At 49.8% G+C, this 114,657-nt stretch carries 116 protein-coding genes, 2 tRNA genes and 1 CRISPR repeat array (1 of these 119 running past the window's edge); of the genes, 34 read left to right on the forward strand and 84 right to left on the reverse strand.

Annotated elements, in window-relative coordinates; all coding sequences use genetic code 11:
- Positions 1 to 50: 50 nt before the first annotated feature.
- Positions 51 to 938: a LysR family transcriptional regulator gene (locus OIM03_09395; GenBank protein HJI74463.1), complete on the forward strand. Its 888-nt coding sequence runs from the start codon at positions 51 to 53 to the stop codon at positions 936 to 938.
- Positions 939 to 1,002: 64 nt separating this feature from the next.
- Here the strand turns inward: OIM03_09395 and OIM03_09400 are convergent, their stop codons facing one another.
- From OIM03_09400 to OIM03_09410, 3 genes are all read right to left on the reverse strand, one after another.
- Complete coding sequence (locus tag OIM03_09400) at positions 1,003 to 1,284, reverse strand: glutaredoxin (GenBank protein ID HJI74464.1); 282 nt, start codon at positions 1,282 to 1,284, stop codon at positions 1,003 to 1,005.
- A 463-nt stretch (positions 1,285 to 1,747) separates the two neighbouring features.
- Positions 1,748 to 3,301 carry a DEAD/DEAH box helicase gene (locus OIM03_09405; GenBank protein ID HJI74465.1) on the reverse strand — a complete coding sequence of 518 codons (1,554 nt, stop codon included), beginning with the start codon at positions 3,299 to 3,301 and terminating at the stop codon, positions 1,748 to 1,750.
- Between the two features lie 517 nt (positions 3,302 to 3,818).
- A complete protein-coding gene (locus OIM03_09410; protein HJI74466.1) occupies positions 3,819 to 5,852 on the reverse strand; it encodes a TonB-dependent receptor in 2,034 nt (677 codons plus the stop codon).
- A gap of 283 nt (positions 5,853 to 6,135) precedes the next feature.
- On the opposite strand from OIM03_09410, the gene OIM03_09415 reads away from it, so the two are divergent.
- The 5 genes from OIM03_09415 (at position 6,136) to OIM03_09435 (ending at position 11,474) form a co-directional block, all read left to right on the forward strand.
- On the forward strand, positions 6,136 to 7,314 hold the full coding sequence (locus OIM03_09415) for an amidohydrolase (GenBank protein HJI74467.1): 1,179 nt from the start codon (positions 6,136 to 6,138) through the stop codon (positions 7,312 to 7,314).
- 35 nt (positions 7,315 to 7,349) lie between these two features.
- The gene (argF, locus tag OIM03_09420) at positions 7,350 to 8,366 is read left to right on the forward strand and encodes an ornithine carbamoyltransferase (protein ID HJI74468.1); all 1,017 of its coding nucleotides are present in this window, start codon (positions 7,350 to 7,352) and stop codon (positions 8,364 to 8,366) included.
- A gap of 18 nt (positions 8,367 to 8,384) precedes the next feature.
- Positions 8,385 to 9,359 (forward strand): N-acetyl-gamma-glutamyl-phosphate reductase, encoded by a 975-nt coding sequence (gene argC, locus OIM03_09425; GenBank protein HJI74469.1) that lies wholly within the window; start codon positions 8,385 to 8,387, stop codon positions 9,357 to 9,359.
- Positions 9,360 to 9,420: 61 nt separating this feature from the next.
- Positions 9,421 to 10,278: an acetylglutamate kinase gene (argB, locus tag OIM03_09430; protein ID HJI74470.1), complete on the forward strand. Its 858-nt coding sequence runs from the start codon at positions 9,421 to 9,423 to the stop codon at positions 10,276 to 10,278.
- A 26-nt stretch (positions 10,279 to 10,304) separates the two neighbouring features.
- Positions 10,305 to 11,474, forward strand: a complete 1,170-nt coding sequence (locus tag OIM03_09435) for an aspartate aminotransferase family protein (protein ID HJI74471.1) — start codon at positions 10,305 to 10,307, stop codon at positions 11,472 to 11,474.
- Between the two features lie 73 nt (positions 11,475 to 11,547).
- On the opposite strand, the gene OIM03_09440 is transcribed toward OIM03_09435, so the two are convergent.
- Together OIM03_09440 and OIM03_09445 are read right to left on the reverse strand one after the other, a co-directional pair.
- Positions 11,548 to 12,660 (reverse strand): hypothetical protein, encoded by a 1,113-nt coding sequence (locus OIM03_09440; protein ID HJI74472.1) that lies wholly within the window; start codon positions 12,658 to 12,660, stop codon positions 11,548 to 11,550.
- A gap of 723 nt (positions 12,661 to 13,383) precedes the next feature.
- Positions 13,384 to 13,554 (reverse strand): hypothetical protein, encoded by a 171-nt coding sequence (locus tag OIM03_09445; protein ID HJI74473.1) that lies wholly within the window; start codon positions 13,552 to 13,554, stop codon positions 13,384 to 13,386.
- Positions 13,555 to 13,823: 269 nt separating this feature from the next.
- Between OIM03_09445 and OIM03_09450 the strand changes: the two genes are divergently transcribed.
- Positions 13,824 to 14,069, forward strand: a complete 246-nt coding sequence (locus OIM03_09450) for a hypothetical protein (protein ID HJI74474.1) — start codon at positions 13,824 to 13,826, stop codon at positions 14,067 to 14,069.
- Between the two features lie 84 nt (positions 14,070 to 14,153).
- Positions 14,154 to 15,565: direct repeats of the CRISPR family, unit length 28 nt; unit sequence TTTCTAAACTGCCTATACGGCAGTGATC.
- A 131-nt stretch (positions 15,566 to 15,696) separates the two neighbouring features.
- On the opposite strand, the gene cas6f is transcribed toward OIM03_09450, so the two are convergent.
- The 6 genes from cas6f to cas1f are packed head-to-tail and all read right to left on the reverse strand — an operon-like array spanning position 15,697 to position 23,836.
- Positions 15,697 to 16,275: a type I-F CRISPR-associated endoribonuclease Cas6/Csy4 gene (gene cas6f, locus OIM03_09455; protein HJI74475.1), complete on the reverse strand. Its 579-nt coding sequence runs from the start codon at positions 16,273 to 16,275 to the stop codon at positions 15,697 to 15,699.
- A gap of 6 nt (positions 16,276 to 16,281) precedes the next feature.
- A complete protein-coding gene (gene csy3 / locus OIM03_09460; protein HJI74476.1) occupies positions 16,282 to 17,319 on the reverse strand; it encodes a type I-F CRISPR-associated protein Csy3 in 1,038 nt (345 codons plus the stop codon).
- 17 nt (positions 17,320 to 17,336) lie between these two features.
- Positions 17,337 to 18,236 carry a type I-F CRISPR-associated protein Csy2 gene (gene csy2 / locus OIM03_09465; GenBank protein ID HJI74477.1) on the reverse strand — a complete coding sequence of 300 codons (900 nt, stop codon included), beginning with the start codon at positions 18,234 to 18,236 and terminating at the stop codon, positions 17,337 to 17,339.
- Positions 18,233 to 19,477 (reverse strand): type I-F CRISPR-associated protein Csy1, encoded by a 1,245-nt coding sequence (locus tag OIM03_09470; GenBank protein ID HJI74478.1) that lies wholly within the window; start codon positions 19,475 to 19,477, stop codon positions 18,233 to 18,235. Before OIM03_09470 ends, csy2 begins: the two co-directional genes overlap by 4 nt.
- Before the next feature lie 22 nt (positions 19,478 to 19,499).
- A complete protein-coding gene (gene cas3f, locus OIM03_09475) occupies positions 19,500 to 22,874 on the reverse strand; it encodes a type I-F CRISPR-associated helicase Cas3f (protein HJI74479.1) in 3,375 nt (1,124 codons plus the stop codon).
- Positions 22,871 to 23,836, reverse strand: coding sequence for a type I-F CRISPR-associated endonuclease Cas1f (gene cas1f / locus OIM03_09480; GenBank protein ID HJI74480.1), 966 nt, complete (start codon positions 23,834 to 23,836; stop codon positions 22,871 to 22,873). The genes cas3f and cas1f overlap by 4 nt, the downstream gene beginning before the upstream one ends.
- Before the next feature lie 249 nt (positions 23,837 to 24,085).
- Here cas1f and OIM03_09485 point away from each other — a divergent pair, with 249 nt between their 5' ends.
- Entirely contained in the window at positions 24,086 to 24,727 is a 642-nt protein-coding gene (locus OIM03_09485; protein HJI74481.1) for a DUF4405 domain-containing protein, read from the forward strand.
- Between the two features lie 144 nt (positions 24,728 to 24,871).
- Positions 24,872 to 25,543: a DUF4405 domain-containing protein gene (locus OIM03_09490; protein HJI74482.1), complete on the forward strand. Its 672-nt coding sequence runs from the start codon at positions 24,872 to 24,874 to the stop codon at positions 25,541 to 25,543.
- A 58-nt stretch (positions 25,544 to 25,601) separates the two neighbouring features.
- Here OIM03_09490 and OIM03_09495 read toward each other — a convergent pair whose 3' ends face one another.
- From OIM03_09495 to OIM03_09510, 4 genes are all read right to left on the reverse strand, one after another.
- A complete protein-coding gene (locus tag OIM03_09495; GenBank protein HJI74483.1) occupies positions 25,602 to 26,183 on the reverse strand; it encodes a DJ-1/PfpI family protein in 582 nt (193 codons plus the stop codon).
- A 466-nt stretch (positions 26,184 to 26,649) separates the two neighbouring features.
- Positions 26,650 to 26,799: a hypothetical protein gene (locus OIM03_09500; GenBank protein ID HJI74484.1), complete on the reverse strand. Its 150-nt coding sequence runs from the start codon at positions 26,797 to 26,799 to the stop codon at positions 26,650 to 26,652.
- The gene (locus tag OIM03_09505; protein ID HJI74485.1) at positions 26,751 to 28,190 is read right to left on the reverse strand and encodes an alanine:cation symporter family protein; all 1,440 of its coding nucleotides are present in this window, start codon (positions 28,188 to 28,190) and stop codon (positions 26,751 to 26,753) included. The genes OIM03_09500 and OIM03_09505 overlap by 49 nt, the downstream gene beginning before the upstream one ends.
- 49 nt (positions 28,191 to 28,239) lie before the next feature.
- Complete coding sequence (locus tag OIM03_09510) at positions 28,240 to 29,490, reverse strand: aminotransferase class I/II-fold pyridoxal phosphate-dependent enzyme (protein HJI74486.1); 1,251 nt, start codon at positions 29,488 to 29,490, stop codon at positions 28,240 to 28,242.
- A gap of 357 nt (positions 29,491 to 29,847) precedes the next feature.
- Here OIM03_09510 and OIM03_09515 point away from each other — a divergent pair, with 357 nt between their 5' ends.
- From OIM03_09515 to OIM03_09525, 3 genes are all read left to right on the forward strand, one after another.
- A complete protein-coding gene (locus tag OIM03_09515) occupies positions 29,848 to 30,618 on the forward strand; it encodes a hypothetical protein (GenBank protein HJI74487.1) in 771 nt (256 codons plus the stop codon).
- A gap of 996 nt (positions 30,619 to 31,614) precedes the next feature.
- Positions 31,615 to 33,411, forward strand: coding sequence for a diguanylate cyclase (locus tag OIM03_09520; protein ID HJI74488.1), 1,797 nt, complete (start codon positions 31,615 to 31,617; stop codon positions 33,409 to 33,411).
- A 140-nt stretch (positions 33,412 to 33,551) separates the two neighbouring features.
- On the forward strand, positions 33,552 to 33,953 hold the full coding sequence (locus OIM03_09525; GenBank protein ID HJI74489.1) for an endonuclease domain-containing protein: 402 nt from the start codon (positions 33,552 to 33,554) through the stop codon (positions 33,951 to 33,953).
- 90 nt (positions 33,954 to 34,043) lie between these two features.
- Here OIM03_09525 and mdcA read toward each other — a convergent pair whose 3' ends face one another.
- The 3 genes from mdcA to madL all read right to left on the reverse strand — a co-directional run bounded on the left by mdcA (position 34,044) and on the right by madL (position 37,100).
- Complete coding sequence (mdcA, locus tag OIM03_09530; GenBank protein HJI74490.1) at positions 34,044 to 35,717, reverse strand: malonate decarboxylase subunit alpha; 1,674 nt, start codon at positions 35,715 to 35,717, stop codon at positions 34,044 to 34,046.
- Positions 35,718 to 35,912: 195 nt separating this feature from the next.
- A complete protein-coding gene (madM, locus tag OIM03_09535) occupies positions 35,913 to 36,680 on the reverse strand; it encodes a malonate transporter subunit MadM (GenBank protein HJI74491.1) in 768 nt (255 codons plus the stop codon).
- Between the two features lie 27 nt (positions 36,681 to 36,707).
- Positions 36,708 to 37,100: a malonate transporter subunit MadL gene (gene madL, locus OIM03_09540; protein HJI74492.1), complete on the reverse strand. Its 393-nt coding sequence runs from the start codon at positions 37,098 to 37,100 to the stop codon at positions 36,708 to 36,710.
- A gap of 550 nt (positions 37,101 to 37,650) precedes the next feature.
- Between madL and OIM03_09545 the strand changes: the two genes are divergently transcribed.
- Genes OIM03_09545 through OIM03_09555 form a run of 3 tightly spaced genes read left to right on the forward strand, consistent with a single transcriptional unit; the run spans position 37,651 to position 40,338 of the window.
- Complete coding sequence (locus tag OIM03_09545) at positions 37,651 to 39,354, forward strand: histidine kinase (protein HJI74493.1); 1,704 nt, start codon at positions 37,651 to 37,653, stop codon at positions 39,352 to 39,354.
- On the forward strand, positions 39,330 to 40,085 hold the full coding sequence (locus tag OIM03_09550; GenBank protein HJI74494.1) for a LytTR family DNA-binding domain-containing protein: 756 nt from the start codon (positions 39,330 to 39,332) through the stop codon (positions 40,083 to 40,085). Before OIM03_09545 ends, OIM03_09550 begins: the two co-directional genes overlap by 25 nt.
- Before the next feature lie 43 nt (positions 40,086 to 40,128).
- A complete protein-coding gene (locus tag OIM03_09555; GenBank protein HJI74495.1) occupies positions 40,129 to 40,338 on the forward strand; it encodes a hypothetical protein in 210 nt (69 codons plus the stop codon).
- Between the two features lie 86 nt (positions 40,339 to 40,424).
- Here the strand turns inward: OIM03_09555 and OIM03_09560 are convergent, their stop codons facing one another.
- From OIM03_09560 to OIM03_09610, 11 genes are all read right to left on the reverse strand, one after another.
- Positions 40,425 to 41,267 (reverse strand): IS3 family transposase, encoded by an 843-nt coding sequence (locus tag OIM03_09560; protein ID HJI74496.1) that lies wholly within the window; start codon positions 41,265 to 41,267, stop codon positions 40,425 to 40,427.
- 29 nt (positions 41,268 to 41,296) lie between these two features.
- Entirely contained in the window at positions 41,297 to 41,995 is a 699-nt protein-coding gene (locus OIM03_09565) for a helix-turn-helix domain-containing protein (GenBank protein ID HJI74497.1), read from the reverse strand.
- Between the two features lie 258 nt (positions 41,996 to 42,253).
- Positions 42,254 to 43,609 (reverse strand): adenosylmethionine--8-amino-7-oxononanoate transaminase, encoded by a 1,356-nt coding sequence (gene bioA / locus OIM03_09570; GenBank protein ID HJI74498.1) that lies wholly within the window; start codon positions 43,607 to 43,609, stop codon positions 42,254 to 42,256.
- A 47-nt stretch (positions 43,610 to 43,656) separates the two neighbouring features.
- Positions 43,657 to 44,331, reverse strand: a complete 675-nt coding sequence (bioD, locus tag OIM03_09575) for a dethiobiotin synthase (protein ID HJI74499.1) — start codon at positions 44,329 to 44,331, stop codon at positions 43,657 to 43,659.
- Positions 44,332 to 44,355: 24 nt separating this feature from the next.
- A complete protein-coding gene (locus OIM03_09580; GenBank protein HJI74500.1) occupies positions 44,356 to 44,928 on the reverse strand; it encodes a biotin transporter BioY in 573 nt (190 codons plus the stop codon).
- Between the two features lie 521 nt (positions 44,929 to 45,449).
- Positions 45,450 to 46,016 (reverse strand): GNAT family N-acetyltransferase, encoded by a 567-nt coding sequence (locus tag OIM03_09585; GenBank protein ID HJI74501.1) that lies wholly within the window; start codon positions 46,014 to 46,016, stop codon positions 45,450 to 45,452.
- A gap of 64 nt (positions 46,017 to 46,080) precedes the next feature.
- Complete coding sequence (gene yfbR, locus OIM03_09590) at positions 46,081 to 46,671, reverse strand: 5'-deoxynucleotidase (protein ID HJI74502.1); 591 nt, start codon at positions 46,669 to 46,671, stop codon at positions 46,081 to 46,083.
- A complete protein-coding gene (gene thiD, locus OIM03_09595) occupies positions 46,668 to 47,477 on the reverse strand; it encodes a bifunctional hydroxymethylpyrimidine kinase/phosphomethylpyrimidine kinase (GenBank protein ID HJI74503.1) in 810 nt (269 codons plus the stop codon). The genes yfbR and thiD overlap by 4 nt, the downstream gene beginning before the upstream one ends.
- A 4-nt stretch (positions 47,478 to 47,481) precedes the next feature.
- On the reverse strand, positions 47,482 to 47,955 hold the full coding sequence (locus OIM03_09600; protein HJI74504.1) for a histidine phosphatase family protein: 474 nt from the start codon (positions 47,953 to 47,955) through the stop codon (positions 47,482 to 47,484).
- Between the two features lie 44 nt (positions 47,956 to 47,999).
- Positions 48,000 to 48,692, reverse strand: coding sequence for a hypothetical protein (locus tag OIM03_09605; GenBank protein ID HJI74505.1), 693 nt, complete (start codon positions 48,690 to 48,692; stop codon positions 48,000 to 48,002).
- A complete protein-coding gene (locus OIM03_09610) occupies positions 48,682 to 50,193 on the reverse strand; it encodes a DUF2157 domain-containing protein (protein HJI74506.1) in 1,512 nt (503 codons plus the stop codon). The genes OIM03_09605 and OIM03_09610 overlap by 11 nt, the downstream gene beginning before the upstream one ends.
- Positions 50,194 to 50,519: 326 nt before the next feature.
- Between OIM03_09610 and OIM03_09615 the strand changes: the two genes are divergently transcribed.
- The 5 genes from OIM03_09615 (at position 50,520) to OIM03_09635 (ending at position 54,758) form a co-directional block, all read left to right on the forward strand.
- Entirely contained in the window at positions 50,520 to 51,218 is a 699-nt protein-coding gene (locus tag OIM03_09615; GenBank protein ID HJI74507.1) for a helix-turn-helix domain-containing protein, read from the forward strand.
- 29 nt (positions 51,219 to 51,247) lie between these two features.
- Complete coding sequence (locus OIM03_09620) at positions 51,248 to 52,090, forward strand: IS3 family transposase (protein HJI74508.1); 843 nt, start codon at positions 51,248 to 51,250, stop codon at positions 52,088 to 52,090.
- Between the two features lie 381 nt (positions 52,091 to 52,471).
- Entirely contained in the window at positions 52,472 to 52,864 is a 393-nt protein-coding gene (locus OIM03_09625; protein HJI74509.1) for an endonuclease domain-containing protein, read from the forward strand.
- Between the two features lie 324 nt (positions 52,865 to 53,188).
- Positions 53,189 to 53,821, forward strand: a complete 633-nt coding sequence (locus OIM03_09630) for a helix-turn-helix domain-containing protein (protein HJI74510.1) — start codon at positions 53,189 to 53,191, stop codon at positions 53,819 to 53,821.
- 61 nt (positions 53,822 to 53,882) lie between these two features.
- Entirely contained in the window at positions 53,883 to 54,758 is an 876-nt protein-coding gene (locus OIM03_09635; protein ID HJI74511.1) for an IS3 family transposase, read from the forward strand.
- 308 nt (positions 54,759 to 55,066) lie between these two features.
- Here the strand turns inward: OIM03_09635 and OIM03_09640 are convergent, their stop codons facing one another.
- The 4 genes from OIM03_09640 to OIM03_09655 all read right to left on the reverse strand — a co-directional run bounded on the left by OIM03_09640 (position 55,067) and on the right by OIM03_09655 (position 58,634).
- Positions 55,067 to 55,516 (reverse strand): universal stress protein, encoded by a 450-nt coding sequence (locus OIM03_09640; protein HJI74512.1) that lies wholly within the window; start codon positions 55,514 to 55,516, stop codon positions 55,067 to 55,069.
- Positions 55,517 to 55,642: 126 nt separating this feature from the next.
- Complete coding sequence (locus OIM03_09645) at positions 55,643 to 56,716, reverse strand: MBL fold metallo-hydrolase (GenBank protein HJI74513.1); 1,074 nt, start codon at positions 56,714 to 56,716, stop codon at positions 55,643 to 55,645.
- A 183-nt stretch (positions 56,717 to 56,899) separates the two neighbouring features.
- Complete coding sequence (locus OIM03_09650; protein ID HJI74514.1) at positions 56,900 to 57,355, reverse strand: hypothetical protein; 456 nt, start codon at positions 57,353 to 57,355, stop codon at positions 56,900 to 56,902.
- 358 nt (positions 57,356 to 57,713) lie between these two features.
- Positions 57,714 to 58,634, reverse strand: a complete 921-nt coding sequence (locus OIM03_09655; GenBank protein HJI74515.1) for an IS3 family transposase — start codon at positions 58,632 to 58,634, stop codon at positions 57,714 to 57,716.
- A gap of 79 nt (positions 58,635 to 58,713) precedes the next feature.
- On the opposite strand from OIM03_09655, the gene OIM03_09660 reads away from it, so the two are divergent.
- Entirely contained in the window at positions 58,714 to 59,412 is a 699-nt protein-coding gene (locus OIM03_09660; GenBank protein ID HJI74516.1) for a helix-turn-helix domain-containing protein, read from the forward strand.
- A 29-nt stretch (positions 59,413 to 59,441) separates the two neighbouring features.
- Positions 59,442 to 60,284 (forward strand): IS3 family transposase, encoded by an 843-nt coding sequence (locus tag OIM03_09665; protein HJI74517.1) that lies wholly within the window; start codon positions 59,442 to 59,444, stop codon positions 60,282 to 60,284.
- Between the two features lie 48 nt (positions 60,285 to 60,332).
- Here OIM03_09665 and OIM03_09670 read toward each other — a convergent pair whose 3' ends face one another.
- A complete protein-coding gene (locus OIM03_09670; protein HJI74518.1) occupies positions 60,333 to 61,049 on the reverse strand; it encodes an MFS transporter in 717 nt (238 codons plus the stop codon).
- Positions 61,050 to 61,336: 287 nt separating this feature from the next.
- Here OIM03_09670 and OIM03_09675 point away from each other — a divergent pair, with 287 nt between their 5' ends.
- Positions 61,337 to 64,771, forward strand: a complete 3,435-nt coding sequence (locus OIM03_09675; GenBank protein HJI74519.1) for a PD-(D/E)XK nuclease family protein — start codon at positions 61,337 to 61,339, stop codon at positions 64,769 to 64,771.
- Positions 64,764 to 68,672 (forward strand): helicase-exonuclease AddAB subunit AddA, encoded by a 3,909-nt coding sequence (gene addA, locus OIM03_09680; GenBank protein ID HJI74520.1) that lies wholly within the window; start codon positions 64,764 to 64,766, stop codon positions 68,670 to 68,672. The genes OIM03_09675 and addA overlap by 8 nt, the downstream gene beginning before the upstream one ends.
- A gap of 66 nt (positions 68,673 to 68,738) precedes the next feature.
- Here the strand turns inward: addA and OIM03_09685 are convergent, their stop codons facing one another.
- The 4 genes from OIM03_09685 to OIM03_09700 all read right to left on the reverse strand — a co-directional run bounded on the left by OIM03_09685 (position 68,739) and on the right by OIM03_09700 (position 72,192).
- Positions 68,739 to 69,563, reverse strand: coding sequence for a basic amino acid ABC transporter substrate-binding protein (locus OIM03_09685; GenBank protein HJI74521.1), 825 nt, complete (start codon positions 69,561 to 69,563; stop codon positions 68,739 to 68,741).
- Between the two features lie 167 nt (positions 69,564 to 69,730).
- The gene (locus OIM03_09690) at positions 69,731 to 71,038 is read right to left on the reverse strand and encodes an MFS transporter (protein HJI74522.1); all 1,308 of its coding nucleotides are present in this window, start codon (positions 71,036 to 71,038) and stop codon (positions 69,731 to 69,733) included.
- A 145-nt stretch (positions 71,039 to 71,183) separates the two neighbouring features.
- On the reverse strand, positions 71,184 to 72,050 hold the full coding sequence (locus tag OIM03_09695) for a YitT family protein (GenBank protein HJI74523.1): 867 nt from the start codon (positions 72,048 to 72,050) through the stop codon (positions 71,184 to 71,186).
- A gap of 52 nt (positions 72,051 to 72,102) precedes the next feature.
- A tRNA-Ser gene (locus OIM03_09700) sits at positions 72,103 to 72,192 on the reverse strand.
- A 146-nt stretch (positions 72,193 to 72,338) separates the two neighbouring features.
- Between OIM03_09700 and OIM03_09705 the strand changes: the two genes are divergently transcribed.
- From OIM03_09705 to OIM03_09715, 3 genes are read left to right on the forward strand one after another with little or no spacing between them, the layout of a single operon-like run.
- Positions 72,339 to 73,280, forward strand: coding sequence for a MoxR family ATPase (locus OIM03_09705; GenBank protein HJI74524.1), 942 nt, complete (start codon positions 72,339 to 72,341; stop codon positions 73,278 to 73,280).
- Positions 73,281 to 74,294 (forward strand): DUF58 domain-containing protein, encoded by a 1,014-nt coding sequence (locus tag OIM03_09710; GenBank protein HJI74525.1) that lies wholly within the window; start codon positions 73,281 to 73,283, stop codon positions 74,292 to 74,294.
- A complete protein-coding gene (locus tag OIM03_09715; protein HJI74526.1) occupies positions 74,291 to 76,636 on the forward strand; it encodes a hypothetical protein in 2,346 nt (781 codons plus the stop codon). The genes OIM03_09710 and OIM03_09715 overlap by 4 nt, the downstream gene beginning before the upstream one ends.
- A gap of 79 nt (positions 76,637 to 76,715) precedes the next feature.
- On the opposite strand, the gene OIM03_09720 is transcribed toward OIM03_09715, so the two are convergent.
- The 5 genes from OIM03_09720 to OIM03_09740 form a co-directional block, all read right to left on the reverse strand.
- Positions 76,716 to 77,690, reverse strand: a complete 975-nt coding sequence (locus OIM03_09720; protein ID HJI74527.1) for a permease — start codon at positions 77,688 to 77,690, stop codon at positions 76,716 to 76,718.
- Positions 77,691 to 77,702: 12 nt separating this feature from the next.
- On the reverse strand, positions 77,703 to 78,677 hold the full coding sequence (locus OIM03_09725; protein ID HJI74528.1) for an AEC family transporter: 975 nt from the start codon (positions 78,675 to 78,677) through the stop codon (positions 77,703 to 77,705).
- 272 nt (positions 78,678 to 78,949) lie between these two features.
- A complete protein-coding gene (locus tag OIM03_09730) occupies positions 78,950 to 79,639 on the reverse strand; it encodes a response regulator transcription factor (GenBank protein ID HJI74529.1) in 690 nt (229 codons plus the stop codon).
- Positions 79,614 to 80,549 carry a HAMP domain-containing histidine kinase gene (locus OIM03_09735; protein ID HJI74530.1) on the reverse strand — a complete coding sequence of 312 codons (936 nt, stop codon included), beginning with the start codon at positions 80,547 to 80,549 and terminating at the stop codon, positions 79,614 to 79,616. The genes OIM03_09730 and OIM03_09735 overlap by 26 nt, the downstream gene beginning before the upstream one ends.
- Positions 80,550 to 80,552: 3 nt before the next feature.
- Complete coding sequence (locus OIM03_09740; protein ID HJI74531.1) at positions 80,553 to 81,098, reverse strand: hypothetical protein; 546 nt, start codon at positions 81,096 to 81,098, stop codon at positions 80,553 to 80,555.
- A gap of 278 nt (positions 81,099 to 81,376) precedes the next feature.
- Here OIM03_09740 and OIM03_09745 point away from each other — a divergent pair, with 278 nt between their 5' ends.
- The gene (locus OIM03_09745) at positions 81,377 to 82,858 is read left to right on the forward strand and encodes a glycosyltransferase family 39 protein (protein ID HJI74532.1); all 1,482 of its coding nucleotides are present in this window, start codon (positions 81,377 to 81,379) and stop codon (positions 82,856 to 82,858) included.
- A gap of 85 nt (positions 82,859 to 82,943) precedes the next feature.
- Positions 82,944 to 83,019, forward strand: a tRNA-Ala gene (locus tag OIM03_09750).
- A 477-nt stretch (positions 83,020 to 83,496) separates the two neighbouring features.
- Here OIM03_09750 and OIM03_09755 read toward each other — a convergent pair.
- The 31 genes from OIM03_09755 to rpsJ form a co-directional block, all read right to left on the reverse strand.
- A complete protein-coding gene (locus tag OIM03_09755; protein HJI74533.1) occupies positions 83,497 to 84,444 on the reverse strand; it encodes a DUF805 domain-containing protein in 948 nt (315 codons plus the stop codon).
- 139 nt (positions 84,445 to 84,583) lie between these two features.
- Positions 84,584 to 84,925 (reverse strand): 50S ribosomal protein L17, encoded by a 342-nt coding sequence (gene rplQ / locus OIM03_09760; protein HJI74534.1) that lies wholly within the window; start codon positions 84,923 to 84,925, stop codon positions 84,584 to 84,586.
- A 21-nt stretch (positions 84,926 to 84,946) separates the two neighbouring features.
- Positions 84,947 to 85,939 (reverse strand): DNA-directed RNA polymerase subunit alpha, encoded by a 993-nt coding sequence (locus OIM03_09765; protein ID HJI74535.1) that lies wholly within the window; start codon positions 85,937 to 85,939, stop codon positions 84,947 to 84,949.
- 57 nt (positions 85,940 to 85,996) lie between these two features.
- Positions 85,997 to 86,386 (reverse strand): 30S ribosomal protein S11, encoded by a 390-nt coding sequence (rpsK, locus tag OIM03_09770; GenBank protein HJI74536.1) that lies wholly within the window; start codon positions 86,384 to 86,386, stop codon positions 85,997 to 85,999.
- 18 nt (positions 86,387 to 86,404) lie between these two features.
- Complete coding sequence (gene rpsM, locus OIM03_09775) at positions 86,405 to 86,782, reverse strand: 30S ribosomal protein S13 (GenBank protein HJI74537.1); 378 nt, start codon at positions 86,780 to 86,782, stop codon at positions 86,405 to 86,407.
- A gap of 22 nt (positions 86,783 to 86,804) precedes the next feature.
- Positions 86,805 to 86,918, reverse strand: a complete 114-nt coding sequence (gene rpmJ, locus OIM03_09780; protein HJI74538.1) for a 50S ribosomal protein L36 — start codon at positions 86,916 to 86,918, stop codon at positions 86,805 to 86,807.
- A 16-nt stretch (positions 86,919 to 86,934) separates the two neighbouring features.
- Positions 86,935 to 87,156 carry a translation initiation factor IF-1 gene (gene infA, locus OIM03_09785; GenBank protein ID HJI74539.1) on the reverse strand — a complete coding sequence of 74 codons (222 nt, stop codon included), beginning with the start codon at positions 87,154 to 87,156 and terminating at the stop codon, positions 86,935 to 86,937.
- 51 nt (positions 87,157 to 87,207) lie between these two features.
- Positions 87,208 to 87,960, reverse strand: a complete 753-nt coding sequence (gene map / locus OIM03_09790; GenBank protein ID HJI74540.1) for a type I methionyl aminopeptidase — start codon at positions 87,958 to 87,960, stop codon at positions 87,208 to 87,210.
- Complete coding sequence (locus OIM03_09795; protein HJI74541.1) at positions 87,957 to 88,610, reverse strand: adenylate kinase; 654 nt, start codon at positions 88,608 to 88,610, stop codon at positions 87,957 to 87,959. Before OIM03_09795 ends, map begins: the two co-directional genes overlap by 4 nt.
- 11 nt (positions 88,611 to 88,621) lie before the next feature.
- Positions 88,622 to 89,884, reverse strand: coding sequence for a preprotein translocase subunit SecY (gene secY, locus OIM03_09800; GenBank protein ID HJI74542.1), 1,263 nt, complete (start codon positions 89,882 to 89,884; stop codon positions 88,622 to 88,624).
- Between the two features lies 1 nt (position 89,885).
- Positions 89,886 to 90,326, reverse strand: a complete 441-nt coding sequence (rplO, locus tag OIM03_09805) for a 50S ribosomal protein L15 (GenBank protein ID HJI74543.1) — start codon at positions 90,324 to 90,326, stop codon at positions 89,886 to 89,888.
- Positions 90,327 to 90,345: 19 nt separating this feature from the next.
- Entirely contained in the window at positions 90,346 to 90,528 is a 183-nt protein-coding gene (gene rpmD, locus OIM03_09810; protein ID HJI74544.1) for a 50S ribosomal protein L30, read from the reverse strand.
- Between the two features lie 11 nt (positions 90,529 to 90,539).
- A complete protein-coding gene (rpsE, locus tag OIM03_09815; GenBank protein HJI74545.1) occupies positions 90,540 to 91,040 on the reverse strand; it encodes a 30S ribosomal protein S5 in 501 nt (166 codons plus the stop codon).
- An 18-nt stretch (positions 91,041 to 91,058) separates the two neighbouring features.
- Positions 91,059 to 91,424: a 50S ribosomal protein L18 gene (gene rplR / locus OIM03_09820; GenBank protein ID HJI74546.1), complete on the reverse strand. Its 366-nt coding sequence runs from the start codon at positions 91,422 to 91,424 to the stop codon at positions 91,059 to 91,061.
- An 18-nt stretch (positions 91,425 to 91,442) separates the two neighbouring features.
- Positions 91,443 to 91,985, reverse strand: a complete 543-nt coding sequence (rplF, locus tag OIM03_09825) for a 50S ribosomal protein L6 (protein ID HJI74547.1) — start codon at positions 91,983 to 91,985, stop codon at positions 91,443 to 91,445.
- Between the two features lie 17 nt (positions 91,986 to 92,002).
- Positions 92,003 to 92,401, reverse strand: a complete 399-nt coding sequence (gene rpsH, locus OIM03_09830) for a 30S ribosomal protein S8 (GenBank protein ID HJI74548.1) — start codon at positions 92,399 to 92,401, stop codon at positions 92,003 to 92,005.
- Between the two features lie 22 nt (positions 92,402 to 92,423).
- A complete protein-coding gene (rpsN, locus tag OIM03_09835) occupies positions 92,424 to 92,693 on the reverse strand; it encodes a 30S ribosomal protein S14 (GenBank protein ID HJI74549.1) in 270 nt (89 codons plus the stop codon).
- 13 nt (positions 92,694 to 92,706) lie between these two features.
- Positions 92,707 to 93,246 (reverse strand): 50S ribosomal protein L5, encoded by a 540-nt coding sequence (rplE, locus tag OIM03_09840; GenBank protein HJI74550.1) that lies wholly within the window; start codon positions 93,244 to 93,246, stop codon positions 92,707 to 92,709.
- A 19-nt stretch (positions 93,247 to 93,265) separates the two neighbouring features.
- Positions 93,266 to 93,595 carry a 50S ribosomal protein L24 gene (rplX, locus tag OIM03_09845; GenBank protein ID HJI74551.1) on the reverse strand — a complete coding sequence of 110 codons (330 nt, stop codon included), beginning with the start codon at positions 93,593 to 93,595 and terminating at the stop codon, positions 93,266 to 93,268.
- A gap of 15 nt (positions 93,596 to 93,610) precedes the next feature.
- Positions 93,611 to 93,979 (reverse strand): 50S ribosomal protein L14, encoded by a 369-nt coding sequence (gene rplN / locus OIM03_09850; protein ID HJI74552.1) that lies wholly within the window; start codon positions 93,977 to 93,979, stop codon positions 93,611 to 93,613.
- 32 nt (positions 93,980 to 94,011) lie between these two features.
- A complete protein-coding gene (gene rpsQ, locus OIM03_09855; protein HJI74553.1) occupies positions 94,012 to 94,215 on the reverse strand; it encodes a 30S ribosomal protein S17 in 204 nt (67 codons plus the stop codon).
- An 84-nt stretch (positions 94,216 to 94,299) separates the two neighbouring features.
- Entirely contained in the window at positions 94,300 to 94,506 is a 207-nt protein-coding gene (gene rpmC / locus OIM03_09860; protein ID HJI74554.1) for a 50S ribosomal protein L29, read from the reverse strand.
- A 1-nt stretch (position 94,507) separates the two neighbouring features.
- Positions 94,508 to 94,933: a 50S ribosomal protein L16 gene (rplP, locus tag OIM03_09865; protein HJI74555.1), complete on the reverse strand. Its 426-nt coding sequence runs from the start codon at positions 94,931 to 94,933 to the stop codon at positions 94,508 to 94,510.
- Entirely contained in the window at positions 94,933 to 95,697 is a 765-nt protein-coding gene (rpsC, locus tag OIM03_09870; protein ID HJI74556.1) for a 30S ribosomal protein S3, read from the reverse strand. The genes rplP and rpsC overlap by 1 nt, the downstream gene beginning before the upstream one ends.
- An 18-nt stretch (positions 95,698 to 95,715) precedes the next feature.
- Positions 95,716 to 96,051 carry a 50S ribosomal protein L22 gene (gene rplV, locus OIM03_09875; GenBank protein HJI74557.1) on the reverse strand — a complete coding sequence of 112 codons (336 nt, stop codon included), beginning with the start codon at positions 96,049 to 96,051 and terminating at the stop codon, positions 95,716 to 95,718.
- A gap of 12 nt (positions 96,052 to 96,063) precedes the next feature.
- Positions 96,064 to 96,336 carry a 30S ribosomal protein S19 gene (gene rpsS / locus OIM03_09880; GenBank protein ID HJI74558.1) on the reverse strand — a complete coding sequence of 91 codons (273 nt, stop codon included), beginning with the start codon at positions 96,334 to 96,336 and terminating at the stop codon, positions 96,064 to 96,066.
- Positions 96,337 to 96,353: 17 nt separating this feature from the next.
- Complete coding sequence (gene rplB / locus OIM03_09885) at positions 96,354 to 97,181, reverse strand: 50S ribosomal protein L2 (GenBank protein ID HJI74559.1); 828 nt, start codon at positions 97,179 to 97,181, stop codon at positions 96,354 to 96,356.
- A 17-nt stretch (positions 97,182 to 97,198) separates the two neighbouring features.
- Positions 97,199 to 97,480: a 50S ribosomal protein L23 gene (rplW, locus tag OIM03_09890; protein HJI74560.1), complete on the reverse strand. Its 282-nt coding sequence runs from the start codon at positions 97,478 to 97,480 to the stop codon at positions 97,199 to 97,201.
- Positions 97,480 to 98,097, reverse strand: coding sequence for a 50S ribosomal protein L4 (rplD, locus tag OIM03_09895; GenBank protein HJI74561.1), 618 nt, complete (start codon positions 98,095 to 98,097; stop codon positions 97,480 to 97,482). Before rplD ends, rplW begins: the two co-directional genes overlap by 1 nt.
- Positions 98,098 to 98,147: 50 nt before the next feature.
- A complete protein-coding gene (gene rplC / locus OIM03_09900; GenBank protein HJI74562.1) occupies positions 98,148 to 98,789 on the reverse strand; it encodes a 50S ribosomal protein L3 in 642 nt (213 codons plus the stop codon).
- A gap of 12 nt (positions 98,790 to 98,801) precedes the next feature.
- Positions 98,802 to 99,113 carry a 30S ribosomal protein S10 gene (rpsJ, locus tag OIM03_09905; GenBank protein HJI74563.1) on the reverse strand — a complete coding sequence of 104 codons (312 nt, stop codon included), beginning with the start codon at positions 99,111 to 99,113 and terminating at the stop codon, positions 98,802 to 98,804.
- A gap of 691 nt (positions 99,114 to 99,804) precedes the next feature.
- Here rpsJ and OIM03_09910 point away from each other — a divergent pair.
- The 3 genes from OIM03_09910 (at position 99,805) to OIM03_09920 (ending at position 103,116) form a co-directional block, all read left to right on the forward strand.
- Positions 99,805 to 101,175, forward strand: coding sequence for a DUF389 domain-containing protein (locus OIM03_09910; protein ID HJI74564.1), 1,371 nt, complete (start codon positions 99,805 to 99,807; stop codon positions 101,173 to 101,175).
- Positions 101,176 to 101,545: 370 nt separating this feature from the next.
- Positions 101,546 to 102,244, forward strand: coding sequence for a helix-turn-helix domain-containing protein (locus OIM03_09915; GenBank protein ID HJI74565.1), 699 nt, complete (start codon positions 101,546 to 101,548; stop codon positions 102,242 to 102,244).
- Positions 102,245 to 102,273: 29 nt separating this feature from the next.
- Positions 102,274 to 103,116 carry an IS3 family transposase gene (locus OIM03_09920; GenBank protein ID HJI74566.1) on the forward strand — a complete coding sequence of 281 codons (843 nt, stop codon included), beginning with the start codon at positions 102,274 to 102,276 and terminating at the stop codon, positions 103,114 to 103,116.
- A gap of 316 nt (positions 103,117 to 103,432) precedes the next feature.
- Here the strand turns inward: OIM03_09920 and OIM03_09925 are convergent, their stop codons facing one another.
- From OIM03_09925 to OIM03_09965, 9 genes are all read right to left on the reverse strand, one after another.
- Positions 103,433 to 103,930, reverse strand: coding sequence for a hypothetical protein (locus tag OIM03_09925; protein HJI74567.1), 498 nt, complete (start codon positions 103,928 to 103,930; stop codon positions 103,433 to 103,435).
- Entirely contained in the window at positions 103,923 to 104,564 is a 642-nt protein-coding gene (yihA, locus tag OIM03_09930; protein HJI74568.1) for a ribosome biogenesis GTP-binding protein YihA/YsxC, read from the reverse strand. Before yihA ends, OIM03_09925 begins: the two co-directional genes overlap by 8 nt.
- Positions 104,565 to 104,576: 12 nt before the next feature.
- Positions 104,577 to 106,910 carry an endopeptidase La gene (gene lon, locus OIM03_09935; GenBank protein ID HJI74569.1) on the reverse strand — a complete coding sequence of 778 codons (2,334 nt, stop codon included), beginning with the start codon at positions 106,908 to 106,910 and terminating at the stop codon, positions 104,577 to 104,579.
- 194 nt (positions 106,911 to 107,104) lie between these two features.
- Positions 107,105 to 108,349: an ATP-dependent Clp protease ATP-binding subunit ClpX gene (gene clpX / locus OIM03_09940; GenBank protein HJI74570.1), complete on the reverse strand. Its 1,245-nt coding sequence runs from the start codon at positions 108,347 to 108,349 to the stop codon at positions 107,105 to 107,107.
- Positions 108,350 to 108,361: 12 nt separating this feature from the next.
- Positions 108,362 to 108,967: an ATP-dependent Clp endopeptidase proteolytic subunit ClpP gene (clpP, locus tag OIM03_09945; GenBank protein ID HJI74571.1), complete on the reverse strand. Its 606-nt coding sequence runs from the start codon at positions 108,965 to 108,967 to the stop codon at positions 108,362 to 108,364.
- Between the two features lie 285 nt (positions 108,968 to 109,252).
- Positions 109,253 to 110,767 (reverse strand): trigger factor, encoded by a 1,515-nt coding sequence (gene tig / locus OIM03_09950; GenBank protein ID HJI74572.1) that lies wholly within the window; start codon positions 110,765 to 110,767, stop codon positions 109,253 to 109,255.
- 220 nt (positions 110,768 to 110,987) lie between these two features.
- Positions 110,988 to 111,440: an NAD(P)H-dependent oxidoreductase gene (locus OIM03_09955; protein ID HJI74573.1), complete on the reverse strand. Its 453-nt coding sequence runs from the start codon at positions 111,438 to 111,440 to the stop codon at positions 110,988 to 110,990.
- 59 nt (positions 111,441 to 111,499) lie between these two features.
- Positions 111,500 to 112,105 (reverse strand): TetR family transcriptional regulator, encoded by a 606-nt coding sequence (locus OIM03_09960; protein ID HJI74574.1) that lies wholly within the window; start codon positions 112,103 to 112,105, stop codon positions 111,500 to 111,502.
- Positions 112,106 to 112,219: 114 nt separating this feature from the next.
- Positions 112,220 to 113,131, reverse strand: coding sequence for a LysR family transcriptional regulator (locus tag OIM03_09965; protein ID HJI74575.1), 912 nt, complete (start codon positions 113,129 to 113,131; stop codon positions 112,220 to 112,222).
- A gap of 123 nt (positions 113,132 to 113,254) precedes the next feature.
- Here OIM03_09965 and OIM03_09970 point away from each other — a divergent pair, with 123 nt between their 5' ends.
- Entirely contained in the window at positions 113,255 to 113,809 is a 555-nt protein-coding gene (locus OIM03_09970) for a chromate transporter (protein HJI74576.1), read from the forward strand.
- Positions 113,806 to 114,378, forward strand: coding sequence for a chromate transporter (locus OIM03_09975; protein ID HJI74577.1), 573 nt, complete (start codon positions 113,806 to 113,808; stop codon positions 114,376 to 114,378). The genes OIM03_09970 and OIM03_09975 overlap by 4 nt, the downstream gene beginning before the upstream one ends.
- Before the next feature lie 95 nt (positions 114,379 to 114,473).
- Here the strand turns inward: OIM03_09975 and OIM03_09980 are convergent, their stop codons facing one another.
- Positions 114,474 to 114,657: the final stretch of a DUF5706 domain-containing protein gene (locus tag OIM03_09980; protein HJI74578.1), read on the reverse strand. 377 nt of this gene lie beyond the right edge of the window; the window shows 184 of its 561 coding nt (coding positions 378–561); its start codon lies beyond the right edge, outside the window — the gene reads right to left on this strand; its stop codon occupies positions 114,474 to 114,476.

Here is a 114,657-nt window from a genome sequence, read left to right on the forward strand (position 1 = left end):
TTAGATTTCTTAATAGATTAAGTTATAATGAAGGAAAGGAGTGAATGACTATGGATATTGAACTGCTCAGGAATTTTCTGGAAATCGCGCGGGTCGGCAGCATGACAAAAGCGGCCTCATCGCTTCATATTTCACAGCCAACGCTCTCTGTCCAGATGAAATCCCTGGAAGAAGTGCTGGGAAGAAAACTTTTCCGCAAGGAAGGACGGAATCTTGTCATGACGGAAGAAGGCGAACTCCTTGAAAGAAGGGCCGCTGACATCATAGGCCTCACGGATAAGACGCTGTCCGAATTCCGCGCTCTCTCTGACAGCCTGGGAGGAGATGTCCGCATCGGATGCGCTGAATCGGTCCTGATCGACCATCTGGCCCTTGCCATCAAAAAGATCAAAAAGAAACGCCCTTTCCTCCGCTGCCATATCACAAGCGGAGACACGGCCATCGTCACAAGCATTCTGGAACAGGGCCTCATCGACTTTGCCATCATCGTCGAGCCGCCGGACCTTGACCGCTACGACTCCATCCGGATCCCGGGTGTCGATACATGGTGCGCCGTCATCCCCGAGGACTCGCCGCTTGCCGCCAAGAAGAGCCTTACCTTTGACGATATAAAAAATGAACCCATTATTATGTCTAAGCAGTCCTTCCTCGCCGATCTGCCGCGCTGGTGCGGAAGCCGCCGCGATGAACTGACCATCTTCGGATACCTGAACCTTTTCTACAATGGCACCCGCTTCGTCAAAAATCACATGGCCATCCTTCTCACCTTCGCGGGACTTGCCGAATCAGGAAACGGCCTTGCCGTCCGGCCCCTTTCTCCCGTCCTTTCCAACCGCATGTACATCGTCTGGAAAAAGCGCCAGATCTTCTCCCCTGCCGCCAGAGACCTCCTGGAAATCCTTCGGGAAGATGCAGAAAAAGAACCTGTCAATGAATAACGAATAATAAAAAGAGCTGTAAAGAAATGATTGCACATTTCCACAGCTCTTTTTTTGCCTTCGTTTATTCCGCAGCAGCTTTTAAGGTTTTTTCTACGGCTGCCTTGATCGTCTCGTAATCCTGTCCGGGCTGGGCTTCGAAAAGCTTTTCCCCGTCGATGAAGAGGCTCGGTACATAGTAGTACTTGCCGTTGTATGGAGTGACGAGCTCCGGCTGCAGCTGTTCATCGATCACTTCGACTTCTGCATTGGCATATTCCGGTTTCTGGCAAAGTTCCTCGAATGCCTTCTTCGCTTTCGCGCAGTACGGGCATCCCGGGATCTTGATCATGGTAATTTTTTTCATGGAACACTCCTCCTTCTTGGAAATTTGGATTCCTGTATTTAAGATACTCTGTTTCCCCTGAAATTGCTAGTATCGAAAAAATTCTTTTTAGTCATATCAGGGCAATAAAAAGACCGTGGCAAAATCCGGAAAATGCGGACTTGCCTTCCCAGACGGGGAGAAGGGCCGTAGGCCGGTCTTGACCTTGCCCTGGAAGGGAAGGTGTCTCATATACCAGTTGTCAATAATGGTAATGCCATAAATGGCTCATAAGTTAGTGTATGAGACGGATGAGTTGCATTTCCTCAGCCGAAGGCTGGTTTTATGGTTTTCAAAGGGTTCATTTCCTCGATTGCAACAAGTTTTTCGGTATTCCTGCTAAGCCAATCGACCCGTGTCATGCAATCCTCTAATCGAATATACCAACACAAAAGGCTGCAGCAAAATGATTGTGCACTTTGCTGCAGCCTTTCTTTCTCTTCAATCAGTCAGAGTTCTTGAAGTATGGTTTGAAATTGGAGTCCTGCGCTCTCGGGCTCTTCGGTCCTTTCGGACGATTGCCGCGACCGCCTTCAAAATGACGGCCTCCGCGCTTTCCTTCGAAACGGCGTCCTTCTCTGTCGCCGCGGCCTTCACGGTCGCCGCGTCCTTCGAAGTGTCTTCTCGGGCGGTTTCCGCCTTCGAAACGACGGTGTCCGCCGCCGTTTCTTCTTCTGAAGTTCGGAGCTTCTTCCGTGATCTTGACCGGAGTAACGTCCGGCTGTTTGGTCAGCAGTTTGATAGCTGCTGCAACGAGGGATACGGAGTCTTGGTCATTCAGGAGTTCTTCAGCGCTTTCGCGGAACTGTTCGAGTCCGCCAGCCTGAGCTGTTTCGGAAAGGCTTTCAATAGCAGCCTTCTGATTTTCTTCGATGACTTCGGTCAGTGTCGGTACAGAGCGGCGGGTAATACGGCGGCGGATGACTCTTTCGATGTCACGCAGCTGGCCCATTTCTCTGGAAATGACGAATGTCGTAGCAAGACCGGTCTGTCCTGCGCGGCCTGTACGGCCTACGCGGTGTACATAGATTTCCGGATCCTGCGGCATATCGAAGTTGTATACGTGGGTAACGCCGGAAATATCAAGGCCTCTGGCAGCCACGTCGGTAGCAACGAGGATATCGATGGTGCCTTCCTTGAACTGGCGTACGACGGTATCTCTCTTCTGCTGGGACAGGTCGCCATGAAGACCTTCGGCCATGTAGCCTCTCTTCTTCAGAGCTTCGGTGACTTCATCGCAGCGGCGCTTGGTGCGTACGAATACGATGGCCAGTTCCGGATCCTGCATATCGAGCAGACGGCAGAGTGCGTCGAATTTCTGACGGTCCGGCAGTTCGATGTATTCCTGTTCGATCAGGTCGATGGTTACGGTAGCCGCCTTGATCTTGACGACTTCCGGATCCTTCAGGAATGTTTCAGCGAGTTCGCGGATCGGTCCAGGCATGGTAGCGGAGAAGAACATGGTCTGTCTTTCTTCCGGAATAGCAGCAAGGATCGTGCGGATGTCGTCGATGAATCCCATATCGACCATTTCATCGCCTTCATCAAGGACGAGAATCTGTACATTGGAGAGGTCGATCGTGCCGCGCTTCATATGATCCATCAGACGGCCCGGGGTAGCTACGATGATGTTTGGTTTCTTGCGGAGTGCCTTGAACTGGCGTTCAATATCCTGGCCGCCGTAGATTGGCAGTGCGTGGATTGGCAGGTACTGTGCAAGATGGTTGATTTCTTCAGCGGACTGGATAGCCAGTTCTCTGGTTGGCGAAAGGATGACTGCCTGCGGACCTGGTTTTGTTGTGTCAATGCGTTCCAGTACAGGGATACCGAATGCTGCGGTTTTACCTGTGCCTGTCTGTGCCTGACCAATCAGATCCTTTCCGGAAAGTGCTACTGGAATGGAGACCTTCTGGATCGGGGTCGGTTCCTCGAACCCCATATCCTTTACGGCCTGCAGAATTTCCGGCTGGATTCCTAATTCGTCAAAAGTTTCGTACATGTGTTTCCTCCTGTGTGCGCCATGGGTACGCATTCGCTCATCGCTAATAAAAAAGGCAGGCGTCTCAATCTATGCATCTTTGCATCTTCCGGGTCTTCGTATCTGCGGATCCATCCGCTCCCGGGCACTAAAAAAAGAGAACACTACAAGCGTCTCTCCCATGATTTACGTTTCTCGGTTGTCCGTTCTCGTTAGTACATGCCTGCTCATTGGTATCATTATATCACACCTTTTCAATTAAAAGTAAAATATTTCAGAAAATATCAAAAATAGTCAATATTTTTTAGAAAAAGGGTACACTTTTATCTATAATCCCTCAAAATCAGAAATATTTCCTGAAAACGGCTGGAAATACCACATAACCACCGAAATACTATTCCATTTCATACAGATTGTCATAGAAGCAAAACGGGAGCATCCGCCGCTTCCTCATCCAGGAAATGCATCCACGCAAAGAAAAAGCCGCAGGAAATGCATTGCACTCCCGCAGCTCTCTACATAGTCTCTCTATATTCTCTTACAGTCTGACCTGCATGCCTGTGAACCATTCTCTTCCATGGACGTAAAGGTCGTCCACTTTCTTATCGAACCAGTTATAGACGCCGGCCGTCATGGACCAGTCGCCCCAGCGTTTCCGGATGGATGTATTCAGCGTCTGGAACGTATACGATTCATCATCGAAGCGGTAGTGGTCCTGGAACGTATCCCAGACAGCGCCCGACCAGCCGTAATCATCATGATCATCATAGAAAAGAGCGGCCGTCACCGTATGGCGCGCGCGGTTGTCGAGCATCGTGCCGTCCGTCTTGTTCACGGCATCGAGGTACACATGCGAAAGTCGCCAGTTCCAGCGGCTTCCCATCGGCGCGGTAAGCTCCGTCTCCACGCCCTCGATGTCAGCGCGGTTCACGTTTTCATAATGGTAGACGGCATCGCTCACCTGCACGATGTCGATCAGGTTCTTCACGCGGTTCTTGAACCATGTCACCTTGCCCTTGAGATTTCCCATTTCCCATTCATACGAAAGATCGAGCGAGCGGGATTTCTCCGGAGAAAGATCGGGATTGCCGTAAATGCGGTACGCAAAATGGTTGAGATCGAGGTACATTTCCGAAACTGTCGGTGCGCGGTATCCGGCGCCATAGTCTGCCTTGATCCTGTTATGGGAATCCAGCTCCCATGTCGCGCCCAGCCTTGGCACGCCGTAATCGCCGAAGCGGTTGTTATGCTCCATGCGGAAGGAAGGTGTCAGCGTCACGCCGCCTCCCATCGTCCAGAAATCCGTCACATAGAGCGCCGCATTCTCGATGCTGTGTCCTTCTTCCTCTTTTCCTTCGCCAAGGCGCGTCCCCGTGTACGACGTCATGCGGTAATCCCCGCCGTACGTCACGCGGTGCTTGTCAAAGGTCATCGTGTCTTTCCCGGAAAGCGCCCACTCCGTGTACTTAGCCTTGTCGTAATCGCTGGCTGGGTACAACGTGTCCAGCATGGAATTCACAAAAGGCGGAAGGATGCCCGTGAAATCAGGGCGGTCATTGCTCGTCTTTGAATTCTTCGTGAGGCGGCTGTAGGAAACGCTGCCTTCGTATTCATTTCTGTCTGTCTTTCCTGTATACGTCAGGAACGTGTCCGTCTCATGACGGTCGATGCGGCTTCTGTCGTCCTTCTGGAGCGGCAGGTACAGCCGGCCCATCTGCATGCCGCCATCAGCAAAGCGCGTCAGCATCGATTCATCGAAGTAATTCACGCCGAAGCGCACCTTGTTCTCATTCCTGTTCTCGAAATCATAGACCGTATCAAGCCCGATTTCCTGCCTTCTGCCATAGCCCGGGACGTCCCAGCCGTCCGTAATGATGCCGCGTTCATCCGTCCCCTGGTTCCTGTAGGAAAGAGGGCGCACTTTTGCCGTGCTGTAATGGAAAGTAGAATTCCAGCGGCCAAGTTTCCCCGTCGTATAGCTAAGGTCCTCTCCCCACTCCGCCTCCCCCGTATGGAAGCCGAGCACCGTTTCTTCCTTGTCAGGCTTCTTCGTGATGATATTGATGACGCCGCCCATGCCGTCCGATCCGTACATCGCGCCCGACGGGCCCCTCACGACTTCGATCTTGTCGATCGTGGAAAGAGGAATCCTTGAAAGAAGGTAGGCATTCTTCGTCTGGCTCGTATCCTCATCTGCCATGCGCCTGCCGTCGACAAGGATCAGTACCTGATTCGTATTCATGCCGCGCAGCATCACCTGCGTGCCGCCCATCGAAGCCGTGCTGCCGGCCTTGCCGCTTGAAAGATTAATCCCCGTCACAAGCTCCAGGGCCTGCGTCGCATTCACCGCGCCAAGGCTTTCGATTCCCTTCTGATCGACGACCTGGACCGCCTGCGGTTCCTTCTTCGATTCGACGGGCATCTTTTCTGCCGTCACAACCATTTCCGGAAGCGAATATACATCTTCTGCGCCGGAAGAAATCGGCATCAAGAGAGCCCCTCCCAGCGAAAGAAGCACTGCCTTCTTTATTATATTTTTCTTATTAATAGAGCCGCGCGGCTGATTCATCATAATCCCCCTTGCCAGAGCCTGACAAGCAGGCTGCCTGTATTCATTCCTTTCTATTATACTTCATGGTCCGGATGCGCTCTCAAAAAATTTTTCAAAAAATATTTATGTAACCTATTGAATATTTATTCTAAAGGTTGTATTATTATCTCAATCCAAAAGCGTGCGGATTTTTATATTTCCTAAAAAATTCAGATTTAATGGAAATTATCCACATATCCGCCGGATATCGTTTATGCAAGATTGCATAAACATGCATTTATACCATAGAAAAGAGGTCCTCGGAATGTACGAAAAGGAAGTCAAGGAAAAAACATCGCAGATCCTGCCAAAGGTGGTGGGATGGAGACGACACTTCCATGAATATCCTGAAGTGTCCGGAGAAGAAAAAGAGACTTCCCTTTATATCCAGCAGGTCCTCACTGAACTCGGCATCCCTTTCGAAACAGGATTCTTCGGAACGGCAGTCCTAGGGACGATCAAAGGCGATCTTCCCGGAAAGACCGTAGCCCTCAGAGCCGACATGGATGCCCTCCCCGTCACCGAACTGACAGGCCTGCCCTTTGCTTCGAAAAACAAAGGCGTCATGCACGCATGCGGCCACGACGGCCACATGTCCATCCTTCTCGGTGCTGCCGCTGTCCTCCAGTCCATGAAGAGCCAGCTCCACGGCACTGTGAAGCTCGTATTCCAGCCGGCTGAAGAAGAAGCCTCCATCGGAGGCGGACGCCACATCGCTGCTTCCGGCAAGCTCGATGACATCGAAGAAATCTACGGCCTCCACGTATGGCCTGAACTTCCCGTCGGACAGGTCGGACTGAAAAAAGGAAATCTCATGGCAGCATCCGATCGTTTCTACGTCCATGTCAAAGGGAAATCCACCCACGCAGCACAGCCGCACAATGGCACTGATGCCCTCGTAGCCGCCGCCCACTTCATCATCGACGTGCAGACACTCATTTCCCGTGAGATGAATCCGATGGAAAACGTCGTATGCACCATCGGCCTCATGAATGCAGGCACCCGCTACAACGTAGGCGTCGAAGATGCTTACCTCGAAGGCACCGTCCGTACTTACACACCTGCCCTTCGCGACAAGATGGAACAGCGTCTGGGAGAACTCCTCAAAGGGCTCGACTACACGTTTGGCACCCATTCCGAACTGAACTACGTACGCGGCCACAGCGCCACGATCAATACACCGGAAAAGATCGACTTCCTCGATGACGTCGCCAAGACCTACATCGGCAAGGAACACATCACCCATCCGGAATTCCCGTCCATGTGCGCAGAAGACTTCTCCTACTACCTTGAAAAATTCCCCGGCGCCTTCCTCTGGCTCGGTACCGGCAAGGAAGGGACTCCTGCCCTGCACAATGCAAGCTTCGCTTTAGACGAATCCATCCTTCCACTGGGCATCATCATGGAAGCAGGCGCCTGCCTCGAAGCTTTAGCCAAAGAATAATCCCGTTCGAAAGAACATTTCCCTCTGAGAGGTATATCATGAAAAGCTTACTCAATAAACCGTTCCTGAGCATGACCGACTACACACCCGAAGAATTCGCATACTACCTGGACCTCGCAGCCGCTCTTAAAAAAGACAAAAAAGAAGGCAAGGAAATCCAGACACTGAAGGGCAAGAACTTCGCCCTCATCTTCGAAAAGGATTCCACACGAACCCGCTGTGCATTCGAAGTCGCTGCCAGAGACCAGGGCGCTTTCACCACATACCTCGGACCGACAGGCAGCCAGATCGGCAAGAAAGAATCCATTGCCGACACCGCCCGCGTCCTCGCATCCATGTTCGACGCGATCGAATACAGAGGCTTCAAGCAGTCCGCTGTCGAAGAACTCGCAGCCAAGGCAGGCGTTCCCGTCTGGAACGGCCTCACCGACTACGACCACCCGACACAGACCCTCGCCAATTTCCTGACGCTGAAGGAACATTTCAAGAAACCGCTGAATGAACTCTCCTTCGCTTACGTCGGACACGGACAGTCCAACATGGCGCACGCCCTCATGGCCGGCGCAGCCCTTGCAGGCATGGACTTCCGCATCATCGGGCCCGCCCAGTTCTTCCCTGAAGACGATTTCCTCGCCAAATGCCAGAAAATTGCAGAGAAGACCGGTGCTACCTTCACCTTCACCGACGATCCCATCGAAGGCGTCAAAGGCCTCGACGTCATCTACACCGGAGTCTGGGTCACCATGGGCGACCCCTACGAACTCTGGGGCGAACGCATCAAACTCTTCATGCCATACCGCATCACGATGGACATAATCAAGAACACCGGAAATCCGGACACCGTCTTCTGCCACTGCCTCCCGGCCTTCCATAATACCGAGACAAAAGTCGGCAAGGACATCTACGAAAGATTCGGCCTCGACGGCATCGAAGTCACAGACGACGTCTTCGAAGCGCCGTTCTCCCTGGCCTTCCAGGAAGCCGCCAACAGGCTCCCGACCATCAAAGCCGTGATGGTCGCCTCATTTGCCGAGTATCCCATTCATGAATAAGAAAGAAGGATGAGTATCATGACACAGAAATCACTGCCAAAAGTCTTTATCGTCGGAGAATCAGGAACCACGGGCCTCCGCCTGCATGACCGCCTGTCCGGCAGAAAAGACATCGACCTTCTTTCCCTTCCCGAAGACAAGAAAAAGGACATCGATACCATCGTTTCCTTCGCCAAGGAAGCCGACATCATGTTCCTCTGCCTTCCGGATGATGCATCCAGGGAAATCGTCAAAGCCACCGAAGGCACAGGCATCCGCATCCTCGACACCTCGACTGCCCACCGGACGAAAGAGGACTGGGTCTACGGATTCCCTGAACTTTCCGAGCAGCAGAAAGACGCCATCGCCAAAGCGGATAAAGTCGCAGTCCCTGGCTGCCACGCATCCGGCGTCATTTCCATCCTCTACCCGCTCGTCAAAGCCGGCGTCCTCCCGATCAATTACCCGCTCCACTGCTTCTCCCTCACCGGTTACAGCGGCGGCGGCAAATCCATGATCAAGGACTACGAAGAAAACATGAGAGAAGAACTCAAGGCACCCCGCCAGTACGGACTCTCCCAGAAGCACAAGCACCTTCCGGAAATCACGAAAGTCTGCAAACTCTGCGAAGAACCGATCTTCTCGCCAATCGTAGCCGACTATGTGGCCGGCATGCAGGTCACCATCGGCTTCCACACCCATTTCCTGCAGCTCCCCTGCGGACTTCCCGGATCCGTCGACATCGACGATTTCCATGAAATCTACAAACGCTGCTACAACGGTTCCAATATCGTCAAAATTTCTGATCTTACCACCGACGAAACGAACGGCCTCTTCCTCAATGCGAACAAGGATGCCGGCAAAGACAGCCTCACCATCTACATCGCAGGAAACGACGACCGCATCCTCGTCCTCGCCTCCTTTGACAACCTCGGCAAAGGCGCTTCCGGAGCTGCCATCGAATGCATGAACATCATGCTCGGCTTCCCGGCAGAGACCGGCCTTGTCCTCTAAGCAAAAGCGGCTCCTTCCATAAGGAGGGAGCCCTCTTTATACCCCGAAAAGGAGACTTACCATGAACCAGGCAAGCAATGCAGTACGCGCCGAGATCCTCACCCAGGCGATCCCGTACATCAAAGAATACGCAGGAAAATACGTCGTTGCCAAGTACGGCGGAAATGCAATGACCGATCCGGAACTGAAGAAATCCGTCATGCAGGACATCCTTCTTCTCCGCCTCGTCGGCGTCAATGTCATCCTCGTCCATGGAGGCGGCCCTGACATCAACCATATGCTGGATGCCCTCCACATCGAATCCCACTTCGTGAACGGTCTCCGCGTCACGACCGAAGACACCATGGAAGTCGTGCAGATGGTCCTTGCCGGCAAGATCAATAAAGGCCTCGTCGCTGAACTCACAGCCCTTGGCGGAAAGGCAGCCGGCCTCTGCGGCATCGACGGCAACCTCATCCACGTCCACACCAAGGACCCGGCCCTCGGCCTTGTAGGAGAAATCGACGCCGTCAATAAAGGCATCATCGACAACCTCCTCGCCGGCGGCTACATCCCCGTCATTTCCTCCGTCGGCATCGACGACAAAGGACAGCCGCACAACATCAATGCCGACACAGCAGCCACTGAAATCGCAGCTGCCCTGAACGCCGAATGTCTCGTCTTCATGAGCAACATCGACGGCGTCCTCAAGGACAAGGACAACCCCTGCAGCCTCATCAAGTCCCTCACCGTCGAAGAGACGGAAGCCTTGAAGAAAGACGGCACCATCGCAGGCGGCATGATCCCCAAAGTCGACGGATGCACCGACGCCATCAAAGGCGGCGTCAAGAAAGTCTTCATCATCAATGGAGAGATCCCGCACGCTCTCCTCATCGAACTCTTAACCGACGAAGGACTCGGAACCATGTTCTCCGCCTGATCGAATACAGCAAAGGAGCCAGACCCATGAATACATTTGAAAAAGACAAGACCTACATCACCCATACCTACAACAGATACCCCGTATGCTTCGTCAAGGGAGAAGGATCCCACCTCTATGACGACAAAGGCAAAGAATACATCGACATGGGCACCGGCATAGGCGTCGACGTCCTCGGCATTTCCTACGAACCCTGGATCGAAGCCGTCACCAAACAGCTCCATACCCTGAACCACGTATCCAACCTTTTCTACACCATGCCCCAGACAGACCTGGCACAGGCGCTCTGCGAAAAGACAGGCATGAAGGACGTATTCTTCTCCAACTCCGGCGCTGAAGCCAATGAATGCGCCATCAAGGGAGCCAGAAAATACTCCATCGACAAGTACGGCAAGGACAGAACCACCATCGTCACCCTGATCAACAGCTTCCACGGCCGTACCATCACCACCCTCGCCGCAACCGGCCAGGACGTATTCCACCAGAACTTCTTCCCCCTGACAGAAGGATTCCTCTACACACCGGCCAATGACCTCGATGCCTTCATCAAACTCTGCGAAGCCCATCCGGAAATCTGCGCCGTCATGGTAGAACCTATCCAGGGCGAAGGCGGCGTCCATCCCCTCGATAAAGACTTCTTCGAAGGCGTCGGCGCTTATGCCAAGGAACATGACATCCTTCTCGTCGTCGACGAAGTACAGACAGGAAACGGCCGTACAGGAAAACTCTACGGCTACATGAACTACGACGTCACCCCGGACATCATCTCCACCGCCAAAGGCCTGGGCGGCGGCCTTCCGATCGGAGCCACCCTCTTTGGAGAAAAAACAAAAGACGTCCTCTCCAGCGGCACCCACGGCTCCACCTTCGGCGGCAACCCGATCGTCTGCGCAGGCGCCCTCGCCATCCTTGATCACATCGATGACAAGCTCCTTGATTCCGTCACTGAAAAAGGCAAATTCATCAAAGAAAGCTTCGAAGGTGCCAAAGGCGTCAAATCCGTAGCAGGCATGGGCCTCATGTGGGGCATCGAACCAGAAAAAGACGTCTCCACTATCGTTCCCAAACTCCTTGAAAAAGGCGTCGTCGTACTGACAGCGAAAGAAAAAATCCGTCTCCTCCCTGCGCTCAACATTCCTGAAGAAGACCTTGAAAAAGCAGTCTCCATCATGAAAGAAGTTCTCGCAGAAGACTAAAGCTAACATAAAAAGGCTGTAGCGAAATGATTGCACATTTCGCCACAGCCTTTTTGCTTGGGGGAAAACAGGTTTACTTGTGTTCTGCTATGAACCTTCTTACCAGATGATTCAGGACTGCCGTCGGCGTCAGGTAAAGATCCAGGCATGCTTTCTTGAAATCACGCTTGAGCTCCTTATTCATGCGGAATGCTTCCATCGCTGAGCCTTCCCTGCCCATGGCGACGGGGCTGAATCCATCCGCATTTCCTTTCTTCACGAACGACGCCGCCAGACCATTCAGGACCTCCCGCTGCGACCTTCCCATCGCCTTGCAGATCCTCCCGAACTCCTCCTTGTCCCTTTCCAGGATGAAGAACGTCATCTGCGACGTATCTGAAGACGATGGATTCTTCGCACTGTCCAGCTTTTTCATCATTTCCTGATGATCCTTCCCATACCGCTCCACATAAAGCGCCATAAAAGCCGTCAGCACATTCGATACCGCAAATCCCGCCTGGCTGCACGTTTCCTTCAGAAGATCACGAGAAGACTCGGGCATCTCCACCCTTGCCGCACAGTCCTTCACGATTTCAAAAGAAAGAGCCGGCAGATCAGACTCCACCATCTCAGGATGACGCCCGTACTCGTCGATGAAAGCAAGGATCGTCGAGCGCGCATCGCTCCCATTGGCCCGGCAAAGGTACATGAACTTCTTCTTCAGCGCATACGAAGTCTTGAAACTCGTGACTACACTCTTCTCCACTCCGCGGATTTCCTTCGTATCCTTCGAAAGAGTCTCCCCCTTCACCGCATACCAGCACATGAAAGCATTCAGCATCGCAGTCACTGAGCATCCATAATGCTCGCAATTCTCCGCGAGGCGATCCTTCACCGTAGAAGGCACACGCGCAATGAAACGCTCCGTCAAAAGCGAACCCGACGCTCCCTGCTGCTCCATCCTTTCCTTCACTCCTTCCACCAGTGACAAAAGCTCACGCGACCAGTCCCGCCCAGCCGAAAGATCCGACAAGTACTCCTCCGCCATCCTGTTCATGACAGCATTCCCGGTCATATGCGCCGCCTTGCAACGCTCAAAGAAATGCGCGCGAAGGACCGGAAACGCAGCGATATAAACCTCCTTCGCCGCATCCTTCCCCCGCCCCTTCCTGGCAGCCAGAGTAATCCTTCCCACCGAATCCATCATGCTCACTCCATTCCAAGGGACACATCCACAAAAGACGCCTTCCCGCATCCCGGACTCCTGATCTCCCCTCTACTATCAGTATAATTTTTACCATGACAAATCCTGTCCATTTCAAGAGCCAAGCAAAAATATTTTTGAAGAAACATCAAAAAAGCCATAAAAAAAGAAAGATTCACCAAAGTGAACCTTTCAAAGAGAAACATGAGCTGCCTATGCGGCAGTGATTTTTCGCGCTCCAATTTTTGCTATAATATATATAGAAGATTTTTTTGAGAGGAGTGAACTAAAATGATTCGTAAGCTTACATCTTTACTCCTGACTATATATCATAAAATAAGCGACATTCTTAATTACTTATCTTCAGATAATTATCACCTTTTAGTTAATATTGCATGTCTCATTTTTATGACTCCTGTTGTACTTGTTGCCTTTTCATTTATGCTTATACCTATTTCTGCGGTCTGTGGCGTTGTCTTCCCCGATAATGTCGTATTTTCCACTTTATTTATTTACGGGATTCTTGTCATTTTTGTCCTCTATAAGGACTATCAAGGAACTAAAAATATGTAAAAAACAAAAGGCTGTCCCCTCTGCTGAAGAGTGGACGGCCTTTTGTTTTTTTTTACAATCCCAGCGTGTCACGGACATAGAGATAATCCGTGCCGTTGATAGTGCATCTAAGATAGCGCACCCAGCCTTCCGAAATCCTCCCTCATTGTGACTTTACTTCTTTTCTGCAACAGCCTTCTTTTTACCAATCAAAATATCGCTAACCCGGCAAAGCCCGTAAACAGCACAAAGCGTCCACATAATTTTCTTAAGTTTTCCATTTGGATAGAAAGCTGTTTGAATCGCCTGGCACAACATGTATAAATCTGAATAATTCTTAGTCATTTTCATTCCTCCATCCCTAAAAAACATCAACCGCTCTCTACTCAATTATAATTTTTATCATGACAAACTCTGTCCACATCAATAGCCAGATAGAAATATTTTTTGAGGAAACCTCAAAAAAGCAATAAAAAAGAAAGATTCCGCTAAATGAATCTCCCTGAGTGGAACATGAACTGCTTGTATGGCAGTGTCTTTCAGTGGCATTTCATCACTTTTGATTATGATATAATAAAGAAAAGGAATAACTTGTATCAAAGGAAGTGAGCAGCATGAATTCCGAAAATAATAACTTATTCTTTTCTATAGTAGAAAAAATAATATATGCATTAGCGGCTATTGCCAGCCTTGTCATCATGTTTCCCTTTTTGCTTATCGCAACTATTTTGGCAGCAATTCCGATTCTATTCATTTGTATGCTGCTTTTCCCTCAGAGTTATATCCTTCCCGCCGCTCTAATTTTAACAGTAATTTTCATTATTTTTGCTATTATCAATAATTGGAATGCAACCCGCTAACAAAATGTAAGAGGCTGTGACAAAATGCACAATCATTTTGTCACAGCCTCTTACATTTTGTTGCGTAATAAAGACCTGCGCCAATTTCTAAGCTGCCTACGCGGCAGTGATCGTGCCTTCCATGCTGAAAGATGAAAACATCCATTTTTAAACTGCCTATACGGCAGTGATCTGCATCAAAGCATATGCGGAAACGCCTCAAATTTTCTAAACTGCCTATACGGCAGTGATCACCGTCATCAAATACCCGCCCCCTGTTTCCTCTGTTTCTAAACTGCCTATACGGCAGTGATCTCGTATTTGGCGAGGCCGTTGATCGTGATGGACTTTCTAAACTGCCTATACGGCAGTGATCCTGCTTAGGAGATAATCCGGCAACAGTCGCAATTTCTAAACTGCCTATACGGCAGTGATCTTTAGTCCTGGCATCATGGTGCATCAATGCATTTTCTAAACTGCCTATACGGCAGTGATCGCTGCGCATTGATTAGTGCGTTGACTGTAGTCTTTCTAAACTGCCTATACGGCAGTGATCGCGCGCTTCCATCGCCTTTGCGGCTGCGGTCATTTCTAAACTGCCTATACGGCAGTGATCTAATACTGGCCTTTAAGGTCAGCAAGGTCAAATTTCTAAACTGCCTATACGGCAGTGATCATGCCAAGATCCTCCATGCTGTCTCCACGGATTTTCTAAACTGCCTATACGGCAGTGATCTATTTATCGTAGCCATCCATGCCATACTTATTTTTCTAAACTGCCTATACGGCAGTGATCCGGAACAACGCCGCCACAAAATCCTTTGTCCTTTTCTAAACTGCCTATACGGCAGTGATCGTATCAACCGCGCAATTTCGTTATAGTCAAACTTTCTAAACTGCCTATACGGCAGTGATCTGACAAGATGAAGGTTTCTTTACAGGCGGCAATTTCTAAACTGCCTATACGGCAGTGATCGACCTACGGAAATTGGTCTGGCAGGCAAAAAATTTCTAAACTGCCTATACGGCAGTGATCCTGTTGAACAAGGAACGGGGCAGGGCCAAGAATTTCTAAACTGCCTATACGGCAGTGATCCTTAGCTTTTGTTAATTTTTGTTTACTTTGAGTTTCTAAACTGCCTATACGGCAGTGATCAAGTTTTTCTACTGTATTCATTCTTGGATAACTTTCTAAACTGCCTATACGGCAGTGATCACGGCGTTCAACTTTTCAAAGGATAATTTGCAATTTCTAAACTGCCTATACGGCAGTGATCGTGACACCAACACTGTATTTGCAACCGGGGAATTTCTAAACTGCCTATACGGCAGTGATCATACGGATGCAGAAGGCGTTGAGCGTGACCTTTTTCTAAACTGCCTATACGGCAGTGATCTTCAATCGCTCTGATTTCTTCAAGCTGTTCATTTTCTAAACTGCCTATACGGCAGTGATCGATCTTGCAAAGCTGAAAGACCTTCATTCACATTTCTAAACTGCCTATACGGCAGTGATCTATGCAAATGCATAGATATTTCTTAGATTTTATCATACCATTCGGAATTACGTGATGCAAAACCCTTTTTAAGGGGGCTTCGAAAAAAGCACGATAAAATCCAGCTTTTCCCGAAGCCTTTTTTATTTGGGTCAAAATTCAGGTACCGCAACACCTTTGCTAAGACCATAAGAAGTGAATTCGCCCTGGCCTTCTTCTTTCTTTTCTTCTTTTTTGATGAAAAGATTGAAGATTTGTCCTGTAGATAAGCTCTTTAGCTGAATGAAAGGAAGATCATACTTTTCTTCTCTTTGATTCAGCAGTTTAAATGCTTCCTTTTCAGTAACTTCAGGATGCCTTTTTGTATACCGGCGAGCTTTTCTCGCAATGGAGCTGTCCGGCTGGTATCTGGTGAATTTTACGTAGCCTTTCACTTTGGATTTCGGTACTTCACGAATGCTTGTGATATGAACGTAATCACTCAATCGTCTCAGTGCTTTTTTCAGATCCAGTTTTTTCAGATCTGCTTCTTCCGGTGCAAAAACTCTTGCCTTTTTCCCAATAGTTCCATCGGCATATTCAGGAAATGAGATTCCATAGATTTGTTTATGTTCTATATTTTCCCGTTCGGCGAATGCCAAATGAATCTGTGCATAGACTTTTGTCCAAAGGAAATCCGGTGGAATTTCAGCATCCGGAATCAATGTAATTTCTTGATAGTATTTCATCATAATAAATTACTCGTTATCGTTCTTGCCAAAGACACCGCCGCGTACCAAGACTGCCATGACATAGTTTTTATCATCATCGGAATCAAGATCTACACCATTGGAATAATCATCGAAGAGTGTATAGAAGTCTTTCTTTTCTGTTGGTGTTCTGTAAGCAATGCCCATGTTTGTGACGGCGCCAAATGGTTCAGCAGCAATTGGTCCTGTCTCAATATCATCAAAGCTCGGATACCACGTATCAATTGTACGAATAGCGTTACCAAGTTTCTGAGAATGCATAGCCGCAATATCATTTACCTGATAAAGTACTTTGCTCTTTTTATCTTTACCCTCCACTTTGTCTTTATTCAGGATCATTTCTTCACTGGGATATACTTCCTGGCCCTGCCCTTCGAAAGCAAATGCCGTGACTTTCAGGAGAAGATAGTCTCTTCTTCCACAAAGCGCATCAGCAATGAGACCTGCCAGTTCTTCTACATCATCAGAAGTAGCACCGAAATCTTTCAGAGAGAAATCGTATGCATTAAAGATCCATTCTTTTTCCACACCTTCTTCTTTCAAAACGGCAACATGGACTTCAATTTTTTCTGCACCGACACGGTTTCTCCAGAGGAAACGGCCATTTGCAAGGTTCAGCGCATAGCGACGGGACAATTCCTTGAATCCATTTTCTGCAATGAAATTTTCTCCCATTTTCTTGATGCTTTCATAATGCTTTGGTTCGCTGCAGGCACATGGATACTGAACGCCAGAGAGTACTTTGACTGTGAATTCAAGTTTTAACGTATCCTGATCTAAATTTAAAGAAGCACTGTCAACAGTTTGAGGATTAGCATTCTGAATCTTCTCGTTCAGTTTGGCTGGATCCCCTTTAACTGCTTTCGTTTGGCGGTTAGAAACTGTGCCACGAACTGATTTTTCTTGAAGTCGGACTGGAACAGCTTTGTCGTTTCTGTCTTCCCATGTTGTTCCAAACATATAACCATCGGATACAACCAGTTTCTTTTCAAATGCAAGTACTTCCCCTTTATCTTTTTTTGCCATTTTATATTCCTCCCTAATTAAATTTTCTGATTTCTGCAAAGATACAATTCTTGACTTTCATCGTAAGCATAACGCCACATCATATCGTCAATTGAATCAAAATGATATGGCATGCGGAATTCGCCAAGTGTTACGACACTTTCTGCGAAACGATGCTGCGTTTCTTTATCACGCTGATTTCTGCAGATTCCTAGTGGTGATAACCCCTTAAAGCCTACAGCAATTGGGACGATCCATCCTGTACCTTTTCTGGAATAATCCCACCCTGTAACCTTCCCGCTTTCATCTTTTCGTGCGCTCATATTGACTTTCGTATAGTCAAGTAGTGCATCAAGACCGTTGGCGCCATTTCCCATCTCCTGCTTCAGAATATCGCGTCTTTCAATGATGACATAGCCAGGCATGAGCCTACTTCTTAGATGGCGTACTTCAGCCAAATTATCTTCATTTGCAGCTTCTATACTAATACTTTGTATGCCATTGATGTCTCCACCTGCAATTTTCATCCGCCAGATTTCATTCCGAACTTTTTCCAGCAGAGTCTCTTTTTCATCAGCTTTAAAACCCTTCATCTCAATCAAAATAGAAACAACAAGATCAATGCGCGGTTCTTCAATGGCCGAGGGTCTGGTTCCATCTATTTTTAGTGGATTAGCTGTATTAACAATAGCATTTGCATAAGCACCTTTAAACACATGAAGTCTTGTTTTGTGGAAGCTGACTGCGACACCTGTAAAATGGATCTCTGAAAAACCAGTATCTTCTCCCTTTTTTCGCTCCAGACCACGAACCTTTCTTTCGAGAGCATGAACAGCTCCCAGCCATGCCGTCATAGCAGGAACTCCGATCGTATATGTACTGCTCATCGCATTTGCGTTATGAATTTTCACTTTTCTAATCACAAGATATTTGCTCATAATCCCAGTCTCACCTCCTCACGCAGCTGATCATAAATGGCATTTCTGAAATAATCTGTCTCTGCATCGCCAAGAGCCACTTTTTGCTTCCCTTTTATTTTTTCATAGATATAGATAATCCAGCGTGTGAAATCTTTGCTGACAGCTTCTATCCACTTGTCATCTTTTCTTTCGCTTTCGTATGCATTGTCAAGCCAGATTTTCTGGGAACGTGGAAGTTCATCATACTTTTCATCATCACTCCATCCAGAAGGATTCTCTTCACGAATTCTACCCGCTGTCATCATGGCAGTATCAATGATTCCTCCGATGATTCGATCCCTCTTATCTCTAATGTTTGCATTATTCCAATTGATTTTAAACAATGCGTGCAACCGGGATACGAATGACTTGTATTCTGAATACGGAACGGATTCTCTAAAGAAATTCCGCTTGGGAAGAATTAAATCCCGTTTATTTAGAACAGGGGGCATTGATGAAAGAAGATAAGCTTCTCCATGGTAAAGCTTATTGAGTCCACTGACGTTCTGCGGTTTTGTCCCGCCAAAGGTGATGACCGTCTTATCCCAGATATCGCTGCAGTCTTTTCCATAGTTTGGACTTTTAGACTGTTTAGAATCCATACAGTTTCTGCAAATTATATCCACCTTATTAAATAAAGTATATGACTCACTAGTACTGGGAAGAATAGTTAAAAGATGATACTCACCTTTACCAATTGGGAAATAAACTTGTCTGAGATCTTTATCTGTATAACCTTCTGTACTTTTCTTAAGTCCCATAAACTGCTGGTACAAGTTTTCAGTGTCAAAACCAAACGTTTTAAGTTCATCAGCTTTTCCATCTCTATTTAAAATATGCTCAAAGATCGTTAAACCATCATTCATTTTATAAAGAAGAAGTGACGCTGATGTCATGACCCCTGCAGATGTATACACAATATCGGTTTTGCTCTGAGTATTTTCTGTTGTTAAATATCCATCAGGACGTTCTTTCTCTTCAACATAGATATGAACTTTACTATCTGGATTTGTAAACTTTCCAACGTGTGTCGCTAATGCGTACCCCAGTATTTCTGTATTAAAATGATCACTTACCCACTTGCTAATTTCTATCTTCAAATCATCTTCATTAATGGACTCATCCAACAATTTTTTGTATTTTTCTGTCTCCTTCTTAGCCGCTTCCTTCTTAGCCGCTGCTTTGGCTTTAATTTCTAGAAATTCCGCAATTTCTCCCAAGTTTCTCCCTTCCTCTCTTTTTTTAAACACGTGCTTTTGAAAATAATCCGAATTGATCAGAATAAAACCATTCTTTCTCTAAATTGTCAGGTATGATGATTTCTCCATACTTTTTAGACGTTTCTAAAAGAATTTCTTCTTCTTGTCTGGGGTCTGAATCATTTACATAATGTTCCAATGCGTCTTTATAATTCCTTTTCAGCCATAAGTTTTTCTCGATCCCATCCTCAAATTTTGGAAATGCTTCAATGCTTCTCTTTCTTCCCACGGAAACAAATTCCTTATCTATATACTCGGAGAACTTGATTTTGTTATCTTCAAACAACACTGTCAGTTTGACGTCAGGATATGTCTTCTCTCTAAAATGATTAAATTTCTGTGGCAATGCGGTCATCCACCAATACTCTTCATTCCAACCATTCATTGTCTTTGCTCCGCCGTTTTCTTTATCGTTGAAATCTTCCATTACTTTCTGCTCGAGATCAATTAAATTCGTTCTCCAGCTTAGCGGATCTTCTTTTCTAATACGCGGGATGGAATCAATCCTCTTTAAGACATCCTCTTTCAGAATATCTTTAAGATCATGACTTTCCAGCTTATTCTTTCCACTTTCATAGCCTGGATAAATAAATGCAGGTGACTTTCCATTTAATCCTCTTATATTCCATCGCATAACGGCTATATTTTTCTTCTCAATATTCCCGCTCATGATTCTATGACGGAGGACTCGTCCGGCAAGCTGGATAATCGAACGATATGACGAAGGCTCAATCACTGACCAATCCAGATCGTGATCCCTGCCTACTTCTTCTACTGGCGTTGCAACAATAATGAAAACGACATAATCTGTTGTTGCTTGATCAATATGTTTTCGGAGAACCGGATCCTTGATATCAACAGGCTCTCCATATAAAGTTTTCCTCTTCAATATATGGTCAAGGTATTTTTCCTGCTCATGACGAAGCAGTAAAATCTGCCGGCTGTGATAGGTCATAATACGCGGTGTTATATCATCTTTATCCCAATCCGTATTCTGCAGTAAGTACAAGCTGACTTTGACACAGGGTTCAATATTTGCCATACGAACGACACCGATAGATACCTTTTTCCCTGTTTTCTTATCTACAACAAAATTCTCTTTAGAAAGACGGACAATTTGTCTCCGGATACTTTCAAAGTACGATTGCATCTTGCCAGATTTGGCAGCTCCAGTGTCTTCCCCGCAGTCAGCTATGTATCCCGACCTCCTTATTATTTGTCGTGTTAATTTAGCGACGCGCTTTTCGATGAATGACTGATGAAATGCGCTATAGTCGGAATCATCATCTGTATTCATGAACTTCATCTCAGTTCGGAACTCATCACAGAGTACGACACTGACACGCTTCTTTGAAATAAAGAAACTGTTCCTGCATTTCACACCGGCTATATAGGCACGGTACATACCTTCTGCCAGATCAGGAGGAATTGTCGCTGACGAAAGAACGACATTTCTTCCATACATTCCCGCCAGATGCACGAGCCGGGAAATGGCAGTCAGGTCTTTTTGCGCAAAGTCATCAATTTCATCGATAACAAGGTCAGAGGACATCAGCCGGAGCATCGGAAGGATGAAGCGTCCGCCTCGGACTGTTTCCGTAGCCCCCATAATATGATCGATTGTCGCAACGAGAACGGGTTTGTACAAGAAAGCACTGTTCTTATCTGCATCGATTCCTCTCGCAGGTTTGAAGAAAATATTCATGAAAGCTCGCTGCTCATCGTTCAAAGAGTCTTCATAAGCAAGCCCTTCAGCGAGAGATATATCTTCGCCGTCTTCATCTTCCATTGCTGATCGTTTTTCTTCCAGCTCCTTATCTCCTTCGTGAAGTTCCAGAACTGCTTTTGACCCGATCAATACAGCAAGGTCATCTTTGCTGAGTTTGATTCTTTCTCTGTACTCATCGCCGGTCTGCAGTGTCAGAGTACGGAGTCCTAGTGCCAGAATGTAACGCAGGGAATCGCCTCCCGGAGAAAGTGCTCTCATAATTTTTGCATTGGCAAAAGTTTTACCACATCCGGTACTTGCCATATTGATAACAAAAGATACCTGATCTTCTCCTCGAGCTTTCCGGAAATTTCGTATTGTCTCAGCCGCCTTATCTTGCCAAGAAAACTTTCCAGGGCTTCTCTTCTTCAAAGCTTTGACGTCATACGTCTTTTCCATCTCTTCCGCAAATCTAGGCAGCTGATGCGCTACGCGGAGTGCTTGATCTGAAACGCCCGTCACATGCTCCTCCAGAAACTGGTTCTTCTCAGATTTTCTTTTCTTATTCCTAAAAGAAAAGGTATTTGCCCAGAGATCTCTCGCTCCCCACTTCCCGTCGTCCTGCTTCGTATCACCATCAAGGGAAGAAAAATAATGGTCTCCCAAAACGAGTGCCAGACGAGCATTAAGCAGTATTTCACGGAAAGCAGGATCATAGTCAGGATTTTTCATGATCTGCTTCAAGGTATCGTAATCCTGAAGAAGTCTGCCAGTCCATTTCTTCAGATGCTTTTTCCAAATGTTTCCTTCATTCCAAAGTACCCCATGAGAAAAGCGGAAACATTCCTGCCGCTTCTCTACAAAATCCGGATCATCATTTTCGTATCCCCATGATGATTTCAAACTTTTCATCATTTCATAAAAAGTTTCTCGTTTTTCATCTTCGTAAGCACGCCGGTCATCTTTCTTTAAATCCGGCAGTTTATGATGTGAAAGAATCAGCCAGGTGAGACATTCTGCGGCAGGCGGAAGCTTCTTTAGCTTCGTTACATCCGATTTCCCCGCTTTTGCTTCATTTTCCAAGATATTTAAAACAGTTTCTTCCTCAAATGTGCCATCAGCAAACTTTTTGAGCCAAGGTGTATCATCTTCAAAATCGCCTGATGCTTCTACGCATGCTTCAATCATCTTGCAGCTCATCCATTCGTGACGGAAGGGATCTCGCTCTTTCGTTCCTGCGCGCAGCTTCTTTTGAAAGAAATCCGAGGCTTTGCCCCAATCATGAAAAAGTCCCGCCAGACCTGCCAGCTCTTTAACGATCGGCAGGTACTGCCAATCATTCTCCCACTCACTGTGTATAATTTTCTTTTTCGTTGTATTAACGGGTACAGCACCTGAATCATTGAACTGACTCCTGTCGCCGACGATCCACAATAAATCGCTTCTTGCCCTCGACCGGATCCAGTGGCAGGAAACTGCCGTATTTTTTGTCGCATTTCTCCGAAGCGCAGTCCGCACGGCTTCCAGACCGTCTGCGGTAATAACAGTGCGCCAGGCGTCATCCCCGATTCTTTCCGCAAAGCTGTCCAAGATTGTACGGACCGTTTTCTGTGACTTGCCTGTGCTTCGGCTGATCAATAATACCATCATAGGAAATCACCCGGCCCATATTTCAAACTACTGCGTTGGACGATTTCAAACATGTAATCCAGTGCTTTATGTTCTGTCAATTTATTCAGACATGTCATCCGGAAATGCTTGTCATCATCACCTCTAGCTGCTGAAATAAAACTCCAAGGCAGAATAATTGAGTCTTTGATCAGGTCTGCTACATCAAAGACAAGCGCACCGCGTCTTGTTTTACCATGCATGACCGCAAACCCATGCGGAATTCCCAGTACCCAGAGAGTGCAAGCTGCCAAACCATAGGCAAGGTAGTTTCCATGATTCAGGAAGATGTTCGCTTCATCATCACCGTCATGATTCCTGGTAAAATCCGGAAGTCTGGTTCTCTTAGCTGCATATTTATAGAGGGACTTGGTGAATTTTGCTTCTGACAGTAGCAGTTCCGTTACGTCTTTTGCACTGTCTATCTTACCTCTATAAACAGCAAGCGCTCTTTCGATTTCAGGATCGTCCGCATTGAAATTTTCCTCATGCAGATCCCTGTCTTTCCCCCATGTTTTTTCAAGGAAATCACATCTAGCTCTTTGGAAGTCTCTTGCCGTTTCGAGGCGTTTTTCTTTGTTCATCCAAAACGAGATCCATCCTTGCATATACTCCGTCGGACGATATTCGCTCTGCGGCATCATCCATTCAATATCCGTACCGGCAAAAAGAGGCGTACCACCGCCCCCGCAAAATCCGATCATGACACCTGCAGAAGCAAGCACCCGGACAGCTGCCTGCGTCAAAGATGTACCGCTCCCCAAAAGAATGACCGTCGTATTGGCAACAGGAATATTCCAGAATAAATTTTCATCGCTGCTTTCAGTCAAGTAGACGACACGTCCATCCTTCTGCATGACGCGGCATTTCTCAAGATAATAAATATTGGCACGTTTAGAATGCAGAATCGCTTTGTAATTCGATTTCTTCAGAATCTCTTTCATCGCAGTTCCTCTTCGAAAAATGATTTATCTCTATATTTTTTATTTACGGATTTTTAATAAGTTGTTTTTATTATAACAAATAAACATGTCACGCTTTGTCATAGGAATGTACTATAAAAAACTTTTATGCCAGGCATTTCCTCTAACGCATGTCAAAGATAAAATTTTGTTTAACTGTCACAATTCAGTGTTTGTTCATGCTAAAATATAGAAAAGAATCAATACAGATTTTGCAAGGAGGCGAGCGGGATGAAGAAGCGGTTTATTTTGGATATGACGATGCTGTTTGTATTTCTGATTGTTGTCGGGAACAAGCCGCTTGGAAATTATTGGCATGAGACTTTGGGCATGGTGCTTTTTGTTCTGGTCTTTTTGCACAATTACTGGAACAGGCAGTGGTACAAGTCTTTGAGTAAAGGGTCCTGGGGACTGGAGAGGAAGTATACGGCTGCGGTGGACGGGCTTTTGATTGTTTCTTTCCTGGCCGTTCTTGTGACAGCCCCGTTTATTTCCCGCTCTTATTCTCTTGGTTTCAATATTCATTTTCTCGAGGGCATTCATAAGGCGGGCGGTGCTCTTATGCTGGCGGCCATCGGGCTACATTTGGGGATTCACTGGGCGATTTTGAAGCCTCGTTTTGTGAATGGTCTCCATCTTGCTAATGTCTCGGCGGCAGGGATGATTATCCGGCTTGTGGTTCTTGCTGTGGTGCTTGGCGCCATTTACTTTATCCTCCCCTCGGGGACGCGTCCGAATCTGAATCCTTCCGGCGTGTATATCGGTATGCTTGGCCATCTGGTCGATGTCATCGGTATTGCGGCTGTGTCTTACTTCATTCAGATGCATTTAAGGAAATTGGGACGGAAAGCGCCGGCGAAACCCCTGCGTTAACTAAATAATGAGGCGCCCTCTGCGGCGCCTTTTTTATTTTCATTCCCATACATTTCTTCTATAGTTTCTCTGTCATATTTCGCATTTCACATGGCATCTTTCCGCATGCTAAAATAAGGAAAAGAGGTTTTCGGGAGGTTGATTATGAAGCTTCGTATGCTTGTAGCCACGGTGATGCTCGTCATGTTCCTCGCGATTCTGGATTACCGCCAGATCGGGAGTTCGAATCATGAAATCTTCGGTATGATTTTCTTCGTCATCGTTATTTTCCATAATTATTTGAACCGGCAGTGGTACAAGTCTCTTCCGCGCGGGCGCTGGAACTGGGACAGGCGGTTCACGTTTCTGATCGATGTCATCCTCATCGGCTCATTCCTGGCCGTCATGATCACGGCGCCGCTGATTTCTTACAAGCTGTCGCTGGATGTCAATGCACCGCTCATCGTCCACAGGATCCACCGGATCGGCGGTTATGTGATGCTCGTTGCCATCGGGCTGCACCTGGGGATCCACTGGAGTGCGCTTCTTCCTCGTTTCAAGAAGGCTCTCCACTTAGGGAATACGATTACGGTTTCTATTTTCCTTAAGGTGCTTGCCGTGGCACTGGCTGCTGCAGGAATTTACTTCTCGTTTGGATTCCATATTGGAAATCGTATTTTCCTGCTTCCTGTCACGGGGACGCGTATGCGTGCGCCGAATGTGCCTGCTTTCGCTCTCGCCCATCTGACGATTGCGATTCTCTATGCGGAAATTTCCTATTACATGCAGAAGTTCATCAAGTCGAGAGAAAGGAAACCAAGACCGGTCAAGAAATAAAAAAGAAGCTGCAGAAATGTGTAATCATTTCTACAGCTTCTTTTTATTGATTCGTTTTTCAGAACGTATCGTGGGCGGCGTTGTCGTACCAGTGGTACTCTATTTTCCGGCAGACTTCTTCTGCTTTTTCTTTTCCAAGCTGGTCTGCGATGAATCCGACGGCCATGTCGGTGCCTGCGGAGACGCCGGCGGCGGTATAGATATTGCCGTCACGGACCCAGCGGGGTTCTCTTTCCCAGAGGACGCTTGTCCCCTGATTCCTGACCCATTCGAAGGCATTCTTATTGGTCGTTGCATGTCTTCCGTCCAATAAGCCTGCCGCCGCCAGAAGGGCCGATCCCGTGCAGACGGAGAGGATCCATTTCGACTTTGCGGCTAGATCTGTCAATCCCTGAAGGAACCAGTCGTCATTGACCAGTGTCCTTGTCCCCATGCCGCCCGGGACGATGAGGATGTCGGATTCCTCGATATCGAGCATGCGCTCGGTCACGACCATGATGCCCTGGCTGTTTGTCACGATGCCGCCAAGAAGCGATACGGAGCGGATTTCGTATCCATCCAGTTTGGACAGGACTTCTGCCGGGCCAAATGCGTCAAGCGTTTCAAAATCATCAAACATCACAATCGATATCGTCTTCATGGTTTCCCTCTTTTCCTGTTTATCTTATAAGGATAAGACGCGGGGCGCCTTTCTGTCAATCATCCCTTTTCAGGCAACGAAAAAGCCCCGGTCACCCGGAGCTTCCTCGTACGGAACACGGAACAGCTAACAGTAGAACTGACAACTCAAATCCTTACAAAAGCATACAAGTTTCATGAACTATCATTTCACTACAATCTAATCCGGAAAGGAGAAAACGCATGTGTTCCGATTTCGCTGCCTTTACGGCAGTGGTTGGTGAAAGGTCTTCTTACCTTTCAAGTCCATTATAACACTTCACTTATCACATTTCTATATTTCTATCTGTCAATCTTTCTTTAACCTGTGAAAGCAATGGAAAAGAAAGAAGAAACGCCGAACGTTCATGGATGAAAGTTTCATCCCCCGCTGGTCCTTCCAGCAAAAAAGATGTGAAACCCATAGCGGATTCCACATCTTTTTATTTTCAGTCGTCTTTTCTTTCGTCCCAGTAGTCGACTTTCATGCCGATGGTTTCGGAAGTGAAAGGCGTGCCGTCGTTCTTTGCGTAGTGGGCAGCGGCTTTCTTTACGTAGCGGAAGCCGAGGTAGAGCATCGGGACGTTGCAGTACACCATGATGATGTTGGCAAGGTCCGAGAATGCCCAGAGGTTCGAGAGATCGTAGCCGGCGATGCTGCAGGCGATGCCGAATGCGGTGACGAATACGCAGAGCAGGCGGAGAGCAGGCGGAGAACGGTGATGAAAGAACGGGAGCTGGAAATACGGTTCCCGGAGATTTCAGAGAATGTAACGAAGCCCATGACACAGGTGTATGCGAAGAGGCAGAAGCAGATGGAGACCATGACCATGACGAAGGTCTGCAGGAGATCCGGGGTCAGCGCATGGATGGAGAGCAGGAATTTCGGATAGGTGCCTGCTGTCTTCCATTCTTCAGGATTCAGCGCCCACTGGTGAGCCATGATGATAATGAAGCCTGTCATGGTGCAGATGACGTGGGTATCGAGGAATACGCCGAGGGCGGAAATGATGCCCTGTTCGCACGGATGGTGGGCTTCAGCTGAAGCAGCTGCCATCGTGATGGTGCCCTGGCCGGCTTCGTTCGACATGAGCCCTCTCTTGACGCCCTGCAGGAGTGCTGTGCCAAGAACGCCGCCAAAGACGGCTTCCGGCTTGAATGCGCCTGCAAAGACAGCATGGAAGAAGTACGGAACGCTTCCCAGGTTCGAGATGATGAGAAGGATAGCGGTTCCGATGTAAATGACTGCCATGACCGGGACAAGGATATCTGCCCAGTGGGAAATACGCTTGATGCCGCCAAACGCCATGAAGGTGATGAAGACGAGCAGAAGAATCGACATGACATAGTAGAATGTCGACTGCAGCGGGATTTCCTCTCCGCCCACCAGTCCGACGATCGAGCCTAAGGACGTGATGACGTTCAGACCCTGTGCCGGAAGACACATGAGCGCATAGAAGATGTAGAGTGCAGACAGAGCCACGCCGATCCATGCCTTATTTCCGCAAAGGCGTCTTGCATAGAAAGGAAGGCCGCCGACGAAGTTGTCGCCGCGTTTTTCCTTGAAAATCTGTGCCAGCGTGCCTTCAATGAAAGCCGTCGCCATGCCGAAGAAGGCGGAAATCCACATCCAGAAGAGCGCTCCCGGACCGCCGGCAGCAATCGCGCCCGTGACGCCGATCATGTTGCCCGGGCCGACGCGCATCGCCGTCGAAAGGAGGAAGGCCGCCAGAGGAGAAATACCCGTATGGATGCTTCTTCTCGTGGCCAGGGTCCGTACCCCCGTCATGAACTGGCGGACCTGCACGAATCCGAGGCGGAATGTGAAATAAATGCCTGATCCCACCAGTACGATGATGGCCAGGGAGAATGACCCCAGAATGGGGATGTCCTTCCAGAAACCGAACATCTTCGAGAAATCCCAGAAGAAGTCAGAGACCGGAGTGGCGAAGCTGAGTACCGCATTCAGAGCGGCAAATAGATTTTCCATAAGCTTCACCCCTCATTTTTATTTTTTCAGGGCCCAGATGCCCTATTGATTACTGCTGTGCGCCGGCTTCCTTGATAGCCAGAGCAAGCTTGTGAGCGAGGCCGTACATTTTCTTCTTGGAAACGGAGCATACAGCGAGGCGGATGCCCTTCTTCAGCGGAACCATGAATACATGGTCTTTTTCGAGAATGTCGCAGACCGCCTGAGACTTGGTGACAGGGATCGTGATGAAGAAACCGGAGATGTAAGGAACGAACTTCACTCCTTCTTCCTGTGCTTCTTCAACGAAAATAGCGGCTCTTTCCTGAATGAGCTTGTAGTACTTGGCTCTTTCAGCGTCGAGCTGTTTGATCTTTTCCGGATCCTGGCAGATGCGGATCATTGCATGCTGGGCAGCGCTGTTGCAGTTGGACCAGGTAGCACGGCTGCTGTACTGGTTGATGTCGACGTATTCTTTGATGACGTCTTTGTCAGAGGAAATGCCGATCATTGCGCCCATGCGCTGGCCGTACATCGTGAAGCCCTTAGAAAGGGTGTATGCACAGACGACGAGGATATTCTTCGGAAGTCCGCCGAATACCTTGAAGAACTTGCGGCATTCTTCCTTTTCACCGCTGTAGTCGAGGTAAGCCACGTCAGCGATCAGGATGGCATTCTTCGTTTCATCCTTGGTTGCTTCCTTCAGCACATCGACAGCAGACTGCCATTCTTCGGCGGACATGCAGTAGCCGGTCGGGTTGTTGGCAACGCCGTTCAGAATGATGACGATATTATCCTGCTTTGTGAGGACATCTTCTACATTTTCCTTGAAGGAAGCCGTATTGAAATGGCCATCGCTTGTCAGGAAGGAGAAGGTGCGCGGCTTTCTGTTGTTGTCGTCGATCAGGCTGTCATAAGCGCCCCAGTGCCAGTCGGTAATGAGCACTTCATCGCCCGGTTCGGAATAATTGTGCACGACATGGTGCAGGACGCCGGTGCCGCCAGGTGTTGCGCAGGCATCGATGTATCCTTCCGGACGGGACTGGCCAAAGCACTGATCGATACAATCCTTCAGGAATTCATCATAGCCTTTGATCGGAGCATATGCGCAGAATTCCGGCGGTGTCAGGTTCTTCAGTTCCTGCTTGACGACGTCGAGAACGACGAGGCTTCCGTCTTCATCAAGAATGGAGCCTACTGTGGCATTGGTGACGTTTTCCACGCCGATTTCCTTAGCCAGCGCAATCGCTCTGTTGTTAGCGGCAAAAATATTGTCTTCTGCGCTCTTTCCTTTTGCATGTGGTGCAGCAATACTGTACATACTTACATCCTCCTCCTAAATAGCCGGTTTCCCGGGCAATGCATTTCCCTCATTTTAGCATGAGAAAACCGCCGCTTCAATGAAAACTGCGTATTTTCCCGCTTAGGACGCAAAAAGGCCGCGGCAAAAACAATGCCGCGGACACCTTTGTCCATTTCTATGAAGTTACTTTTACATTATATACCACGACACAGAAAAAAGAAAACGGACGATAAGGCCCCATCGTCTTTTTCGGGAAATTTCATCCTTTTTCGCAGGAAATCTGTAAATTTCTGCTAAAATTTCATGGAACGCCTGTACCACCCTTGATATCCATGGTATGATAGAGCCAAAACTATTTACCGGAGGAGTTTAAACATGTCCAAAGATCCGAAACTGACTGAAACGGACCTGTTTTCATTTGAAGCGGGCCCTGCGAAACCGAAGAAGTCCCGCATAAAGAAAGAAGAAAAGGAAGCGCCCAAGCCGAAAAAAGCGAAGAAAACTGCCCCAGCGCCCGCTCCCGAGGCAAAAGAAGCACCGGCACCGGCCGGGGAGTCGAAAGCCCCCTCGCTTTGGGCTGACAAATTCTGGGAATTTGACATCACCCATCCCTCTGCGGAAATCAAGGACGCCATGAAATCATCCATGGTCGAAGAAGGCTTCACCAAGCGCGAAGCCAACAGTGTATTCAAAGGGCTCACCTTCAAGGAAAAAGTCTTCAACACGAAACGCCAGGCCATGGAATACCTGAAAACCATCCCGACCACCTTTGCCGTCAAGTACAAAATCGGCATCGAACCGTCCCCGCAGATGATTTCCCTCGAAAAGGGACTGAAGGAAAAGCAGGACCGCCTCGCCTCCTACTCCAAAGAGCAGAACGAAAAGAAATTCAGCGCAGACTTCATCACCTGCCCGCACTGCAAATCCCGCGTGAACACCTCCTTCATCCACCCGCCCCTCTGCCCCGTATGCGGAGAAGACATGCGCTCTGATACGGCCGTGAAGACCATCCACTCCCTCGAAGAAGCCGTCAAGGACCTCACCAAGAGAAGCGAAGACGCTGCCAGAAAACACAACAGCAAATTCACCGGCGGAGAACGCTGGATCATAAGGACAATCAATCCATTTAAGGAAGAAGAAAAATAAAAAGGACAGGGCTGTGACAAAATGATTGCACATTTTGTTACAGCCTTTTTTACTGGAGATAAATCTGTTGCAAGATTCACTCTTGTGAATACCATACAACCGCCAAGTATGGCGAATTGGAAAACAGAATGAAGAAAAATACCATACGACCAGCCTGACGGCTAAGGAAATGCAACTCATCCGTCGCCTCCGGCGACACCTTCCCTTCCAGGGCAAGGTCAAGTGCAAAACCACACAACCTCGCTGCGCTCGCAGAGCCTTTTATAAAAACTGATGAATAATCAACCCTATCCGAGCGGCCTTCTTAGAAACTGCACCTTTTGAAAACCAGACAACCGGACTTCGTCCGTGGAAATGCAACTCATCCGTCAGGCATCAGAAATTTGAGGCCTGACACCTTCCCTTCCAGGGCAAGGTCAAAGGCAATTCTTCCCTCCGTAGGGGGAAGCTCGGCGATGTGAAAAGAAAGAGTTCAAGTCTATTTTGTTTTAAACTTATGAAAAGATAGGCTGACCGCTCCTTCCCCGCTGGGGCAGGTCCAAACCTTCCGTACCGGCGACAGCGGCTATTATAATCCGTGCTGTTTACGTTTTCCTGCATGATCCGCAGTAGAGCCTCTTTTATCATTATTTATCGCAAAATACTTGCATCGTTTATAATTTTCTTCTTTATCTATTTTTCTAAAAGTACTACAATATAAGTAGATATCAACATGTTTCTATGAAAGAGAGGTGGGCAAAAATCTCAATATTGACTGATTTTACGAAACAAAATGCCCGCCGGCATATGGTAAGAAAAACATTTAAATATTCAAAGGATTCATTTGAAAACCCTATATTCCAGTGCTATAATGTGTAAGCGTGATTAATATTATAAACTAAATATAAATTCACATATTTGTTCAGTAAGATGATTAATATTCCCCAATCGGTATATGATTTCAATGAAGCTTTCGCTTTCAACGAAAACCGAGCACAGTATCATGAAAGGAAATGATTGGCTTTGTATCAAAACACGTATACTCTGCAGGACATCGACGAACTTTCCGGATGCATCAAAGCATTCCAGGAAGCTCACCCATCTCCTGCACCCTATCTTTCCATCTCGATTTTCACACACTGGAACGATCCCGCGCTGATCCAGGCAATGACAGACGGGCTTTCAAAAGCATTTCCCAGAGCCGCTATCGCAGGGCTCACGACCGCAGGCGGCATAGAAGACGGACAAATGAATACGGGAAAGACCATCCTTTCATTCATGGCCTTTGACGAAAGTCCTGTCGAAGTGCTGCACTATGATATGAAAGACATGAGCATCAAAGATGCGGCTGAGAAGTGCTTTGAAGTCTGCAAGAACATGAAGGACCTTCGCGCTGTGGAAATCCTGGAAACCCAGCTTACGGGCAATGTAGAGCCCTTCCTGGACGCTATTTCAGCACTCCCGCCTTCCGTTTCTGTTTTCGGCGGCGGCGCTGACACGGATGATCTCAATCAGCCATCCTATATCTTTGATAAAGAAGCCATCATGAATGAAGGATTCGTCATCGTGCTCTTCAGAGGCACCGTCGAAGTCCTCACGCGTTCGGTACTCGGCTGGCAGCCGCTCGGCCGTCAGGTCACGATTACCGCCATGGACGGCAATATGGTCATCAAGGAACTCGACCATCGCCCTGCCGTCAACTTCTATGAAAAATATCTGAAGATCGACCCTTCCGTCGATTTCGACAAGAAGACACTGAGCTTCCCGCTCGTCGTCGAAAAAGACGGCGTCGAACTCGCCCGCCTTCCGATGAGCTGCCGCAAAGACGGCTCCCTCGTATTCAATATCGCCCTCCACGTCGGAGACAAGCTCCGCATGGCATACGGCGATCCGAATGAAATCATCAATGGCAGCCGCAGAGTCCTAGGCCGCATCCGCGACTTCGGACCACAGGGCATGCTCCTCTTCTCCTGCGTCGTCAGAAGGTACTACCTGAAAGATGACGTCAACCAGATCCTGAGCGCCTACGAAAGAATCACACCTGCTGCCGGTGGTTACACCAGAGGCGAGATCGACCGCATCGAAGGCCACGTTTACACCATGAACATGAACCTTGTCTCTGCTGCCTTCCGTGAAGAAACAAAGGACTACCAGAGAACCATCGCAGAAATCTCCAATGACCCGTCGCACATCGAGAATGACCCGGCATTGAACCTCGATGATTCCCTCTCCACCGTTCAGCGCCTTGCCTCCTTCATCACCGTCACATCCAAGGAACTGTCCGACGCCTACCAGAAGCTTGCCTTCGTAGCCGGCCACGACAGCCTGACAGACCTTTTGAACAGAGGCCGCATCGAATGGGTCCTCCGTCATCTCATCGAAGACACAAACAAGACGCACCACACATTCTCAGCCATCATGATTGATATCGACTCCTTCAAGCACATCAACGACACCTACGGACATGGCGTCGGCGACGAAGTCCTCATCCGCCTTGCCGACATCATGAAAAACGGCGTCCGCCCGACCGATTATGCCGGCCGCTGGGGCGGCGACGAATTCGTCATTCTCCTGCCGGATACAGACATCGACCAGTCCGAAAAAGTAGCCGACCGCATGAGAAGAAACTTCGCAGAAGCAGACATCCTGCCAGACGGCAAGACAGTCACCGCAAGCTTCGGTGTCACCACCTCCTACGAAGGAGAAACACTCGAAAGCTTCTACAGAAGAATGGACAGCGCCCTCTACACCGCAAAAGGCGCAGGGAAAAACCAGGTCATCCTCCTGAGAAGCGAGAAGTCCACCAATAAATAATTGAATAGGAAATAGAAAAGAGCAGCTCTGAAAAGGGCTGCTCTTTTTATGTGGAAAAAATATTGCGTACTATGTAATTAATATAGCATAAATAAGAAAGAGTATACGGAAGAAATTTTAATGTTAGAAAGGAGAAAATTATGGCTGACTTTACGCCCATCAACAGAGAAATGAAAGAACGTGCCAAGGCGCAGAGGAAAACAATGACAGGAATGGAATCCAATCTTTGGTTCAGGTTCCTCAGGAAGCATCAGCCCCGCTTCAGAAGGAAATTTGTGATTGGAAATTATATTGCTGACTTCTACTGCTCCAAAGCGAAGCTCATCATAGAAGTAGAGAGCAAAAGCCGGCATTCTGATCTCGGATTGTCGTACGAAAAGTGGAATCAGCGTAAAAGCGAACTTCAGAGCAACGGCGTTCTCAGGTATTCTGAAGCTGATATCTTCTTCAATTTTGACGGTGTATGCAAACACATTGAAAGCATAACGACTGAGCGATTGAAGGAATTCGGACATGAAGCTGTCATTTCAGAATCCCAGTAACAAAGACCAGAATATCAAAAAAGCTGTGCAAAATGATTTCTCATCTTGCACAGCTTTTTATATGACAGCTTGACTCAAGAACTGAAAGGATTACCAGTTTCTGAATTTAGCCGGCGGATCATAGAGTCCGCCAGACCAGTCAACGAGGTCCTTCATGTTCTTAGCAGCCAGGAGGTCTCTGGTTGCTTCAGCCGGGTTGACACCGAGGTCTTCCGGAAGTTTTACGATGCCTTCCTTGCGAAGTTTCTTGGTGATTTCCGGATCTTCGAGTTTGCCTACTTCTGTCTTGCCTGCTACAGCGCGGATAGCGTTCATTCTTTCTTCCATGTTGTGGCACTTGTGGAGGTAAGCGATACCTACTTCGGATACGATGTGGGTCAGGTCATCAGAGTAGATCATGATTGGTTCCAGATCCAGGTTTGCGTTCTTCTGCAGAGCTACAGCATCAAGCTGATCTACGAAGCCCGGGAAGCCTTTTTCGGAAACGGTGGTGATCATCTGAACAACGAGTTTCTTGCCGCGGTTTCTGTCGCCCATGAGTTCATAGCGGTTAGCTACTTCTTCGCCGGCTTTCTTCCAAGCTTCGGTTACATGACGACGGCCTTTAGCATCGCAGCCCATGTTCGGAGCGCCGCCGAAGCCTGCTACGTTGTTCTTTGTAGCGGTGGAGCTGTTGCCGAAGCGGTCGATCTGCATGGTGGAGCCGATGAACATATCAGCTGCATAGTGGCCAGCTGCCTGTGCGAATGCACGGTTGGAACGCATGGTGCCGTCCGGTCCGATAGCGAAGATGTCGGAACGAGCTTTGATGTATTCTTCCATACCTACTTCAGAACCGAAGGAGTAGATAGCCTGTGCCCAGCCAGTTTCGATAGCCGGAATCAGGGTCGGATGCGGATTCAGTACCCAGTGGGTGCAGATCTTGCCGCGCAGGCCGAGATTTTCAGCGAAGGTCGGGAGAATCAGTTCTACAGCAGCGGTATCAAAGCCTACGCCGTGGTTCAGAACCTTTACGCCGTATTCAGCATAGATGCCTTTGATAGCCATCATAGCTTTGAGGATACGTTCGTTAGTGATCTTAGCCGGGTCACGGGTGAACAGCGGGTTCAGCATGTAAGGAGTCGGGCTTTCGATGACATAGTCAACCCAGTCAGCCGGGATGTCGACTCTTGGCAGCTTGTCAACAATCTTGTTGACCTGGAAAATTACGATGCCCTGGTTGAATTTGGTTGCTTCAACGATAGCTGGTGTATCTTCAGTGGAGAAACCGGTGTAGATGTTGCCTTCAGCATCAGCTGCATCAGCGGTAACGAGGGAAACTCTCGGTACCAGGTCGATGAAGTAGCGGGAGTACATTTCCAGATAAGTATGGATAGCGCCGAGTTCTACGCCGCCGTTCTGTACCATCTGAGCCAGACGTTTGCCCTGGCTTCCTGCATATGCGAAATCAAGTTTGTGAGCGATGCCCTTTTCGAAAACATCGAGATGTTCCGGAATGGACAGGGTGGACTGGATCATATGGAGGTCATGAATCTTGGTCGGATCTACTGCGCACAGCTGTTTTGCGAGGAAATCAGCCTGTTTCTGGTTGTCGCCTTCGATATTGACCTTGTCGCCTGGACGGAGTACAGCTTCGAGGAGTTTTACAGTGTCTTCAGCAGCAACGATCTTGCCTTTAGCGTAAGCGGAACCATCTTTCAGTCTTGCAGCGGTATCTTCGCCTCTGGTGTTCCAGTTTTTCGTGCTTGGTTTGATTTCTAACATCTTCTCAATCCTTTCTATACACAATAAACATAAAAACAAATGAATGACAGGTCTTTCATTGCTCCCGCCCCTTATTATTATAGTACAGCTCTTACGCCGCTTCTGTAAAAGTTACGTCAGATGGCGCATGAGTTAACCAAAGGTCCGGCGCGGGAGCAGCGTCAGACCTCTGTTAAATCACATGGTTTGTTCGGATTAACCGAAGATCATCTGTGTCAGGAAATAGAATACAGATGGGAAGAGCAGGCAGCCCAGGCCGGTGTAGAATGTTGCTGTCATAGCTGCGTATGGAACGAGCTTCGGATCAACAGCAGCCATACCAGCAGCGGTGCCGGAAGTGGTGCCCATGATGCCGCCGAATGCCATAGCAGACTGCGGGTTGTCAAGGCCGAGAACCTTAGCAACGAACGGAGTTACGACCATAACGAGTACGGACTTAACAACGCCAGCTGCGATGGAAATAGCGATAACTTCAGAAGAAGCGCCGAGTGCTGCGCCGGTAACAGGTCCTACAACGAATGTTGCAATGCCTGCGCCGATGGTTACCAGATCGATTGGATCAGTGTATCCCATTGGATAAGCAACAGCGAAGCCTGCGAGCAGGCAGATGAATTCACCGATGAACAGGGACAGAACGCCTCTTACACCGATTTTTTTGATTTCTGCCAGGTCAGCACCGAATGCGGTGGAAACGATAGCGAAATCTCTGAACATAGCGCCGCCTACGAGGCCCATGCCTGCGAAGAGCGGAACGTCAGCGATACCTTTGTGGCCTCCGGTTGTTACACCGCCGATATAAGCGAGAACCAGACCGAAGAAAATAGCGATAGCACTGCCGTGGATACGGCCATGAGTCAACTTCCCGATTTTGTAAGCGAAATACATGATGATACCAAGAAGCATAAACGAGAAGACCATGCCGTTTGAATTGAACAGTTTTGTTGCAATAGCTACAATATCCATGTTGTTACCTCCTTTTCTTTTCTAGAATTATTTCTTGTCTTCCGGTTTAGCTGCAGATACTTCTGCGGATGGCTGTTTCTTAGCCAGTACCGGAATCAGGAGGAAGCCAACTGCTACTGCCAGAATGCCGCCTGCTGCTGCGACTACGCCGCCGCTCAGTGCAGCTGCTACGTTCTGGATGGAGCTCATTGCTACGACGATCGGAATGTACATAGCGGACCAGAATTTGATACCCTGTTCTTCCGGTTCCTTCATGAGACCCTTCTTCTGTGCCCAGCTGGAGATGATGATCAGGAACAACATAGCGAAACCTACGCCGCCGATGTTAGCCTTGACCCCCAGAACAACGCCCAGCATGTCGCCGATCAGGTTGCCTACCATGAAGCAGCCTGCCAGAAGAGCAACACCATAAATAATCATGAAAATCCCTTCCTTTCTTTACTCGTACAGTTTTTCTGTACATGAATTTACTCTATAACAGCCTTCTCTTCCCAGAAGGCTACGAGCCAGAATTGATTCACCCCTTTCAGGAAATCCGCCACTCGCGCATCACCTGAAAGATTTGGTATAATGGTAGTAATATATGCGCATAAGACACAGATATTCCGTTGAATTTCATCGGTTACAGTATATAGGAAATGTAAAGTCACTTCTCTATTTTTTCGATAAGATGCACTTAGAAAAGGGTAAGATGCAGGACCGGTAAGATGCAGATATTCGCAGATGAGATGCATTTATATGATAATTTCATCATCGATCAACCACTTATAGAAAAATCTGTATTGACCGAAACTTCTTGAGAAAGTGGTTATTAATCCTATTTTGTAATACATGTTGAATAATCTATGGTTCTTTGCACATACATAAGGTATTTATTATAATATACTTATTTTCCGGGAATGCTTTTTTCATGCTCTTTCGGGAAAAGACAATGCATCCACTTCCTTGATTTCGTATTTGAGGTGACACCATGGAACCTAATTGGATCATAGGGATCCAGCATGTCTGGTTTGGCATATCCTTATTCCTGCTGCTTCTTCTCATGATCTGCCGCACCACATTCTTCAGGCAGGCCATCACGGCGAAAGAATTCACCAGGCAGCAAATAGGAATTTTCATCATACTCTTCTCCGTCATAGGTCTCTGCGGGACATACTGGAACGTCAGAGCCGGAGGCGGCATCATCAATTTCAGAGCCGTCGGCATCCTTCTTGGCGGCTTCGTCGGAGGACCGATTGTCGGGACAGCCGTCGGCACGATCGTCGGCATCCACCGCGCCTTCTTCATCAATACAGACTCTGCCTTCATCCATGGTGGACTTTCCATCATCCAGGGCATCGCGGCAGGATTCCTCTCCTACCGTTTGAAGAACCACTTCCATAACCTCTGGTTCTGGTCCTTCCTCTACTCATTCATCCTGGAATTCCTCTTCTGGATATTCTTCGCTTTCCTCACCTGGCCGACAACGACAACGTACCCGGTGAACTTCTTCCACCTGTCGCTCCCGATCATTGCGACAAACACGATCGCTGTCAGCATCTTCTACCTTGCTATGGAATTCTTCATCCACCAGAGAGACTCCGAAAAGACACAGACGACCAAGAGCACCTTCAATGCCGTCATCACCCTTTTCTCCACGCTCCACGACGGATTCAAATCCTTCTCCGTGGCGCGCGTCACGGAAATCATGACGACATCACTCCCCACACTCATCTGGGCCGCCATCTTATATAATGATCAGATTTATACAAGAACCAACTATAAAGACGACGCCGACAAGAACCAGGGCGATGCGGAAATCGCGATACTGAAACTGCAGCACTCACTTCCTGATCTTCCCCACCTCATTACCCTTCCCGTCAAGTACAAGGGCAAAGTCGTCGGCTCCATCTTCGCCGCCAAATCCAAAGGCGACACCTTCACCAAGACAGGCACCGAATTCCTTCACGGCATCTGTCACATCCTCGAATCCATTTACGAATCCGAGAAACTCAAGGAAGAAGAAAACCTTCTGGCCGAAGCGGAAATCCGTGCCCTCCAGGCGCAGATCAATCCGCACTTCCTCTACAACACATTAAATACCATTTCCTACTATATACGAAGCGACCCGGAAACAGCCAGAAAGCTCATCCAGTACCTCTCCGACTACTTCCGCCACAGCCTTAACAACCCTTCAAAGCTCATCCCCTTATCCGAAGAACTCCACGTCATCGAGTGCTACACGGAACTTGAAAGAGCCCGCTTCGGCGACAGGCTCCAGATCGAGTACGACTTCCCGAAAGACAAGCTCGACGACATCATGGTCCCGCCCCTTCTCCTTCAGCCCCTCGTAGAAAACGCCGTCGTCCACGGCATCTTCAAACGGCCTGAAGGCGGCCAGATCAAAGCAGGCCTCATCGAGCACAAAGACCACTACAAGATCTACGTCTACGACACAGGCGTCGGCATCGCAAGAGCCAAGAGAAAAAGACTCCTGCGCGATCACAAGCGCCGCGACCACATCGGACTCATCAACGTCCATCAGCGCCTCATGTCCCTCTTCGGAGAAAGAAGCGGCCTCCACATCATCAGCCGCGAAGGGAGAGGCACACTCGTCTTCACAAACATCCCGAAAGTCACCGCTGAAGAAGAAAAAGGAGCCTTTGAACCATGCAAGACATACGCGTACTGGTAGCTGACGATGAAATTCCTGCCAGAGGAGAACTGAAATACGAACTCGCCACCATCCCCGGCGTGCAGATTGTCGGAGAATGCAAAAACGGAAAAGAAGTCCTCGACTTCCTGAACGTCCACCCGAACGTCGACATCCTCTTCCTTGACATCGAAATGCCCTTCATGAACGGACTTGAATGCGCCAAGGAAATCCAGAAAAGAGACTACCCGGTGAAAATCGTCTTCGCCACAGGCTACAGCCAGTTCGCCGTCCAGGCCTTCGACCTCGAAGCCTTCGACTACATCCTGAAACCCTATGACGAAAAACGCATCCAGAGAACCATCAAACGATACGCCGACGGCATAGAACTCAGAGAAAACCACCGCTCCCCGGGAGAAATCATCAACACCTCCCAGCGCATCTCCCTCCAGACCAAAGACAAGACAGTCATGATCTCCCCTTCCAAGGAAATCGTCATCATCTCCACAGAAAAATCCGACCGCTCCCTCTTCTACACCACCAGCGGCATCATCGAATCCAGAATGACCCTCCGTGACGCCGAACAGCTCCTCGCCCCCCACGGCTTCTTCCGCACACACAAAGGCTACATCGTCAACCTCTCCATGATCCAGGAACTCGAAAGCCAGGACAACGGCACCCTCCTCCTCACCATGAACTACTTCCCCAAGGAAAAAGTTCCGGTATCGAGGCACTACATCAAAGACTTCAAGAATACACTGCATATATCTTAAAAAATACTGAAAAAACCTCCGGACAAGAGCCGGAGGTTTTTGTATGGGGGGAATTGCGGAAACCATAAGACCGAACGCTGCTCCCGCACCACCGATAAAAACCAAGGTACGCCTTCTGTTTAAAAAAGATAAGAAAGAAGGCTGTTTCCTATCACACCATACAACCGCGGCGGAGCGCGAAGAGGAAAAGCAAAACCATAAAACCTCGCTGCGCTCGAGGAAATGCGGTCTCAGGGCCGTAGGCCGGTTTTAACCTTGCTCCGGGAGGAGAAGGTGGTGCGGATTTGTTAATACAGACAAATAAATATCATAAAAAATCTAATCGTACTTTAATCTTAATCATGCAGCCATTGGAGCTGCGTTGAATACTTCCATTGGAGCTAAAAGATGTAATTTGCGCTGAATGCGTTTGTTGTTGTAGAAGTAGATGTAGCCGTTGATCATGCTTACCACTGCTTTACGGCTGGTGAATTTACGTGTGTAGTAACGTTCGCGCTTCAGCATTCCCCAGAACCCTTCCATCAGACCGTTGTCTGCACAGCAGCCTACACGGGACATGCTGTGAACCAGTCCTGCTTTTTCAACAATCTTATGGAATCCGTTGCTTGTATACTGGAATCCGCGGTCGGTATGAATCATTGGATGTTCTCCAGGATTCTCTTTAAGTGCCTTTTCCATTGTCTCAAAAGCCAGTGCAGTATTGTTCCTGTCGCCGATGACATAAGAGACAATCCGGCGATCATGGCCGTCAATAATCGCGCTTAAATATAACTTGTGCAAAACTCCATCAGCAGTTGTGTACTTGAATTCAGTGACATCCGTCATCCATCTTGCATTGGACACGCCGGCATCAAAGTCACGGTTCAGCAGGTTTTCAAAAATGTACTTTGGATCCTTTGCGTTACGAGTGCAACCATCGGTCTTGTACTTGATCACGGACTTAATATTAAGTATCCGCATGATACGAAGAACCAGACTGTCGCTTACATTTATATTGATGTTGTCATCCTTCTTGATCCAATCGTTAATCCGGCGGTATCCCATATCCGGATATTCCTGATGGGTTTTCATGACCTCCTGTGCGACCTTTTCTCTCAGCAGTTCACGGCCGCTCTTAATATGATTCAGCCATCCGTAATAAGCTGCCCGGGAGACCTTTGAGAGTCGGCAGAGACTTTCTATGGAGATGTTGGTTTCTTCATGGACTTCTTTTATGGCTTTAAAATCTCTGAGAAGGTGAGTAAGGCTGAATCCTTCGAGGAACGCAACCTTTCCTCTATCTCCATCTTTTTTTTTAGCAGGGCAATCTCTGCTATAAGATCCTTCTGTTCTTCAAGAAGTCTGGCATTCTCCTGACGCAGCTGTTCTTCTTCGGTCCGGGGCGTTTGGAGCCTGATCGGCTTTCCTCTGTAATCCTCAAGACCAACTTCGCCCATTTCCTTGAACTTTTTTACCCATGTGTAGAGCGTTTGGTAGGACATGTTGTACTTCTTGGCTATCTTGTTATAATCGCATCCACTGGCGATGCACTCCTGAACGATTCTGACTCGCTCTTCCTTGACCGATTGCTGGCGTTTGCCCATAAGATCTCCTCCTTCAGAAACGAGGTCTGTCAACTTATGCTCATTATACGCCTCAATCCATGTTTTAAGGGAGAGTGTGCCGGAAATTCTGTATTTGGCACAGACGGAAAGCATGGAAACACCGCCTTTAAGATATTCCTTTACGGCCTGGATCTTCATCTGATTGGAGTAGTAAGACAAATGCTGCCTGGGCCGCAATCCCTTAAAGCCCTCCTCTTTATACCGGAGGACCCATTTCCTGAATGTTATGCGGCTCATATGAAGATTTTCAGCTGCCTGGGTAATCGTAACACCCTGATAGAGATATGAAGCAATCTGGTCTAACATTTCCTCCGGGGACGCTTTGGTTTTACATGGCATAAGAATGACCTCCTAATATATTTATGATATTATTCTGTCTTTCTTGTTGAATCATACCAAAGGTGGCGCCGGAGGCGACGGATGAGTTGCATTTCCTTCAGCCGAAGGCTGGTCGTATTGTTTGTTATATAGAACCCATAAAACCTCGCTATGCTCGAGAAAACACAAAAAGGAGGTCCTCGATGGATCTCCTTTTTGCATTTCATATTATTTTTGAAAACTTCCCTATTCCCCCAGTACAGCTTCGACGGCTTCTTTGCAGAGTGCTACGCCTTTGTCGAGGTCTCCTCTGGAGATATTAAGCGGCGGGTTGAAGTAGATGACGTCGCCCATCGGACGCAGGACCAGGCCTTTGGCCATGGCTTTGCGGAAGACGTGCCAGCCGATTCTCTTTTCGGAGGGGAAGGCTTTCTTGGTGGCGGGGTCTTCTACAAGTTCGATGGCGTTGATGAGGCCGATGTGACGGATTTCACCTACGTTCTTGTGATGGCCGAGTGCTTTCATAAGTTCTTCGTGGAGGTACTTGCCGTCTTCGTTGACTTTGTCCAGGATATGGTCGCGTTTCATGATTTTCAGGACTTCGAGGGCAATGGCGCAGCCCATCGGGTTTCCTGCGTAGGTGTGGCTGTGGACGAAGGCTTTGTGGGTGCCGTAGTCATCGTAGAAGGCGTCGTAGACTTTGTCGGTGGTGACGGTGATGGACATCGGCATGTAGCCTGCGGTGAGGCCTTTGGATGTGCAGAGGATGTCCGGGCTGATGCCTGCGTGTTCGATGGCAAAGAGTTTGCCTGTCCTGCCAAAGCCAGCCGCGATTTCGTCGTCGATCAAGAGGACGCCGTACTTGTCGCAGAGGGCGCGGAGTTTTGTCAGATAGGCCGGCGGGTACATTCTCATGCCGGCTGCGCCCTGGAGGACTGGTTCCACGATGCAGGCTGCGGTTTCCTTGCCAAATTTTTCGAAGGCTTCTTCTGCGCTTTCGAAGCATTCGATATGACACGTCTCTCTTGTCTTGCCGTACGGGCAGCGGTAGCAGTCAAGACCTTTGAAATGGATATTGTCCATCAGGAGCGGATGGAAGATGCCTGCATAGTCGTCCATGGAGCCGACGGAAAGGGCGCCGATGGTTTCGCCATGGTAGGAGGAGTCAAGGCACATGAATTTCTGTCTTTCCGGATGGCCGGTCTGGTTATGGTACTGGTATGCCATCTTCATAGCAGCTTCGACAGCGGAGGATCCATTGTCGTGGTAGGTGAATTTCGTGAGGCCCTTCGGCAAAAGCTCAGCAAGCTCGCGGGAGAGCTCGATGGCCGGCTTGTGGGAGAAGTTCGTGAAGATGACGTGCTCAAGTGTGTCGATCTGGCGCTTCAGCGCTTCATTGATTTCCGGGTTGCAGTGGCCGAGAAGGTTGCACCACCAGGAAGAAATGATATCGAGGTAAGGCTTGCCTTCGGTGTCATAGAGGTAGACGCCCTTGGCATGGTCGATGACGACCGGAGGAAATACTTCGTTATCCTTCATCTGCATAGCGGGATGCCAGATATATTTTTTGTCTTCTGCCTGCCAGTCAATTTTTTCAGTCATTTGGATCTCCTTTTCCTTTTCATAAGCGGTGTACGGCCGCCGGATATTTACGCTTCGTCGAAGCAGTCTGCAAGTACCTTCGGATCGCAGGTAAGGATCTCATCGCCCCTCTTGACCTTGGCGATGACGGGAACGCCGGACATTTCTTCGATCATCTTGATATTGTCCTCTTCCATCGTGCCACCCTTCCAGTTATTGAGGATGACGCCCTTGACCGGAATACCGCGGGCCCTTGTGTATTCGATCGTCGTCACGACATGGTTGATTGTGCCAAGGCCGGCATCAGCAATGACGAGGACCGGAAGCTTCAGCATTTTAATAATGTCCGTCAGGTCGATCTTTGCCTTTTCATCGCGGCGGATCGGGCATGCAATGCCGCCAGATCCTTCCATGACGACGTAAGGGAACTTTTCCGTCACGCGCTTCCATGCTTTCTCGACGACAGGAAGCTCGACCGGATTTCCTTCGAGCTGCGCTGCCAGGTGCGGGGAAACGGCATGCTGGTATAAATAGGAGAGGATCATGTCCTCGGGTTCGTTGATGTCCGCAAACTTGTTGACGAAACCCGCATCAGATTCTGCGACTGTGGGCGCTCCGCTGATGGCTGCCTTGTAGTAGCCTGCGTCATACCCTGCCTTCCTTAATGTCTTGACGATCAGCGCCGTCACATACGTCTTGCCGATGTCCGTGTCCGTTCCTGTGATGAAAAGTCCTTTGCTCATTTCCTGCTCCTTCTTTCATTCAAATTACCGGAGGAAATCCCCGGCTGCCCTTTCGAGGCGCCTTGCCATGACGGCCGCCAGAATGCAGAGACAAATGTCGCCCGGCACCGCCAGAATGAAGCAATACAGCACGACCGGCCAGACGCCGATCGGTGTTCCCAGGTAGTAATTATTGATGATGTAAACGTAGACCATCCCGAAGAGATAGACGACGAGGAGGCCTGAAAGGTTTGCCAGAAGAATCTCGCCAAACGTCTTTCCTCCGGTGATTTTGCATATCCTTCCCGTCACCCACGCGCCTGCAATGAAGCCGACGAGGTAACCGAACGTCGGCTGGAAGATATACGAAGGCCCGCCTCCTTCCGTGAAAATCGGCACGCCCGAAAGTCCCAGAAGGACATAAAGCCCGACGGACAGCGCGCCCCTCCGGCTCCCTAAGATCAGCCCTGCCAGCGTCGTGAAGAGAAGCTGCAGCGTGAAGGGACAAACCGGAACCGGTATGCGGATGAATGCGCCGATCGCAATCAGCGCGGTGAAGAGGCCGAAGAGTACGAGCTCCTTCGTCCTGTTCCGTTCTGCTGTCATGTTCTTTACCATCCTGCCTCCAATTGTTCATCGTCTAAAATAATTCAGTTAACAACATCTTTATGATATAACAACTGTATTCTTGTTTCAACGTTTACAATCTATTTTAGCAATAGAAAATCGGGCTGTGAAAAAAAATGTGCACACATTTCGTCACAGCCCATTGCATTGGGGACTGGTATATTCAATTAGAAGATTATCTAACATGGATATACATTTTGTTTTATATGAAAACCGGAAAATCTCGCTGCGCTCGATGGAAATGAACCTCCTCAGGCAGCTCCGCCGCCAGCTCCCCCTACGGGGCGAGCTCTGACACCCTGGGCGATGATGCTTCGCCTTTTTAGAAAATGCAACTCTTTCGCCCAGCATCAGGAAAAAGATAGGCTGGGCACTTTCCCCTCCGGGGACAGTTCGGCGATGAGAAACAAAAGGAATCAGTTCTTATTTGTTTTAAACTTATATAGCTTCGTTCGAGAAAGGGAAAGTCTGCATTTACCTTATTTTGTCACAGCCCTTCCTTATATAAGACTTTATTTCACGTCCGGCCACGGCCTTACTGCTTCTGGCGTGCCGTCCTTATTTCCTATGATTTTTTCCATCCAGATGAGATCGATCCAGCGGCCATTTTTGAAACCGCTCTTCCTGAAATGTGCGGTTTCCGCAAAGCCAAGGTGCTTATGGAAATCGCGACTTCCATAGTCGATGAAATCATCCGGCTCCCCGGACGGACAGGCAATGGCAGAATACAGGTTGATGATCCCCATCTTCTTCAGGTCCTTTTCCAGCGCTTCATAGAGCATGCGCCCTGCGCCCTTTCCTTTTTCCTTCCTGTCCATGTAAATCGAAAGCTCGACGCTCCAGTCATACGCCTTTCTCTCTCCGAAACGGCCGGCATAGGCATAGCCGATGATCCTGCCATTCTCACAGGCAGCCAGATAGGGATAGGCCTTTTTCGTTGCACGGATTCGGCGCCTGAATTCTTCCGCATCAGGCGGCGTGAATTCGAAAGTGATTCCCGTCTCTTCTACATACGGACGGTAAATGGCTGCAATTGCTTCTGCATCCTCTTCTGTGACTTCTCTGATTGTGATATCCATACATCCTCCAAAAAGGCAAAAAGCCGCTATGGCAGACTGCCTTCAGCGGCTTTTTTTATTCAATTCATTTAATATGCAGGTTCATTTCATCAAGCGTCTCCGAGAAGCTGCCTGCGAAATGATCGAGGAACCAGTCGACTTCCTTCAGGTGAAGAGACTTCAGCTTCTCCCCCGTCGACTCCTTGGCCTCACGGAATTCCGTATTGCCGCTCTGGATTTCCTCGGCGCACTTGAGGTACGCGCTCATCGTATCCGCTGCCTTGGCAAGCGGCCAGGACGGATCCTTTTCCATATCTGCCACATACGGGCGGTAAGATTCACGGAGCTCAGGCGGCAGCGTCTTCAAGAGCTTTTCCCTGGCTTCATCTTCGATTTCCTGATACCTCTCCCTGAGGTCTTCGGTGAAATACTTGACCGGCGTCGGCATGTCGCCTGTGAAGACTTCGCTGGCATCGTGGTAGAGCGCAAGGGCCGCGCACCGCTCGGGATCGGCTTCCTCATGGAAGATATCCCTCCTGATGACAGCGAGCGCATGGGCGATCATGACCGTCTGCAGCGTATGCTCGGCATCGTTTTCAGGGATGGAATTCCGCATCAGCCCCCAGCGCGCGATGTACTTCAAGCGTGCCATGAAGGCAAAGAAAGGATAATTCATTCCATATCTCCCCATTTGTCACCATAGAACCAGAAGTGATGGACGGGGCCGTTTCCGTGGCCGACGGAATCGACGGCGCCTCTCTTGATGGCTCCGGAAATATATTTCTTTGCGCCGCTGACAGCGTCTGCTATCGAGAGCCCCCTTGCCAGCATGACGGCAAGAGCTGATGACAGCGTGCATCCTGTGCCGTGCGTATTGTCCGTCTCGATGCGTTCACCCTTGTAGACATGGAAATCGCTGCCGTCATAGAGGATATCCGTCGCATCTTCCACGCGGTGGCCGCCCTTCACAAGGACTGCCTGGCAGCCCAGAAGAGAGAGCTTCTTTGCGGCCTTTCGCATATCCTCTGCCGAATGGATTTCCATTTCAGAGAGGACCTCTGCCTCAGGAATGTTCGGCGTGATGAGTGTCGCAAGCGGTATGAGCTTTGTCTTGTACGCTTCGATGGCATCCTTTTCAAGGAGCACTGCGCCAGTCGTAGCGACCATGACGGGATCGACGACCAGGGGCGATGCCAGATGCTTTTCAAGGTAGGAAGCGACTGTCCTTGTGATGCCGGAAGTGGAAAGCATGCCTGTCTTCACTCCATCGGGCGGAATGTCCGAATAAATGGCATCAAGCTGCGCCTCTACCATTTCTTCAGGCGTATTCACCACCATGGTGACGCCCTGTGTATTCTGCGCCGTCAGCGCGCAGATGGCGCTCATGCCGTACGCCCCAAGAGCCGCAAATGTCTTCAGGTCGGCCTGGATGCCGGCGCCGCCGGATGAATCCGAGCCTGCTATCGTCAAAAGTTTCTTCATCGTATCAGTCCTCTTTCTTCAGCTGCTTCAGCCCCGGGGTGATGTAGCCGATGAATTTTCCCTGTTTCCATTTCACGTCATAGTCGATGATGGCAATCCCTGCCAGGTCGAACTTGATGGCCGCGCTGCAGGAGGAAAGAAGGTAGGCCTGCAGGAACGGATGATGACTGACGAGCGCGATCGGCGAGCCGTCCTGGATAAGGTGGTTCACGACCATCTGCCAGCTGCTCTGGAGAAGCTCGTCGGCCGTATGGATTTCCGAAGCGAAACACTCCTCCGCCAGGATCCCCGCCGTCTGGCGCGTCCTGTAATAAGGACTCGTATAAATGCGGATCGGATTTTCCTTCAGGAAATGGGCCAGCATCCGCGCGGACTTTCTCACCTGACGCATTCCCTTCGGCGTCAGGGAACGGTTCTGATTCGACACCTCTTCCGTCTGGGGAACGGCTTCCCCGTGACGCATAAGGATGATATACATTGCTATCCGCCTCTCTCTATGAAATCGTCAAAACTGACGGGAAATTATATAGTATCTGCCGGATCGACTTCTTCCTTCGTTCCGCCTACCGAATAGGTATCCTTCTCCTTCGGACCGCTCGCATACTTCACCGAGAGCCTCTTGCCGACCGTCAGGAAGGTCTGGTCGACCGGAGAACCATTGACAAGCACCTGGGAAATGACGACACGGCCGTCCTTGATCTTGATCTGCGCATAGATTTCATTCTTCATGCGCGTCTCGACCTTCTTGCCCTTTTCATCCTTCACCTGCACGCGTTCGGAAAGCTCGACGACAGAGAGCTTCTTCAGCTGTTCTGGAGACATGTAAAGACGGCTGGCCGGGAACGTGAAACGGACGACATCGCCATTGTCATTGATCGATTCGACGCGGGTGATGATGTAATTGCCGCCCGGTTCCTTGTCCGTGGCACCGGAAATCGTCATGAGGCCGTCATTGTCGACGACAGGCTTCAGATAAATCTCCTCGCCCCTGTGAGCCGGAGCTGAACCCTCCCACGGTGCTTCCGTGATAGGAATCGTGATGCCCAGGTAATTCTTGTTATAGAAATCGCCCTTGAACTGGATCTGCGCCGGCACCTTGTACTCAGCGCCGCTCGTCATGACACTTCTGTAATCGCCCCTTATGAAAATGAGCGTGACCACTTCGATGACAACGACGATGGCAAGAAGGATGAGTGAAAGTCTCTTATTTACCATGGCTTTCATCCTCCTTTCCTTCCGTTTCCGCAGGCGCATTGATATGCTTTGCCTTCACTTTCTTTCTCCTTTTCTTCTTCCCCGGAAGATAGAGGATGTAGCAGATGAAAGCGGAAAGAAGACCGGCCGCGATGAAGAATGCGCCTCGCTCGGTATACGTCAGCGCCGAGTCAATGACACGGATCGCACCGCCGCCGCAGAGGAGAAGGAAACCCGACCACTGCTGCGCAGGCCTGTCCATCTGATAGCCCCTGGCAATCACGCCGATCGCAAGGACGCCCGTATAAACCGATACGATCATAGGCGGGAAAGCTCCTGCCGGATCGAAGATCGCCGCAATCGCCGCAAGACCCATCACGAATGGAGTAAGCCCTGCCAGGATCGAAAGCCACTCTGCCTTCGTTCCCATGCGGAGAAGAAGAATCGCATCAATGACAAGGAAGAAAATGAAAACAGCCCATAAGAAGAAACTGCCTGAAATATTCTGCCATACAGCGCCGTATGCGCCTTCCAGAAGCACCGCGAAGACCGCAACGCCGCCAAAGAAACGCATCGCCTGCGCGCCGATACCGTACTCCCTGAACTCGCCCCCTGCCATCCAGGTCAGAGCCGCTGCCAGAGAGAAGAAAAGCGTCTGCCAGAGCATATTTCCTGCCGACCAGAAAATGAGGAGAAGAATCCCCACAGCCCAGCCCCAGGAGAAAAGAACGAGCGCCTTGTCACGCCTCTCATAGAGCATGCGCGCCATAAGAAGCAGCGCGATCATCATGAAAAGCCAGGAAACGATCTCCGGCCATCCGCGCTCCGGCGCCGTATAGAAAATCCCGACCGAGCAGGCCATGTAAAGAAGGCCGAGCCCCGCCGAAGATGTCACAATGCACATCAGAAGAAGCAGGAGTGCCAGAAGCGCAAGCCCTGAATACATATTTGAAGAAAGCTGGAACGAATCTGAAACCATCCAGAAAGCACCGAGAAGGCAGATTCCGTGAAGCGTCGCTGCCGCCTCGCGGATGAAAGCAGGCACCCGGTGATGCCACGTCTTGGCTGGCACCGTCCGCGTCCCTGAGGCGATCTTTGCCATCAGCCCCGCTTTCTTTCCGATCTTATCCACACTCCCGAAAGCATCCGAATCCGACACACCGCCGAATCCAAGGATTTCATCCGAAAGAGAAGTCCCCCGATAATCCGGCTCCGTCACATCAGGATCCGGAATCTTCTTATCCAAAAGAACCACGGCCAGCATCAAAAGGAAAGAAACAAGAAGCGGTCCCATCGCAAGAAGGAAACGCTGATCCTGCGTCAGCCCGTTCCAAAGCCCGGCCCCCAGAAAGAAGAGCCCGCCAAAGATGCAGACAGCCGCCAGGAAGAAAAACGCCTCCCGGTAAGGATACGGCCCCGCATGCTTGTACCGGGCCGAAAGCTCCTTCCCCTCTTCATCCGTGATGACCCCGTCATCCACCCATTGATTGATTTCCTGTTTCAACCACTGGCGATTCGTCATATATATCACTCCTGTCTATCAATGCAAGCAGGAAGCCCCGCAAAGCGGGCGGCAAGAGCCAAAATCCTACGATACCAAAGACTCCGCTTTCCCTGAAGACACACTTTCGGAGTCTACCTTTATTCTATACAAGATAGGAAGAAAAATCTATTTACTTTTTTAGGCCGGCCTTTTCTGAAAAGGAATATAGGGGAAAGGGGCGGCGAGAAGGAAAGGATGAAAACCGGACGACCTTGGTATGATTCAACAAGAAAGACAAAATAATATCATAAATATATTAGGAGGTCATTCTTATGCCATGTAAAACCAAAGCGTCCCCGGAGGAAATGTTAGACCAGATTGCTTCATATCTCTATCAGGGTGTTACGATTACCCAGGCAGCTGAAAATCTTCATATGAGCCGCATAACATTCAGGAAATGGGTCCTCCGGTATAAAGAGGAGGGCTTTAAGGGATTGCGGCCCAGGCAGCATTTGTCTTACTACTCCAATCAGATGAAGATCCAGGCCGTAAAGGAATATCTTAAAGGCGGTGTTTCCATGCTTTCCGTCTGTGCCAAATACAGAATTTCCGGCACACTCTCCCTTAAAACATGGATTGAGGCGTATAATGAGCATAAGTTGACAGACCTCGTTTCTGAAGGAGGAGATCTTATGGGCAAACGCCAGCAATCGGTCAAGGAAGAGCGAGTCAGAATCGTTCAGGAGTGCATCGCCAGTGGATGCGATTATAACAAGATAGCCAAGAAGTACAACATGTCCTACCAAACGCTCTACACATGGGTAAAAAAGTTCAAGGAAATGGGCGAAGTTGGTCTTGAGGATTACAGAGGAAAGCCGATCAGGCTCCAAACGCCCCGGACCGAAGAAGAACAGCTGCGTCAGGAGAATGCCAGACTTCTTGAAGAACAGAAGGATCTTATAGCAGAGATTGCCCTGCTAAAAAAAAAGATGGAGATAGAGGAAAGGTTGCGTTCCTCGAAGGATTCAGCCTTACTCACCTTCTCAGAGATTTTAAAGCCATAAAAGAAGTCCATGAAGAAACCAACATCTCCATAGAAAGTCTCTGCCGACTCTCAAAGGTCTCCCGGGCAGCTTATTACGGATGGCTGAATCATATTAAGAGCGGCCGTGAACTGCTGAGAGAAAAGGTCGCACAGGAGGTCATGAAAACCCATCAGGAATATCCGGATATGGGATACCGCCGGATTAACGATTGGATCAAGAAGGATGACAACATCAATATAAATGTAAGCGACAGTCTGGTTCTTCGTATCATGCGGATACTTAATATTAAGTCCGTGATCAAGTACAAGACCGATGGTTGCACTCGTAACGCAAAGGATCCAAAGTACATTTTTGAAAACCTGCTGAACCGTGACTTTGATGCCGGCGTGTCCAATGCAAGATGGATGACGGATGTCACTGAATTCAAGTACACAACTGCTGATGGAGTTTTGCACAAGTTATATTTAAGCGCGATTATTGACGGCCATGATCGCCGGATTGTCTCTTATGTCATCGGCGACAGGAACAATACTGCACTGGCTTTTGAGACAATGGAAAAGGCACTTAAAGAGAATCCTGGAGAACATCCAATGATTCATACCGACCGCGGATTCCAGTATACAAGCAACGGATTCCATAAGATTGTTGAAAAAGCAGGACTGGTTCACAGCATGTCCCGTGTAGGCTGCTGTGCAGACAACGGTCTGATGGAAGGGTTCTGGGGAATGCTGAAGCGCGAACGTTACTACACACGTAAATTCACCAGCCGTAAAGCAGTGGTAAGCATGATCAACGGCTACATCTACTTCTACAACAACAAACGCATTCAGCGCAAATTACATCTTTTAGCTCCAATGGAAGTATTCAACGCAGCTCCAATGGCCGCATGATTAAGATTAAAGTACGATTAGATTTTTTATGATATTTATTTGTCTGTATTAACAAATCCGCACCAACCTTGCTGACGCAAGCGGAAAACATGGTGGCAAAGGAAAAAGAAAAACCATAAAACCGAGCTGACGCTCGAGGGAATGCGGTCTCAGGGCCGTAGGCCGGTTTTAACCTTGCTCCGGGAGGAGAAGGTGGCGCCGAAGGCGACGGATGAGTTGCATTTCCTTCAGCCGAAGGCTGGTTGTAATGTTTTACGGTTTTTAAGTTTTTACGGTTTTTAAGCTTTTATGGTTTTCCCTCCTCCCCATCTTCACTTTTCGTATATTTTCCTGTATATATAAAGATGTGAGATTCTTTTTATATTTCTACTGGAGGGATTCATGATGCCTGAATATACACCTGCTCCTTTTAATAAAGAAATGAAGAAACGCTCTCAGTCCTTACGACGCAAAATGACGGAAGCTGAATCAAAGCTTTGGTATCAATGTCTGAAGAAGCACTATTATCACTTTCACCGGCAGTACGTTATTAGCTCTTTCATCGCCGATTTCTATTGCCCGTCCGCCCGCCTTGCTATCGAGCTGGACGGCTCACAACATTATTCAGAGATGGGTCTCAGATATGATCAATGGCGGACGGGCAAATTAAATGATAAGGGAATCGCCGTACTCCGTTTCACAAATTTAGACGTCTTTAAAAAGTTCGACGATGTAAAAGATTATATTGACTACATTACAACAGAACGACTTAAAAAATTAGGGAAGAGCATCTGATACCAGAAGAAATTTAGACCATAGAATGCCAAGCCTTGCTTGGCAGAGGAAAAGCACAAAACCATAAAACCTCGCTGCGCTCGAGGAAATACAACTCATCCGTCAGGCATCAGAACTTAAGGCCTGCCACCTTCCCTTCCAGGGCAAGGTCAAGGGCGAAACCATAAAACCTCGCTTTGCTCGAGGAAATGCAACTCATCCGTCAGGCATCAGAACTTGAGGCCTGACACCTTGGTATGATTCAACAAGAAAGACAGAATAATATCATAAATATATTAGGAGGTCATTCTTATGCCATGTAAAACCAAAGCGTCCCCGGAGGAAATGTTAGACCAGATTGCTTCATATCTCTATCAGGGTGTTACGATTACCCAGGCAGCTGAAAATCTTCATATGAGCCGCATAACATTCAGGAAATGGGTCCTCCGGTATAAAGAGGAGGGCTTTAAGGGATTGCGGCCCAGGCAGCATTTGTCTTACTACTCCAATCAGATGAAGATCCAGGCCGTAAAGGAATATCTTAAAGGCGGTGTTTCCATGCTTTCCGTCTGTGCCAAATACAGAATTTCCGGCACACTCTCCCTTAAAACATGGATTGAGGCGTATAATGAGCATAAGTTGACAGACCTCGTTTCTGAAGGAGGAGATCTTATGGGCAAACGCCAGCAATCGGTCAAGGAAGAGCGAGTCAGAATCGTTCAGGAGTGCATCGCCAGTGGATGCGATTATAACAAGATAGCCAAGAAGTACAACATGTCCTACCAAACGCTCTACACATGGGTAAAAAAGTTCAAGGAAATGGGCGAAGTTGGTCTTGAGGATTACAGAGGAAAGCCGATCAGGCTCCAAACGCCCCGGACCGAAGAAGAACAGCTGCGTCAGGAGAATGCCAGACTTCTTGAAGAACAGAAGGATCTTATAGCAGAGATTGCCCTGCTAAAAAAAAGATGGAGATAGAGGAAAGGTTGCGTTCCTCGAAGGATTCAGCCTTACTCACCTTCTCAGAGATTTTAAAGCCATAAAAGAAGTCCATGAAGAAACCAACATCTCCATAGAAAGTCTCTGCCGACTCTCAAAGGTCTCCCGGGCAGCTTATTACGGATGGCTGAATCATATTAAGAGCGGCCGTGAACTGCTGAGAGAAAAGGTCGCACAGGAGGTCATGAAAACCCATCAGGAATATCCGGATATGGGATACCGCCGGATTAACGATTGGATCAAGAAGGATGACAACATCAATATAAATGTAAGCGACAGTCTGGTTCTTCGTATCATGCGGATACTTAATATTAAGTCCGTGATCAAGTACAAGACCGATGGTTGCACTCGTAACGCAAAGGATCCAAAGTACATTTTTGAAAACCTGCTGAACCGTGACTTTGATGCCGGCGTGTCCAATGCAAGATGGATGACGGATGTCACTGAATTCAAGTACACAACTGCTGATGGAGTTTTGCACAAGTTATATTTAAGCGCGATTATTGACGGCCATGATCGCCGGATTGTCTCTTATGTCATCGGCGACAGGAACAATACTGCACTGGCTTTTGAGACAATGGAAAAGGCACTTAAAGAGAATCCTGGAGAACATCCAATGATTCATACCGACCGCGGATTCCAGTATACAAGCAACGGATTCCATAAGATTGTTGAAAAAGCAGGACTGGTTCACAGCATGTCCCGTGTAGGCTGCTGTGCAGACAACGGTCTGATGGAAGGGTTCTGGGGAATGCTGAAGCGCGAACGTTACTACACACGTAAATTCACCAGCCGTAAAGCAGTGGTAAGCATGATCAACGGCTACATCTACTTCTACAACAACAAACGCATTCAGCGCAAATTACATCTTTTAGCTCCAATGGAAGTATTCAACGCAGCTCCAATGGCTGCATGATTAAGATTAAAGTACGATTAGATTTTTTATGATATTTATTTGTCTGTATTAACAAATCCGCACCACCTTCTCTTCCAGAGCAAGGTCAAGTGCAAAACCATACAACCTCGCTCCGCTCGAGGGAACCTTTTATAAAAAACGATGAATACTGCACCCCTTCAGTCAGGCATCAGTATTGAGGCCTGACAGCTCCCCCGTGGGGGCGCCTTTCCGCTATCGTTCTTACCGCTATGTTACTTCGCCTACTGAGTCCTAATTTCCATCCCCCTCAAAAAAAAGGATGTACACTGTCGTGTACATCCTTTTGCTTATTTCACAATAAGTACGGGGCATTTGGAGCGGCTGACCATGTAGCTGGATACCGACCCCATGAAGATGCCTTTGAGCGGTCCGAGGCCGCGGCTTCCCATGACTACGAGGTCGATGCCGTTGTCTTCGGCCATGTTCAGGAGAACGGGTCCCGGGGAACCTACTTCGTAGAGTTCTTCGACCGGGATGTCTTTCGGAATCATTGCCTTTGCTTCTGCGATGTCCTTCTGGCACTGGCCTTCTCTGTCTTCGAGGAGTTTTGTCGTGAGGCAGCCTTCTGCGATGGATACCTGATCAAAATTGCTCATGGCAGAAACCATATTGCAAACCGAAGCGATGTATATTTTCGTCCCATCACCGGCGGCCGCGAGGTCCGATGCTTGCTGCACCGCTTTTTTCGCATGGTCGGAGCCGTCGTACGGCACCAGGATTTTCTTGTACTTTAACATAAAATCTCCGCCTTTCTCTTCAGAAATGGATGCGGAACGCCCTTTGGCTTTCCTCTTTCGACTTATTATACCATGAATCGGAATTCATCGTTAATAGGATTTTTAAACAGTTTCTTCGAAAAAGGCTCAAAAAATGAATGTGTCGGCGTCTGCTTCTTCCTTTGGATTGTGGAAAGGTACGACGATGGAGAAATGGTTGCTCTCTTCGAGGTCCTGCATTTCCCTTCTTGTCAGGTGATTCGGCCAGAGGGTGAATTCTGCGCGGCCTTCAGAGAGGTATTCGCCCGCTCTTCCGTAGCCATGGACGGAGCCTGTCAGAAGAATGCCCATGTCCGGATTATCATCAGCGAGGCGGCGGCTGAAGGATTTGGCCAGCTGCGCGTCGGTCAGGAGGTAAATGCCGCCTTTCTCCACAGTTTCCTCATCCCACGCTTTGAAAACGGAGTACGGCATATCAAGGACAGCGTCCCTTGCGAAATACTTTCTATGCGCCAGATTCAGCCATTCATCGTAAAGCTTCGGAGACATATAGATCGGATGATTATCGCCCATTCTCTCGCGGATGAGGACGGCAATCGAAAGACCCCTGCCATAGTGCGGCACCGGCAGCAGAAGCGGTTTGTCGTCCTTCACCATGTCTTCCACTGTCTTCATCACAGCATCACGCATCTCATCTCCGCGGTCCTCGCGGCTGTAGGCAGCATCGATCACGGCAAGATCAGCCGTCATGCCGCGGACATCGTCGCAGCGGTAGAAAGGATCTCCCTCGCGGTAATCCCCCGAGAAGAAAAGCTTCTTTCCTTCGATTTCAATCAGAAACCACACCGCGCCCGCGCAGTGCCCTGTCCTGCCCCAGGTCACCCGAAAATCCGGAGAAAGCTCCAGCTCCGGTGCCGTCGAGTCAAGGATCATCGTATTCAAAGGCTTGTGATGGATCTGACGGTACGTCTGATTCGACATCAGCACCTGCCCCGTGAATCCGTTTTCTTCCAAAAAATGAATTGCTCCCGTATGATCCCTGTGCGAATGCGTCACAAAAAGATAATCCGCACGGCGGATCTGCTCCATCGATAAATCCGGGACACGATCCATCCCGTCCGTGGACGTTCCCGCGTCCACCAGGAAAGCATGCCGCTCCCCTTCCACATAAAAGCAGTTGCGGCCCTGATCTCCGACACCGCCTGCAATATAAAAGCGCATATGTTCCTCCGGCTCTGAAACGGCCCGTCCCAAAAGAGCCCGGGAAGGGCCGGCGGACATCTCCGCCTGAAAAACAAAAAGAGACTGCATAGAAGAGCAGCCTCTTTGCTAAATTTCTTTGAACTTGTCCTTATATTATAGCCGTTTTGTCCATTTTTGTAAATCCAAATCAATGGCAGGAAATTACAGATTGCTTCCACGGGTCAGGCGATACAGCGTCATGTAAATTTCCTCTGCCTCATCAGCCGGATCTTCCTGTTTTCCCATGTACGTCGAAGCATTGCCGTCCGAATCATACACATTTTCCAGCTTATTCAGGATACGGTAACGGATCTGCGAAGGCCCCATCTGATCAGCCCCGACAGCCGTATCATACTGGAGAATCTTGTCCACCATCTTGTAATTGCCATAATCCGGATAAGACAGCGGATCCTTATATACCTCAGCATAAAGCTTACCGCGGATAATCGGCAGATCCCCGGCAGAAACCGGATCCCTCTCCACCGTCTCCATATCCGCATACACTCTCTCATCATCACTCACATACACCACAGCAAACCGTCCCGGATCATCCAGAAGCTTCTGTGAATTGACAGGCTTAGCCGCCATAGCCACACAAGGAATCGCCAAAGCCAGCATAGCCGCCTTGATGAATACACGTATATAGGACTATTATAACTGCTTTGGAAAAATGGTGCAAAAGGAGAGGGAAAATGGGGAATGGGGAAAACAGTGAAAACCGGACAACCGAAGGAAAACCGGACAACCGAGTCTGACGCAAACGGAAAATATGCCAACAAAAAGGCTTCCCCACGGGGGAGCTGGCGTCGGAGACGACCGAAACAGAAGTTCCACGGACGAAGTCCGGTTGTAAGGTTTTCCATCGAACGAAGTTCGGTTTAAGGGTGTTGACCTTGCTCCGAAAGGAGAAGTGGTGCGGATTTGTTAATACAGACAAATAAATATCATAAAAAATCTAATCGTACTTTAATCTTAATCATGCAGCCATTGGAGCTGCGTTGAATACTTCCATTGGAGCTAAAAGATGTAATTTGCGCTGAATGCGTTTGTTGTTGTAGAAGTAGATGTAGCCGTTGATCATGCTTACCACTGCTTTACGGCTGGTGAATTTACGTGTGTAGTAACGTTCGCGCTTCAGCATTCCCCAGAACCCTTCCATCAGACCGTTGTCTGCACAGCAGCCTACACGGGACATGCTGTGAACCAGTCCTGCTTTTTCAACAATCTTATGGAATCCGTTGCTTGTATACTGGAATCCGCGGTCGGTATGAATCATTGGATGTTCTCCAGGATTCTCTTTAAGTGCCTTTTCCATTGTCTCAAAAGCCAGTGCAGTATTGTTCCTGTCGCCGATGACATAAGAGACAATCCGGCGATCATGGCCGTCAATAATCGCGCTTAAATATAACTTGTGCAAAACTCCATCAGCAGTTGTGTACTTGAATTCAGTGACATCCGTCATCCATCTTGCATTGGACACGCCGGCATCAAAGTCACGGTTCAGCAGGTTTTCAAAAATGTACTTTGGATCCTTTGCGTTACGAGTGCAACCATCGGTCTTGTACTTGATCACGGACTTAATATTAAGTATCCGCATGATACGAAGAACCAGACTGTCGCTTACATTTATATTGATGTTGTCATCCTTCTTGATCCAATCGTTAATCCGGCGGTATCCCATATCCGGATATTCCTGATGGGTTTTCATGACCTCCTGTGCGACCTTTTCTCTCAGCAGTTCACGGCCGCTCTTAATATGATTCAGCCATCCGTAATAAGCTGCCCGGGAGACCTTTGAGAGTCGGCAGAGACTTTCTATGGAGATGTTGGTTTCTTCATGGACTTCTTTTATGGCTTTAAAATCTCTGAGAAGGTGAGTAAGGCTGGTATGATTCAACAAGAAAGACAGAATAATATCATAAATATATTAGGAGGTCATTCTTATGCCATGTAAAACCAAAGCGTCCCCGGAGGAAATGTTAGACCAGATTGCTTCATATCTCTATCAGGGTGTTACGATTACCCAGGCAGCTGAAAATCTTCATATGAGCCGCATAACATTCAGGAAATGGGTCCTCCGGTATAAAGAGGAGGGCTTTAAGGGATTGCGGCCCAGGCAGCATTTGTCTTACTACTCCAATCAGATGAAGATCCAGGCCGTAAAGGAATATCTTAAAGGCGGTGTTTCCATGCTTTCCGTCTGTGCCAAATACAGAATTTCCGGCACACTCTCCCTTAAAACATGGATTGAGGCGTATAATGAGCATAAGTTGACAGACCTCGTTTCTGAAGGAGGAGATCTTATGGGCAAACGCCAGCAATCGGTCAAGGAAGAGCGAGTCAGAATCGTTCAGGAGTGCATCGCCAGTGGATGCGATTATAACAAGATAGCCAAGAAGTACAACATGTCCTACCAAACGCTCTACACATGGGTAAAAAAGTTCAAGGAAATGGGCGAAGTTGGTCTTGAGGATTACAGAGGAAAGCCGATCAGGCTCCAAACGCCCCGGACCGAAGAAGAACAGCTGCGTCAGGAGAATGCCAGACTTCTTGAAGAACAGAAGGATCTTATAGCAGAGATTGCCCTGCTAAAAAAAAAGATGGAGATAGAGGAAAGGTTGCGTTCCTCGAAGGATTCAGCCTTACTCACCTTCTCAGAGATTTTAAAGCCATAAAAGAAGTCCATGAAGAAACCAACATCTCCATAGAAAGTCTCTGCCGACTCTCAAAGGTCTCCCGGGCAGCTTATTACGGATGGCTGAATCATATTAAGAGCGGCCGTGAACTGCTGAGAGAAAAGGTCGCACAGGAGGTCATGAAAACCCATCAGGAATATCCGGATATGGGATACCGCCGGATTAACGATTGGATCAAGAAGGATGACAACATCAATATAAATGTAAGCGACAGTCTGGTTCTTCGTATCATGCGGATACTTAATATTAAGTCCGTGATCAAGTACAAGACCGATGGTTGCACTCGTAACGCAAAGGATCCAAAGTACATTTTTGAAAACCTGCTGAACCGTGACTTTGATGCCGGCGTGTCCAATGCAAGATGGATGACGGATGTCACTGAATTCAAGTACACAACTGCTGATGGAGTTTTGCACAAGTTATATTTAAGCGCGATTATTGACGGCCATGATCGCCGGATTGTCTCTTATGTCATCGGCGACAGGAACAATACTGCACTGGCTTTTGAGACAATGGAAAAGGCACTTAAAGAGAATCCTGGAGAACATCCAATGATTCATACCGACCGCGGATTCCAGTATACAAGCAACGGATTCCATAAGATTGTTGAAAAAGCAGGACTGGTTCACAGCATGTCCCGTGTAGGCTGCTGTGCAGACAACGGTCTGATGGAAGGGTTCTGGGGAATGCTGAAGCGCGAACGTTACTACACACGTAAATTCACCAGCCGTAAAGCAGTGGTAAGCATGATCAACGGCTACATCTACTTCTACAACAACAAACGCATTCAGCGCAAATTACATCTTTTAGCTCCAATGGAAGTATTCAACGCAGCTCCAATGGCTGCATGATTAAGATTAAAGTACGATTAGATTTTTTATGATATTTATTTGTCTGTATTAACAAATCCGCACCAGGCTCGTCCAGGAAGCAAGGCCCATCGATCTTGTATACATCGGAATGAAGGTAAGGACACCGCCGTAAGCAAAGAATACAAGTCCGCCCAGGATAACGAAGGGAAGTGCTTTCTTTTCAAAGAAGTCACTTACATGAATGCCCTTCTTCTTTTTCCCGGAAGGTTTGACGACTTCATCAGGAAGGCGCTTCCTGTTTCCTGCAATGACTGCGGCAATCGCAAGAAGGCAGAGGAAGCCGAAGAGCATTTTCGAGCCGAACCAGCCGATGATCAGAAGGCCCACGAGCGGCCCGATGACCATGGCCATATTTCCGGATACGGCAAAGTATCCGATGCCTTCGCCTTTTCTTTTGGCAGGAAGGACGAGAGCTGCCATGGCAGCCGATGCGGTCGTGCCGATGGCAAAGACGATGCCATGGACCAGACGAAGCCCATAAACCATGTGAAGGCTCGATGCCAGAAGGAAGCCTCCCATGATGAGGACGAAGAGGACGGTCGAAATGAGAAGAAGCTTCTGCTTGTTCACGCCGTCAATGATGCGTCCTGCGATCGGCCTCGTGCAGACGGTCCCGATCTGAAAACAGGTCATGGCCATCCCTGCTGCAAGCTGTCCGTCGCCCAGGTCATCCATGATGAAGACTGGCAAAGCGGCTATCAAAATATACTGTGACATGAAATAAAAGAAATTCGTAAGACCCATCCCGATAAACTCAGGAGTCCAAAGCTTTTGCTGCGGCATACGATCACCTATTTCCTTTCACCGGCGCAACGGTAATTTATTTTTACCTATTAATAGAAAACATCTATAATGGAAACGTTTCTCTATTATAGCACAGGATTTGGAAAATGGTAAAAATTTTCGGAAACTCCCCCGCCCTTTCTTTTTCATGTCATAACCTGTCCTCCTTTCCGCTATAATAAAAGTGTCATAGTATAATAGAAATAATAAAGGAATGCTTGGTGGACTGCCGCCAGAAAGGACATCCCATGAGCTTACATTTCATATTCGGCCGCGCGGGCACGGGAAAGACGACCCGCTGCTGCCGGGAAATCCAGGATTATGTACGCGGGGAAACAGGAAGGAAGGCCTTCCTTCTCGTGCCGGACCAGGGAACGTACACGGCTGAGTACCTGCTCGCGAAATCGTTTCCGGGCGAAGGTTTCACAGACGTCACGGTCTGCGGCTTCTCGCGCCTTGCCTACCGCGTCTTTCAGGAGCTGCACTCGCCGGTCGCAGAAGCCCTCTCGCCGCTTGGCCAGCAGATCATCGTAAGAAGGATTCTTGATGAAAAGAAGGATGAACTCCAGATGATCGTCAAAGCTGCATCCCACCCGCATTTTTCGGAAGAAGTGCGCCTTCTTCTCCACCAGCTCGATCTTTTCTGCGTGACAGAAAATGATCTTGCCGATGCTGCAGAAGAAGAAGGGGACACGCCGCTTGGGCGCAAGATGAAGGATCTTTCCATCATCTATACGGCCTACAATGAATACCTCCGCACCCATTTCAATTATGAAGGCAGCCTTTTCGACCTTCTGTCGCGCGAAATTCCCAAGTCCGACATGATCCGTCATTCACGCATCTGGATCGACGGCTTCAACGGCATGGCACCGCAGAAGATCAATATCGTTTCCGCTCTCATCCATACGGCAGAGGAAGTCACGATGACGCTGCAGATGGACAGGCCGGAAGACGCCGCGGAGAATACGACCTTCCTTCGTCCTTACAAGCTGTACGAGGAACTTTCCCTTCGTGAACGCCATTCGGACTTCACGACGCTTACGGAAAAAGTCCGCTTCCATTCTCCCCGTCTTTCTTCGATGGATGAATTCTTCTTTGCCAGACGCGCTCTTTCATGCCCGCTTCCCAGGGAAAAAATCGTGCGCCCCGAAGAAGGGCTCCATATCCTCCGCGCCGCAAGGAAGGAAGAAGAGGTGGATGCGATTTCCCGTGCCATCCTGACGCTCGTCCGTGACAAGGGCTTCCGCTGGAGGGACATCCTTGTCCTTCTAAGGACGCCTGACGATTACACGGATATTTTCGAGCGCTCTTTTGAGAAATACAAGATTGCCGCCTTCATCGACAAGAAGCATCCGATGAACAACCATCCGCTCGTCATGATGACGGACGGCCTTCTCCGCTTCCTGACAGCTGAGACGACGAGGAAGAATTCCGGCTGGCAGAAGGAAACGATTTTCCGACTCTTGAAGACCTTCCTCCTGCGCGATCTCACGCCCGAGGAAACAGACCGTCTTGAAAACTACGTCCTCTCCCACGGCATCCGTGCCTGGCAGTGGCATAACCCATGGAAATTCCGTGAGTACTGGGATATTGACGCAGAAGCGCAGCCGCCTTCCGAGAAGGAGCTTGCGGCCCTCCGGGAAGCCAATGACTGGAGAGTGCGTCTCACAAGCCTCCTCGATCCCCTTGCCGCCTCCTGGAAGAAAGCTGAGACGGTCCGCGAAAAGTGCGCGCTCCTCTACCAGTTCTACCTTGATGAAAAGGTGCCGGATACGCTTGCCGGGCTCGATGATGTCGAATCTCTTCATACGAATATCCGCACGCACCTTCAGGTATGGAAAAAGATGCTCTCGCTTCTGGACGAAATCGTCCATGCTGCGGGTGATGAAATCATGAGTGGAAAGGATTTCCTCTCCCTCTTCGAAGACGGGCTATCCTCGCTCACGTATTCGACCATTCCGCCATCCCTTGACCATGTGACGGTCACCGGCATGGACCGCGGGTATGCCATGGAAGCGCGCGCCGTCTTCATTCCGGGCATCTGCGAAGGGGATTTCCCGAAGAACATCGGCGAATCCGGCTTCTTCACTGAATCGGAAAGGCAGAAGATTTTCTCAGAAAGCCGCCTCCGCTTCGGCGCCGATCTCATGCAGGTCGTCCATCAGGAGCAGTTCTACTGTTACCTGGCCCTGACGCGCGCTTCGGACGTCCTCTACCTCTCCCTTCCCGCGGTCAGGGAAGACGGCACGGAGACCGAGCCCTCGCTCCTTCTGACGCAGCTCTCCGGCCTCGGTTATCCATCGGAAGACATCCACGTCCTCCCGCCGTCCCCGGCCAATGACGATGCGTCCTTCTTCTGCAATCCCGATCAGGCGCTTTCCCTTCTCCCTTCCATCCTGCGCGAAAGCATCCCGGAGAAGGATTCCCGTTGGGCAGGCCTTGCTGCATGGGCAAAAAATAATCCTTCTTATGGCACTACCCTTTGGTTAAAGATGCAAAGCCTCCACTATTCCAATGAGGCAGAGCCGCTCCCGCTGGACATTGCCGCGCGCCTCTTCAAGCCGGGCGGAAGGTTCTTAAGCTCCGTCACCCGCCTTGAAAACTACCGCGGCTGCGCATACCGCTATTTCCTGCAATATGGCCTTGGCATCAAGGAAAGGGACACCGGAGACCTCCAGTCGCTCGACTTCGGCAATTACCTCCATGCATCGCTCCATCGTTTCGGAAGCGTCCTGGGGAAAGAGAACAAGCAGTGGAGAGATGCGACGGATGAGGACATCGAGAACCTTTCGAGCAAGATTGCCTCCTCCATCGCGCCCCGCGTCCGCTACGGCGCACTCCACTCGGATGCTGCCTCCCGCTACACGGAAAATGCGCTCAATAAGACATTCAAGAATACACTTTCTTCCTTAAGGGAATGGAGTAAGTCGAGCTCCTTTGACACGAAAGCCCTGGAGCACAAGTTCTTCCTGCACCTTCGGGCAGAAAACGGGGAAACCTTCACGCTGAACGGCAAGATCGACCGCGTCGATATGCTTGGCGAGAACGTCGCTGTCTACGACTACAAGACGGGCCATACGACGGCAAGCCTTGTGGAAATCGTCAGCGGCCTCAAGCTCCAGCTTCTCACCTACCTTCTGGGCCTCATGGAAGAGGCAGATGGGAATCCGCTCCTTCCTGCCGCTCTCATGTATATTTACCTTTCAGGCGATGTCAAGATCGTCTCGTCCGTGCCGCATAGTGGAATTCCTGACCTTCCGGCCAAGGACGGTGCATCCGGCTTTATCACCTCATCGGGTGTAACCGTTTACGATCTCGACAGCCGCGCCGGCAGTAATGACTCGATCCTTCCTGTCCGCATGAAGAATGACGGGAATCCGTATAATACAGGAAATGTGCTCTCCAAAGAAGATTTCGATTATCTTCTGCGGATCGTGAAGAAGAGGATCATCATGCTCTATGAAGAGATGATTTCCGGCAGGATCGATATCCGTCCCGTCCGCTTCAAGGGAAGCTCGCCCTGCAAGTACTGCCCATACCACTCCATCTGTCGCTTCGATCCGAGCCGCAGGGAAGAAAATTACGATTACATCCACGCTGTCAGCGACAAAGATATGCAGCGTGAGCTTCCAGGTATAGCATTCGATATGACAAAACCAAGAAAGGAGGATGACAATGGCTAACCGCTGGACCCCGGCGCAGCAGGAAGCGCTGGATACAAGAAACAAGAATCTCCTGCTCTCAGCCGCTGCAGGAAGCGGCAAGACCGCAGTCCTCACCGAACGCATCACCCGCATCGCAGGCGACATGGAAAGCGGCATCGATATCAATGAGCTCCTCGTCCTCACTTTCACAAAGGCAGCCGCCGCTGAAATGAAGAGCCGCGTCTCGGCGTCTTTGACAAACAAGCTCCGCGAAGCGGATGCAGAAAACAATCTGCCCCTCATCCATCACTTAGAGCGCCAGCTCTCTCTCATGGGAAGCGCGCAGATTTCCACGCTCGACTCCTTCTTCCAGTCGCTCCTCCGCCAGTACTTCTACCTCCTCGATCTGGATCCCAAGACACAGATCATGGCAGATGAAAACGAAGGATACCTGCTGAAGGAAGCCGTCCTTGCCGAAGTGCTGGAAAGATGGTACGAAGAAGCGGACCCGGATTTCCTCAAAACGGCCGACCTCTTTGCCAGCCGCTACCAGGACCGCGACCTGAAGGATACGATCCTGCGCATCCACAACTTCTCCTGCTCGATGCCATTCCCGATCGACTGGCTCAAGCATCTGCCCGATCCCTACAACATCCCCGATGGTACGAAGCTGGACGATATTCCCTGGAGCTATGATTTCCTGGCCTCGATCATTTCCACTTCGGAGAAGATCAGCGAATACTACCGCCGCGCCTTTGAGATCATGGATCAGAATGATGCAGCGCGTGCCGTCTACAGCGATCAGCTTTCGAATGAATACAGCTTCATTTCCTCTCTCGCCGAAGTTTCTTCCTGGAAAGACCTCTATGACCTTCCCTCCTTTACCTTCGCCCGTCGCACAATCGCAACCGCCAAGGTGCTGAAGCCTTATGGAATGCTTGTCAAAGAGTTCAATGCCACTCCGGATGCTGAGACCATCAAGGCTCTCCGGAAGCAGGCTGCGGCTACGTATAATAAGTCGATAGCTCCCCTGATCGGGATTTCCGAAGACCAGTGGATCGGAGAGACGCGCAATATGGCTCCGATCGTGAAGGTGCTCTCTGACATTACCATCGACTTCACGCATTCCCTTTCGGAGAGGAAACGCCAGGAAGGCGTCATGGATTTCAATGACCTGGAGCACTATGTCTTGGACGTCCTCGTCGACAAGGATGATCCGGCATTCACGCCTGAGACGGCCGCTGATTTCCCGTCGGAAGCCGCTCTTGCCATACGCTCCCGCTACAAGGAAGTCATGATCGATGAGTACCAGGACACGAATGGCGTGCAGGAACTCATCACGTCCCTTCTCTCCAGCGGAGACAACCGCTTCATGGTCGGCGACATCAAGCAGAGCATTTACCGCTTCCGTCAGGCAGACCCGACGATTTTCCTCGGAAAGTACAATGACTTCAGCACGAACGAGGCTGCCACAGACCACAGGATCGACCTCAATAAGAATTTCCGAAGCGATGCGGCCATCCTTTCTTCCATCAATTTCATCTTCCGCCAGATCATGACGGAAAGAAATCTGGAGCTGAACTACGGGGAAGCCGAAGCGCTCTACCCGGGACGCCACGAGGAAGAGAGACCCGCTGATTACTGCGGCGGCTCTGTCTCCATCGGCCTCATCGACAAGGATATCGAAGAGGCTAAGAATGATAATCCCAAAATCAAGGATATGGAAAATATACGCCTTGAAGGCAGACTGATTGCGGCAAAAATCCGCAGCCTCATCGACAGCAAGGCCAAGGTCATGAACGGCGACGGCACCTTCCGCCCCATCACTTACAGTGATATCGTCATTCTTCTCCGCTCTGTGGCAGGAAAGGCGCCCATCCTTTTGAAGGTCATGGGAGAATACGGCATTCCTGCGATTTCCGACAGGGAAGATGACTACATCCAGAATCCGGAAGTCGAGACGCTCCTTGCGCTCCTCAAGATCATCGACAATCCGCTGCAGGACCTGGCGCTGACGGCTGTCCTGCGTTCTGTCTTCGTAGGCCTTGATGAAGAGGATCTTTCGCGCCTGCGCCTGGCCCAGAAGGCTGCCGGTGCTGAGCATATCTGGCCTGTCCTTGGAAATGCGGATCATATCCTCAAACCGGGAGGAGCCGGCCTTGTTTCTTCCTTCCTTTCCCTCTATAAGGAATGGCGCCTGCAGGCTGTCAAGGACGGCGCAGCACCGCTTATCAGGAAGATCATCGCGGATACCGATTACCTCACTTACGTCTCCGGACTTTCCGGCGGCGAATTCAGGAAAGCGCATGTCCTTGCCTTCTACCAGCTGGCTCTTTCGAGGGACAGCGGCGCCAGGAGCGGCCTCTACTCTTTCCTCACCGAGCTCTCGCGCCTGACGAAGGACGGACGTAATTTCCGCGCCAAGACGCCTTCTGTCTCTGCTGCCGATGCCGTCCGCATCATGACGATCCACAGGAGCAAGGGTCTTGAATTCCCGGTCGTCTTCCTGGCCGATGCGGCAAAAGAATTCAACCTGCGCGACACGAAGGCAACGGCCGTCTGCCACAAGGACAGGGGAATCGGCATCCAGTACTATGACGAAGAGACCCATGCACGCTGGCCCAGCCTCTACTGGTATTCCGTCCGCTCCGCTTCCGAAAGGGAAAGCAAGGCTGAAGAAGCGCGCCTCCTCTACGTCGCCATGACGCGCGCAAGAGACAAGCTCTTCATTACAGCCACTTTGAAGGATACCATAAGATCCCTTGACCTCTGGATGGCCTCCCTGGCCGGCACGGAAACAGGCGAAGTCCGCCCGCTCCCGTCCTATATTACGGCCGGTGCCGCTTCCTACCTTGACTGGATCATGCCGGCGGCGCTCCGCCACCGCTCATCAAAAGAGGTATGGGACCGTCTCATGCGCATCCCCTCCTATGCCGAGGATGCAGAAGGAGACCACTCCCTTTTCGATATTTCCATCACTCCGGAAACTTCGCTCCTCAGGGCGGATGAAACCGCGGATGCTGCGGAAACGGAAAAGCAGCTGATCGAGGTGGAAGAAACGCCGGAGACGAATGCTGACCGCTTCCTTGCTTCTCTTCCTTCTGAGGTCCCCGAAGATCTTTCCCGCCGTCTCACATGGAGCTATGCCTTCCCGGGCGCTGCCAATACACCGGGCAAGCTGACGGCAACAGCCGCGGTCAAGCTTCGTGAAACGCTTGAAGCTTCGGAAAGCGATGAACCGCCATATGCCTCTGAAATCCTGGCGCCGGACCTTCCTCCCCTTCCTGAAACGGAAGAGGGCGAAGAAAATGAGGAAACAGAAGGAATGAAGGAAACTCTTCCTGCCGATTATGCAGAGCCTCCTGCTTTCCTTTCCGGCGGAAAACCAGGCTTTACAGGTACTTCCTTTGGTACGCTCATGCATAAGGCAATGGAAATGATCGATTTCAAAACCGTCCCGGCAACAAGGGAAGCACTCCGGAATGAAATCATGCGCCTTACGGAATCGGGCATCTTCACGAAGGATGAAGAAGACGTCCTCCTTTCGGAAAGGAAGTATACGAATCCTGTCGCTTCTCTCATCACTTTCGCAGAAAGCCCACTTGGCACTCTCATGAAGGAAGCAGAGACGGTCAGGAAGGAAATGCCCTTCTCGATCCTCCTTCCGGCGGATTCTTTCTATCCCGACTGTGAAAAGGGAGAGAAGATATTCCTGCAGGGGATCATGGACTGCCTCCTTGAAACGAAGGATGGCCTTACCGTCATCGATTACAAGACGGACCGCGTCATGACCGAAGAGGAACTTCGCGAGCATTACAAGATCCAGCTTCAGGTCTACGGGGAAGCCGCGGAAAAGCTCCTCGGAAAACCTGTCGTCCACCTTTTCCTCTGGGCCTTCCGCTTAGGAAAAGCCATCGACATACCTCTCCATAGGAATTAAAGCAAGCAAAAAGGATGTGAACCATTTGGAACACATCCTTTTTTTGATGGCATATTATTTTGGATATTACTTGATTCTCAGTGCTTCTTCTGCTGTGGAAGGCATATCCGGAGCCGGTGTATTGAACCATTTTTCATGGAGCTTGTTCAGCGTGCCGTCTTTCTTGAGCTTGGCGATGGCAGCATTCACTTCCTGCTGCAGTTCCTTATTGTCCTTGTTGAAGCCGAAAGCAAAGTACTGGACTTTGGAATCCGGAACATCGACGACGCGGAATGCGCCTTTGCCGTCGGTAGCTACGAAGTAATCGGCTGCCGGTTTATCCAGGATGCCTGCATTGGCGCCGCCGGCCTTGAGTTCCATGACGATATCGCTGGAATGATCGAAGTTTCTTGTATTCATGCCCTTTTCAGCCGCATAGTAAGCAGCGGTCGTTCCGACCTGGACAGCGACTTCCTTTTCCTTCAGGAGGTCTTCGACACTGTGGATGTCACTGTCTGCCTTGGTTACGATAGCAAGTTTTGTCGCATAGAAAGGAGCGGCAAAGAGGATCTTGTCTGCTCTTTCCTTCGTGGCGGTCATGCCGGATGCCGTCATGTCCACTTCCTTGGACTGCAGGGCCGGGATCAGGCCGTCAAATGCCACGTTCTTGAATTCGACCTTCCTGTTCATGTCCTGAGCGACAGCACGGACGACGTCGATTTCATACCCTGTATAATCCTTGCCGTCCTTGGATTTGAATTCAAACGGCACGTACGTTGCGTTCGTTGCTACCTTCAGCGGTTTCAGCCCTTCCGATGATGCCGCTTTCTTTTCACCGCCGCATCCGGCCATGATACCGGCTGCCATAGCGAGAGAAGCTGCGAGAATGATACCCTTTTTCCAGTTTTTCATATTTTGCACCCCATTGCATACTACATAAATTTAATACCTATTATACAGTCAACTCCTGCATATGTCCATAGTTTTATTCATATATATGCATAAATATTATAAATTTTCGTATTTGCACTAAAAAAGACTGCGGAAAATGAATGATCATTTCCACAGTCTTTTTATCATTAACGGATGACAGTGCCCTTGGTGTCCTTGACGAAGAGAAGGACATTGACAGCAGCCGCAAGGTATACGGCAGAGAGCAGGACGAAAGCGGTATTGAAGCCGTTTGTCTGTGCAATCGTGCCGATGATGACCGGAGCGAAGCCGCCTACGGCACGTCCGGTATTGAAGATGAAGTTCTGCGCGGTGGATCTGGCATCGGTCGTGTAGTTCTCAGAGAGAAGCGTGCCGTAGCCGGCCATCATGCCGTTGCAGAAGAAGCCGAGGAATGCGCCGCCGAAGAGGAGCGCAATCGGCGTGCCGAGGTTGACGTAGATGTACACCATGGCAGCAGCGCATACGTAGAAGAGAAGGTACGGCTTCTTGCGTCCGAGACGGTCGCAGAGCCAGCCGAATACGAAGATGCCTGCAATCATGCCGATGACGGTGACGATCATCCAGCCGGACATGGACTTGGTGGTCAGGCCGTGTTCCTTCAGAAGGATCATCGGAAGCCATACCATGATGCCGTAGTAGCCGAAGTTCTGTACGCTTGTCATGATAGTCAAGGCAATCGTCGTGATGGTCGTCTTCTTGTCAGCGAAGAGGTGCGCGAGCGGGAATTTCTTTGCTTCTGTCAGCTGTTCTTCTTCTTCAGCCGTCAGTTTCTCGCCTGCATCTTTTCTTGCCTGCAGCGCTTTCTTCATTTCCTTGCGTTTGACCCACATCGGCGGTTCTTTGATACCGTGACGGGCCCATGCAGCAAGGAGTGCCGGAAGGACGCCTACGAGGAAGAGTCCTCTCCAGCCGTAGTCAGGAAGGACGACAGCAGCAAGGATAGCCGCAAGAACGGCACCTGCCTGCCAGCCCATCGCTACGCCGGCTGTGGCTCTGGCGCGCTTGGCTCCCGGCCATGTTTCTGATACGAGGGTCATGCCAATGCCATATTCACCGCCAAGGCCGAGCCCTGCCAGGAAACGCAGGATATCCAGATGGACTGCGTTGTCCGCAAAGGCGCATGCGCCCGTGAATATGGAGAAAATAATGATGGTGAGGGAGAAGGTGTGCACCCTGCCCCACCAGTCGGCAAAAATGCCGAAAATGTATCCGCCGAGGACTGTGCCTATCAGCGTATACGTGGCGATCATGCCGCCTTCGCCAAGCGTCAGGCCGAATTCACTGACGATGGCCGCCATCGCAAAAGAAAGAATCAGAACGTCGAGCCCGTCCATGGCGTAACCGATGATCGAGGCCCACATGATTTTCCAACGCTCTTTGCGAGTGACTCCTGTTTCCTCAAATTCCAATTCTTCAATTGTTTTCTGCGACATAGTACCCCCCTGGTGTACAACAAAGAATCCGTAAGCCGAATTCTGCACAAATTGTCTTATTTTACAACAACTTTACCGTTTTGCAAAGGGGAAAAATAAAAAAGGCCGAAGATTTTTCCCGGCCTTAATTTTCTTTATTTCCTGTTCATTTTTGTACTTTCTTGCCGACAAGCCCGCCTTCGACTTCCTGCACGTCGAATACGGTGATGAAAGCGGCGGGGTCGATGTCTCTGACGACCTGCTTCAATTTCGTGACTTCCAGTCTGGAAATGACGCAGTAGAGGACGTCCTTGTCATCCTTCAGGAATCCGCCCTGTCCGTGGAGACGCGTCACGGCGCGGTGCATGTCGTGGACGATGGCATCGCTGACGTCGTCGTAGCATGTCGTGATGATGAAGATGCCCTTGGAGGAATCAAGCCCTGTCGATACGGCATCGATCATGCGCGAGCAGATGAAGTAAGCGATGAGGGAATACATGGCGCTGTTCCAGCTGAAGACGAAGCCGGCGGCGCCCAGGATGAAGAAGTTGAAGAACATGACGATTTCGCCGACGGAGAATGACGACCGGCTGTCCATCCAGATCGCCACGATTTCCGTGCCATCCGTCGAGCCCCCGTTCTTGATGACAATGCCTACGCCGAGCCCTATGATGATCCCGCCAAAAATCGTCGACAGGAAGGGATCGTTCGTGGCCGGCATCATTTCCTCAAGCTTTGACGAGCAGAGGGAAAGGACGATGATGGCAAACATGGACGATGCCGCCAGTCTCGGCCCCAAGCTCCTGTAGCCCATGTAGAAGAAAGGGACGTTCAGAAGGACGATGAGCACACTGAAGGGAATCCCCGTCAGTGCCTGGATCAGAAGAGAAATACCTGTCACGCCGCCGTCGATGACGTGGTTCGGGATCAGGAACAGGTTCAGCCCTGCCGAATAAATCGCAGCGCCGATCGTAAGACCTATGGCACGCCGGATCTGGCGTACTTTATCTATTCTTCTAAGTGCGTCTGTCATGCTTCCTCCTTAGAAAACAAAAAACCGCGGCTTGGCCGCGGGTCATGTGCTGTGGCGGAAGGGATGGGATTCGAACCCATGAACCTCTCACGAAGTTAACGGTTTTCAAGACCGCCTCCTTCAACCGCTCGGACACCCTTCCATACCGTACTATTATATTTTACATTCCTGAATCTGTCAAATGCTTCAGGAAATTCCCCTCTTTTGTCAGCCAGATGACATGAATAGTATAATAAATAAAATAGCATAATAGTCAATATTATACTAAAAAAACAGAGTGAGGTTCTTATGGATACAAAACAGAAGCTTGATGAAATTCTTTCCGAGACGGGAAAGGCTGTCCTGGGCAAACAGGAAGTCCTCTCCCGCATTTTGACTGCCATCCTGGCAGGAGGCCATATCCTGATCGACGACATTCCGGGTGTCGGCAAGACGACGATTGCCGTCGCTTTCACGCATGCCCTGGGGCTCGACTACAAAAGGATGCAGTTCACCCCGGACGTCCTTCCTTCGGATATCACGGGTTTTTCCATGTATGACAAGAATTCCGGCGGATTCCGCTACATGCCGGGAAGCGCCATGACGAATCTTTTCCTTGCCGATGAAATCAACCGTGCATCGCCGAAGACACAGTCCGCGCTCCTGGAAGTCATGCAGGAAGGGAGGATCTCCGTCGACGGCAAGACGTACCCCGTCCCGCAGCCCTTCATCGTCATGGCGACGCAGAACCCCTACGGGTCCTCAGGCACGCAGGAACTTCCTGATTCCCAGACAGACCGCTTCATGATCCGCATCACAGTCGGCTATCCGTCCGCCAAGGATGAAATCGCCATCTTAAAGCATGAAAACATGGTAGCGGCATCGGAAGTCCATGCCATCATTTCCGCCGAAGAACTGATGGAAATGAGGAAGGAAGCAGCCGCTGTCCACGTCGAAGACTCGATCTACGGCTACATGGTCAATATCGCGAACGCCTCCCGCACGCATGCTGACGTCAGCCTTGGCATTTCACCCCGCGGCACGATGGCGCTTTCTTCCATGACCAAGGCGCATGCGCTGATGGAAGGAAGAGACTACGTCATTCCCGACGACGTCCTCTCGGTCGCTCCCTACACGCTGACGCACCGCCTGACACTGACAGGCGATGCCCGCTTTGCCGGAAAGACGCCCGGCTCGGTCTTAGCTTCCATCCTTTCCTCCGTGCCGCGCCCCTCTCTGAAGGAGGACTAAATGCGGCGCTTCCCTTATATTTTCATCTGCATCGCGGCGATCTTTGTCATGACGATCTATGATCTGTATGCTGCCTTTCTCATGGCCGTCATGCTCATCCTTGCGCCCCTGCTTTCGATCCTTCCGATGTACTGGATCAGGAAACGGTTGAGACTTTCCGTCAAAGTGCCTGCCAGGCTCCTCAGGGGCCATCTGGCAGAAGCACAGCTGACGCTTGAAGGCCCGCTCCTTTCCCTCCTTTCGTCGCCGGAAGCGCTCCTCGGGACGGAAACATCCGATGAGACAGTCCCCTTTGACGGCGGCATCCGCTTCATCTTCCGCCGCACGGCTTCCCACTGCGGACGCTTCGACATGGGCGAGGCTCATATCCGCTGGACCGATCCCTTCGGTTTCCATACATTTACCCTCAATGCAGGAAATGTCTCCATCATCGTCCTTCCGCTCAAGATGGGCGAATACAAGGCGACAATGAAGACGCTCCGCCTGATTGCAGGAAGCGATGAACCGGAACGGTTCGGTGCCACGCTTTACAAACCCGGCGACAATCCGCGCCTGATCAACTGGAAGGTAACCGCCAGAACAGACGATGTCTATGTGCGTGACATGTATCCCGCCGAAGACACGAACCTGGTCCTTGCCGCTGATTATGCAAGAAAACCGGACGAACGCGACCTCCTGTGCGACGCACTCTATTCCGCCGGCCTTGCCCTCTGCGCTTCGCGCATGAATTTCCTCTTCGCATGGAATGCAGGCACGGGCTCTATCATCACACAGATGATCAGGAATCAGGAGGAATGGTCTGATGCCATCGCCTCCTTCCTGGCAGGCGGACAGAAAGACGCCCTGAAGACGGGCGGACTTTCTCCTTACATTCCTATTCTTTATATGACGGATAATCCGGCGCCTTCTGTCTCCCCCTCCCTTCACCCTGTCATCTGGTGCACAAGGGATTCCAGGGAAGCGCAGCTTTCCGGAAAAGACGCGATCATGCGCGCGATGGGAGGCGGAACATGACAAGAAAGTACGTTACCATCTCCTTCATCTCCGCACTCGGTGCCTTCGGCCTGATCCATTTGGTCTTTTCCCTCATCGGCTCCTACGGCTACCTCATGGGCATCATCGGCGCCTTCATCGTCTTTGCGCTTTCCGTCCTGACGATGGCAGCCGGCTTTCGAAGAAGAACCGCCATCCTCCTCATTTTCTTCATGACATTCCCGACAGCGCTTCTCCTCTCTTACGGGACGCTTTACCAGAGCGCGCTCTCGGCTTCGATCCCCTTCATCCAGAATCTGAATGAAGCGTACAACCTTGACATGGAAGTGCCAAAGCTCCTCATCCGGTTCAGTCCGCTGCCGGCCAGGACCTTCCTTCTCATGGCAATTTCCTGGCTCTTCCTATACGGTTCGACCGCAAGGCTTGGACGCGTCATCGCGACCTTCCTCTCCCTTGCTGCCATCCTTTTCTCTTTCTACTTCGGCTTCGAACCGCCGACGCTTTCCATTATCCTTCTGGGCGCTTATGCATTGACGACACCTGCGATGCTGGGAAACAAGGGCCAGGGCGATCCGGAAGTCGGCGCATTCCTTGCCGCCGTCATCCTGGGCGCTGTATTTTCCCTCGTCATCCCGCCTTCCCGTTATGAGCAGCCCCGTCTCCTTGCCCGCGCGCAGGACACGATCCTCTCCATGACGGACCCCTATGATCCGATCTTCTACGCAGGCAATGCCTACACGGGCATGATGAAGGGAGCCGGCACCGGGAAACTGGGCGATACGCCGGGCGTGCGCTACACGGGCCGCATCATTGCCGACATCGAATCGGCCGGCGCGACAAAACGCATGTACCTCAGGAGCTGGCATGGAAGTGTCTATAAGGACAACCAGTGGAAGGAACTTCCGGCCGGTGACTATGACGACGTTCTCCATCTGTTTACAGGAAATCAGGGAGAATGGTACGACCAGGGCGCATGGCTCATGGAAGTTATTTCCAGAAGCCCTGCCCTTTCGCAGAGTCTTGAAAACTACCTGCCTGAAAGGGTGAAGGTACCGCTCCTCAAGAAGGACTTCGCTGTCGATGCTGTCTATGACAAGAGCCGCTACTTCCTGCTCCCGTATGATGCCAGCTTCGGCGCTCCGCTCTTCAATTACGACCGCGCGCCTGTCAGCCGCGAAGGAAAAGCCTACAGCACCTATGTCTGGGACTATCCGGAAGGCGCCGTCCTTTCCTTCTATGACAATGAACGGACAGGCGATGCCTACTTCAGGACATATGAAAACGGCGAAGCGCTTTACCGCAATTTCGTCTATGCACACTACCTGACCGTGCCGGACGAAGTGAAACCCGCCTTGAAACAGGTGGAAGGGCTGACGAAGGTCACGACGATGGCAGAAAAACGCTCCCGCGTCGAACAGATCCAGCGTTTCTTCGCCAAGAACTACAAGTACACGACGCACCCCGGAAAGACGCCGGAAGGCAAGGATTTCATCTCCTACTTCCTGACAGAGAGCCGCGAAGGCTACTGCACTTACTTTGCTTCCGCCGCTGTCATGATGCTCCGCGAATCAGGCATTCCTGCCCGCTACGTGTCCGGCCTTTCCGTTGACAAAGATGAAATCAACGGCGCTTCGCTTTCGCCGCAGGGCCTCCACAAGCTTGGCGTCAATGACCGCCATGCCCACGCATGGGCAGAAGTCTACGTCGATGGCATCGGCTGGCGTCCCTGTGAAGTGACACCTGGCATCGAAGGCGCAGAGAACCCGTTCCCGAATCCGGAAGACAAGAAGAGAAACAATACAGGCGCCCCTGATGCACCGTCGGATCCGAAGGATTCCAAAGGAACGATGCCTGATAATAACGGGCAGAAGGATCAGCAGCAGCAAAAACAGCAGAGCCAGTCCCAGCCCCAGCCAAAAGCGCAGCCATCTCCCAAACAGGCCCAGCAGGTTTCTCCCCGCTCCTCCCTCCTTCCTGTCATCATTCCGATCGTCATTTTACTTCTTCTCCTTTCCCTCTATCCGATCATGAAGATGAGGAAGGTACCGAAGATCCTTGACCGCGCTGTGAAGGACAAGAAAGGCTTCAATGACCTTCTCGACTATATTTCCCGCCTCTCCCTCTGGGCAGGCATCCCGGAAAATGCATCGTATGATGAAATGAAGAAGCTTTCCCTCGACCCAAGATTTGAAAACTTCGACCGGATGCTGGACATCCTCATCCATGCCCGCTTCTCTGGAAAACAGCTTTCCGAAGAAGAACGGATGGAAGTCACGGACATTGTCCGCGCCGCCAGAATCCGCTGCCTTGAAAAGCTTTCCTTCTTCGAAAGAATCAAACTTCGCGTGAAAGGGATATTATAAGGAGTAACGCAATAAAAAAGATGTGTCACCGCAATGGGTGCACATCTTTTTTTAATGCTTATTCATTGAATCCCTATCCTTAGATCGGGAAGAGAAGTCTTGCCACGAAGATCGTTCCTGTCATGGTAATGCAGGAGAGAAATGTACTCATCATGACGAGCTCGGTCGCAAAGTCCTCGCAGTTCTGGAATTCGACGGCGTACAGGACGGAATTGACGGCGGCCGGAACGGACGACATGATCAGGATCGTCTGATTGACGGCCTGCGAAAATTCGATGCCGAAGAAGCCCCATACGTGGATCAGGATGTATGCGGAAATCGGAGCAAAAATCAGGCGGATGCCGCTTCCGAGCCATGCGTCGATATCCCCGAAGGAGACCTTGCTCCTGTGGATCTGCATGCCAAGGGCAATCATGACGATGGCGACAAGAGCCGAGGCACAGTTCTGGAGTACAGGCCAGAGGAAGGTCGCGCGCATATCAAAGCCGATGTACTTGATGAAGAAGACAAGGGCCAGCGTATAGACGACCGGCATGTGGAAGACGACGGAAAGGGCATCTCTCGGTGTCAGTCTCCCCTTGCCTGCCTGATACAGGCCGATCGTGTTGAGCGTCATGTTCATTTCGACGAGCATCAGTGTAGCTGCTGCCAGCGCTTCAGCAAGGTAGGGCGTCTTGCCGTCAATGACGTAAGGCGCATTCGTGAAGACAAGAGCAATCAGCGCAATACCGATATTTCCGCTGTTGGAAAACATGGTGCCGTTCTTGAAAGCTTCTATTTTTGCCGGAGAGAAGCCGCGCAGCTTTCCGACGAACCAGGCAAAAATGGCAATGACCACCATCTGGGCGCATGCCAGAAGGAATACGTTGAACATCGCCATATTGAATTTGGCGACATAAATGCTGTAGAAAATGAAGCATGGAAGGACGACGTAGAAGGTCAGCTTGGTGAGAGATGCGACGTTCATATTGAATTTCCTGTCCATGAGGTATCCGATTGCCACGAATACGAGAAGCGGAAGGATGTTGTCTGTAATGATCTGTAAGAATGCCATATCGTTCCCTCCTCAGCCTGCCAGCGGGAAAAGAACCCGCGCGAGGTAAATCATGCACGTCAGCGTCAGAGCGCCGGCAACCGTGCTGAAGAGAACGGACTGCGTCACAAGGCCTGCATCCTCACCGTATTCGACGCCGTAAATGATAAGAGCCATCGAGGACGGCACGGCTGCGCAGATGAAGAATACCTGCGAAGCAATCGGGCTGAACGCACCGCCAAAGAGAGTCAGGACGACCCACGCAATGGCCGGACAGAGAATCAGCTTATTGAAAGACGTGGCAAGGATGAAACGGTCCGGTTTCCTGAGCTTGCTCCTGTGAAGCTGAAGACCGATCGTGACGGTGACAAGGACAATAAATGCGCCATTGAAGTGCGTGAGGACTGGCCAGAGGAAGGTATGCTCGAGATGGATGCCTGCACTTCTGACAAGGATGGCAAGGATGGCCGCATAGAGGGCAGGCATCTTCACCATGAAGGAGAGGACTTCCTTGACCGTCGACCCGCGGCTTCTGATAAGCGCTGCACCGAAGGTATTGACGACAATGTTCATGACAATCATGATGATGACCATCGTCCCCATGGCCTCAGTAAGATGCGGCGTGCTGCCGCCTTCCGTGGCAAAGGGCGGATGCGTGAAAATCATGACAGCCAGAGCGGCTCCGATATGGCCGGCATTCGAGAAGGAGGAAACGGCTTCAAAAGCGCCCTTTTCCGCCCCTCCCAGATGGAACACATGCGCCATTCCCATCGAGAGGAGGTACATGACCGCCAGAAGAATGAGCACCGCAGGAATCATCAGGAGATCATCCGATTCGAAGTGGTACCTGTACATCGTGTAAAAAATGAAGCAGGGCAGCACGACCCAGATCGTCAGGCGGCTGTACGTCGATATGTCGATCTTGAACTTGCTGTCCAGAAACACCCCTGCCCCGATGAAGGCAAAGAGCGGCAGGATATCATCCCACAGAATCTGAAGTAGTATCATAATAACCTTTCTTTCCAGAATGTAAAGAGTGCTTTCATGCACCCGAAAAGCACGGGCAGAGCCTGACAAATTTAGGCCGGCTGGTCCCGCGTCCCTTCCCAGGAATGAAACCTGAATCAATTATCACTGTATCATTTAGTATACAACGATTTTACTTTCGAGAAAAGAATTCACATAGAAATTTCGATACTTCTCCCCCTGTTTCTTTTCAGGAAGCCGAAAATAAAAAGAGAATGCACATGAATTCATGTACACCCTCTTTTCAATGTCTTTTACGGTTTGAATTTATATCCTACGCCCCAGATAGTGATGATGTGACGTGGATTGGCCGGATCTTTTTCCACGGTTTCACGCAGCCTGTTGATATGGACGGGCACGGTAGATGTATTTCCCAGGGAATCGAGGCCCCAGATGCGCGTATAAAGGGATTCCCTGCTGAATACGACATCCGGATGTTCCATCAGGAATTCAAGGAGCTGGAATTCCTTGTTCGGCAGTTCCTTCTCCTTGCCGTCGACCCAGACTCTTCTCGTATCCGGTTCGAGCATGATGTCGCCAAGCGTGATGCGCTTTGTTTCCTTCTTCGTTCCCTTGAGGCGGTCATACTGCGCCAGCTGCGCCTTGACCTTTGCAACAAGGACGCCCGGGGAAAATGGCTTTGCGATGTAGTCGTCCGCGCCATAGCCAAGGCCGCGGATCTTGTCGATGTCTTCCCGCTTTGCCGTGACGAGCATGATCGGCTTGTCTGTCTTGTCGCGAAGCTTCCGGCAGATTTCAAAGCCGTCCATGTTGGGAAGCATCACGTCTAAGAGGAAAAGGTCATAAATCCCTGTCAGCGCTTCAGAAAGGCCTTTGGCGCCGTCTTCCTCGACATGCACCTCATAGCCGCTGACTTCAAGGTAATCCTTCTCAATGGAAGCAATATCATCATCATCTTCAACGATCAGTATTCTCTTTGTCATGGTCTCCCTCCAATGGATATGAAATCGTGAATGAAAGCCCGTGCGGCTTTCTGTTTTCTACTTTTATCTCGCCATGCATGAGGCTCGCAGCACGGTTTACGATGGCCAGGCCAAGCCCGCTGCCATTTTCCGTCCTGCTCCTTGCCTTATCGGTCCGGTAGAAGGCTTCCAGAAGCCGCCCAAGCGCCTCTTCCGGAACTCCCGGCCCGTCATCCGCCAGATTGAATATAGCTCTGCCTTTTTCCTTCCTGACGGTCACAAAAATCTTGACCTTGTCTTCTGTCTTGTACTTCAAACTGTTCGTCACAAGGTTTTCCATGATGCGTTCCAAGAGAAGATGGCTTCCCTTGATCGGCACATTGTCTTCCATGAATGTTTCAAATTCAGCCCCGCTCTTCTCCCAGCTGATCTTGTTCTCATCGATGATTTCCTTCGTGAGATGCGACAGATTGATGGATTCCTGCGGAAGGACCTTCTCGCCGACGTCCATTTTTGTCAGAAGCATCAGCTGCTCGATCATGCGCTCCAGGACGTCTGCCTTCTTCTGAATGACCAGAAGGTACTTCTTCCTTCTTTCAGGTGTATCGGCCACATTGTCCAGAAGCCCTTCGACGTAGGCGCGGATCGATGTCAGAGGCGTCCTTATATCATGGGAAATACTTGCGATGAGCTCTTTTCTTTTCTCTTCATCTTTTTCTCTTTCCTTCAGGGACTCTTTCAGCTTCTCGCTCATCAGGTTGAAAGCCACCATGACGGGGGTAAATTCATCGAACCGGTCGTAATGGAGATGAATATCCAGATTTCCTTCCTGGATTTCCTCGGACCCCCTCTTCAGTTCCCGGAGCGGATCAACGATTCTTCTGATGAGGAAGCGGGAGAGGAACCAGCTCGTGCCAAGGATGAAAATCACAAGTCAGATACCGACGAATTTATTCGTTTCCTGGAAAGCCTTTTTGATGGCATTGTCATTCCTGCCGACAGGCTGGCGCGCAGCGACATAGAGGTCATACTCATGGCCGCGGATCAGCTGCCGCTCCATGTAGTCATAATTACCATTTTCCGTCAGGCTGAAAATGCTGTTGGATTTATCGATTCCTATATTATCCCTGATTCCCAGACGCATGCAGATGATATCGCCTCTGAGCGCTTCATTGCCGTATCCGTAAATCACTTCCCCGTCACGGGTCAGGATCACGTACGTCTGCACCGGGTCCACAATATCCACAAGCCACTGGAAATCCTGCGGTTCTCCGCCATGGCGCATCGTATGGAAAATATCCATGCTGAGTGCCCATGTGATCGTATCAAACTGGTAATCGCTTTCCGGCATGACATGGTTGCCTGCCTTAGCATACAGGATCAATCCCGCGAGGGATGAAGCAAGCACGAAAAGCGTCATGATGATAGGAAGCACGCATACCAGTATGTGGGAAAGAATCATCCTCATTCGTATTGTCATGTCCATCCCTCTTTCCAGAAGTCCGCCTTTTCATAGACTTTCTTATCTTAATGATACGCATGGAAAAAACTTCATGCAAGTTCCATTTATCCTATTTATTTTTTGTTTAAAAATTTGTGTATATTCATTCAAATCCATCGGATATGCTTAGGTCAGTGAAATGAGGGAAAGAGTGCGGAAAGACCTTTCCCATGTCGATGATTATTTTTTCTTTCCGTGTGACCGGCCGTATGATACGCTCCTGACCGGCCCGCAATTGTATCCTTTGGAGGCGCTTCATGTCCAAATTCATGCGCAGTCATCCCTACGCGGTACTGCTCATCCTGTCGCTTGTCCTGTACCTGGCAGGAAACAACCTTCTGGCCGTCACGGATACGGCAGAAGCCAATTATGCAGAAACAGCCCGCGAGATGGTCCTGTCCGGCGACTGGATATCCCCTCAGATTTACGGCCGTTTCTGGTATGACAAGCCTATTTTCTACTACTGGGAACTGGCAGCGTCCTTTGCCGTCTTCGGATTCAACGAAGCAGCTGCGCGCCTCCCGGCTGCCATCATGGGCACAGCGTCCCTTCTCTTTACTTACTGGTTTTCCAGAAAAGTATACGGGGAGAAGATCGGATGGCTCTCCGCCCTGATCTTCGGTGTTTCCGTAGAAACATGGATCCTTTCCAAGTCCGTCATCACGGATACTACGCTCTACCTCTTCATGAGCACCGCTGTCGCTTTCTTCTACCTGGGATATGCGGAAAACAGGAAGTACTACTACCTCTGCTATGTGGCAGCCGCTTTTGCGACACTGACAAAGGGGCCGATCGGAATCCTTCTCCCGGGCCTTGGATGCGTCCTCTTCCTTCTCTATAAGAAAGACATCCGCGAGATGCTCCATGTCCACCTGATTTCCGGCCTCCTCCTCTTTGTTCTCATCGGAGCCCCCTGGTACGGCATCATGTGGCATATCCACGGGAATGACTTCATCCTGAATTTCCTCGGTGTCCACAATTTCCTCCGCGCTACGGTTTCGGAGCATCCATCCCATAATACATGGTACTTCTACATCCTCGTTTACCTCGTAGGCTTCCTTCCCTGGAGCCTCTTCATTCCTTATTCCCTCTACAAAAGATGGAAGGAAAGGAAACTGGACTTCAGGAGCGCCAAAGACGCTACCCAGCTCCTTGCCTTCTATGCACTCGGCGTCTTCGTCTTCTTTGAACTGATTGCCACCAAGTACACGACATATACCTTCCCCGCCCTCTTCTCCATGGCGATTCTGACAGCCATCCTTTATCAAAATATTTCCCTTCGCATCGAGAAAGCAGCGCTTGGCACATTCGTCGTACTCATTGCCCTCACCTTCCTGGCAGCGCCTTCCATCATGCTGAAGCACTCCGGCAAGGAAGTCGGCCTTGCTTTAAAACACATGAACACAGGCGAAGCGCCCATTGCCTTCGTCGGCGACTACCGTACGTCTTCCGTCTTCTACAGCGAAAAGGATATTTACAGAGCAGTCCCGAGAGATGAGATCGACGACCTCGAACCGGGCGGCCTTTCCTGGCATGCCAAGAACGTCATGCCGTTCATGTCCTTCGAAACACTCCTGGCCAGTCCCGACAGCGTCATGATCGTGCGGAAGAAGGAGGATGATCCGTTCGTCAAGGAATACACAGACCGCGAGAATGCCTACAGCATCCAGGTCCCTGGCGCCTATACCATCTGGGTCTCTGATGAACATAAAACCATCCAGCCTGTCAATTACAAATAGTGATTTATGTATATTAAAAAGGGAAGCTTTCCTGCTTCCCTTTACTTTTTCGAAAAAGCGCGATATACTTAGAATAGTTTCTTATGGCGGTGTAGCCAAGCGCTAAGGCGTGGGCCCCGCAAGGCCCTTATCCCCGTGTTCAACTCCGGGCACCGCCTCCACCAAATATAAAGCTCCGCAATCGCGGAGCTCTTTTTTTATGCATGAAGAAAAGAGGCAGTGACAAAATTCAGTTAAATACCGGTTGCTCTTCCTCGAGCGAAGCGAGGTTTAAGGGTGTCTGAGCTCGCCCCGTAGGGGGAGCTGGCGCCGGAGGCGACTGAAACATCATTTCCCAGCCTGCAAGGCGGCTGTATTGTTTCTATGTTTTACTTTTCCTTCGAACGCAGCTATATAAGTTCAAAACAAATAAGAACTGAGTTCTTTTGTTGTTTCGCCGAGCTTCCCCCAACGGAGGGAAGTGCCCGAAGGGCGATAGGGGTGCAGTTTCTAAAAAGGCGAAGCATCCTTTGAGGTTTTCAGACAGAGCCAATAAATACATTTGTTAGATAATCCTTTAATGGAATTTTCCAATAGAAAAAAGGGGCTGTGGCAAAATGGTTAACCATTTTGTCACAGCCCCTTTTTGGTCTAAATGATTATTCTTTCGGTACAGGGCCGTACTTGTTTCTCTTGGGATCTCCCGGGATGAATGCCAGAAGGATGACAACAATCATGAAGATGACGGCAATGAGGCGCGTCGCATTGAGCTGGGAACCTAAGAATTCTTCCCCTGCCTGATGAATGACGAAGAGAAGAGCAAAGAATGCCCAGTAATACATATGGGACTTGCCGATATCCGACAGTCTTCTCATGCCAAGGCTGATGAGGGAAATGAAGCAGAGTGTCCCCAAGATCAGGAAGGCAGCGATGAAGAAGTTCGTTTCTCCTACGAAGAGCTCCGGCTTGAAGCAGGTGAGAGCAAAGAGGAAAGCTGCCGGTGCACCGACCATGAGCATCTTTGGCAGGTACGCTTTTCTGCTGATGCGTCCGACAGGATCGAAGTATGTCTTCCAGATGCGGTGGCGGAGGCCGCCTTTCTTCGCTTCTTCTTCTGCCTTGATGGCTTCGTTGTCAGAAAGAGCTTTCACTTCTGCGCTGTCCATGAGGGCTGTCGTGAAGGAAGAATCTCCTTTGGCCGGGATGGTGACGAAAATGGAAGTGACGGTATCAGCGAAAATGTCCATGTTGTTGGCATGTTCTGCGCTGCCTTCTGCTTCTTCCAGTTTCTTGATGAACTCATCGCGGTTCTTTGTTTCCATTTCAACGTAAATGGCAGCGACCTTCTTCTTTCTGATGCAGATGCCGGTAACGGATACGTCCATCCCGTAGAAGGATGCTTTTTCTTCTCCTTCTGACAAGGAATAGAATTCGGCTTCCTTATCTTCGTCCTTGTTCTCCAGTGTTGCTGTATAATGACGGGAAACGGCCCTCAGCGTGTCTCCAAGGCGCAGAGCCCCTATCCTTCTGGGTTTCCTTCTCTGTCCGCCTGCGGCCGCTTTTTCGCCGTTTTCAGTGATGTCAGGGATATCAAAATTCATTGCCATGGTTGTGCTCCTTTAAAAGCGGACTTCTCCGCCAGTCTTCGAAATACGTACACTGCTATTGTACCATTTTCAGAGTGATTTGACATGCCCGATCCCAATAAGAAAACCGCGGAGATTTCCGCGGTTTTCTTGAACCGAATTAGTCGACAAGTGCGATCAGGACCTGGGGAGCGTTGTCGCCCTGGCGAGCTTCGAGTTTTGCCATGGTGGTGTAGCCACCGTTGCGTTCGGTATATTTCTTTGCAATTTCATCAAACAGTTTCTTTGTAACGTCTTTGTCCATTACGAAAGCTTCAGCCTGACGACGAGCGTGGAGATCGCCTCTCTTAGCGAGGGAGATCATCTTGTCTGCTACGTGGCGAAGTTCCTTGGCTTTAGCTTCGGTTGTAACGATGCTGCCATGCTGGAAAAGAGCGGTTACGAGACTGCGCAGCAGTGCCTTACGAGCGCCGCTGACTCTTCTCAATCTACTACGAGCCATTTCTTTCCTCCTATAACTATATCAATCCTTGGAATCTTTCAGGTGAAGTCCGTATTCTCTGAAGTTGGAGAGTTTCTCCTTGATTTCATCGACGGATTTCTTTCCAAGGTTGCGTACACGGGTCAATTCATCCTCTGTCTTGTCTGTGAGTTCGCCGATCGTGTTGATCTCTGCTCTCTTCAGGCAGTTAAATGCACGGACGGACAGTTCGAGTTCGTCAATCGGAAGATCCCTTACAGCATCTTCGTTGACTTTATCCTGATCAGGTTCAGCTTCTGCTTCTGCTCCATCGTCTTTGACGATATCGGTGCCAGCCTGGCTGATGCCGATCTTGCTGAAGTTTTCAAAGCAGCTGATGAGGATCTTGGCAGCCGTTGCTACTGCATCGTCTGCCTGGACGGAACCATCGGTGTCCAGTTCCAGTGTCAGCTTGTCGTAGTCCATTTCATTGCCTACGCGGGTATCGCTGACGAGGTAGTTGCATTTAATGACAGGAGAATAAATGGAGTCGATCGGGATTACGCCGATAACGTCGTCATCCCTTTTGTTCTTCGAAAATGGAACATACCCATGCCCACGGTTGATGGTCATTTCCATTCCGAGATGAGCATCTGCGTCAAGTGTGCAAATCGGGAGTTCCGTATTGAGAACATCTATTTCAGCCGGTAATTCCATATCGCCGGCATGGAAAATACCTTCTTTAGTAATATCGATTCTGACTGTGATTGGGAAAGTCGCTTCATCATGAACGATGAAACGGATTTTCTTCAGATTCAGAATCATATCTGTTACATCTTCTCTGACGCCGTTTATAGTGGAAAATTCATGAAGCACGCCGTCGATTTTGATAGACGTAATAGCCACACCGTCTAAAGATGAAAGCAACACGCGTCTGAGGCTGTTTCCCAGAGTGATACCATACCCTCTTTCGAGAGGTTCGCATTCGAACACGCCATGACGTTTGTCATCACTGAGTTCAACAGTCTTAATTGTGAAGCTTGTATTTTCGATCATCCGAAAGTCCTCCTTCTGCGCCTTGCAGCGCCAAAATGATACGCAAAGGGATTATCCTTATACTCTTCTGCGTTTTGGAGGACGGCAGCCGTTATGCGGAATCGGTGTAACGTCCTTAATGCTGCTGACTTCGATTCCTGCAACCTGCAGTGCACGAATGGCCGCTTCACGGCCAGCGCCCGGGCCTTTGACGAATACGTCTGCCGAACGCATACCCTGATCAATTGCAACTTTAGCTGCCTGTTCAGCTGCCATCTGAGCTGCAAATGGTGTACTCTTACGAGATCCTTTGAATCCAAGTCCGCCAGCGGATGCCCAGGCAATGGTATTGCCGTTGGAATCAGTAATCGTTACGATCGTGTTGTTGAAAGTAGAACGAATATGAGCTGCACCGGATTCTACATGTTTTCTTTCTTTTCTTTTTGCTTTGCTTTTTACCGTAGCCATGTTATCCCTCCTTCAACATTATTTCTTGGTCGCAGTCTTCTTGCCTGCGATCGTCTTCTTCGGGCCCTTGCGTGTGCGGGCGTTGGTCTTTGTGCGCTGTCCACGAGTCGGGAGTCCTGCACGATGACGTCTGCCTCTGTAAGAACCGATTTCAACCAAACGTTTAATGTTGAGAGATTCTTCTCTACAGAGATCCCCTTCTACTTTGTAATCTGCGAGTACGTTGCGGATCTTAGCAACTTCATCTTCTGTCAGATCTCTTACACGGGTATCAGGATTGATTTCTGCCTTGCTAAGAATGTCTTTGGAAAGAGTGGGGCCAATTCCATAAATATAAGTTAAGCCGATCTCAACGCGCTTATCTCTTGGTAAGTCTACACCAGCTATACGTGCCATCTACTCTTTAACCTCCTTTTAATTAACCTTGTCTCTGCTTATGTTTCGGATTTTCACAAATAACCATTACGCGGCCTTTGCGTTTGATGATCTTGCATTTGTCGCACATCTTTTTAACGGACGGTCTGACCTTCATCTTGGTTCCTCCTTACTTACTTGTAACGATAGGTAATCCTGCCGTGCTCTAAATCATAGGGCGTCAATTCCACTGTTACCTTGTCTCCGGGCAGTATACGGATGAAATTCATACGCATCTTTCCGGAAATAGTAGCCAGTACAATATGGCCGCCGTTTTCCAGTTTAACACGGAACATGGCGTTTGGAAGTTTTTCTACTACTCTGCCTCCTACTTCAATAACGTCTGCCTTGCTCATGCGAGCCTCCTTTGGCTTATCATATGCTGTCCGCCGGTAATAATGATGGAATCAATTACGCAGCGTAAGAATTCTCGGACCATCTTTGGTAATGGTAATGGTATGTTCGATGTGTGCGGACGGAAGTCCGTCTGCGGTCACTACGCCCCATCCGTCACGCAGTGTGATGATGTCTGGGCTGCCCATGGTGATCATAGGCTCGATACAGATACACATACCTTCTTCGAGACGCGGTCCGTGTCCCGGGGTGCCGTAGTTCGGTACTTCCGGGTCTTCATGCATGCCGATGCCGATGCCGTGGCCCACGTATTCACGCAGGACGCCGTATCCGTATGGCTTGACATAGCTTTCCACCGCATGTCCGATGTCGCCTACAGTATTCCCTATAACTGCCTGTTTGATGCCTGCGAAAAGCGCACCTTCCGTGGCCTTAATGAGCTGGAGGTTTTTCTTGTTTGTGTGTCCTACTGGAACGGTGATACAGGAATCACCCATGTAACCATTCAATTCTACCACAAGATCGAGAGAAATAATATCACCTTTTTTTAAAATTTTTCTCGCTGATGGTATACCATGGACAACAGTATCGTTAACAGAGGTGCAAAGTGTTGCCGGATATCCTTCATAGCCTTTGCAGCTCGGGATGCCGCCTCTGTCTCTGATAAATTTTTCAGCCATTTCATCAAGCTCCAACGTGCTGATTCCCGGCTTTACCTCTTTCTCAAGCATAGAGAGTGTATCCGCAGTCAGTTTCCCGGCTGCGGCAATCTTCTCTACTTCTTCCGGCGTATAAATCGTAATCATTCGGATGCCTTCTTAAGCGCAGCCTGGACGTCGGCAAATACCTGATCCATGGACTGATCTCCGTTGATTTCGTAATAACGGCCGCTTACTTTGTAGTAATCGATCAGAGGTTTTGTGGATGTATCGTAGACTGCCAGACGTTCTCTGACGGTCACCTCATTATCATCAGCGCGCTGATACAGTTCGCCGCCGCAGTTATCGCAGACGCCTTCCTGTTTCGGCGGGCGGAATTCCTTATGGAAGGAAGCGCCGCACTGACGGCAAACAAGACGGCCGCTGACTCTCTTCACCAGGTCGTCCCTGTTGACGTTGAAGTCGAGCACTGCCGTCAGCTGAATGCCAAGGTCATGAAGGATCGCATCCAGAGCGGAAGCCTGGGCAGTGGTTCTCGGGAAGCCGTCCAGGATCCAGCCTTTTTTGCAGTCATCCTGAGCGAGTCTTTCTTTGACGATACCCACTGTTACGCTGTCCGGTACAAGGGCTCCCTTGTCCATATAGCTTTTAGCTTCTTTGCCAAGAGCCGTTCCAGATTTCACGGCAGCACGGAACATGTCGCCGGTGGAAATCTGGGGGATGCCGTATTCACGAATGAGCTTTTCCGCCTGGGTGCCTTTGCCGGCGCCTGGAGGTCCCATTAATAAGATATACATATCCCTACTCCTTATTTAATAAAGCCTTGATAGTTTCTTGTCACCATATAGGACTGTGCCTGTCTCATGGTATCCAGTGCAACGCCGACGATAATCAGGAGTGACGTACCACCGAAGTAGACGCCCTGAATGCCGGTGATGTTTCCGATGAAGTTCGGAAGGATAGCAATGAATGCCAGGAATACTGCACCAGTCAAGGTGATTCTGGATAATACTCTGTCAATGTAGATCATGGTCGGTTCGCCAGGACGGATGCCCGGGATGAAACCGCCATACTTCTTCATGTTATCTGCCAGTTCCTTGATATTGACCGAGATGGCCGTATAGAAGTACGTGAAGATAAAAATCAGAATGCCATAGCAGATGGTATTAGGCCAGGTGCCCCATCCGAAGAAGTTTCCTACTGCCTGCACCCATCCGATGTGGACGAACTGTGCAAGAGTTACGGGAAGCATGAGAATCGAGGAAGCAAAGATGATCGGGATAACGCCAGCCTGATTGACCTTGAGAGGTAAATAGGTGGAGTGACCGCCGTACATTCTGCGGCCGATGACGCGCTTAGCGTACTGGATGGAGATTCTGCGCTGTCCTTCGTTGATTTCAATGACCATGAGGATCATAGCCAGAGCAATGACGAGGAACAGGAGCAGCTGGAACGGGGAAATGGTGCCGACCTGCAGATAATCAATAACGGTGGAAATAGCCTGCGGGAAGCGGGCTACGATGCCGCAGAAGATGATCAGCGAGATGCCATTGCCGATTCCGTGTTCCGTAATTTTTTCGCCGATCCACATCAGGAGGCAGGTGCCAGCGATGAGGACGACTACAACGAATGTAAAGTACAGCCAGCTGTTGTCAACAAGTGCATTGTTGATACGGAGGGCGTACGTCATGCCGAATGCCTGAACGGCTGCAAGGAATACAGTGAAGTATCTTGTGACCTTCTGTATTCTCTTGTAACCTTCCTGCCCGTCTTTTCTCCACTCTTCGAGAGTAGGAATGACGGCAGTCAGGAGCTGCATGATAATGGATGAGTTGATGTACGGCGTGATACTCATGGCAAATATGGAGAATTTGCTGAGCGCGCCGCCCGAGAACAAATCCAGGAAGCCGAAGAGGTTTCCAGATGTGAACAGGCTTTCAATGACGGAAGCGTCAACTCCCGGTACCGGGATATGAACCCCGAGACGGAAGATGACGAACATCAAGAATGTGAACAGTATGCGATCTTTGAGTTCTTTGTTAGCAAAAATATTTGCGATCACAGATCCCATATCAGATCACCTCTACTTTTCCACCTGCTGCTTCGATTTTCTGCTGAGCGCCCTTAGTGAATCCCTGAGCTCTAACGGTCAGAGCTTTTGTGAGTTCACCGTTTCCCAGAATACGTACACCATCGAGAACGTTTTTCAGAATACCTGCTTCAACGAGAGCAGCCGGATCAACAACAGCGTTGTCATCGAAACGATTGAGCGTTTCTACATTGACTACAGCATATTCTTTTGCAAGGACATTTTTAAAGCCGCGTTTCGGGAGACGGCGATACAGTGGAAGCTGGCCGCCTTCAAATCCCGGACGTGTGCCGCCGCCGGTTCTAGCGTGCTGACCCTTGGTACCACGGGTAGCTGTTTTGCCCATTCCGCTTCCCAGGCCACGGCCTACGCGGCGGCGAGCAGAAGTAGAACCTTCTGCAGGTTTCAGTTCATGCAGTTTCATTAGCGCACCTCCTTCTCAATTATTCTGCAATTTCTTTGCAGTCTACAAGATGACGGACAGAATGAATCATGCCCTTAATCTGCGGGGTAAGTTCTTTTTCTACGGAGGAGTGGGTCTTATGAAGTCCCAGCGCCTTAATAGTAGCGATATGTTCCGGTCTGGAGCCAATCACGCTTTTCTTCAGAGTAACAATAACTTTCATGAGGGGCCCCCTTAGTTATAAATTTCGTCCAGGCTCTTGCCGCGGAGGGCTGCAACAGTCTCTGCATTTTCGAGCTTGGAGAGACCGTCCAGGGTTGCTCTTACCATGTTGATCGGGTTAGAGGAACCGAGAGACTTGGTCAGAATGTTTCTGATGCCTGCCATAGCGAGTACGGCACGAACCGGGCCGCCTGCCTTGACGCCGGTACCTTCAGCAGCCGGTTTCATGACAACTTTGCCAGCGCCATAAACGCCGAGCATCGGATGGGGGATTGTGCCGTTCTTCAGAGCGACAGTGATCATGTTCTTTTTGGCATCTTCGACGCCTTTACGAATCGCTTCAGGAACTTCAGCTGCTTTGCCGAGGCCTGCACCGACCTTACCTTTGCCATCGCCGACTACGACAACAGCTGCAAAGGAAAAACGACGGCCGCCTTTAACGACTTTAGCAACGCGGTTGATGAAAACAACGTTTTCCTGTAAGTCGGATTCCTGTTTTTCAAATCTTGGCATGTGTCTTCTCCTTCTACCTTAAAATTTCAATCCGGCTTCACGAGCGCCTTCAGCCAAAGCCTGGACTCTTCCGTGATAGATATAACCGCCGCGGTCGAACACGACTGTTTCAATTCCTTTTTCAAGAGCTCTCTTGCCGACGAGAATGCCTACAGCCTTAGCTGCATCAACGTTGCCGCCGTATGGGAATTCAGCCTTGATTTCCTTATCTAAGGTATTAGCCGATACGAGTGTTACGCCAGCTTCATCATCAATGACCTGTGCATAGATGTTTCCGAGGGAACGGAATACATTAAGACGCGGGCAAGCTGCAGTACCGGAGATTTTCTTACGAAGACGCAGATGGCGGCGGATAACCGCATTTCTGGTTGCATTTTTACGCATATTTTTTTACCTCCTGTCTTACTTTGTTGCGCCGGTCTTACCAGCCTTACGGCGTACGTATTCACCGGAATAACGGATACCCTTGCCTTTGTAAGGTTCAGGCTGTCTCCAGCCGCGGATTTCAGCCGCAACCTGGCCAACCTTTTCCTTATCGCAGCCAGATACCACGATAACAACAGAAGACGGGGTTGTAATTGTAATGCCTTCCGGCGGGGTTACGATAACCGGATGGGAGAAGCCCAGAGCCAGTTTCAGGTTTGTTCCCTGCATCTGTGCATTGTAGCCGACGCCCTGGATTTCCAGTTTCTTGGAGAATCCTTCGGTTACGCCGAGAATCATGTTGTGCAGCAGTGTACGGTTCAGACCGTGCAGGGAGCGGTTTCTGATTTCATCATTCGGACGGGAAACGATGATTTCGTTGCCTTCAATTTTGAAATCGATTTCTTCATTCATTTTACGGGTTAATGTGCCCTTCGGACCTTTTACGGTGACGGTATGGCCATCAAACTTGACTTCCACACCTGCCGGAACCGTAATAGGTTTTTTGCCAATACGTGACATATTATTCCTCCTACGGATTACCAGACAAACGCAAGAACTTCGCCGCCGAGGCCAGCTTTACGAGCTGCTTTGTCGGTCATGACGCCCTTGGATGTGGAAATAATTGCGATTCCGAGACCGCCGAGAACCTTCGGCAGTTCTTCCTTGTTTGCATATACTCTCAGACCAGGTTTGGAAATTCTCTTCAGGCCTTTGATAACCTTTTCACGGTTTGCACCGTATTTCAGAGAAACGCGCAGTGTCGGATGGTTTTCCACTTCAACCTGTTCTACGTTCTTTACAAAGCCTTCATCTTTTAAAATTGTAAGCACAGCTGCCTTCATTTTAGAAGCAGGCATATCTACCGTTGCATGATATGCATCGTTCGCATTACGAATACGGGTAAGCATATCCGCAATTGGATCGGTTGTTACCATTGTTTAATCCTCCTCCCGAAATTTACCAGCTGGCTTTCTTAATGCCCGGAATTTCTCCGCGGTAAGCCAAATCACGGAACTGGTTGCGGCAAATTCCGAATTTACGCATAAAGCCGTGGGGACGGCCGGTCAGTTTGCAGCGATTGTGCAGACGCGTTGGGGAAGCATTGCGCGGAAGCTTGCTAAGAGCTTCCCAGTCGCCAGCTTCTTTCAGTGCCTGACGTTTGGCTGCGTATTTCTGAACTGCGAGTTCTCTTTTCTTCTCGCGTTCCAACATAGACTTCTTTGCCATATTGTCCTCCTGCTTATTTCTTGAACGGCATGCCGAACTGCTTCAGAAGTTCACGAGCTTCTTCATCAGTCTTAGCCGTGGTTACTACAATGATATCCATTCCGCGGATACGGTCGATTTTTTCGTAATCAACTTCCGGGAAAATCAGCTGTTCTTTAACGCCGAAAGCATAGTTTCCGCGTCCGTCGAAGCTGGTGTCGCTGATGCCGCGGAAGTCACGTACGCGCGGAAGAGCGATGTTGATCAGACGATCAAGGAATTCATACATCTTTTCCCCGCGAAGGGTAACTTTGCAGCCCAGGGGCATACCTTCACGGATTTTCCATGCAGCCAGGGACTTGTGAGCTTTGCAGATCATCGGACGCTGGCCGGTAATTGCTGCCAGGTCGTTTGCTGCTGCGTCTACAGCCTTGCTGTTTTCAGTAGCTTCGCCTACACCGATGTTGATGACAATCTTTTCCAGTTTCGGAATTTCCATGCCATTCTTGTAGCCGAACTTTTCACGCAGGGAATCTCTGACCTGCTCAGTATAAAAATCATGTAATCTGGACACTTGTTATCCTCCTTCCCGCTTAAGCCTTGTCAATAATAGCGCCGCTCTTTACAGCTGCTCTGACGAAAGTTCCGTCATTCTGCTGAACTTTCTTTACGCGGGTCGGTTTCTTTGTTTCCGGATCCAGAAGCATAACTTTGGAAGCGTAAATCGGAGCTTCTTTTTCAATAATTCCGCCCTTTGGATTAGCCTGGGTCGGTTTTGTGTGTCTTTTGATCATGTTGATGCCTTCGACAACAACACGACCGTCTTTCGGCATAGCAGCTTTGATCTTGCCCTGCTTGCCTTTATCTTTGCCGGAGATTACTACTACGGTATCGCCGGTCTTCACATGCAGTTTCTGACTCATACTTTGCCTCCCCTATTAGAGCACTTCGGGAGCGAGGGAAACGATCTTCATGAAATCTTTTTCACGGAGTTCTCTTGCTACCGGTCCAAAAATACGTGTTCCTACCGGGCTCTTGTCGTCTTTAATAATAACAACTGCGTTTTCATCGAAACGAATGTGGGAACCATCTTTGCGGCTTACGCCGTTAACGGAACGAACCACAACAGCTTTAACTACCTGGCCCTTCTTAACAACGCCGCCGGGGGTTGCATCTTTGACCGTACAAACTACAATATCGCCGATATTGCCGCTTTTACGGAAGGAACCGCCCAGGACTTTAATAACCAGGACGTTCTTAGCACCGGTATTATCCGCAACGTTGAGTCTGCTTTCCTGCTGAATCATCGTGCCTTTCCTCCTATATTCAACTTTCTATATTAGTTCTGACGGGCAACGATCTTCTCAACTCTCCAACGCTTGTCATGGGACAGCGGGCGGGTTTCGACGATGCGTACGGTGTCACCGACACGGCATTCGTTGTTTTCGTCATGCGCTTTGAACTTTGTTGTGGTATTAATAGATTTTTTGTACAGCTTATGGGGAACTTTACGTTCTACAGCAACGACGACAGTTTTGTCCATCTTATCGCTGACAACAATTCCCTGGCGCACTTTGCGCAACTTTCTTTCTTCTGCCACGTTGAGATCCTCCTTTTGGATTAACTGTTATGCCTTCTTGGCAGCCTTCAGCTCTTCTTCGCGCTGAACAGTCTTGATTCTAGCGATGGTTTTCTTCACTTCGTGAATACGCATCGGATTTTCGAGCTGTCCTGTAGCGAGCTGAAAACGGAGGTTAAACAGTTCTTCCTTTAAGCCGGCAACCTTTTCATTCATTTCGGCAGTGCTCAGGTTACGAATTTCATTGACCTTCATTTTATTCACCTGCCACTTCTTGACCTTTAACTACAAATTTTGTCTTGATCGGCAGTTTGTGGCTTGCAAGGTGCATTGCTTCCTTTGCAGCTTCCACCGGGATGCCGCCCATTTCGAACATAACGCGGCCAGGTCTTACGACTGCCACCCAGTATTCTACGGCGCCTTTACCGGAACCCTGACGGGTGCCGATCGGCTTAGCGGTTACTGGTTTGTCCGGGAAAATCTTGATCCATACTTTGCCGCCGCGCTTTGTGTAACGGGTCATGGCAATACGTGCTGCTTCAATCTGGCGGCTTGTGATCCAGGACGGTTCAGTTGCTACCAGGCCGAATTCACCGTAAGTAACGGTGTTGCCGCGATGTTCCTTGCCTTTCATACGGCCGCGGAACTGCTTGCGATATTTAGTACGCTTCGGAATTAACATCAGGAATCACTCCTTTCAGAGTTTTTCGGTCTGCGGTCTCTGCGATCACCACGACGGCCGCCTCTTCTGTTGCCTTCATGGCGGTTGTTGCCGCGGTCTTTATTGGTACGAACGTTTTCGTTTTCTTCAACGACTTCGCCAGGAGCGAGTTCGCCTTTGTAGATCCAGACTTTGATGCCGATTGCACCATAGGTGGTGTGAGCGGTTGTTACGCCGTAATCAATGTTGGCTCTCAGAGTCTGAAGCGGAATGGAACCTTCACGGTAGCTTTCGGAACGAGCGATTTCTGCGCCGCCGAGACGACCGGAAACGGTTACCTTGATACCCTTAGCGCCTGCACGCATGGTTCTGCCAACTGCCTGTTTAACAGCGCGGCGGAAGCCGATACGTCTTTCAAGCTGGGAAGCGATGTTTTCGCCAACCAGGATAGCGCTCATATCTACGGATCTGATTTCGAGGATATCGATATCGACATCTTTGTCGGTTACAACAGCGAGGGCTTTCTTAATGTCCTCAATACCTGTGCCGCCGCGGCCGATTACCATACCCGGTTTAGCTGTGTAAATAGCAATCTTAACGCGATTGCCTACGCGTTTAATGCCAATCTTGGAGATTCCTGCAGCAAACAGGTGCTTCTTTAAAAACTGGCGGATTTTGGCATCTTCCACAAGCAGTGCAGCATAATCTTTTTCTGCAAACCATTTGGAATCCCAGTCATCGATCACGCCTACACGCATTCCATGCGGATTAACTTTCTGACCCAAAACGTTTCCCTCCTTCGACTATTCTTTTTCAGAAACTTTTACCGTCAGTGTACTGGTACGTTTCATAATCCCGAAAGCCTGTCCACGGGAGCGTGGATGCACTCTCTTCATAATCGGGCCTGCATCTACAAAAATTGTGGAGATGTAGAGATTATCAATGTTCATGTTGTTGTTGTTTTCTGCATTTGCCATAGCGCTTCTCAGGCATTTTTCAATGATCTTAGAAGCAGCTTTTGGAGTGTTGTGCAGAATAGAAATGGCTTCTCCCGCTTTCTTGCCGCGGATAAGGTTGGCTACGATGCGAACCTTACGGGGAGAAATACGGATATTTCTAGATATTGCCTGAACTTCCATTTGTTTCCTCCCTTATTTCGCCTTATCGGTCTTGTTATGGCCTTTGAAAGTACGGGTCGGAGCGAATTCGCCAAGCTTATGGCCGACCATATCTTCAGTGATGTAAACCGGTACGTGCTTTCTGCCGTCGTGAACAGCGATTGTGTGTCCAACGAAGCTCGGCAGGATTGTAGATGCACGGGACCAGGTCTTGATGATTTTCTGTTCTTTAGTCTCGTTCAGCGCGTTGATCTTCTTTTCCAGAGAGAAAGCGACGAACGGGCCTTTTTTAACGGATCTGGACAATTTTACTCCTCCTTATCTTACTTACGTCTCTTAACAATCAGTTTAGTAGACGCTTTTCTGTTGTCCCTGGTCTTTACGCCGTAAGCAGGTTTACCCCAGGGTGTAACAGGACGCTTACGTCCGACAGGAGATTTACCCTCGCCGCCGCCATGCGGATGATCGTTCGGGTTCATGACAACGCCGCGGTTAGCAGGACGAACGCCGAGCCAGCGGTTTCTTCCGGCCTTGCCGAGTGTAATGTTTTCATGATCTTCGTTGCCGATGGTTCCGATGGTTGCACGGCAGCGGATGTGTACTCTTCTCAGTTCGCCGGATGGCAGACGCAGCAGAGCATAGTCGCCTTCCTTAGCCATCAGCTGAGCGGAAGCGCCAGCAGAACGAACCATCTGGCCGCCCTTGCCGATCTTCAGTTCAACGTTATGAACGATGGTACCGAGAGGAATGTTGGTGAAAGGCAGGCAGTTGCCGATTTTGATATCGGATTCCGGTCCGCTTACGACCTGGTCGCCAACCTTCAGTCCCTTAGGAGCGAGGATGTAGCGTTTTTCGCCATCTGCATAGTGCAGCAGAGCGATACGGCAGGTACGGTTCGGATCGTATTCGATCGTAGCAACAGTTGCCGGAATGTTATCTTTATCTCTCTTGAAATCGATCAGTCTGTACTGACGTTTATGACCGCCGCCCTGATGGCGAACTGTCATTTTACCGGAGCCATTACGACCGCCATGATTATGAACAGGAGCCAGAAGGGATTTTTCCGGTCTGTCTGTTGTAATTTCCTCAAAGGTGGAAACGGTCATCTGACGGCGTCCGGGAGTGTACGGTTTAAATGATTTATAAGCCATTTATTATTACTCCTCCTTTACGCTTCGAAGAGCTCAATCGTTTCGCCCGGTTTAAGGGTAACGACTGCTTTCTTCCAATCACTGCGACGACCCTGGGTCCGGCCCAGACGTTTCATCTTGCCTTCATAACGCATGGTATTCACAGCCTGAACTTTTACTTTGAAGATCTGTTCTACAGCCTGACGGATCTGGATCTTTGTTGCGGAAAGCGGCACACGGAATGTGTACTTGCGTTCCTCCATGAGAGCTGTGGACTTTTCAGTCACGATCGGTTTAATGAGGATGTCACGTGCTTCCATTATGCGAGTACCTCCTCAATCTTCTTAACAGCTTCCTGAGTCAGGAAGAGCTTGTCAGTATTTACAATATCATAGATATTGAGTCCGCTCGGAGCATAGGCTTTAACGCCAGGAATGTTTCTAGCGGAAAGAACTGTGTTGCGAGCGCCGTCAACGATGAGGGCTTTGCCTTCAGAGTGAAGGTCAGCGAGCATCTTTACAACGTTCTTTGTCTTCGGTGCTTCGAAGTCGATAGCATCGATAACGATCAGTTCATTTGCGCGGAGCTTTTCGCTCAGTGCAGATTTAACAGCGAGCTGACGTGCCTTTCTCGGCATATCTTTGGCATGGCTTCTCGGAGTAGGTCCGAATACTGTGCCGCCGCCTACCCACAGTGGGGAGCGGATGGATCCGACTCTGGCACGGCCGGTGCCTTTCTGTTTCCATGGTTTCTTGCCGCCGCCGCGAACAAGGCCTCTGGTCTTTGTGGCATGTGTGCCAAGGCGTTCATTAGCCATCTGGCGAACCACTGCCTGATGAATAACAGCTTCGTTATAGTCTACGCCAAAGACGCTGTCATTCAGCTCTATTTCGCCGGTTTCCTGGCCGGCGATATTATACAGCTTTACTTTCGGCATTGAGATGTTCCTCCCTTAATCAGAACAATTTTCTGTTGTTCCAGACAATATTATTTTACAGGCTTTACAGTATCCTGTACCATTACGAGGCTTCCCTTAGCGCCGGGAATGCCGCCTTTGACAAGCATAAGATTACGGGCGGTATCAACTCTTACTACCTGAAGATGCTGAACCGTTACTCTATCTCCGCCGAGCTGCCCCGGCATTTTCTTGCCTTTGAATACCTTTCCGCCGCCGCCGGACATACGAGCACCGAGGGATGCTGTCTGACGATGGTTCTTGGAACCGTGGGATTCAGGTCCACGCTGATGGTTATGACGTTTAATGGTGCCAGCGAAACCCTTGCCGCGGCTTGTGCCGATAACGTCAACAATTTCGCCTTCTGCGAAAATGTCAGCAGCCAGAGTTTGGCCTACCGTGTAAGACGGCTTTTCAGCGAGTCTGTATTCACGGAGATGTTTAACCGGATCAATTCCGGCCTTTTCAAACTGACCTTTTACAGGTTTTGTCAAATGTTTTTCCTTGACAGCACCGTAGCCCAGCTGAACAGCATTGTATCCATCGCTTTCAACGGTTTTAACAGCTGCAACAACATTTGGCAGAACTTCAATAACACTTACTGGAATCAGGTCGCCGTTTTCAGCGAATACCTGAGACATTCCTAATTTTGTTCCCAAAATAGCCTTAGACATCTTTGCACCTCCTTACAGTTTAATTTCAATGCTGACGCCGGCTGGAAGTTCCAGTCTCATCAGCGCATCCGCGGTCTTCTTGGAAGGATCGAGGATGTCAATGAGTCTCTTGTGAATACGCATTTCGAACTGTTCACGGCTGTCTTTGTTGACATGTGGAGAACGAAGAATGGTGTACACGTTACGTTCCGTTGGAAGCGGAATCGGTCCCGAGACTCTGGAGCCTGTTCTCTTGGCAGTCTCCGCGATCTTCGCTGCGCTCTGATCAACTGCTTTGTGATCATAGCCTTTCAGACGAATTCTGATTTTTTCCTGTTTCGACATTACATAAACCTCCTACGTTCATTTCCTGAATGAACTGCTCCGTGGAAATTCCCCCGCGACGCGGGCCACCTTCCACTTCATAGTTTGTCTGCTGACTTATTTCCCTTCGCTGTACCCTCGAACAGCCCGGGAAGCATTCAGCCTTTTAATAATACTATTTTCAGACAGTGAAATCAAGTTATTTTCTGAAAATTTTTATTTTTCTTCCGAAGCCTCGCACGAACGATAAACACAGGTGCTCTGCGGTTTAGGACTCCCTTATTTTAACATAAACACGCCTCCTCGCGTATACTAAATTATCTAAAATCTTTCTAAATTTTTTGAATTTTTAGTTTATATTTTGAATCAAGGGCACGTATCGGGGTGTACCGAGGCACTTTACGAAACTATATGTCTTCTTTGTTTCGTCATCGAAAAATGTAAACAGCACATGCGAATTAAAAAAGAAAAAGGGGAATGAAATTTGACATACCAGATCCAAATTTCCCCTTCCATTATTCTTACGATATCCCTCTTTTTGATTCCTTATATATATGTATGTATAAAAGAAAAGATTCCAGGATGGGAATCGGATTTGAAAAACAGGGCTCTCATTCTCCTGGGACATGCGGGATTGGAAATACATCATTCCTTTCCCCAAACATGGTATAGTATAGAAAATGGATATTTATCTATATAGAGGGTGATGCTTATGTTTGACTGGAAAAAGTTTTTCAATATACGGATAGACAGCGCGCCGGCTGATGAACTTCGTAACAGGATTGAGTCTGACTCGACTGTCACAGGCGCCAACCTTGTCATTCTGATTGCGGCCATCCTGATTGCCTGCGTGGGACTCAATATGGACAGCACGGCCGTCATCATCGGTGCCATGCTTATTTCCCCTCTCATGGGCGGACTTGTCGCAGTCTCCTACGGCATGGCGACATATAACCTGCACTTCCTGAAGAGATCCATGGTGAAGCTTTCCTTCCAGATCGTCTTCTCGCTCCTGACGGCTGCCATCTACTTCGCCCTGACACCAATCACCATTCCAACAGCAGAAATGGCTGCCAGGACGTCTCCTACCATATGGGATGTCCTCATCGCTCTCTGCGGCGGCATCGCAGGAGCCGTCGGCAATACAAGGACAGTGAAAACGAACGTCATTCCAGGCGTTGCCATCGCAACAGCCCTGATGCCTCCTCTTTGCACGGCCGGCTACGGCATTGCCATGCGTTCCGTCCCCTACTTCACCGGGGCTCTCTACCTCTTCTTCATCAACGCCTTCTTTATCACGCTCTCCGGCTACTTCATCTTCAAACTTCTGGACGTCCCCATGAGCGAAACGATTTCACCGGCGCACTTTCGTTTCCAGCGCCATGTCCTGCTGCTTCTTGGCATCGTCATTACCATACCAAGCATTTACATGGCAGGTACGACCGTCCGTGAAAGCATCCGCACATCCCAGATCGAATCCTTCATCAATCAGGACATGGACCTTCATGCAGCCAATGTCATTTCCTACCAGTTGAAAGACGGCACGCTTTTTGTGGACGTGCTCGGTGCCAGACTTGACGAGGAAACAATGGAAAATCTGCAGAAGAGGCTCAATGATTACGGAAGCCTGTCCAAAGTCCGCCTCGAAGTTGTTCAAAGCCCTGCTTCCTCTCTCAATAAGGAACAGGTCCAGGATCTCATCAGCAGCCGCCTCAAGCAGGCTACGACACAGGCCGGAGGAAAATCATACAAGGAACTTGCGGAGGAATACTACGGATCCTATAACAGGGAGACGAGTACCATTTCCCTTCTGAAAAGTTTGAACAGAGAAGCGCCCGCCCTCTTCCCTGCCATCAAGGAAATCAAAGGCGGCACCGTCTATGGAAAAGACAAGGACGATGCATGGGCGCCGGCTGCATTTGAAGTGACAGTCACCGTCACCTCACAGCTCTCTCCCTCTGACGCAGAGAAACTTAAGAACTGGATAGCAGCCCAGACCGAGCTGCCTGTCAATCTGACAATCCAGATGGAAGCAAGTCCTTCTTCCTATTTTGGAAATGGAATCAACTGGAATGGAAATTAAAAAAGAGCCGCTCCCGAATCTGATTCGGGCGGCTCTTTTGTGTGGGGAGGAAAACCATACAACCGCAGGGCGAAGAAAGGCCACACAACCTCGAGGAAAGTGGAAGACTGATAAAACCATACAACCAGCAAAGCTGTGGGAAGGATTAAAACCATACTACCTCGCTAACGCTCGAGAGAAAACCATACAAACCTCGCGGGAAGTGCAATACTGAAAAAACCATACAACCTCGCTAACGCTCGAGAACTACATCTCATCCGTCGCCTACGGCGACACCTTGGTATGATTCAACAAGAAAGACAGAATAATATCATAAATATATTAGGAGGTCATTCTTATGCCATGTAAAACCAAAGCGTCCCCGGAGGAAATGTTAGACCAGATTGCTTCATATCTCTATCAGGGTGTTACGATTACCCAGGCAGCTGAAAATCTTCATATGAGCCGCATAACATTCAGGAAATGGGTCCTCCGGTATAAAGAGGAGGGCTTTAAGGGATTGCGGCCCAGGCAGCATTTGTCTTACTACTCCAATCAGATGAAGATCCAGGCCGTAAAGGAATATCTTAAAGGCGGTGTTTCCATGCTTTCCGTCTGTGCCAAATACAGAATTTCCGGCACACTCTCCCTTAAAACATGGATTGAGGCGTATAATGAGCATAAGTTGACAGACCTCGTTTCTGAAGGAGGAGATCTTATGGGCAAACGCCAGCAATCGGTCAAGGAAGAGCGAGTCAGAATCGTTCAGGAGTGCATCGCCAGTGGATGCGATTATAACAAGATAGCCAAGAAGTACAACATGTCCTACCAAACGCTCTACACATGGGTAAAAAAGTTCAAGGAAATGGGCGAAGTTGGTCTTGAGGATTACAGAGGAAAGCCGATCAGGCTCCAAACGCCCCGGACCGAAGAAGAACAGCTGCGTCAGGAGAATGCCAGACTTCTTGAAGAACAGAAGGATCTTATAGCAGAGATTGCCCTGCTAAAAAAAAAGATGGAGATAGAGGAAAGGTTGCGTTCCTCGAAGGATTCAGCCTTACTCACCTTCTCAGAGATTTTAAAGCCATAAAAGAAGTCCATGAAGAAACCAACATCTCCATAGAAAGTCTCTGCCGACTCTCAAAGGTCTCCCGGGCAGCTTATTACGGATGGCTGAATCATATTAAGAGCGGCCGTGAACTGCTGAGAGAAAAGGTCGCACAGGAGGTCATGAAAACCCATCAGGAATATCCGGATATGGGATACCGCCGGATTAACGATTGGATCAAGAAGGATGACAACATCAATATAAATGTAAGCGACAGTCTGGTTCTTCGTATCATGCGGATACTTAATATTAAGTCCGTGATCAAGTACAAGACCGATGGTTGCACTCGTAACGCAAAGGATCCAAAGTACATTTTTGAAAACCTGCTGAACCGTGACTTTGATGCCGGCGTGTCCAATGCAAGATGGATGACGGATGTCACTGAATTCAAGTACACAACTGCTGATGGAGTTTTGCACAAGTTATATTTAAGCGCGATTATTGACGGCCATGATCGCCGGATTGTCTCTTATGTCATCGGCGACAGGAACAATACTGCACTGGCTTTTGAGACAATGGAAAAGGCACTTAAAGAGAATCCTGGAGAACATCCAATGATTCATACCGACCGCGGATTCCAGTATACAAGCAACGGATTCCATAAGATTGTTGAAAAAGCAGGACTGGTTCACAGCATGTCCCGTGTAGGCTGCTGTGCAGACAACGGTCTGATGGAAGGGTTCTGGGGAATGCTGAAGCGCGAACGTTACTACACACGTAAATTCACCAGCCGTAAAGCAGTGGTAAGCATGATCAACGGCTACATCTACTTCTACAACAACAAACGCATTCAGCGCAAATTACATCTTTTAGCTCCAATGGAAGTATTCAACGCAGCTCCAATGGCTGCATGATTAAGATTAAAGTACGATTAGATTTTTTATGATATTTATTTGTCTGTATTAACAAATCCGCACCACTCAAGGCGAAGCCTTGGTTTGCTTGTTTTTCTCAAGGCGTCAGCCTTGGTTTAAGGGTGTCAGAACTCGCCCCGTAGGGGGAGCTGGCGCGCATGCGCCGAAAGGGGTTCATTTCCCAGCCTGCAAGGCGGCTGTATGGTTTTTCATGTTTTCTCTCCGCTGCGGCAAGCGCGGCTATTATCATCTGCTCCCCACGCAAAACCCGCATGTGAAATCAAATTTCACATGCGGGCTCTTTATTTCCCATTCATCATTCTACGTTCTTTTCTCCTCCAGCCTGTATGCTGGTGTTGTCGGTGATGTTCCATCTTCCGGCTACTCTGACTCTGGCGTCGGCGTCGCCTCCGTTGTTGTAGCGGATGCGGCTGTCGCCTCCTATTTCAAGGATTGGTTTTTCCTTGGAGGGTTGTCTTTTGGGAGGTTTGTAGCCCAGAGCTTCGAGTTCTCTGGCGTAGTCTTTCCTTAGTTTCATGAGGCTTGGGTTGTCTTCGGGGACTGTTTTGCCGCCTTCCAGGATGTCTTTGATGACACCGGCGAGTTCGTATCTGGTGAGCTGGCGGTCGAAGAAGGATGTGGTGTAGTCAGGGGCTTTGCCCTGCTGGCACATGGCATAGACGGTCTTGTAGGCGTAGTTTCCTTTGCTGACTGTGTCGAAGAAGTTCGGCGCATAGACGTTGTAGGCGAAGGCTTCTAAGGTACAGGCGGTGAGGATGGATGCGAGAAGAAGGATCTTCTTCATATCAGTCACAGACTTTCTGCTCGATCAAGCGGTAGAGGCTGTCTCTGCCGTCTCCGTTCAGGGAAGAGTAGGAAATGGCCGGGTAGTCGGCGGGGAAGAGTTTGTTGAGCTTCTTGAGGTTCTCTCTGGCTTCGTTTCTTTTGAGTTTGTCTTCCTTGGTGCCGATGACGACCATGGACGGTGCGATGGCACGGAGCCATTCGTAGGCTTTCATGTCGATCGGAAGGCCGGGATGGCGCAGGTCGATCAGAAGGCCCACCATGGCAAGGCTCGGGGAGCTTTTGATGTAGTCGTCGATGAAGGTGGACCAGGAGTCTTTGTTTTCCTGGCTTGTCTTGGCAAAGCCGTAGCCCGGCAGGTCGACGAGGTACCATTCCTGGCGCTGTTCCACTTCGTCCACGGTTCTCCTGGACTGGATGGCGTAGTAGTTGATGGTCCTTGTCTTGCCCGGTTCGCGGCTGACGTAGGCGAGCTTTCTCTGCCCGCAGAGGTTGTTGATGAGGGAGGATTTCCCTACGTTGGAACGCCCGATGAAGGCGATTTCTTTCCGCCCGTCGTTCACGTACTGCTTACGGTTGACGGCTGAGCTGAAATATACTGACGAGAAAATGTGAAATTTTTCTATTTCCTTGATTTCCGCCACTTCATGCCTCCTTTATTTCAACAATGCGTGTTCGAGGACATCCTGCACGTTCTTGACATAGACGAATTGCAGCTTGTCTCTGACGGACTTCGGCAGTTCTTCGAGATCTCTCTTGTTCTTTTCCGGCAGCAGGATCTGCTTGATGCCGAATTCGTTGGCAGCCAGGACTTTTTCCTTGACGCCTCCGATCGGGAGGACTTCGCCTGTCAGGGTGATTTCTCCGGTCATGGCGGTGTCGCCTCTGACTTTTCTGCCGGTGTAGGCAGATGCCATGGCGGTTGCCATCGTGATGCCTGCGGACGGGCCGTCTTTCGGTACGGCGCCTTCGGGCAGGTGGATGTGGGTGTCGAGGGTTTCATAGAAATCTTCCTTGAGTCCCAGGTCCTTTGCCTTGCTTCTGATGTAGGTGTACGCGGTTTCTGCGGATTCCTTCATGACGTCGCCCATCTGGCCTGTCAGGATCAGGTGGCCCTTGCCCTTGATGGTGACGGCTTCGGTGTCGAGGACTTCGCCGCCTGCGACTGTCCATGCGAGGCCATTGACGCGGCCTACGGCATCCGGATGTTCTTCAGCAAGGGGCAGGAATTTAACCGGTCCCAGGTACTTGTCGAGTGTCTTGACGGTCAGAGGCGGGAGCTTGTCATCCTGGAGAACGATCTTCTTTCCTACCTTGCGGCAAAGGGCGCCGATCGTTCTTTCAAGGTTACGAACGCCTGCTTCTCTGGTGTATCCTGTGATGACTTTCTTCAGGAGCGCCGGGGTGAAGCGGATGTCGCTGTCCTTCAGGCCGTTTCTTTCTTTCTGTCTTGGCACGAGGTATTTCTTCGCGATTTCGAGCTTCTCCTCTTCCGTGTAGCCGGTGAGTTCGATGAGTTCCATACGGTCGAGCAGGGCTGCCGGGATGGTGGAGACGCTGTTCGCGGTCGCGAGGAAGAAAACCTTCGAGAAATCGAAGGGGATGTCGATGTAGTTATCATGGAAGGCTTTGTTCTGTTCCGGATCGAGTGCTTCGAGAAGCGCAGAAGCAGGATCGCCGCGGAAGTCAGAGCCGACCTTGTCGATTTCATCCAAGAGCATCAGCGGATTGTTGACGCCGACTTCTCCGATGGCTTCGATGAAGCGGCCCGGCATAGCGCCGATGTAGGTGCGGCGGTGGCCGCGGATTTCGGCTTCATCATGGATGCCGCCTAAGGAAATGCGGCAGTACTTTCTGTTCATCGCTCTCGCAATGGACTGCGCAAGCGATGTCTTGCCGACACCTGGCGGTCCTACGAAGCAGATGATCGGAGCTTTTGCTTCCGGTGCAAGGATGCGGACAGCGAGGTATTCAAGGATTCTTTCCTTGATCTTTTCCAGGCCGTAGTGGTCATGGTCGAGGACCTGCTGTGCTTTCTTGAGGTCGAGGGAATCCTTCGTTTCCTTGTCCCATGGCAGGGAGAATACCCAGTCCAGATAGTTTCTGGCCACAGCGGTCTCTGCCATCATCGGCGGCATGGATTCGAGGTGGTTGATTTCCTTCTCGAGTTTCTTCTTGTATTCTTCAGGAATGGCAGCATCGGCCAGTTTCTTCCGGTAGTCCTCTGCTTCCTGGTCCTGGCTGACGGTATCGCCCAAGCGGTCATGGATCGATTTGATCTTCTGCCTTAAGTAGTAGTCCTTCTGTTCCTTGTCCATCTTCTGGCGCACGTCAGAGCTGATCTCGGACTCAAGGTGCACGATCTCGATTTCCATGTCAAGGTAGCCCTGGACGAGCTTCAGGCGCGATGCGACGTCGGCTTCTTCAAGGACCTTCTGTCTCTGCTGGGGTTTCAGGAGCAGCTGGGACGCAATGAAATCGGCGGTTTCACCGGGATCGGTGATGCTCTTCAGCTGTTCCATCTGGTCTTCAGGCAGGCCCTGCTTCGTGTTGTGGAGCCATTCGAAGAAGGACTTCAGGAGCGTTCTTCTGAAAGCTTCAGCGCGGAGTTCATCTTCCGACTTCACTTCTTCGATATCATCCACGTCAGCAGACAGGAAACGGTCGCCGCGGGTGACATTGAGGAGTCTGACGCGGGATACGCCTTCGACGAGCACGCGGATGAGGCCTCCCGGCATCTGGAGCATCTGTGTCACTTTGACGACAGTGCCGACGTCGTAAAGGTCGTCTTCCTGCGGTACTTCCACACGGGAATCCTTCTGCATGGCCATGACGAGGTATCTTTCATCCTTGCCAGCAAAGCGCACGGCTTCGACGGATTCTTTTCTTCCGATGTCCAGGTTGACGGACATGCGGGGATAAATGACTATATCTCTCAGAGCCACGACAGGGAGGTTGAGAGGCTGATTTTCGTTCTTTATTTCATCCATAGATAGTTCCTCCATAATATATCTCTATTGTATCACATGAAAGGCCTAAAGCGTCTACTTTATAATTTAAAAACTTCGATATTTCAGTCTCTTCCCTCTCTGTTTCTACAGAAAGAGCCGGAGTCAAGTGGATTTCCCATTTGGCTCCGGCCTCCATGTGCTTTTATTTGGAATACGGCCCCTCAGGGCGCGGATTATTCTTTTGTTCCGTCTTCCTTGATCAGGATCGGATCAGAATGCTTCAGTACGACGTCTTCGGTGACGATGCACTTCTTGACGTCCTTCATCCCCGGGATCTCATACATGACATGCTGCATGATCTTCTCGATGATGGCACGAAGTCCTCTGGCTCCGGTATTCCTGTCGATGGCCTGGCGGGCAATGGCGTGGATGGCGCCATCATCGAATTCCAGTTCGACATGATCCATGGCAAGGAGCTTCTGGTACTGTTTGACGAGTGCGTTCTTCGGTTCGGTGAGGATCCTGACGAGCGCATTTTCGTTCAGCGGATGCAGAGCCACGATGACCGGCAGACGGCCGATGAATTCAGGGATGAGACCGAATTTCAGGAGGTCTTCCGGCTGGACCTGCTGCAGAAGTTCTGCCATGTCCTTGGAATCCTTCTTTTTGATATCAGCGCCGAATCCCATGACGCTCTTCGTCAGTCTTCTGTCGATGACTTTGTCGATGCCTGCAAAGGCGCCGCCGCAGATGAAGAGGATATTCGTCGTGTCGATCTGGATCATTTCCTGGTTCGGATGCTTTCTGCCGCCCTGCGGAGGAACGCTTGCGACAGTGCCTTCCAGAATCTTCAGGAGTGCCTGCTGTACACCTTCACCGGAGACGTCTCTGGTGATGGACGGGTTTTCAGACTTTCTTGCGATTTTATCGATTTCATCGATGTAGACGATACCGCGTTCTGCCTTGTCGATATCATAGTCGGCAGCCTGGATGAGGCGCAGGAGAATGTTTTCGACGTCTTCGCCGACGTAGCCGGCTTCGGTCAGGGTCGTTGCATCGGAAATCGCAAAAGGAACATCCAGGAAACGCGCAAGCGTCTGGGCAAGGAGCGTCTTGCCGCTGCCTGTCGGCCCGAGCATGATGATGTTGGACTTCTGGAGTTCTACATCGTCGCCGGCGGATTCATACTGGATTCTCTTGTAATGGTTGTATACGGCAACGGCCAGGGCGATCTTGGCATCGTCCTGTTCGATGACGTACTGATCCATGTACTTCTTGATTTCTTCCGGAACAGGAAGCTTGAAGTGCGGGACGGACTTCTGCTTGTCTGCCTTCATTTCCTCTTTGAGGATGTTTTCGCACACTTCGATGCATTCATTGCAGATATAGACTCCCGGCCCTGCGATCAGTTTTTCCACTTCCTCGCCGGAACGTCCGCAGAAACTGCAGACCGGTGTTCCTTCATGTTTCTCGTTCAATGGGAGCCTCCCTTATTTCTTCGTTAATTCATCCAGCTCGTTTCTGGTAAGTACGCGGTCGATCAGGCCGTATTTCTGTGCCATGTCCGCGGTCATGAAGTTATCCCTTTCGGTGTCGCGGCGGATCGTCTCGATCGGCTGTCCGCTGTGCTTGGAAAGGATGCCGTTCAGTTCATCGCGCAGGCGAAGGATTTCACGGGCATGGATTTCGATTTCCGTAGCCTGGCCCTGTACGCCGCCCAGCGGCTGATGGATCATCACATTGGAGTGCGGGAGAGCGAAACGCTTGCCTGCGGCTCCGGCTGTGAGAAGGACGGCTGCCATGCTGGCGCAGGAGCCGATGCAGATGGTCGACACATCCGGGCGGATGTACTGCATGGTGTCATAAATAGCAAGGCCGGCAGTGACGACGCCTCCCAGGCTGTTGATATAGAGGTGAATGTCTTTCGACGGATCTTCAGCTTCCAGGAAAAGAAGCTGGGCAATGATGATGTTTGCCATATGATCCTCGATCTGTCCGTCGAGGAAAATGATGCGGTCTTTCAAAAGACGGGAATAAATATCATAGGAACGTTCTCCCTGTGCGGTCTGTTCCACTACGATCGGTACATAAGCCATAAATAAACATCCTTTCTTTACTGAATGGCGCCAAAAGCGCATTCACATTCATGAATCATTCATTCCGCTCGCCCTTAAGGAGCGGCTTTTCCAGAAGAAAAGAAAATGAATGGAGTCGGATTCTAAGCTTTTCCCGCGGAAAACAGGGAATTCTCCCGTTTTCCATATGGGCGAAAGAGACGCCGGTCATCCCCGCGTCTCTTCCCCCGCACCGGCAAGCCGGTGTATTTCATGAAATTTCGGATACCGCAAAAGCGGCTCTTCTATATGCCTTCGGGCGAAGTCTTACTTGCTTTCAGCCTGGAGGATGGTTTCGATGATTTCAGCCTTTTTAGCTTTGGAATCCAGAGCGATGCCCTTTTCGGATGCATACTGCTTCAGATCTTTGACCGTCATGGCATTCAGTTCTGCTTCGCGGCTTTCTTCGACTGCCGGAGCTTCACCAGCGCCTTCGGTTGCTGCTTCTGCAGCTTCCTTGGCAGCGGTTTCTTCTGCTTTCTTGTCAGCTTCAGCCTTCTTGGCAGCGCCGTAAATGAATGCGGCAGCCTTCTTGCGGAGGACGGAGTTGACGAGCATACCTACACGGTTTTCATCTCTGATGATCTTCATGACATCGTTGGGGTCTGCGTTGAACTGATGAGCCATGCTGTAAACTTCCATGGACAGATCTTCGTTTGTGACCTGGAGGTCTTCCTTGTCAGCGATAGCTTCAAGGACGAGGCCCTGTCTTACCTGTTCAGCAGCGGTAGCTTCATAGTTAGCGCGGAGCTGTGCTTCTGTCTGGCCCATTCTCTTGAGGTAGTCATCAAGGGACATGTTCTGGCCTTCGAGGTTCATCTTGATTTCTTCAACGATCTCGTCGATGCGCTGATCAACCATTTCATGCGGGATATCTACTTTAGCGTTTGCGACAGCCTGGTTTACCAGTGCGTCGTGGTAAGCTTCTTCAGCCTGCTGGAGAGCCTGCAGCTGCATCTGCTGCTTCAGGCTTGCCTTCAGTTCGTCGATGGTTTCGAACTGGCTGACGGATTTAGCGAATTCGTCATTGATTTCCGGCAGCTGTTTGCGCTTTACATCATTGATATGAACTTTAAATTCAGCTTCCTTGCCCTTCAGGGTGTCTACGAAGTAGTCTGCCGGGAATGTAACCTTGACATCTACATCGTCGCCTGCCTTGTGGCCTTCGAGCTGGTCTTCAAAACCTGGGATGAAGCTCTGGGAACCGATTTCCAGCGGATAGGTCTTGCCTTCGCCGCCTTCGAATGGTTCGCCGTCAACAAAGCCCTTGAAGTCGATGACAGCATAGTCGCCCTTCTTCAGGACTGCGCCGTCTTCAGCCTTTTCAAGTCTTGCGCTCTGTTCAGCGCCGCGCTTCAGCTGTTCCATGACTTCATCGTCAGAGATTTCCGGCTGAGCGTGTTCTGCTTCCAGGCCCTTGTATTCGCCGAGTTCTACTTCCGGACGTTTAACGAAAGTAGCGGTGAATGTAGCGCCTTCGGATTCAGAGAATGTGTCTTCCTTTACATCAGGAGTTGTGACAGGAATCAGTTTTTCCTGCTGCAGAGCTGCGTTCAGTGCGTCATTGATGACGATGTCCTTAGCTTCTGCTTCGACAGCTTCCTTACCGAAATGCATTTCAAGAATCTTGCGGCTTGCCTTGCCCTTGCGGAAGCCAGGGATCTTTACCTGGTTGGCGATGCGAGCTACAGCGGTCTTGAAACCTTTCTGTACTGCTTCTGCCGGTACTTCCACATTCAGAGATACTTTGTGCTGGTCCAGTGCCTCTACCTTAACGTTCATAAAAACTATTCCTCCTTAAGTCGGCTTTCCGACAAATTGATACCTACCACCGTCGGATGCCCGACAATTCGATACCTTTTACATGCTTTTTCGAGTATGCTAAATTGCAAGATATATTTTAACATAGCAAAGAAAAAAACACAAATCTTTATACAATCTTTTAAGGAGAAATGATGCGGGATGTCCGCCCGCCCGGCGCGGATGCTTCCGCCATCCTGCCTCAGCCGCCGATGTCCTTTGTGACCGGGCCGTTCAGGAGAGAAGCTCCCATGAAGGAAAGTGTCGGATAAAGCTTTTTCATGTCGGAAAGAGCCTTTGCCGCATCACTTCCGCCCGATGTGGCGAATAAGTATATTTCCTTGCCGGAAAGATCATTCGTCTCAATGAAGGACTGGATGATCCTTGGCGCTGTGTACCACCAGATCGGGAAACCGATGTACACCCGGTCGTATCCGGAAAGATCGAAAGCGCCGCCTTCGATCGCCGGACGGCATTCTTCATCCGCCGACTCCATCGTCGAGCGGCTCTTCTTGTCCATCCAGTTGAGATCCCTGGATGTGTACTTTTCCTTCGGCACGATTTCCTTCAAATCAGCTCCTGCGATCTTTGCCAGAGCCTTCGCCTTTTCAGCCGTCGTGCCTGATGCCGAGAAATATGCCACAATTTTCTTCATGATGACTTCCTGCCTTTCTCCCTTGACCTATTATTATGATTCTAAAGACCAGGAAATGCTCAGCCGAGCAGCTTCCTGACACAAGCGTAGACAAGCTGCGCTGCTGTCACGCCGCGGCAGGGAATCCCCGCCCGCTGCATGGCCTCTTTCTGACGCTCCGTCGGATACACGTAGGGATAAATCCCGTACATGAAGGGAAGGAGCGTGTACAGGAAACCGATCCGCTCTTCCTCCGTCATCTGAGGGAAGAACTTCACGAGGCAGGCATTCAGGATTTCCATCACCTTCCGGATGACTTTCTTGTACTCCGTCAGGCGTTCGATCCTGCTGTGCTCCTCGATGTCGTAGAGATTCATGCACTGGATCCGGAAAAGCGTCTCGCGCCCTTCCGTCGAATGAGCCAGCGCGGCTGCGAATTCATCCTTCGTCATGTGGTCGTTCCCATGGAGGATTTCAAGAAGCGTGCGGCTCCACGCCTCGTACTCCTCCCGGAGGATTTCAAGGAAAATCTCCTCCTTGGAAACGAAGTAATTGTAGATCGACGGACGGGAAATGCTGATCTCGCAGCTGATCTCCTTCAGACTGATCTCCTGGTAACTCATCGTGCGGTACAACTTACGGCAGGCCATCACGATCTCGATCGATCTTTCATTCGAATCCTTCATGATGCCTCCTGTCATGCAACGCGCTCTTAGAGCGAAAACATACGCTGACACTGTGTCAACAATTTAAGTATACCACCATCTGACACTGTGTCAATATATAAAATTGATTTTCTTCTATTTATCTGAAATACCCTCTCTCATGCGCTTTTCCTCCGCTGCTCTTTCTTCCTCATCCTTGAAAAAGCGGAAGAACGATTCTGCGACGCGGCTGACAATCTGCCCTCTCCTTTTTACAAGAGACAGGGAAGACGAGAGGTTCCTTTCAGAAAGGAAAGCCATCTCCAGATTCTTCCCCCAGGAAAGAATCGACTCAGGCACGATCGCGATCCCGATCCCGGCCTCGGCCCACTGGAGGCTCGTCCGTGCATCATCCGTCACGCAGTACACCTCAGGGACTGCCATTTCCTTTTCGAACTCATCCAGGATCAGCTTCTCCCAGCGCCGGTAAATGATGACCGGCTTTTTCTCAAGCGCCTTCAGCGTCAGATCGCCGTGCGTCCTTGGAAGGACGCCCCTTGCGGCAGCGACCGCCATCCTGTCCCTTCGGATTGTCACGCGCTCAAGACCGTACGATGGGAAAGGCGTACGAAGGACGGCCACGTCCACCTTGCCCTTACGGAGCATCTCCATCTGCTCATACGTATTTCCTTCAAAAAGTTTCACGTGCACATCCGGGAACTCCTTGTGGAAAAGACGGAGCTCGCGGTAAAGCTCCTCCGAGGCGCAGGAAGAGACAAGGCCCAGGCGGAGATTTCCCTTCTGCCCCGCGCGCATCGAGCCGATTTCTTCCTTCGCCACATTCTCCAGCTCCAGGATCTCCACCGCATAGCGGTAAAGCACCTCGCCTGCCTCCGTCAGTGTGACGTGCCTCGCCCCGCGGCGAAAAAGCTCAGCGCCCAGCTCATTTTCCAGAAGACGCATCTGGTTTGAAAGAGGCGGCTGCGAAACGTGAAGGAGCTTTGCCGCTCCTGTGATCGTTCCTTCCTCAATAATTGCCACGAAGTATCTCAGCTGCTTGATATCCATGATCCATATCCCTTTCGTATGGTTTCTAAAGAAATAAATATTTTAAATATGCTTCCTTACCTGCTATCATACAAGTATCAAAAAGAGAGCGCAACAACGCCCCGTCAGAAAGGACCGATCGAAATGAAACTTCTGCTCGAACTTTTCCTTGTCTTTGCCAAATGCAGCGCCGTCACCTTCGGCGGAGGCTACGCCGTCCTGCCGATTCTCCAGAGAGAAATCGTCGAAGACCGCCACTGGGCGACCGAAGACGACCTCATGGACTACTACGCCATCAGCCAGGTCACCCCAGGCATGATCGCCGTCAACGTCGCCACATTCATAGGCCTCAAACTCAAAGGCTTCTGGGGAGGCGTCTTTGCCACACTCGGCACCATCTTTCCCTCCATGGTCATCATCTCCATCATCGCCGTCTTCCTCACCCAATTTGAAAACAACCCCATCGTCGTCCACTCCTTCGCCGGCATCCGCGCCTGCGTCTGCATCCTCATCCTCGATGCCGTCATCAAACTCGGGAAGAAATCCGTCAAAGACAAGGGCATGTTCTTCATCTTCCTTGCCATCCTCGCCCTGGCCCTCTTTGCCCCCTTCTCCCCCGTCATCTCCGTCCTCATCGCAGCCGCCGTCGGCTACTTCATGAAACCCTATGCCGATAAATCCATCAAAGGAGGCAAATGAAAATGACCATTTACCTGAGCCTCATCTGGGAATTCATCAAAACAGGCCTCTTTGCCGTAGGCGGAGGACTCGCCGCCCTCCCCTTCATCACTGACATCGGCCAGCGCACAGGCTGGTACACCACATCCGACATCGCCAACATGATCGCCGTCGCTGAATCCTGCCCCGGGCCCTTAGGCGTCAACATGGCCACCTACGCAGGCTACCTCACCACCGGCGTCCTAGGCGGAGTCACAGCCGTCATCGCCTTCACCATCCCGGCCATCTTCATCATCACCGCCGTCAATTCCGTCCTCAACAAATTCAGAACCAGCCAGGCCGTAGCCCGCATCTTCTATGGCCTCCGGCCCGCCTCCACAGCCCTCATCGCAGCCGCTGAAATAGGCGTCGTCAAAGTAGCCCTCCTAAACATGGACACCTTCAAAACCACAGGATCCATCGCATCCCTCTTCAACTGGAAATGCATCATCCTAGCCGCCATCGTCTACTACACCCTCGTCAAATTCAAAAAACACCCCTTCTTCTACATCATAGCCTCCGCCGCAGCCGGCATAGCATTTGGACTGTAGGAGAGGAACTTAAAGAATATAAAAAGAAGGGGCTGTGATAAAATGTACAATCATTTCATCACAGCCCCTTTTGAAATACGTTATAAAGTTTATACTTAATATGCCAGAAAATAAAATAGAATCCAACCAATATAAAATAATATACAGATCACCGATGCAATGGCTCCTTTTCGAAACCTATGCATTTTCCTTGAGCAGATACCAGAATTTATATAAGTCTCACGCATCAACTCATCAGTGAACATTTCCTCCGTAGATTCTTTAGCAAGTCGGATATAC

The sequence above is a fragment of the Veillonellaceae bacterium genome, assembly GCA_025992895.1.
In the GTDB taxonomy this organism is placed as follows: Bacteria; Bacillota; Negativicutes; order Veillonellales; family Dialisteraceae; genus Dialister.

What these genes read in the sequence shown, in the direction of transcription:
- rplX (HJI74551.1), bottom strand. Translation starts at nt 93,595, where the DNA reads ATGAGTCAGAAACTGCATGTGAAGACCGGCGATACCGTAGTAGTAATC.
- OIM03_09910 (HJI74564.1), top strand. Translation starts at nt 99,805, where the DNA reads ATGTTTGACTGGAAAAAGTTTTTCAATATACGGATAGACAGCGCGCCG.
- OIM03_09705 (HJI74524.1), top strand. Translation starts at nt 72,339, where the DNA reads ATGGATACAAAACAGAAGCTTGATGAAATTCTTTCCGAGACGGGAAAG.
- map (HJI74540.1), bottom strand. Translation starts at nt 87,960, where the DNA reads ATGATTACGATTTATACGCCGGAAGAAGTAGAGAAGATTGCCGCAGCC.
- rpsM (HJI74537.1), bottom strand. Translation starts at nt 86,782, where the DNA reads ATGGCACGTATAGCTGGTGTAGACTTACCAAGAGATAAGCGCGTTGAG.
- OIM03_09415 (HJI74467.1), top strand. Translation starts at nt 6,136, where the DNA reads ATGTACGAAAAGGAAGTCAAGGAAAAAACATCGCAGATCCTGCCAAAG.
- OIM03_09610 (HJI74506.1), bottom strand. Translation starts at nt 50,193, where the DNA reads ATGACGAATCGCCAGTGGTTGAAACAGGAAATCAATCAATGGGTGGAT.
- OIM03_09915 (HJI74565.1), top strand. Translation starts at nt 101,546, where the DNA reads ATGTTAGACCAGATTGCTTCATATCTCTATCAGGGTGTTACGATTACC.
- OIM03_09740 (HJI74531.1), bottom strand. Translation starts at nt 81,098, where the DNA reads ATGACAATACGAATGAGGATGATTCTTTCCCACATACTGGTATGCGTG.
- OIM03_09695 (HJI74523.1), bottom strand. Translation starts at nt 72,050, where the DNA reads ATGACAGACGCACTTAGAAGAATAGATAAAGTACGCCAGATCCGGCGT.
- infA (HJI74539.1), bottom strand. Translation starts at nt 87,156, where the DNA reads ATGAGCAAGGCAGACGTTATTGAAGTAGGAGGCAGAGTAGTAGAAAAA.
- OIM03_09525 (HJI74489.1), top strand. Translation starts at nt 33,552, where the DNA reads ATGGCTGACTTTACGCCCATCAACAGAGAAATGAAAGAACGTGCCAAG.
- OIM03_09690 (HJI74522.1), bottom strand. Translation starts at nt 71,038, where the DNA reads ATGTCGCAGAAAACAATTGAAGAATTGGAATTTGAGGAAACAGGAGTC.
- rplR (HJI74546.1), bottom strand. Translation starts at nt 91,424, where the DNA reads ATGCGTAAAAATGCAACCAGAAATGCGGTTATCCGCCGCCATCTGCGT.
- OIM03_09765 (HJI74535.1), bottom strand. Translation starts at nt 85,939, where the DNA reads ATGATCGAAAATACAAGCTTCACAATTAAGACTGTTGAACTCAGTGAT.
- OIM03_09395 (HJI74463.1), top strand. Translation starts at nt 51, where the DNA reads ATGGATATTGAACTGCTCAGGAATTTTCTGGAAATCGCGCGGGTCGGC.
- madM (HJI74491.1), bottom strand. Translation starts at nt 36,680, where the DNA reads ATGGATATTGTAGCTATTGCAACAAAACTGTTCAATTCAAACGGCATG.
- OIM03_09510 (HJI74486.1), bottom strand. Translation starts at nt 29,490, where the DNA reads ATGTACAGTATTGCTGCACCACATGCAAAAGGAAAGAGCGCAGAAGAC.
- OIM03_09410 (HJI74466.1), bottom strand. Translation starts at nt 5,852, where the DNA reads ATGATGAATCAGCCGCGCGGCTCTATTAATAAGAAAAATATAATAAAG.
- OIM03_09715 (HJI74526.1), top strand. Translation starts at nt 74,291, where the DNA reads ATGACAAGAAAGTACGTTACCATCTCCTTCATCTCCGCACTCGGTGCC.
- OIM03_09580 (HJI74500.1), bottom strand. Translation starts at nt 44,928, where the DNA reads ATGGTAAAGAACATGACAGCAGAACGGAACAGGACGAAGGAGCTCGTA.
- OIM03_09585 (HJI74501.1), bottom strand. Translation starts at nt 46,016, where the DNA reads ATGGATATCACAATCAGAGAAGTCACAGAAGAGGATGCAGAAGCAATT.
- rpsH (HJI74548.1), bottom strand. Translation starts at nt 92,401, where the DNA reads ATGGTAACAACCGATCCAATTGCGGATATGCTTACCCGTATTCGTAAT.
- rplQ (HJI74534.1), bottom strand. Translation starts at nt 84,925, where the DNA reads ATGGCTCGTAGTAGATTGAGAAGAGTCAGCGGCGCTCGTAAGGCACTG.
- OIM03_09505 (HJI74485.1), bottom strand. Translation starts at nt 28,190, where the DNA reads ATGGAAAATCTATTTGCCGCTCTGAATGCGGTACTCAGCTTCGCCACT.
- OIM03_09500 (HJI74484.1), bottom strand. Translation starts at nt 26,799, where the DNA reads ATGGTGTACTGCAACGTCCCGATGCTCTACCTCGGCTTCCGCTACGTA.
- secY (HJI74542.1), bottom strand. Translation starts at nt 89,884, where the DNA reads ATGGGATCTGTGATCGCAAATATTTTTGCTAACAAAGAACTCAAAGAT.
- OIM03_09970 (HJI74576.1), top strand. Translation starts at nt 113,255, where the DNA reads ATGAAACTTCTGCTCGAACTTTTCCTTGTCTTTGCCAAATGCAGCGCC.
- rplB (HJI74559.1), bottom strand. Translation starts at nt 97,181, where the DNA reads ATGGCTTATAAATCATTTAAACCGTACACTCCCGGACGCCGTCAGATG.
- argC (HJI74469.1), top strand. Translation starts at nt 8,385, where the DNA reads ATGACACAGAAATCACTGCCAAAAGTCTTTATCGTCGGAGAATCAGGA.
- rplO (HJI74543.1), bottom strand. Translation starts at nt 90,326, where the DNA reads ATGAAACTGCATGAACTGAAACCTGCAGAAGGTTCTACTTCTGCTCGC.
- rpmJ (HJI74538.1), bottom strand. Translation starts at nt 86,918, where the DNA reads ATGAAGGTCAGACCGTCCGTTAAAAAGATGTGCGACAAATGCAAGATC.
- OIM03_09670 (HJI74518.1), bottom strand. Translation starts at nt 61,049, where the DNA reads ATGGGTCTTACGAATTTCTTTTATTTCATGTCACAGTATATTTTGATA.
- OIM03_09615 (HJI74507.1), top strand. Translation starts at nt 50,520, where the DNA reads ATGTTAGACCAGATTGCTTCATATCTCTATCAGGGTGTTACGATTACC.
- OIM03_09720 (HJI74527.1), bottom strand. Translation starts at nt 77,690, where the DNA reads ATGGCATTCTTACAGATCATTACAGACAACATCCTTCCGCTTCTCGTA.
- madL (HJI74492.1), bottom strand. Translation starts at nt 37,100, where the DNA reads ATGATTATTTATGGTGTTGCTCTTCTGGCAGGCTGCTTCATGGTAGGC.
- OIM03_09955 (HJI74573.1), bottom strand. Translation starts at nt 111,440, where the DNA reads ATGAAGAAAATTGTGGCATATTTCTCGGCATCAGGCACGACGGCTGAA.
- OIM03_09725 (HJI74528.1), bottom strand. Translation starts at nt 78,677, where the DNA reads ATGATACTACTTCAGATTCTGTGGGATGATATCCTGCCGCTCTTTGCC.
- rpsK (HJI74536.1), bottom strand. Translation starts at nt 86,386, where the DNA reads ATGGCTACGGTAAAAAGCAAAGCAAAAAGAAAAGAAAGAAAACATGTA.
- mdcA (HJI74490.1), bottom strand. Translation starts at nt 35,717, where the DNA reads ATGTTAGAAATCAAACCAAGCACGAAAAACTGGAACACCAGAGGCGAA.
- lon (HJI74569.1), bottom strand. Translation starts at nt 106,910, where the DNA reads ATGGATGAAATAAAGAACGAAAATCAGCCTCTCAACCTCCCTGTCGTG.
- OIM03_09645 (HJI74513.1), bottom strand. Translation starts at nt 56,716, where the DNA reads ATGCGCTTTTATATTGCAGGCGGTGTCGGAGATCAGGGCCGCAACTGC.
- csy2 (HJI74477.1), bottom strand. Translation starts at nt 18,236, where the DNA reads ATGAGCAAATATCTTGTGATTAGAAAAGTGAAAATTCATAACGCAAAT.
- rpmC (HJI74554.1), bottom strand. Translation starts at nt 94,506, where the DNA reads ATGAAGGTCAATGAAATTCGTAACCTGAGCACTGCCGAAATGAATGAA.
- bioD (HJI74499.1), bottom strand. Translation starts at nt 44,331, where the DNA reads ATGAGCAAAGGACTTTTCATCACAGGAACGGACACGGACATCGGCAAG.
- rpsE (HJI74545.1), bottom strand. Translation starts at nt 91,040, where the DNA reads ATGCCAAGATTTGAAAAACAGGAATCCGACTTACAGGAAAACGTTGTT.
- yfbR (HJI74502.1), bottom strand. Translation starts at nt 46,671, where the DNA reads ATGAATTATCCTTTCTTTGCCTTCATGGCACGCTTGAAGTACATCGCG.
- OIM03_09545 (HJI74493.1), top strand. Translation starts at nt 37,651, where the DNA reads ATGGAACCTAATTGGATCATAGGGATCCAGCATGTCTGGTTTGGCATA.
- rpsQ (HJI74553.1), bottom strand. Translation starts at nt 94,215, where the DNA reads ATGGACAAAACTGTCGTCGTTGCTGTAGAACGTAAAGTTCCCCATAAG.
- OIM03_09435 (HJI74471.1), top strand. Translation starts at nt 10,305, where the DNA reads ATGAATACATTTGAAAAAGACAAGACCTACATCACCCATACCTACAAC.
- cas6f (HJI74475.1), bottom strand. Translation starts at nt 16,275, where the DNA reads ATGATGAAATACTATCAAGAAATTACATTGATTCCGGATGCTGAAATT.
- OIM03_09600 (HJI74504.1), bottom strand. Translation starts at nt 47,955, where the DNA reads ATGTATATCATCCTTATGCGTCACGGGGAAGCCGTTCCCCAGACGGAA.
- OIM03_09440 (HJI74472.1), bottom strand. Translation starts at nt 12,660, where the DNA reads ATGATGGATTCGGTGGGAAGGATTACTCTGGCTGCCAGGAAGGGGCGG.
- clpP (HJI74571.1), bottom strand. Translation starts at nt 108,967, where the DNA reads ATGGCTTATGTACCGATCGTAGTGGAACAGACCGCACAGGGAGAACGT.
- rplP (HJI74555.1), bottom strand. Translation starts at nt 94,933, where the DNA reads ATGTTAATTCCGAAGCGTACTAAATATCGCAAGCAGTTCCGCGGCCGT.
- OIM03_09405 (HJI74465.1), bottom strand. Translation starts at nt 3,301, where the DNA reads ATGTACGAAACTTTTGACGAATTAGGAATCCAGCCGGAAATTCTGCAG.
- OIM03_09450 (HJI74474.1), top strand. Translation starts at nt 13,824, where the DNA reads ATGAATTCCGAAAATAATAACTTATTCTTTTCTATAGTAGAAAAAATA.
- OIM03_09660 (HJI74516.1), top strand. Translation starts at nt 58,714, where the DNA reads ATGTTAGACCAGATTGCTTCATATCTCTATCAGGGTGTTACGATTACC.
- OIM03_09555 (HJI74495.1), top strand. Translation starts at nt 40,129, where the DNA reads ATGGGGGGAATTGCGGAAACCATAAGACCGAACGCTGCTCCCGCACCA.
- csy3 (HJI74476.1), bottom strand. Translation starts at nt 17,319, where the DNA reads ATGGCAAAAAAAGATAAAGGGGAAGTACTTGCATTTGAAAAGAAACTG.
- OIM03_09400 (HJI74464.1), bottom strand. Translation starts at nt 1,284, where the DNA reads ATGAAAAAAATTACCATGATCAAGATCCCGGGATGCCCGTACTGCGCG.
- OIM03_09490 (HJI74482.1), top strand. Translation starts at nt 24,872, where the DNA reads ATGAAGCTTCGTATGCTTGTAGCCACGGTGATGCTCGTCATGTTCCTC.
- OIM03_09640 (HJI74512.1), bottom strand. Translation starts at nt 55,516, where the DNA reads ATGTTAAAGTACAAGAAAATCCTGGTGCCGTACGACGGCTCCGACCAT.
- OIM03_09965 (HJI74575.1), bottom strand. Translation starts at nt 113,131, where the DNA reads ATGGATATCAAGCAGCTGAGATACTTCGTGGCAATTATTGAGGAAGGA.
- OIM03_09515 (HJI74487.1), top strand. Translation starts at nt 29,848, where the DNA reads ATGTCCAAAGATCCGAAACTGACTGAAACGGACCTGTTTTCATTTGAA.
- bioA (HJI74498.1), bottom strand. Translation starts at nt 43,609, where the DNA reads ATGACTGAAAAAATTGACTGGCAGGCAGAAGACAAAAAATATATCTGG.
- OIM03_09625 (HJI74509.1), top strand. Translation starts at nt 52,472, where the DNA reads ATGATGCCTGAATATACACCTGCTCCTTTTAATAAAGAAATGAAGAAA.
- rpsJ (HJI74563.1), bottom strand. Translation starts at nt 99,113, where the DNA reads ATGTCGAAACAGGAAAAAATCAGAATTCGTCTGAAAGGCTATGATCAC.
- OIM03_09960 (HJI74574.1), bottom strand. Translation starts at nt 112,105, where the DNA reads ATGAAGGATTCGAATGAAAGATCGATCGAGATCGTGATGGCCTGCCGT.
- OIM03_09730 (HJI74529.1), bottom strand. Translation starts at nt 79,639, where the DNA reads ATGACAAAGAGAATACTGATCGTTGAAGATGATGATGATATTGCTTCC.
- tig (HJI74572.1), bottom strand. Translation starts at nt 110,767, where the DNA reads ATGAACGTTAAGGTAGAGGCACTGGACCAGCACAAAGTATCTCTGAAT.
- OIM03_09550 (HJI74494.1), top strand. Translation starts at nt 39,330, where the DNA reads ATGCAAGACATACGCGTACTGGTAGCTGACGATGAAATTCCTGCCAGA.
- addA (HJI74520.1), top strand. Translation starts at nt 64,764, where the DNA reads ATGGCTAACCGCTGGACCCCGGCGCAGCAGGAAGCGCTGGATACAAGA.
- OIM03_09630 (HJI74510.1), top strand. Translation starts at nt 53,189, where the DNA reads ATGTTAGACCAGATTGCTTCATATCTCTATCAGGGTGTTACGATTACC.
- rplC (HJI74562.1), bottom strand. Translation starts at nt 98,789, where the DNA reads ATGTCTAAGGCTATTTTGGGAACAAAATTAGGAATGTCTCAGGTATTC.
- OIM03_09650 (HJI74514.1), bottom strand. Translation starts at nt 57,355, where the DNA reads ATGCTGGCTTTGGCGATTCCTTGTGTGGCTATGGCGGCTAAGCCTGTC.
- OIM03_09565 (HJI74497.1), bottom strand. Translation starts at nt 41,995, where the DNA reads ATGTTAGACCAGATTGCTTCATATCTCTATCAGGGTGTTACGATTACC.
- rplF (HJI74547.1), bottom strand. Translation starts at nt 91,985, where the DNA reads ATGTCACGTATTGGCAAAAAACCTATTACGGTTCCGGCAGGTGTGGAA.
- OIM03_09445 (HJI74473.1), bottom strand. Translation starts at nt 13,554, where the DNA reads ATGACTAAGAATTATTCAGATTTATACATGTTGTGCCAGGCGATTCAA.
- rpsN (HJI74549.1), bottom strand. Translation starts at nt 92,693, where the DNA reads ATGGCAAAGAAGTCTATGTTGGAACGCGAGAAGAAAAGAGAACTCGCA.
- rplD (HJI74561.1), bottom strand. Translation starts at nt 98,097, where the DNA reads ATGCCGAAAGTAAAGCTGTATAATATCGCCGGCCAGGAAACCGGCGAA.
- rplW (HJI74560.1), bottom strand. Translation starts at nt 97,480, where the DNA reads ATGGAAGCACGTGACATCCTCATTAAACCGATCGTGACTGAAAAGTCC.
- rpmD (HJI74544.1), bottom strand. Translation starts at nt 90,528, where the DNA reads ATGAAAGTTATTGTTACTCTGAAGAAAAGCGTGATTGGCTCCAGACCG.
- OIM03_09605 (HJI74505.1), bottom strand. Translation starts at nt 48,692, where the DNA reads ATGGTAAATAAGAGACTTTCACTCATCCTTCTTGCCATCGTCGTTGTC.
- cas3f (HJI74479.1), bottom strand. Translation starts at nt 22,874, where the DNA reads ATGATGGTATTATTGATCAGCCGAAGCACAGGCAAGTCACAGAAAACG.
- cas1f (HJI74480.1), bottom strand. Translation starts at nt 23,836, where the DNA reads ATGAAAGAGATTCTGAAGAAATCGAATTACAAAGCGATTCTGCATTCT.
- OIM03_09795 (HJI74541.1), bottom strand. Translation starts at nt 88,610, where the DNA reads ATGTATATCTTATTAATGGGACCTCCAGGCGCCGGCAAAGGCACCCAG.
- OIM03_09495 (HJI74483.1), bottom strand. Translation starts at nt 26,183, where the DNA reads ATGAAGACGATATCGATTGTGATGTTTGATGATTTTGAAACGCTTGAC.
- OIM03_09710 (HJI74525.1), top strand. Translation starts at nt 73,281, where the DNA reads ATGCGGCGCTTCCCTTATATTTTCATCTGCATCGCGGCGATCTTTGTC.
- OIM03_09755 (HJI74533.1), bottom strand. Translation starts at nt 84,444, where the DNA reads ATGGCAATGAATTTTGATATCCCTGACATCACTGAAAACGGCGAAAAA.
- OIM03_09485 (HJI74481.1), top strand. Translation starts at nt 24,086, where the DNA reads ATGAAGAAGCGGTTTATTTTGGATATGACGATGCTGTTTGTATTTCTG.
- rplV (HJI74557.1), bottom strand. Translation starts at nt 96,051, where the DNA reads ATGGAAGTTCAGGCAATATCTAGAAATATCCGTATTTCTCCCCGTAAG.
- thiD (HJI74503.1), bottom strand. Translation starts at nt 47,477, where the DNA reads ATGAAGAAACTTTTGACGATAGCAGGCTCGGATTCATCCGGCGGCGCC.
- argB (HJI74470.1), top strand. Translation starts at nt 9,421, where the DNA reads ATGAACCAGGCAAGCAATGCAGTACGCGCCGAGATCCTCACCCAGGCG.
- OIM03_09685 (HJI74521.1), bottom strand. Translation starts at nt 69,563, where the DNA reads ATGAAAAACTGGAAAAAGGGTATCATTCTCGCAGCTTCTCTCGCTATG.
- OIM03_09675 (HJI74519.1), top strand. Translation starts at nt 61,337, where the DNA reads ATGAGCTTACATTTCATATTCGGCCGCGCGGGCACGGGAAAGACGACC.
- OIM03_09975 (HJI74577.1), top strand. Translation starts at nt 113,806, where the DNA reads ATGAAAATGACCATTTACCTGAGCCTCATCTGGGAATTCATCAAAACA.
- rplN (HJI74552.1), bottom strand. Translation starts at nt 93,979, where the DNA reads ATGATTCAGCAGGAAAGCAGACTCAACGTTGCGGATAATACCGGTGCT.
- OIM03_09745 (HJI74532.1), top strand. Translation starts at nt 81,377, where the DNA reads ATGTCCAAATTCATGCGCAGTCATCCCTACGCGGTACTGCTCATCCTG.